At 57.8% G+C, this 115,343-nt stretch carries 101 protein-coding genes and 2 pseudogenes (1 of these 103 running past the window's edge); 39 read left to right on the top strand and 64 right to left on the bottom strand.

Annotated elements, in window-relative coordinates:
- Window positions 1-133: 133 nt before the first annotated feature.
- Window positions 134-322, top strand: a complete 189-nt coding sequence (locus ACMXYH_RS16465) for a hypothetical protein (protein ID WP_008024801.1) — start codon at window positions 134-136, stop codon at window positions 320-322.
- 18 nt (window positions 323-340) lie between these two features.
- On the opposite strand, the gene ACMXYH_RS16460 is transcribed toward ACMXYH_RS16465, so the two are convergent.
- The gene (locus tag ACMXYH_RS16460; RefSeq protein ID WP_415764150.1) at window positions 341-712 is read right to left on the bottom strand and encodes a fe2+ zn2+ uptake regulation protein; all 372 of its coding nucleotides are present in this window, start codon (window positions 710-712) and stop codon (window positions 341-343) included.
- A 243-nt stretch (window positions 713-955) separates the two neighbouring features.
- Here ACMXYH_RS16460 and ACMXYH_RS16455 point away from each other — a divergent pair, with 243 nt between their 5' ends.
- Window positions 956-3,301, top strand: coding sequence for a bifunctional acylase PvdQ (locus ACMXYH_RS16455; RefSeq protein ID WP_415764149.1), 2,346 nt, complete (start codon window positions 956-958; stop codon window positions 3,299-3,301).
- Between the two features lie 55 nt (window positions 3,302-3,356).
- Here ACMXYH_RS16455 and ACMXYH_RS16450 read toward each other — a convergent pair whose 3' ends face one another.
- Together ACMXYH_RS16450 and ACMXYH_RS16445 are read right to left on the bottom strand one after the other, a co-directional pair.
- A complete protein-coding gene (locus ACMXYH_RS16450; RefSeq protein ID WP_415764148.1) occupies window positions 3,357-4,358 on the bottom strand; it encodes a FecR family protein in 1,002 nt (333 codons plus the stop codon).
- A gap of 98 nt (window positions 4,359-4,456) precedes the next feature.
- A complete protein-coding gene (locus ACMXYH_RS16445; RefSeq protein WP_415764147.1) occupies window positions 4,457-9,262 on the bottom strand; it encodes a dermonecrotic toxin domain-containing protein in 4,806 nt (1,601 codons plus the stop codon).
- A 231-nt stretch (window positions 9,263-9,493) separates the two neighbouring features.
- On the opposite strand from ACMXYH_RS16445, the gene ACMXYH_RS16440 reads away from it, so the two are divergent.
- A complete protein-coding gene (locus ACMXYH_RS16440) occupies window positions 9,494-10,534 on the top strand; it encodes an Ldh family oxidoreductase (RefSeq protein WP_129444403.1) in 1,041 nt (346 codons plus the stop codon).
- Between the two features lie 295 nt (window positions 10,535-10,829).
- On the opposite strand, the gene ACMXYH_RS16435 is transcribed toward ACMXYH_RS16440, so the two are convergent.
- Entirely contained in the window at window positions 10,830-11,147 is a 318-nt protein-coding gene (locus ACMXYH_RS16435) for a DUF883 family protein (RefSeq protein WP_123364977.1), read from the bottom strand.
- Between the two features lie 165 nt (window positions 11,148-11,312).
- On the opposite strand from ACMXYH_RS16435, the gene ACMXYH_RS16430 reads away from it, so the two are divergent.
- Window positions 11,313-11,564 (top strand): hypothetical protein, encoded by a 252-nt coding sequence (locus ACMXYH_RS16430; RefSeq protein ID WP_129444401.1) that lies wholly within the window; start codon window positions 11,313-11,315, stop codon window positions 11,562-11,564.
- 101 nt (window positions 11,565-11,665) lie between these two features.
- Here the strand turns inward: ACMXYH_RS16430 and ACMXYH_RS16425 are convergent, their stop codons facing one another.
- The gene (locus tag ACMXYH_RS16425) at window positions 11,666-12,580 is read right to left on the bottom strand and encodes a LysR family transcriptional regulator (RefSeq protein WP_415764146.1); all 915 of its coding nucleotides are present in this window, start codon (window positions 12,578-12,580) and stop codon (window positions 11,666-11,668) included.
- A gap of 85 nt (window positions 12,581-12,665) precedes the next feature.
- On the opposite strand from ACMXYH_RS16425, the gene ACMXYH_RS16420 reads away from it, so the two are divergent.
- On the top strand, window positions 12,666-13,589 hold the full coding sequence (locus ACMXYH_RS16420; protein WP_415764145.1) for a carbon-nitrogen hydrolase family protein: 924 nt from the start codon (window positions 12,666-12,668) through the stop codon (window positions 13,587-13,589).
- 208 nt (window positions 13,590-13,797) lie between these two features.
- Here ACMXYH_RS16420 and ACMXYH_RS16415 read toward each other — a convergent pair whose 3' ends face one another.
- The 3 genes from ACMXYH_RS16415 to ACMXYH_RS16405 all read right to left on the bottom strand — a co-directional run bounded on the left by ACMXYH_RS16415 (window position 13,798) and on the right by ACMXYH_RS16405 (window position 16,866).
- A complete protein-coding gene (locus ACMXYH_RS16415) occupies window positions 13,798-14,271 on the bottom strand; it encodes an LEA type 2 family protein (protein ID WP_134420050.1) in 474 nt (157 codons plus the stop codon).
- Window positions 14,272-14,328: 57 nt separating this feature from the next.
- Window positions 14,329-15,801 carry a nucleobase:cation symporter-2 family protein gene (locus tag ACMXYH_RS16410; protein ID WP_415764144.1) on the bottom strand — a complete coding sequence of 491 codons (1,473 nt, stop codon included), beginning with the start codon at window positions 15,799-15,801 and terminating at the stop codon, window positions 14,329-14,331.
- Between the two features lie 171 nt (window positions 15,802-15,972).
- Complete coding sequence (locus ACMXYH_RS16405; RefSeq protein WP_415764143.1) at window positions 15,973-16,866, bottom strand: LysR family transcriptional regulator; 894 nt, start codon at window positions 16,864-16,866, stop codon at window positions 15,973-15,975.
- 101 nt (window positions 16,867-16,967) lie between these two features.
- On the opposite strand from ACMXYH_RS16405, the gene ACMXYH_RS16400 reads away from it, so the two are divergent.
- On the top strand, window positions 16,968-18,059 hold the full coding sequence (locus ACMXYH_RS16400) for a polyamine ABC transporter substrate-binding protein (RefSeq protein ID WP_415764142.1): 1,092 nt from the start codon (window positions 16,968-16,970) through the stop codon (window positions 18,057-18,059).
- Window positions 18,060-18,072: 13 nt separating this feature from the next.
- On the top strand, window positions 18,073-19,032 hold the full coding sequence (speB, locus tag ACMXYH_RS16395; RefSeq protein ID WP_129444387.1) for an agmatinase: 960 nt from the start codon (window positions 18,073-18,075) through the stop codon (window positions 19,030-19,032).
- Window positions 19,033-19,167: 135 nt separating this feature from the next.
- Here the strand turns inward: speB and ACMXYH_RS16390 are convergent, their stop codons facing one another.
- Complete coding sequence (locus ACMXYH_RS16390) at window positions 19,168-19,305, bottom strand: hypothetical protein (RefSeq protein WP_165353213.1); 138 nt, start codon at window positions 19,303-19,305, stop codon at window positions 19,168-19,170.
- A gap of 114 nt (window positions 19,306-19,419) precedes the next feature.
- On the opposite strand from ACMXYH_RS16390, the gene ACMXYH_RS16385 reads away from it, so the two are divergent.
- The 5 genes from ACMXYH_RS16385 to ACMXYH_RS16365 all read left to right on the top strand — a co-directional run bounded on the left by ACMXYH_RS16385 (window position 19,420) and on the right by ACMXYH_RS16365 (window position 22,878).
- Complete coding sequence (locus ACMXYH_RS16385; protein ID WP_415764141.1) at window positions 19,420-20,136, top strand: helix-turn-helix transcriptional regulator; 717 nt, start codon at window positions 19,420-19,422, stop codon at window positions 20,134-20,136.
- A gap of 52 nt (window positions 20,137-20,188) precedes the next feature.
- Entirely contained in the window at window positions 20,189-20,530 is a 342-nt protein-coding gene (locus ACMXYH_RS16380) for a nuclear transport factor 2 family protein (protein ID WP_008069241.1), read from the top strand.
- 26 nt (window positions 20,531-20,556) lie between these two features.
- Window positions 20,557-21,675 (top strand): cell division protein ZapE, encoded by a 1,119-nt coding sequence (gene zapE / locus ACMXYH_RS16375; RefSeq protein WP_415764140.1) that lies wholly within the window; start codon window positions 20,557-20,559, stop codon window positions 21,673-21,675.
- Between the two features lie 16 nt (window positions 21,676-21,691).
- On the top strand, window positions 21,692-22,273 hold the full coding sequence (locus ACMXYH_RS16370; protein WP_415764139.1) for a DinB family protein: 582 nt from the start codon (window positions 21,692-21,694) through the stop codon (window positions 22,271-22,273).
- Window positions 22,274-22,386: 113 nt separating this feature from the next.
- Window positions 22,387-22,878 (top strand): GNAT family N-acetyltransferase, encoded by a 492-nt coding sequence (locus ACMXYH_RS16365; protein ID WP_129444379.1) that lies wholly within the window; start codon window positions 22,387-22,389, stop codon window positions 22,876-22,878.
- Between the two features lie 48 nt (window positions 22,879-22,926).
- Here ACMXYH_RS16365 and ACMXYH_RS16360 read toward each other — a convergent pair whose 3' ends face one another.
- From ACMXYH_RS16360 to ACMXYH_RS16350, 3 genes are all read right to left on the bottom strand, one after another.
- Window positions 22,927-23,133, bottom strand: coding sequence for a hypothetical protein (locus tag ACMXYH_RS16360; protein WP_415764138.1), 207 nt, complete (start codon window positions 23,131-23,133; stop codon window positions 22,927-22,929).
- Window positions 23,134-23,229: 96 nt separating this feature from the next.
- On the bottom strand, window positions 23,230-25,467 hold the full coding sequence (locus ACMXYH_RS16355; RefSeq protein WP_415764137.1) for a TonB-dependent siderophore receptor: 2,238 nt from the start codon (window positions 25,465-25,467) through the stop codon (window positions 23,230-23,232).
- 193 nt (window positions 25,468-25,660) lie between these two features.
- Window positions 25,661-25,843: a DUF6026 family protein gene (locus ACMXYH_RS16350; RefSeq protein ID WP_056739988.1), complete on the bottom strand. Its 183-nt coding sequence runs from the start codon at window positions 25,841-25,843 to the stop codon at window positions 25,661-25,663.
- Window positions 25,844-26,113: 270 nt separating this feature from the next.
- Between ACMXYH_RS16350 and gnd the strand changes: the two genes are divergently transcribed.
- Genes gnd through ACMXYH_RS16335 form a run of 3 tightly spaced genes read left to right on the top strand, consistent with a single transcriptional unit; the run spans window position 26,114 to window position 29,441 of the window.
- Complete coding sequence (gnd, locus tag ACMXYH_RS16345; RefSeq protein WP_415764136.1) at window positions 26,114-27,094, top strand: phosphogluconate dehydrogenase (NAD(+)-dependent, decarboxylating); 981 nt, start codon at window positions 26,114-26,116, stop codon at window positions 27,092-27,094.
- Window positions 27,091-28,614, top strand: coding sequence for a glucose-6-phosphate dehydrogenase (gene zwf / locus ACMXYH_RS16340; RefSeq protein ID WP_415764135.1), 1,524 nt, complete (start codon window positions 27,091-27,093; stop codon window positions 28,612-28,614). The genes gnd and zwf overlap by 4 nt, the downstream gene beginning before the upstream one ends.
- Window positions 28,611-29,441, top strand: a complete 831-nt coding sequence (locus ACMXYH_RS16335; protein ID WP_415764134.1) for an HAD family hydrolase — start codon at window positions 28,611-28,613, stop codon at window positions 29,439-29,441. The genes zwf and ACMXYH_RS16335 overlap by 4 nt, the downstream gene beginning before the upstream one ends.
- A gap of 108 nt (window positions 29,442-29,549) precedes the next feature.
- Here ACMXYH_RS16335 and nhaB read toward each other — a convergent pair whose 3' ends face one another.
- The 3 genes from nhaB to ACMXYH_RS16320 form a co-directional block, all read right to left on the bottom strand.
- Entirely contained in the window at window positions 29,550-31,052 is a 1,503-nt protein-coding gene (gene nhaB, locus ACMXYH_RS16330; RefSeq protein WP_415764133.1) for a sodium/proton antiporter NhaB, read from the bottom strand.
- Between the two features lie 78 nt (window positions 31,053-31,130).
- Window positions 31,131-32,420 (bottom strand): hypothetical protein, encoded by a 1,290-nt coding sequence (locus tag ACMXYH_RS16325; protein ID WP_415764132.1) that lies wholly within the window; start codon window positions 32,418-32,420, stop codon window positions 31,131-31,133.
- Window positions 32,421-32,658: 238 nt separating this feature from the next.
- On the bottom strand, window positions 32,659-32,928 hold the full coding sequence (locus ACMXYH_RS16320; protein ID WP_008149930.1) for a hypothetical protein: 270 nt from the start codon (window positions 32,926-32,928) through the stop codon (window positions 32,659-32,661).
- A gap of 342 nt (window positions 32,929-33,270) precedes the next feature.
- Here ACMXYH_RS16320 and ACMXYH_RS16315 point away from each other — a divergent pair, with 342 nt between their 5' ends.
- Window positions 33,271-34,596, top strand: coding sequence for a sigma-54 dependent transcriptional regulator (locus ACMXYH_RS16315; RefSeq protein ID WP_415764131.1), 1,326 nt, complete (start codon window positions 33,271-33,273; stop codon window positions 34,594-34,596).
- A 156-nt stretch (window positions 34,597-34,752) separates the two neighbouring features.
- Here the strand turns inward: ACMXYH_RS16315 and ACMXYH_RS16310 are convergent, their stop codons facing one another.
- The 9 genes from ACMXYH_RS16310 to ACMXYH_RS16270 all read right to left on the bottom strand — a co-directional run bounded on the left by ACMXYH_RS16310 (window position 34,753) and on the right by ACMXYH_RS16270 (window position 43,318).
- On the bottom strand, window positions 34,753-36,033 hold the full coding sequence (locus ACMXYH_RS16310; protein ID WP_415764129.1) for a hypothetical protein: 1,281 nt from the start codon (window positions 36,031-36,033) through the stop codon (window positions 34,753-34,755).
- Window positions 36,034-36,079: 46 nt separating this feature from the next.
- The gene (locus ACMXYH_RS16305; protein ID WP_129444363.1) at window positions 36,080-36,820 is read right to left on the bottom strand and encodes a hypothetical protein; all 741 of its coding nucleotides are present in this window, start codon (window positions 36,818-36,820) and stop codon (window positions 36,080-36,082) included.
- A 34-nt stretch (window positions 36,821-36,854) separates the two neighbouring features.
- Entirely contained in the window at window positions 36,855-37,535 is a 681-nt protein-coding gene (locus ACMXYH_RS16300) for a C39 family peptidase (protein WP_134420022.1), read from the bottom strand.
- Window positions 37,536-37,597: 62 nt separating this feature from the next.
- Window positions 37,598-39,058 (bottom strand): heme utilization protein, encoded by a 1,461-nt coding sequence (locus ACMXYH_RS16295; protein ID WP_415764127.1) that lies wholly within the window; start codon window positions 39,056-39,058, stop codon window positions 37,598-37,600.
- 51 nt (window positions 39,059-39,109) lie between these two features.
- On the bottom strand, window positions 39,110-39,682 hold the full coding sequence (locus ACMXYH_RS16290; RefSeq protein WP_129444357.1) for an adhesin: 573 nt from the start codon (window positions 39,680-39,682) through the stop codon (window positions 39,110-39,112).
- Window position 39,683: 1 nt separating this feature from the next.
- A complete protein-coding gene (locus tag ACMXYH_RS16285) occupies window positions 39,684-40,121 on the bottom strand; it encodes a hypothetical protein (RefSeq protein WP_134420018.1) in 438 nt (145 codons plus the stop codon).
- A gap of 332 nt (window positions 40,122-40,453) precedes the next feature.
- Complete coding sequence (locus tag ACMXYH_RS16280; RefSeq protein ID WP_415764126.1) at window positions 40,454-40,978, bottom strand: AAA family ATPase; 525 nt, start codon at window positions 40,976-40,978, stop codon at window positions 40,454-40,456.
- Entirely contained in the window at window positions 40,975-41,538 is a 564-nt protein-coding gene (pnuC, locus tag ACMXYH_RS16275) for a nicotinamide riboside transporter PnuC (protein ID WP_415764125.1), read from the bottom strand. The genes ACMXYH_RS16280 and pnuC overlap by 4 nt, the downstream gene beginning before the upstream one ends.
- A 145-nt stretch (window positions 41,539-41,683) precedes the next feature.
- Window positions 41,684-43,318 (bottom strand): methyl-accepting chemotaxis protein, encoded by a 1,635-nt coding sequence (locus tag ACMXYH_RS16270; protein ID WP_415764124.1) that lies wholly within the window; start codon window positions 43,316-43,318, stop codon window positions 41,684-41,686.
- A gap of 294 nt (window positions 43,319-43,612) precedes the next feature.
- Here ACMXYH_RS16270 and ACMXYH_RS16265 point away from each other — a divergent pair, with 294 nt between their 5' ends.
- Both ACMXYH_RS16265 and ACMXYH_RS16260 read left to right on the top strand, forming a co-directional pair.
- The gene (locus ACMXYH_RS16265; protein ID WP_129444345.1) at window positions 43,613-44,443 is read left to right on the top strand and encodes an undecaprenyl-diphosphate phosphatase; all 831 of its coding nucleotides are present in this window, start codon (window positions 43,613-43,615) and stop codon (window positions 44,441-44,443) included.
- Window positions 44,440-44,868, top strand: coding sequence for a DUF1294 domain-containing protein (locus ACMXYH_RS16260; RefSeq protein WP_415764123.1), 429 nt, complete (start codon window positions 44,440-44,442; stop codon window positions 44,866-44,868). Before ACMXYH_RS16265 ends, ACMXYH_RS16260 begins: the two co-directional genes overlap by 4 nt.
- On the opposite strand, the gene ACMXYH_RS16255 is transcribed toward ACMXYH_RS16260, so the two are convergent.
- Both ACMXYH_RS16255 and ACMXYH_RS16250 read right to left on the bottom strand, forming a co-directional pair.
- Window positions 44,865-45,224: an MmcQ/YjbR family DNA-binding protein gene (locus ACMXYH_RS16255; protein WP_008149946.1), complete on the bottom strand. Its 360-nt coding sequence runs from the start codon at window positions 45,222-45,224 to the stop codon at window positions 44,865-44,867. The genes ACMXYH_RS16260 and ACMXYH_RS16255 overlap by 4 nt on opposite strands.
- Complete coding sequence (locus ACMXYH_RS16250) at window positions 45,221-46,129, bottom strand: LysR substrate-binding domain-containing protein (protein WP_415764122.1); 909 nt, start codon at window positions 46,127-46,129, stop codon at window positions 45,221-45,223. The genes ACMXYH_RS16255 and ACMXYH_RS16250 overlap by 4 nt, the downstream gene beginning before the upstream one ends.
- Before the next feature lie 129 nt (window positions 46,130-46,258).
- Between ACMXYH_RS16250 and ACMXYH_RS16245 the strand changes: the two genes are divergently transcribed.
- Both ACMXYH_RS16245 and ACMXYH_RS16240 read left to right on the top strand, forming a co-directional pair.
- The gene (locus tag ACMXYH_RS16245) at window positions 46,259-46,870 is read left to right on the top strand and encodes an FMN-dependent NADH-azoreductase (protein WP_056740026.1); all 612 of its coding nucleotides are present in this window, start codon (window positions 46,259-46,261) and stop codon (window positions 46,868-46,870) included.
- Window positions 46,871-47,038: 168 nt separating this feature from the next.
- Window positions 47,039-48,076 (top strand): alpha/beta hydrolase family protein, encoded by a 1,038-nt coding sequence (locus ACMXYH_RS16240; RefSeq protein WP_415764121.1) that lies wholly within the window; start codon window positions 47,039-47,041, stop codon window positions 48,074-48,076.
- Window positions 48,077-48,194: 118 nt separating this feature from the next.
- Here the strand turns inward: ACMXYH_RS16240 and ACMXYH_RS16235 are convergent, their stop codons facing one another.
- Window positions 48,195-49,388 carry an MFS transporter gene (locus tag ACMXYH_RS16235; RefSeq protein WP_415764120.1) on the bottom strand — a complete coding sequence of 398 codons (1,194 nt, stop codon included), beginning with the start codon at window positions 49,386-49,388 and terminating at the stop codon, window positions 48,195-48,197.
- Window positions 49,389-49,604: 216 nt separating this feature from the next.
- Window positions 49,605-51,194, bottom strand: coding sequence for an ABC-F family ATPase (locus ACMXYH_RS16230; protein WP_415764119.1), 1,590 nt, complete (start codon window positions 51,192-51,194; stop codon window positions 49,605-49,607).
- A 496-nt stretch (window positions 51,195-51,690) separates the two neighbouring features.
- Between ACMXYH_RS16230 and lpxO the strand changes: the two genes are divergently transcribed.
- On the top strand, window positions 51,691-52,590 hold the full coding sequence (gene lpxO, locus ACMXYH_RS16225) for a lipid A hydroxylase LpxO (RefSeq protein ID WP_415764118.1): 900 nt from the start codon (window positions 51,691-51,693) through the stop codon (window positions 52,588-52,590).
- Between the two features lie 119 nt (window positions 52,591-52,709).
- Here lpxO and ACMXYH_RS16220 read toward each other — a convergent pair whose 3' ends face one another.
- On the bottom strand, window positions 52,710-53,570 hold the full coding sequence (locus ACMXYH_RS16220; protein WP_134420004.1) for a Ku protein: 861 nt from the start codon (window positions 53,568-53,570) through the stop codon (window positions 52,710-52,712).
- Window positions 53,571-53,773: 203 nt separating this feature from the next.
- Here ACMXYH_RS16220 and ACMXYH_RS16215 point away from each other — a divergent pair, with 203 nt between their 5' ends.
- Together ACMXYH_RS16215 and ACMXYH_RS16210 are read left to right on the top strand one after the other, a co-directional pair.
- Complete coding sequence (locus tag ACMXYH_RS16215) at window positions 53,774-54,130, top strand: hypothetical protein (protein ID WP_415764117.1); 357 nt, start codon at window positions 53,774-53,776, stop codon at window positions 54,128-54,130.
- 51 nt (window positions 54,131-54,181) lie between these two features.
- Entirely contained in the window at window positions 54,182-55,333 is a 1,152-nt protein-coding gene (locus tag ACMXYH_RS16210) for a PQQ-dependent sugar dehydrogenase (RefSeq protein ID WP_415764116.1), read from the top strand.
- Between the two features lie 23 nt (window positions 55,334-55,356).
- On the opposite strand, the gene rimI is transcribed toward ACMXYH_RS16210, so the two are convergent.
- Window positions 55,357-56,454, bottom strand: coding sequence for a ribosomal protein S18-alanine N-acetyltransferase (gene rimI / locus ACMXYH_RS16205; RefSeq protein WP_415764115.1), 1,098 nt, complete (start codon window positions 56,452-56,454; stop codon window positions 55,357-55,359).
- 92 nt (window positions 56,455-56,546) lie between these two features.
- Between rimI and ACMXYH_RS16200 the strand changes: the two genes are divergently transcribed.
- Both ACMXYH_RS16200 and ACMXYH_RS16195 read left to right on the top strand, forming a co-directional pair.
- Window positions 56,547-58,121: a RimK family protein gene (locus tag ACMXYH_RS16200; protein WP_415764114.1), complete on the top strand. Its 1,575-nt coding sequence runs from the start codon at window positions 56,547-56,549 to the stop codon at window positions 58,119-58,121.
- 7 nt (window positions 58,122-58,128) lie between these two features.
- A complete protein-coding gene (locus ACMXYH_RS16195) occupies window positions 58,129-59,052 on the top strand; it encodes a magnesium transporter CorA family protein (RefSeq protein WP_415764113.1) in 924 nt (307 codons plus the stop codon).
- 145 nt (window positions 59,053-59,197) lie between these two features.
- On the opposite strand, the gene ACMXYH_RS16190 is transcribed toward ACMXYH_RS16195, so the two are convergent.
- Window positions 59,198-59,533 (bottom strand): DUF2834 domain-containing protein, encoded by a 336-nt coding sequence (locus ACMXYH_RS16190; protein WP_282479177.1) that lies wholly within the window; start codon window positions 59,531-59,533, stop codon window positions 59,198-59,200.
- A gap of 357 nt (window positions 59,534-59,890) precedes the next feature.
- Between ACMXYH_RS16190 and ilvA the strand changes: the two are divergent.
- Window positions 59,891-60,883: pseudogene (ilvA, locus tag ACMXYH_RS16185) on the top strand (threonine ammonia-lyase, biosynthetic); the annotation flags it as partial.
- A 24-nt stretch (window positions 60,884-60,907) separates the two neighbouring features.
- On the opposite strand, the gene ACMXYH_RS16180 reads toward ilvA, so the two are convergent.
- Together ACMXYH_RS16180 and eco are read right to left on the bottom strand one after the other, a co-directional pair.
- Complete coding sequence (locus tag ACMXYH_RS16180) at window positions 60,908-61,213, bottom strand: NIPSNAP family protein (protein ID WP_033055038.1); 306 nt, start codon at window positions 61,211-61,213, stop codon at window positions 60,908-60,910.
- A gap of 29 nt (window positions 61,214-61,242) precedes the next feature.
- Complete coding sequence (eco, locus tag ACMXYH_RS16175; protein ID WP_415764112.1) at window positions 61,243-61,725, bottom strand: serine protease inhibitor ecotin; 483 nt, start codon at window positions 61,723-61,725, stop codon at window positions 61,243-61,245.
- A gap of 305 nt (window positions 61,726-62,030) precedes the next feature.
- Between eco and ACMXYH_RS16170 the strand changes: the two genes are divergently transcribed.
- Window positions 62,031-62,300: a DUF1652 domain-containing protein gene (locus ACMXYH_RS16170; protein WP_129444312.1), complete on the top strand. Its 270-nt coding sequence runs from the start codon at window positions 62,031-62,033 to the stop codon at window positions 62,298-62,300.
- On the opposite strand, the gene ACMXYH_RS16165 is transcribed toward ACMXYH_RS16170, so the two are convergent.
- On the bottom strand, window positions 62,297-62,692 hold the full coding sequence (locus ACMXYH_RS16165; RefSeq protein WP_415764111.1) for a hypothetical protein: 396 nt from the start codon (window positions 62,690-62,692) through the stop codon (window positions 62,297-62,299). The two genes, ACMXYH_RS16170 and ACMXYH_RS16165, sit on opposite strands and share 4 nt — an antisense overlap.
- A 91-nt stretch (window positions 62,693-62,783) precedes the next feature.
- Window positions 62,784-63,053, bottom strand: a complete 270-nt coding sequence (locus tag ACMXYH_RS16160) for a DUF2790 domain-containing protein (RefSeq protein WP_046047138.1) — start codon at window positions 63,051-63,053, stop codon at window positions 62,784-62,786.
- A gap of 508 nt (window positions 63,054-63,561) precedes the next feature.
- Here ACMXYH_RS16160 and ACMXYH_RS16155 point away from each other — a divergent pair.
- Window positions 63,562-63,858, top strand: a complete 297-nt coding sequence (locus ACMXYH_RS16155) for a hypothetical protein (protein ID WP_415764110.1) — start codon at window positions 63,562-63,564, stop codon at window positions 63,856-63,858.
- 74 nt (window positions 63,859-63,932) lie between these two features.
- Here the strand turns inward: ACMXYH_RS16155 and ACMXYH_RS16150 are convergent, their stop codons facing one another.
- The 22 genes and pseudogenes from ACMXYH_RS16150 to ACMXYH_RS16045 all read right to left on the bottom strand — a co-directional run bounded on the left by ACMXYH_RS16150 (window position 63,933) and on the right by ACMXYH_RS16045 (window position 89,401).
- Complete coding sequence (locus ACMXYH_RS16150; RefSeq protein WP_415764109.1) at window positions 63,933-66,164, bottom strand: lipase family protein; 2,232 nt, start codon at window positions 66,162-66,164, stop codon at window positions 63,933-63,935.
- A gap of 8 nt (window positions 66,165-66,172) precedes the next feature.
- Window positions 66,173-67,036 carry a hypothetical protein gene (locus tag ACMXYH_RS16145; protein ID WP_415764108.1) on the bottom strand — a complete coding sequence of 288 codons (864 nt, stop codon included), beginning with the start codon at window positions 67,034-67,036 and terminating at the stop codon, window positions 66,173-66,175.
- Window positions 67,029-67,919 (bottom strand): hypothetical protein, encoded by an 891-nt coding sequence (locus ACMXYH_RS16140; RefSeq protein ID WP_415764106.1) that lies wholly within the window; start codon window positions 67,917-67,919, stop codon window positions 67,029-67,031. Before ACMXYH_RS16140 ends, ACMXYH_RS16145 begins: the two co-directional genes overlap by 8 nt.
- A gap of 77 nt (window positions 67,920-67,996) precedes the next feature.
- Complete coding sequence (locus ACMXYH_RS16135) at window positions 67,997-68,845, bottom strand: DUF4123 domain-containing protein (protein ID WP_415764105.1); 849 nt, start codon at window positions 68,843-68,845, stop codon at window positions 67,997-67,999.
- Window positions 68,842-70,914: a type VI secretion system tip protein VgrG gene (locus ACMXYH_RS16130; RefSeq protein ID WP_415764104.1), complete on the bottom strand. Its 2,073-nt coding sequence runs from the start codon at window positions 70,912-70,914 to the stop codon at window positions 68,842-68,844. Before ACMXYH_RS16130 ends, ACMXYH_RS16135 begins: the two co-directional genes overlap by 4 nt.
- 242 nt (window positions 70,915-71,156) lie before the next feature.
- Entirely contained in the window at window positions 71,157-72,101 is a 945-nt protein-coding gene (locus tag ACMXYH_RS16125; protein WP_415764103.1) for a carbohydrate kinase family protein, read from the bottom strand.
- Between the two features lie 13 nt (window positions 72,102-72,114).
- Window positions 72,115-73,611 (bottom strand): xylulokinase, encoded by a 1,497-nt coding sequence (gene xylB, locus ACMXYH_RS16120; protein ID WP_129444291.1) that lies wholly within the window; start codon window positions 73,609-73,611, stop codon window positions 72,115-72,117.
- Between the two features lie 158 nt (window positions 73,612-73,769).
- Window positions 73,770-75,242 (bottom strand): mannitol dehydrogenase family protein, encoded by a 1,473-nt coding sequence (locus ACMXYH_RS16115; protein WP_415764102.1) that lies wholly within the window; start codon window positions 75,240-75,242, stop codon window positions 73,770-73,772.
- A 15-nt stretch (window positions 75,243-75,257) separates the two neighbouring features.
- A complete protein-coding gene (locus ACMXYH_RS16110; RefSeq protein WP_129444287.1) occupies window positions 75,258-76,361 on the bottom strand; it encodes an ABC transporter ATP-binding protein in 1,104 nt (367 codons plus the stop codon).
- A gap of 126 nt (window positions 76,362-76,487) precedes the next feature.
- Window positions 76,488-77,318 carry a carbohydrate ABC transporter permease gene (locus tag ACMXYH_RS16105; protein WP_129444285.1) on the bottom strand — a complete coding sequence of 277 codons (831 nt, stop codon included), beginning with the start codon at window positions 77,316-77,318 and terminating at the stop codon, window positions 76,488-76,490.
- Window positions 77,319-77,328: 10 nt separating this feature from the next.
- The gene (locus ACMXYH_RS16100; RefSeq protein WP_415764101.1) at window positions 77,329-78,255 is read right to left on the bottom strand and encodes a carbohydrate ABC transporter permease; all 927 of its coding nucleotides are present in this window, start codon (window positions 78,253-78,255) and stop codon (window positions 77,329-77,331) included.
- 141 nt (window positions 78,256-78,396) lie between these two features.
- Entirely contained in the window at window positions 78,397-79,707 is a 1,311-nt protein-coding gene (locus ACMXYH_RS16095; protein WP_134421943.1) for an ABC transporter substrate-binding protein, read from the bottom strand.
- A 320-nt stretch (window positions 79,708-80,027) separates the two neighbouring features.
- A complete protein-coding gene (locus ACMXYH_RS16090) occupies window positions 80,028-80,933 on the bottom strand; it encodes an AraC family transcriptional regulator (RefSeq protein ID WP_129444280.1) in 906 nt (301 codons plus the stop codon).
- Between the two features lie 79 nt (window positions 80,934-81,012).
- Window positions 81,013-81,894: a phospholipase gene (locus ACMXYH_RS16085; protein ID WP_415767711.1), complete on the bottom strand. Its 882-nt coding sequence runs from the start codon at window positions 81,892-81,894 to the stop codon at window positions 81,013-81,015.
- 190 nt (window positions 81,895-82,084) lie between these two features.
- Window positions 82,085-82,942 (bottom strand): phospholipase, encoded by an 858-nt coding sequence (locus tag ACMXYH_RS16080; RefSeq protein WP_415764100.1) that lies wholly within the window; start codon window positions 82,940-82,942, stop codon window positions 82,085-82,087.
- A gap of 138 nt (window positions 82,943-83,080) precedes the next feature.
- Window positions 83,081-84,376 (bottom strand): glycosyltransferase, encoded by a 1,296-nt coding sequence (locus tag ACMXYH_RS16075; RefSeq protein WP_415764099.1) that lies wholly within the window; start codon window positions 84,374-84,376, stop codon window positions 83,081-83,083.
- 56 nt (window positions 84,377-84,432) lie between these two features.
- Window positions 84,433-84,906 carry a hypothetical protein gene (locus ACMXYH_RS16070; RefSeq protein ID WP_415764098.1) on the bottom strand — a complete coding sequence of 158 codons (474 nt, stop codon included), beginning with the start codon at window positions 84,904-84,906 and terminating at the stop codon, window positions 84,433-84,435.
- Between the two features lie 242 nt (window positions 84,907-85,148).
- On the bottom strand, window positions 85,149-86,306 hold the full coding sequence (locus ACMXYH_RS16065) for a hypothetical protein (RefSeq protein ID WP_415764097.1): 1,158 nt from the start codon (window positions 86,304-86,306) through the stop codon (window positions 85,149-85,151).
- A gap of 9 nt (window positions 86,307-86,315) precedes the next feature.
- Entirely contained in the window at window positions 86,316-86,645 is a 330-nt protein-coding gene (locus ACMXYH_RS16060) for a hypothetical protein (RefSeq protein ID WP_415764096.1), read from the bottom strand.
- Between the two features lie 270 nt (window positions 86,646-86,915).
- A pseudogene (locus ACMXYH_RS16055) lies at window positions 86,916-87,186 on the bottom strand (response regulator); the annotation flags it as partial.
- Between the two features lie 184 nt (window positions 87,187-87,370).
- Window positions 87,371-88,876, bottom strand: a complete 1,506-nt coding sequence (locus tag ACMXYH_RS16050) for a PhoPQ-activated protein PqaA family protein (RefSeq protein ID WP_415764095.1) — start codon at window positions 88,874-88,876, stop codon at window positions 87,371-87,373.
- Window positions 88,877-89,041: 165 nt separating this feature from the next.
- Window positions 89,042-89,401, bottom strand: coding sequence for a response regulator (locus ACMXYH_RS16045; RefSeq protein ID WP_129444269.1), 360 nt, complete (start codon window positions 89,399-89,401; stop codon window positions 89,042-89,044).
- A 262-nt stretch (window positions 89,402-89,663) separates the two neighbouring features.
- On the opposite strand from ACMXYH_RS16045, the gene ACMXYH_RS16040 reads away from it, so the two are divergent.
- The 5 genes from ACMXYH_RS16040 (at window position 89,664) to ACMXYH_RS16020 (ending at window position 96,208) form a co-directional block, all read left to right on the top strand.
- Window positions 89,664-93,155 carry a response regulator gene (locus ACMXYH_RS16040; protein WP_415764094.1) on the top strand — a complete coding sequence of 1,164 codons (3,492 nt, stop codon included), beginning with the start codon at window positions 89,664-89,666 and terminating at the stop codon, window positions 93,153-93,155.
- A complete protein-coding gene (locus ACMXYH_RS16035) occupies window positions 93,155-93,988 on the top strand; it encodes a CheR family methyltransferase (RefSeq protein WP_134421934.1) in 834 nt (277 codons plus the stop codon). The genes ACMXYH_RS16040 and ACMXYH_RS16035 overlap by 1 nt, the downstream gene beginning before the upstream one ends.
- The gene (locus ACMXYH_RS16030) at window positions 93,985-94,578 is read left to right on the top strand and encodes a chemotaxis protein CheB (protein WP_415764093.1); all 594 of its coding nucleotides are present in this window, start codon (window positions 93,985-93,987) and stop codon (window positions 94,576-94,578) included. Before ACMXYH_RS16035 ends, ACMXYH_RS16030 begins: the two co-directional genes overlap by 4 nt.
- Complete coding sequence (locus ACMXYH_RS16025; protein ID WP_415764092.1) at window positions 94,572-95,753, top strand: hybrid sensor histidine kinase/response regulator; 1,182 nt, start codon at window positions 94,572-94,574, stop codon at window positions 95,751-95,753. Before ACMXYH_RS16030 ends, ACMXYH_RS16025 begins: the two co-directional genes overlap by 7 nt.
- Before the next feature lie 77 nt (window positions 95,754-95,830).
- On the top strand, window positions 95,831-96,208 hold the full coding sequence (locus ACMXYH_RS16020) for a response regulator (protein WP_129444259.1): 378 nt from the start codon (window positions 95,831-95,833) through the stop codon (window positions 96,206-96,208).
- Between the two features lie 105 nt (window positions 96,209-96,313).
- Here the strand turns inward: ACMXYH_RS16020 and ACMXYH_RS16015 are convergent, their stop codons facing one another.
- The 3 genes from ACMXYH_RS16015 to ACMXYH_RS16005 form a co-directional block, all read right to left on the bottom strand.
- A complete protein-coding gene (locus tag ACMXYH_RS16015; protein WP_415767710.1) occupies window positions 96,314-97,966 on the bottom strand; it encodes an ATP-binding protein in 1,653 nt (550 codons plus the stop codon).
- A gap of 14 nt (window positions 97,967-97,980) precedes the next feature.
- Window positions 97,981-99,483 (bottom strand): ATPase domain-containing protein, encoded by a 1,503-nt coding sequence (locus ACMXYH_RS16010; protein ID WP_415764091.1) that lies wholly within the window; start codon window positions 99,481-99,483, stop codon window positions 97,981-97,983.
- Between the two features lie 116 nt (window positions 99,484-99,599).
- Entirely contained in the window at window positions 99,600-100,655 is a 1,056-nt protein-coding gene (locus tag ACMXYH_RS16005; RefSeq protein ID WP_415764090.1) for a tetratricopeptide repeat protein, read from the bottom strand.
- Between the two features lie 204 nt (window positions 100,656-100,859).
- Here ACMXYH_RS16005 and ACMXYH_RS16000 point away from each other — a divergent pair, with 204 nt between their 5' ends.
- The 3 genes from ACMXYH_RS16000 to ACMXYH_RS15990 are packed head-to-tail and all read left to right on the top strand — an operon-like array spanning window position 100,860 to window position 104,167.
- Window positions 100,860-103,007 (top strand): FUSC family protein, encoded by a 2,148-nt coding sequence (locus ACMXYH_RS16000; protein WP_415764089.1) that lies wholly within the window; start codon window positions 100,860-100,862, stop codon window positions 103,005-103,007.
- Entirely contained in the window at window positions 102,997-103,197 is a 201-nt protein-coding gene (locus ACMXYH_RS15995; RefSeq protein ID WP_008156381.1) for a DUF1656 domain-containing protein, read from the top strand. Before ACMXYH_RS16000 ends, ACMXYH_RS15995 begins: the two co-directional genes overlap by 11 nt.
- A gap of 4 nt (window positions 103,198-103,201) precedes the next feature.
- Window positions 103,202-104,167, top strand: a complete 966-nt coding sequence (locus ACMXYH_RS15990) for a biotin/lipoyl-binding protein (RefSeq protein ID WP_415764088.1) — start codon at window positions 103,202-103,204, stop codon at window positions 104,165-104,167.
- Window positions 104,168-104,365: 198 nt separating this feature from the next.
- Here the strand turns inward: ACMXYH_RS15990 and ACMXYH_RS15985 are convergent, their stop codons facing one another.
- From ACMXYH_RS15985 to ACMXYH_RS15970, 4 genes are all read right to left on the bottom strand, one after another.
- Entirely contained in the window at window positions 104,366-105,787 is a 1,422-nt protein-coding gene (locus ACMXYH_RS15985; RefSeq protein ID WP_129444247.1) for an efflux transporter outer membrane subunit, read from the bottom strand.
- On the bottom strand, window positions 105,784-108,966 hold the full coding sequence (locus ACMXYH_RS15980) for an efflux RND transporter permease subunit (RefSeq protein ID WP_129444245.1): 3,183 nt from the start codon (window positions 108,964-108,966) through the stop codon (window positions 105,784-105,786). Before ACMXYH_RS15980 ends, ACMXYH_RS15985 begins: the two co-directional genes overlap by 4 nt.
- 15 nt (window positions 108,967-108,981) lie before the next feature.
- Window positions 108,982-110,235, bottom strand: coding sequence for a multidrug efflux RND transporter periplasmic adaptor subunit MexE (mexE, locus tag ACMXYH_RS15975; RefSeq protein ID WP_129444243.1), 1,254 nt, complete (start codon window positions 110,233-110,235; stop codon window positions 108,982-108,984).
- A 322-nt stretch (window positions 110,236-110,557) separates the two neighbouring features.
- On the bottom strand, window positions 110,558-111,475 hold the full coding sequence (locus ACMXYH_RS15970) for a LysR family transcriptional regulator (RefSeq protein ID WP_008156370.1): 918 nt from the start codon (window positions 111,473-111,475) through the stop codon (window positions 110,558-110,560).
- Between the two features lie 268 nt (window positions 111,476-111,743).
- On the opposite strand from ACMXYH_RS15970, the gene ACMXYH_RS15965 reads away from it, so the two are divergent.
- From ACMXYH_RS15965 to ACMXYH_RS15955, 3 genes are all read left to right on the top strand, one after another.
- Window positions 111,744-112,766: a zinc-dependent alcohol dehydrogenase family protein gene (locus ACMXYH_RS15965; protein WP_056743735.1), complete on the top strand. Its 1,023-nt coding sequence runs from the start codon at window positions 111,744-111,746 to the stop codon at window positions 112,764-112,766.
- Between the two features lie 578 nt (window positions 112,767-113,344).
- Window positions 113,345-114,835 carry a hypothetical protein gene (locus ACMXYH_RS15960; RefSeq protein WP_129444241.1) on the top strand — a complete coding sequence of 497 codons (1,491 nt, stop codon included), beginning with the start codon at window positions 113,345-113,347 and terminating at the stop codon, window positions 114,833-114,835.
- 67 nt (window positions 114,836-114,902) lie between these two features.
- Window positions 114,903-115,343: the 5' end (the start) of a PLP-dependent aminotransferase family protein gene (locus ACMXYH_RS15955; RefSeq protein WP_415764087.1), read on the top strand. The gene runs 960 nt beyond the window's last position; the window shows 441 of its 1,401 coding nt (coding positions 1-441); its start codon is at window positions 114,903-114,905; the stop codon falls past the right edge of the window.

Below are 115,343 nucleotides of genomic sequence, written 5' to 3'. Positions count from 1 at the left end.
ACTATGAAGCCAAAACTCTTCATCGGCTGTAACATGAGACCCCGTTTGTAGCGTTCCATCCCCGGAGAACGGTAGGGGCTTGGCATGCGCTCTGATACAAACCGGATACATTTTTCAGGTTCAGGAATTCTCAATGACTCAGTCGCAACGTTTGAAATACTCGATTCTGATCTCCCTCGTGGTGTTGGGGATCATGTTCGGCCTTTCGTATCTGCAAAACGCAGGCGTCATCAGCGAGAAGCTGTTTCAGTACATCGCCATCGGCGTGGCGGTGATCGTAGTGGTGATCAATGGCGTGATGCGTCGCAAGGTCAAACCCTGAGTGACGAAGCCAAGCTGATTACTCGCGGTGGAGCATGGCTACAGCGTCTGGATGCAGGCTGTAGCTTTTGTCCGCATTGAGCGTGATCACGCCTTCGCTGCACAAGCGTTTCAACACTTCCCGCACACTGAGAAAGGACAGGGGAATATCCAGGTCCAGCAAGTGGCTGTGCACGCCACGCACGCCAAGGCTACGGTCGCTTTCGGCGGCGCTCAGCAAGGCGTCGATGACTTTGAGGCGGATCAGACTGGTTCGCAGACCATAGCTTTTGAGCAGTAACCTGATCCGCTCGTTGCCATTGCGCTCACTGCGTTGACTGAAAACACCGGAGCCCATGGCAGAGCCCTTTGGCGCATTGCTACCGTCCGTTGGCAGTTGCGAATTGTACATGCAAAAACTCCTTTTCCGAGCCGGCCAGGAAATGTGATGGGTGCTCTCATTCAATAAGACGTACGAGCAGGGCAAATAATGAAGCCCCAAATGTAGAAATTTTGTCGCCATCACGTCAGTGGCCTGTGAGATGTCCGTGAAAAGCGCCTTTCAGGGCCTAAATTTTTGTCATTTGTTTCGTTCCTAGGGAAGGCGCAGTGCGTGTATGACGCAGGGTGTTTGTCTTTTCGATCAGGAGCGAGCGTGATTATTTCCAGGCAGTTAACCCGGTTGAGCCTTGCAGGCGTGTTGGTAGGCTTGAGTCTTGCGGCAAACGCACGCAGTCAGCCGGAGCAGGTGAGCGCCGACATTCGCCGGACCAGTTTCGGTGTGCCGCATATCCGTGCCGACAACGAGCGCGGGCTCGGTTATGGCATTGGTTACGCCTACGCTCAGGACAACCTGTGCCTGCTGGCCAATGAGATCACTACCGTGAACGGCGAACGTTCACGCTATTTCGGCCCGGATCAGTTCACGGTCGAAGAACGCGAAAACCTGGTCAGCGATCTGTTTTTCAATTGGCTGAACACGCCACAGGCCGTCGAGGGTTTCTGGCAGGCGCAAACCCCGCCAGTGCGCGATCTCATTGAAGGGTATGTGGCGGGCTATAACCGTTCGCTGACAGAACGTCGGGTGCAGGGTTTGCCGCAGCAGTGTCAGGGCGACTGGGTACGCGAGATTACCGCCCAGGACCTGGTCAAGTTGACGCGGCGCCTGCTGGTCGAAGGCGGAGTAGGGCAGTTTGCCGAAGCCTTGGCCGTTGCCACCCCCCCTAAAGCCGTTGCACATGTGGCAGGCGAACCGGTGTCGTTCCAAATGGCCGCCTCGCGCATGCAGCGGTTTGCCCTGGACCGCGGCAGCAACGCCGTGGCGGTCGGCAGTGAGCGTTCTTTCAACGGCCGCGGCATGTTGCTGGCCAATCCGCATTTCCCTTGGGTCGGCGGGATGCGTTTCTATCAAATGCACCTGACCATTCCCGGCAAACTGGACGTCATGGGCGCGGCGCTGCCGGGGTTGCCGATGATCAACATCGGTTTCAACCAGCACCTGGCGTGGACCCATACAGTGGATACGTCCAAGCATTTCACCTTGTATCGCCTGCAACTCGATCCCAAGGATTCGACACGCTATCTGCTTGATGGCAAGTCCTTGCCGATGCAGAAACAGACCCTGACTGTGAACGTGAAGCAACCGGATGGCCAGACTCGGCCAGTTTCTCATGTGGTCTACAGTTCGCAGTTCGGCCCGATCGTGCAGTGGCCCGGAAAGCTCGACTGGGACAACCAGTTCGCCTACAGCTTGCGCGACGCGAACCTGGATAACGACCGGGTCTTGCAGCAGTGGTATGCAATGAACCGCGCGGTCAGCCTCAAGGACTTGCAGGCCTCGGTGCACAAGATCCAGGGGATCCCGTGGGTCAACACCCTGGCGACGGATGATCAGGGGCAGACGCTGTACATGAATCTCTCGGTCGTGCCGAACGTCAGTGCCGACAAACTGGCCAGGTGCAGTGATCCGCGGGCCGGTTTGCAGATGATCGTCCTCGACGGTTCCAACAGTGCGTGTGCCTGGGACATCGACCCGACGGCTGCACAAAAAGGCATTTTTGCGGCAGACAAGTTGCCGCAACTGTTGCGCAAGGATTTTGTGCAGCACTCCAACGATTCGGCCTGGATGGCCAACCCGGCGCAACCGCTCACCGGTTTTTCGCCGCTGATCAGCCAGGATGGCCAGCCATTGGGGCTGCGCTCGCGTTTTGCGCTGGATCGCCTGAACACGTTGAACATGGCAGGTCCCATAGCAGCGACGGATCTGCAACACATGGTGATGGACGACCAGGTGTATCAGGCGGCACAAGTGATGCCGGACCTGCTGCAGTTCTGTGCGGCGGCACTGGGTACCGATGCGCCAGCGCTCGCGCCGCTGTGTGCCAGTCTCAAGGCCTGGGATCGCAGTGCGAATCTGGACAGCGGCCTGGGGTTTGTGCATTTCCAGGATGTCATGGCGTCGCTACAGGAAACGCCTGATCTGTGGCGTGTGGCGTTCGATCCGAAAGACCCGCAACACACCCCGCGTGGCCTGGCGGTCGATCGTCCGGAAGTCGCAAAGGCAGTTCGCGAAGCGATGCAGGCATCGATAGCGAAGATCAACAAGATGGGGCTCAAGGCCGATAGCCGCTGGGGTGATATCCAGGTGGTCAGCAGCGGTGGCCCGCAGACACCGATTCACGGTGGACCTGGCACTCTGGGGGTTTATAACGCCATTCAGAGCGTGCCGAGAACCGACGGTAAACTCGAGGTCGTCAGCGGGACCAGCTATTTGCAGGTGGTGACCTTCGATGACAAGGGACCGCAGGCCCAGGGGCTGCTGGCATTCTCGCTCTCCAGTGACCCGGCCTCCAAGTACTCCAGAGATCAGACCGTGGCATTTTCCAGGAAGCAGTTGAGTGTGTTGCCGTTCACCGAACAGCAGATCACGTCCGATCCGCAGTACCAGGTTCAGACGATCCGCGAGCAGGATGAAAAAGCCGGGAAGGTGGCCGTACAGTAACGCTGATGGTGTTTGAACGAAGAATGAAGGCCGCACCTTGCAAAGGTCGCGGCCTTCAGCTTTTTGGGGTTTGTTGCGGAATGGAATTGAGGACCGGATTGCCATCCTTGTTGCGGGTCAGGTAGACCGGTAACACCTTGGGCAGGGAAGCCACCAGGTTGTTGAGCTCTTTGATGTTGTAGATGCCGCCGATGCGAATCGAGCCAGTGCTGTTGTCGGCCACCATCACCGGTTTGCTCAAGTAGCGATTGATCAATGGCAATGCGTCGGTCAGCGCCAGATCATCGAGCACCAGTTTTCCGTTGCGCCACGCCATTGAGTTGTCATTGTCGTAGGTCTGACTGATCCGGGGAGTGAAGTCGCCGCGTCTAAAGCTTGCCTGCATCGCGGGCTCAAGGCGCAAGCCGTCACCCGTCAGGGCATCATTGCTGCTCACCAGCACCGAACCTTCTATCAGGTTCACACGTACCTGATCTTCATACATCCAGACGTTGAATTTGGTTCCGGTGACCCGAATCCTGCCTTCGGCCGCTTTGACAATGAAGGGGTGCCGAGTGTCATGGCTGACGCTGAAGAAGGCTTCGCCTTTTTTCAGCGTAATCCGACGTTGATCCTTGTAGTTACTGAACGTCAGCTCAGTGCCCAGGTTCAGTTCCACCTGACTGCCATCGCTCAGGGTGACCTGGCGGACATTGTCGTTCGCCTCGAAATGTTGGTAGGAATTGGGTAGCCAGCCCAGGTTCCAGCCGCTATAGGCCGCCAGCGGCAATGCCATGGCGCAAACCGCGGCGGCGATACCGAAGGTGCGCCAAGGCGTAGCAGCTTTGGCGCGGACCATCGGGACCACGGTTTCTGGACGTGGCAGGTCCCCCGCGACATCCCAGATCTCCAGCATGGCCTCGTACTCGAACGCGTGAAGCGGATGAGCGTCATGCCATTGCTCGAACGCCAGCCGCTCTTCAGCAGTGCAATCGTTGGCGTGCAGACGCATGCACCAATGCGCAGCGGCATCGGTGACAGCGTCGTATTCGGCTTGCGAGAGAGGGTTGTCGGTCATTGACTCATCCTGATTTCCTGCATTCTAACCTTGTGTGGAAGTCTGCGAGAACAACCGTCATGGCAATGACCCACCAAATGGGAGTTTATTTTTCTGATTCACGGGGTGCTGGTATGCAGTTGGCGCCCCATATGGCTGATGAGCCATGCAACGCTGTCGGCGTTTCCGAGTAGCACTTTGAGTCTGACCAGTGGATCTCTCTTGAAAATTTTGCGGGCACCGCTCAGATTTTCTCCGCCGGTCAAGGTCAATATATGCGCTTTTACCCGATCAGTATTTTCATATGAAGTGCTGCCCGGATCCTCCCACTCACCGGTATCAGGATCCTGGGTCATGAACAGCTGAGTCAGGGGTGTCTTGATCGAGAGTGCGGTGTCCTGAAGGGTGTTCAACGCGTCCTTGAGGTCTCTGGCGGCTGCGCTGGTCGTATCGATCAGATGGGAGAATGGTCTGCCGGAATCGAGGTAAGCAATGTCTTCGGTGTTGCAGAAGAGGTGGGAAAGCTCATGAATAAGGGTTGCTGCTCGAGCATGGGTGTTGATTGGGAAGGAGGGGTCGGAAAGATGTGGGTGGTAGCTGTCGAAACCGGTGTTGAAGAATTTTTCTGCCAGATAAATTTTCCGCTTTGCATCCGTTGGAATGGTGAAAGCGAATGACGTTTCCGCACCACTGACCAGCCTGCCGACTACAAAACGGCTGCTCTTCGGCTTTCTGAGTGAGGGGTCCAACAAGGCCGCAAAAATGTCGCCCAAGACTTTTTCAAACTGCTCCACATGCGCGGACTGCACCTGCGGTACATCAATAAAATCCATGATGAGTTGATGCACGGGGGTAACCGTTTTGTCGGAAGACTTCAGCAATTGCAGGTTTTGAAAGCAGTTCCAGGCATAGGTGGTTGCCAGGTCCAGCGCTTCGTCAATCTGACGAGCCTTTTGCGGAAACAGTCGACGGATTTCGGGCATTCCACTGGCATCGACGTTCATGCCCTCCCAAACCGAATATGCGGTGCTCAACCGATTGCCGATGCTGAAACGGGGCGCTGGCGTTTGCCTGTCCAGAACCCATTGTTTCGACACGTTCTGAGTCAGCCGAGGCCCACGAATTTTTGTGTCAGCGATGCGCCAGTGTGTGCCGCGCTTTGCGACCGGATATACCTTTCCTTCAACCGGTGCGTAGGTTTTTTTTGTCGTCGGATGGGTATAGAGCCCAAGACTTGAGTTCAATGTGAGCGAATTCAGATCGACGTCGATGCTTTCATGACGCTTCAACTGCGTACGTTCGGGGGCTGTAATGGCAACGTTCTGCCATTTGAATCGGGTATCGGGCGTTTCTGGCGCAGGTGTACTTGGCGTAGAAGATGACTTCGCTTGCGCTTCCAGCGATTGTCGCAACGAGGCCAGTTGCGCAATGCCGCTGATAAATTCCTTTATCGCCGCCCCCCATTTGTGCGTTTGAAGGTCTTCGGCGGATTGCTTGATGTCGCGATAACTGCGCCACACCGTGATCGGGTAGGCAAGCTTGCCCGTCAAGAACGTAAATGCCTCATGCAAATCTTCACTCAGCACATGCTTGATGGTTGCCCATTCACCCTGCTTGTTGTCATCGATCTGACAACCGAGCAATCGGACTAATAACCCGACGTTGTCGTTGAACAAGTGTTTGAACAGATTCCCCTTGATCGGATTGGACGCCAGCGTCACTTCGGGGAGGCGGTTACTGGAGGTCATCATCCTGTACTCAAGCTGTATCCGATCAGGCTGCGGGAGGTTCATGAGTACCCAGTCGAGCAGACCGCCGCGAGTCTTCAGTTCTGTCAGCAGTTGTGTTTCATTCTTATATTCTTTCACTCCGTGCCGAGGGCTGTGAGGCGCGACAAGGACTTGTGGCGCGGTGCTATCGGCCGATGAGCCAATCAGATAGACGCCTGGCACTTTGATCGCCTGTTCACTCTTGATGCCCAGGAGCTCAAGTGGTCGGATAATCGCGTGGGCACCGTCGACTGCCGTGCGGGCGATAGCGTCAGGCATGTCCATGACTTGGCGTATCAGATCAAACCCCGTCTCGCTCAGGCGCTCCTGCAGTTTTTCCGTGTGGGCGTAATGCATCAGCTGCCAGGGTAATTGCGTGTAAAACCGCTTCCTGCGGTCCGTTGCGTTCGCCTGGGTGTCTGCAAAGGCTTCGTTCAGTGTTTTTTGTTGATGTTCACCCAGCTTCAAGTTTCGTATCAGGTCTCTGATGTAGCTTTGGTCCATGTCCCCGGGAATCTCGGTGTTATCAAGCGACACCAGTGTGAAATGGGTTTTGTCCAGATCCTTGAGATGGGTCAGTGCAAAGTCGGTCAGGGTTTGGGTGCTGGCCGCAGACCTCGAGCGTGCGCTGATCAGGATCTGGACCTTATCCGGATCGATGTCGAACGTATCTGCCTTGAGTTGTTTTTCAAGTGCATGGTGCGCCGTGCGCGCCAGGGAGCGTATGCCGGTGAGGTAGTCCTGGTCGTCGGTGACGTTGTTGAGGTATTGCTGAAGCAACTCCCCATGCAGTATCTGGTCTTGAATGGACGCCTTGGCCAGCCATGCCGGCAGTTTTTGCTGGGTCGCCAGGGATTGGGCAATGTCCGTCGCACGGTCTAACCCCGTCATCGGTTGACGCAGCGCCACCAGCTTCAAAAGACTGGCCAGGGTCGTCGCGGGAAGCTTCGTGGCCAGCGCACGGGTGACGCACGCCTGGTCCAGCTGGACATAGGGCTTTTGCACGTGATCGAGAAAATGCTCATCTATTCGCTGTAGCGGCGCCAGGGTGTAAGTCTGCCCAGCCACTCTCTCGCTACGCCCAAGGTTCTCCAGAAGGGTGGTGCGATCATCGGCGTCCTTGAGGCGTCGATCCAGCTCGGTCAGCAACGGAGTCAATGCCCTGAAGGCTTCAAATCCCGACGCCGGCGTCCACAAAATCGCCTTGCCCGAATGCTTTGGGTCCAGGCCTCCACGTTCAGTCAGCACAAAACAACTAGCCAGTTTCAACGGGGCCGTGGCTTCGCTTGCCTTCAACGCCAAGGAAAATACGTCCGGCAAAAAGCCGTTCAATGCAGCTCGCTGCAAGCGTACCGGGGTATCAAGCACGGTTTTGATGATCGCCTGTTCCATCGCACTCAGGGTGCGCGTGACGGCGTGCAGCTTCAATTCACTGCGCAATGCCGTTGACAGGGTGTGAGTGAAACTCGATTGCAAGCTCCCGAGCGACGAACCGACGATGCGCTGCGCCTCGGTAATCGTGCGGGTTGTTGTGGGAATGACCGGATGGTTGTCGAGGAGTTGGTCGAGCGCCACCTTAACGGAGGAGAGTCGGGCCAGTTGCTCTTTGGCCGACTCGGCACGAACGGTGGCCGGTTGTGCGCTCCAGCGCTGGTCCGCGTGTGTACTCCAACGTCCTGCGGTATCGGCCGCCAGCAGTCGGTCGTCGATCAATCCCCGGACATCCAGTGCCTTGTCGATCAAGGCATGAGGATCCTGTGTACCTTCGCTTTCACGATAACGGCTCAGCGCGTGGGACAGGTTCTCCCGTTGTTTGCCAAGGATGTCGTCCATCAATTGTTCAAACACCGGGCTGATGATCGGTTCACCGACAATGACGCGCTCATCCGGCTCCAATGAAAGAAACGTGCCGCGTTCGCCCAAAGACATGAAGTTGAGCAGCGTGTCTTCGTGGCCTTCGCTTTTCATCATCTCCAGGACGATTCTCCTGACAGCGGGCAGGTCGCTCGTCGCCTCAATGCCTCTGGACTGTGTGTACAGAAAGCCCAGGGTTTCGCGGCTGCCGATCATCAAGGTCGAGGCCAGCTGCGCGTAATGCTTGAAGGGCGCGGTGATACGCACTTTTTCGATGCGAAGAGGATCGACGGTTTCAGGTTCGAGGCTGACATTCATCAGTCGCAGGTATTCCTGCGTCGTTAGAATACCTTGCTGACGCTGAAGCAAAAGCTTCACGTGAAAGGTGTCGCGCAAACCCTCGGCAAAAAACTCCGAGCGTGACTGCCCGTTGCTCATCGGTGTGTTCCAGAACGTCTTGAGCAGGCTCTGCAAGTGAGGGGTAAAACTTTGCGCGATCTCTTTGACTGCGCTTTCCCAGGCCTGGTTATCGGCGTCGCTGCTCACACTGTGTTGGGGATTGGAAAAGACTCTGGAATCGCCAGTCGGCCACTCGTTGGTCAGGTAGTAATGCAGCAGGGCATCGCTCAGTGAATGCGAGGAAAGCAATTGTTGGTCATCGCTGTCGATGACAAAGCTCTTCAGTCGAGTAAGGCGCTGGTCCAGTCTGGGGAACGGTTTGTGCAACGCGTTCTTGAGGGTATCGTCCAGCATCGATTGCAGCGTTGGCAGCTTGACCAGCTCACCCATCATCGTCTTGATGTTCTGAGCCTGATTGCGCTCGAGGGTGAGCTCCTGGTCCTGGAACACCGCACCTTCGACTATTTGCGTGGCAATGTCTGGCGCAGTGGTGGCGGGTAAAGCGCTGCGTTGTTCGATGGAGAGAAAGCGCAATAACTCACGCTTCCCGGTGGGCTGTGCCAACCATTCCTTGAGTCTGCTTTTGAGGTCCTCCATGTCCGCGAATTTGATCAGGCCTTTCCACGGTGTGTAGAGCGTGACTTCTCCATCGTTGGGCCGGCTCATGGCAAAAGCGCCGGCCAGGGGGATATCGGGTGCATCAGGCACGCTTAAAAGCAGCTGATCGACGTGCATAGGCTTGCTATTGGCGCCACGGATTGCATGCGTCGCCAGATAAACAACCTTCAACCACTTCAGGTCATCAATCGTGAAGGACAGTGCCATTTCACGTTCATCGGGCTGTCTGGCATTGGATGCAAGTTCTGCCTCGTCGAAAAAATACGGGAGTAGGGGAGCAGACATGGTTTTTCCTCGTTGTGCTGCGATCGGCGGGTAATCGCCGGTCGTTGGATTGAGGAAAAACAGTACGGTCAGTGGAAGGCTCGGGGGCGGTACATATTGCTTGATCCGAACAGACTGTCGAGACTTGACAGGAAGCCGGTAAAACAGCGCTTAATCGACAACTGTTTTGGGTTGCCCTGCAACCTCGCTTCACCCTGTTGCCCGTACTCAATAATAAAACTGGAGCTTCAGATGACCGCAACGCCCGAAGTGGCCGTCAGTTCGAACACTCAAACGCTCGATTTCGACGCGCTCGTTCTTTTGCTTGAGCAGATTTTTCAGCGCCATGGCACCTCCGCCGAGGTGGCCAGGATACTGGCCCTCAACTGCGCCGGCGCCGAACGCGATGGCGCCCATAGCCATGGCGTGTTCCGCATTCCCGGTTACGTGTCGACGCTCCAGAGCGGCTGGGTCAATGGCCAGGCCGTGCCGGTGGTCGAGGACGTGGCTTCGGGCTTTGTCCGGGTCGACGCCGGTAATGGTTTCGCCCAACCGGCCCTCGCCGCAGCACGCGGTTTGTTGGTGGAAAAAGCCCGGAGTGCCGGCATTGCGGTGCTGGCGATTCGTAACTCCCACCATTTCGCCGCCTTGTGGCCGGATGTCGAGCCTTTCGCCTATGAAGGGCTGGTGGCGCTGAGCGTGGTCAACAGCATGACCTGTGTGGTGCCGCACGGTGCCGACCGTCCGCTGTTCGGCACCAACCCGATTGCTTTCGCCGCCCCTCGGGCTGACGGCGATCCGATTGTCTTCGACCTGGCGACCAGCGCCATTGCCCATGGCGATGTGCAGATCGCCGCACGCAAGGGTGAGCGTCTGCCGCCAGGCATGGGGGTGGACGGTCTCGGCCAGCCGACCCAGGACCCGAAAGCGATTCTTGAGGGTGGCGCATTGCTGCCGTTTGGCGGGCATAAAGGTTCGGCGCTGTCGATGATGGTGGAACTGTTGGCGGCGGCGTTGACCGGTGGCAATTTTTCCTTCGAGTTCGATTGGTCGAATCATCCGGGCGCCAAGACACCGTGGACTGGCCAACTGTTGATCGTGATCGACCCGAGCAAGGCGGCCGGGCAGAGTTTTGCCGAGCGCAGTCAGGAACTGGTCCGGCAGATGCACGGTGTGGGGCTCAAGCGTTTGCCAGGTGATCGACGTCACCAACAACGGGCCAAGTCCAGCACCGAAGGCATCCGGCTCGATACTCAGACGTTGGCGAGTTTGCGGGAATTGGCCGGACTCTGAGTCCTGCATAAAACCCGGGCAAGAAAAAGGCGAGCTCGTTGCTTAATGCCGGTCAGTTAAGCAATTTCAGCTGCGACGCACTTCCTTGTAGCAGCTGCGTTCGGCTGCGTTCGGCTGCGCAGCAGTCGTGAAATCAGACGATGCGGTGTTTCAGGAAGACCGCAAACCCAGGTTTTACGACTGCTGCGCAGACGAACGCAGGCTTCGCCAGCTGCTACGGATTGTGTCGTTTCTTAACTGATTGGCATTAAGCTCAATGCTCGCCTTTTTGCTTTTGTACCTAAAGCAGAACCGCTTACCGCCGACCCAGCAACAACCCGACTACCAGGCCGAAACCGGCAGAGATCGCCACGGTTTGCCACGGATGACCACCGATGTAGGTTTCAGTGGCTTCGACCGCAGGTTTGGTCCGGTCTCGAACGCTGGTGACGGAGTCCCGAGCCTGCTGAAGTTTCTGGGCGATCTGCCCACGAAGTGTGTCCGCTTCCTCACCCACCAGTGAGGCACTGCTCTTGAGCAGCTTTTCCGACTCTTCGATCAGAGCCTGAAGTTCGCTGAAGGCTTGATCCTTGATCTGGTCTTCGGCGACTTGTGCGGCGGTTTTTCGGGCCATTGAGGTACTCCTTGCAGATAAATGGACAGTGAACAATGGAGTCTGTCGTCAGCGAAAAAGTTGCAGTGGATTTTCGCGTTGACCCAACCCTGAGGAAAAATCCTGAGTCGGACATTTCTTCCTACAGTGTAAGATGGCGCCTATTTTACGCAGCAGGTAACTCCCATGAGCTTCAATCTGGCCGACAAACCCCTTGCCGAGCGCGCTGCGCTTGAAGATGAGAAATCCCGTCTGTTCGATCTCTGGCAAAGCAACCTGGGCAAGTCCAAGGGCGAGGCCGCGCGGTTGTTCGGTGAACGCGCCAAGCGCAAAGGCAAATGGGCGGAGTGGGTCCGTGCCGAACTTGACGGCATGTCGCCCCCGGAATTCGCGAACATGGTGCGCAGCGAGATTAATCGTCTGATGGCTGCCAAGTAACCTGAACCCGACACACATCTCTGTAGGAGCTGCCGAAGGCTGCGATCTTTTGATCTTGTTTTAAAAAAGCAAAATCAAAAGATCGCAGCCTGCGGCAGCTCCTACGCGCTCGCAAAACTCGCGACAATCGCTTCCCGCACTTTCAGCACCACCGGATCGAGCTGTGTACTGGTGCGCCAGCCCAGTTCGATCGGGTAACGCGGCAACGCCAAAGGGCAGGGCAGCAGTGCCAGCCCGCTGAGCGCTGCAATGCTTTGGGCCGCATGGGCCGGAATGGTCGCCACGGCCTGACTGCCCTTGAGCAAGTGCGGCAACGCGGCAAAGTGTGTGGTCGAAGCGCATACCCGCCGAGTCAACCCCAGCGCCGCCAGCCCCTCATCGGTGATCCCGATAAAGCCGCCCGACGACACCAGAATGTGCTCGCGGTCGACGAACTCATCAAGGCTGAGGGTTTGCTGTCCCTCGGCCAGGCTGAGCGGGTCCACCAAACACAGATAACCGCCTTCTCCCAACACCTGACGGCTGAGCAAGCGCTCGGCAAACCCACCGGCGGTGATCGCCAGATCAATGCTGCGTTCCATCAACGCCTGGGCGACGATCTGGCTATGGGTTTGACGAAAGATCAACCGCAGCTTCGGCGCGACGCGGGCGATTTCTTCGATCAGCCGGCGCCCATAAGCGATCTCGAAATCATCTGACATCCCCACGGTCACCGAGCGCCCGTCGTAATGGTGGGCGGCCGGATCGACCATCGCCAGGCTCTGCCGGCATTTGTTCAGGGCATCGCTGACCACCGGTTTCAACTGGTTGGCCTTGAGCGTGGGCCCGAGTCCTCGACCGGTGCGCACGAACAACTGATCGCCATACACCTCCCGCAGCCTTCGCAGTGCGGCGCTGACGGCTGATTGCGTCACGCCCAGACGCAACGCGGCCCGGCTGGCGCTGGACTCTTCATGCAGCGCTTCGAAGACTTTCAGCAGGTTGAGATCGACGGTGGCGATATTCATTTGATTCATATCATTCAGCAGTGAATGGGGCTTTATTCATGATCCCGTGGCGCCTGAAAATGAGCAACACCTCATTACTTTCGGAGTTACTGCGATGCCCAAGTCAATCGTTGCTGCACTGCAAATCGGCTCTTTACCCGGCGGCAAAGCCGAGACCCTGGAACAGATCCTTGCCTGGGAAAACGCGATTATCGAATCCGGCGCTGCGCTGGTGGTCATGCCGGAAGCGTTGCTCGGCGGTTACCCCAAAGGCGAGGGCTTTGGTACTCAGTTGGGTTATCGACTGCCGGAAGGGCGTGAAGCCTTTGCCCGGTATTTCGCCAATGCGATCGACGTGCCAGGCGCGGAAACCGAAGCGTTGGCCGGGTTGTCAGCGCGCACCGGCGCCAACCTGGTGATCGGTGTCATCGAACGCGCCGGCAGCACCTTGTACTGCACCGCGTTGTATTTCGATCCGCAGGCCGGGCTGGTCGCCAAGCACCGCAAACTGATGCCTACCGGCACCGAGCGGTTGATCTGGGGCAAAGGCGATGGCTCGACGTTGCCGGTGATCGACAGTCAGGTCGGGCGGATCGGCGCGGTGGTGTGTTGGGAAAACATGATGCCGCTGCTGCGCACCGCGATGTACGCCAAAGGCGTGGAAGTCTGGTGCGCGCCAACGGTGGACGAACGGGAAATGTGGCAGGTCAGCATGCGCCATATCGCCCATGAAGGACGCTGCTTTGTGGTCAGCGCCTGTCAGGTTCAGGATTCACCGCAAGCCTTGGGCGTGGAGATCGCCAACTGGCCGGCGGACCGGCCATTGATTGCCGGTGGCAGCGTGATCGTCGGGCCGATGGGCGATATTCTGGCTGGACCTCTGCGTGACAGCGTCGGTTTGCTCACCGCAGAAATCGACACCGATGATCTGGTCCGTGCCCGTTACGACTTCGACGTGGTGGGGCACTACGCGCGCCCGGACGTCTTCGAACTGACAGTAGATGAACGCGCCAAACCGGGTGTTAGCTTCACCGCATAACCCCCTGTGGGAGCGGGCTTGCTCGCGAAGGGGCCATAACATTCAACATCTATGCTGGATGTGCCGGCCTCTTCGCGAGCAAGTCGGATCGCCGCACCGCCGCTCCCACATTTGATTTGTGACGTTCACACCTGTTGTGTTCATGAATAGAGTTCGGTGTAGAGCGTGGGGGTGGCTTCCATGTTCTTTGTCGCTCCTTGAATCGAACTTACCAGGTGCCGGGCGTCGACGTTGGCAGGCTGAGTTTTCCACTGTCCACGAAACGCATCGTGCCGAACAAGCCGCCCGCGAGTTTGCCGCGCAGGACGTAGGGCAGGTTGTCGAGGGTTTGGGTTTTGCTCAGGCCCAGGGTCTGGCGCAGCACGGAGAACGCCGAAACACTTACCGGAACGGTCAGCACGGTTTCGGAAAAGCGTGCAATCGAGCCCGATTGATCGCTGACGCCAGAGGCGAGTGGCTGGCCGTTGACTTCCAGGTCGAGGGCCACGCCGTTGTAATTGATGGTGGTCTCGTTGGGGTTTTGTACGCGTATTTTCACGGCAAAGCGTACTTCCATGTCCTGGCTTTGCAGCGGCTCGAAGCCGACCACGTTGATGTTCAGCGGGTCGCGATTGGGGAACAGGGCACAGGCGCTCAGGGAGAGCAAAAGCAGGGAAAGGATAACGGCGTGGACACTGCGCATAAACGTGCTCTCTTAAAGAAAAGGCCGAACCGCCAGTGGCTCGGCCTCGAGCATTTTCTAGCGGTTCAAGGGTGCGACAGCGGCAGGCGAGACGGGTTCACCCTTGGCCGGGACATCCGGGTTTTCCATGACCCGCAGGATCGAGGCTTCCGGATCGAAATCGTCCTCCTCCAGCTCAATGAACTCTTCGGGCAGGAAGATATTCAGCACGATAGCGCACAACGCGCCGACGGTGATCGGCGATTCGAAGATGTTGTGCAGCGCCTTCGGCAACTCGCGCAGCACTTCCGGAACCGCCGCAACACCCAGGCCCATGCCGAGGGAAATCGACACGATCAGCATGTTGCGCCGGTGCAGGCCGGCTTCGGCGAGGATCTTGATCCCGGCGACGGCGACGGTGCCGAACATCACCAGTTCAGCGCCACCGAGTACCGGTTTGGGCATCAGCTGCAGCACCGCGCCGATCATCGGGAACAACCCCAGCACCACCAACAAACCGGCAATGAAGAACGCCACGTAACGGCTGGCCACGCCGGTGAGCTGAATCACGCCGTTGTTCTGGGCGAAGGTCACCATCGGCATGCTGTTGAACACGGCGGCCATGGCCGAGTTGAGGCCGTCGGCGAGCAGACCGGACTTGATCCGGCGGATGTAGATCGGGCCTTTGACGGGCTGCCGGGAAATCATCGAGTTGGCGGTCAAGTCACCGGCGGCTTCCAGCGGCGACACGAGGAAAATCACCGCCACTGGCACAAACGCCACCCAATCGAAGTTAAAGCCGTACTTGAACGGCACCGGTACGCTCATCAGCGGTACGTCGGGCAGGCTGGTGAAGTTGACGTCACCCATCAGCCAGGCCACGACATAGCCGAGGGTCAGGCCGATGACGATCGCACCGAGGCGCAGGAACGGCACATCGACCCGGTTCAACACCACAATCGTTCCGAGCACCAGGGCCGCCAGGGCCAGATGGCTGGCGGCGCCGAGGTCCGCCGCACCGAAGCCGCCGGCGATGTCGGTCATGGCGACTTTGATCAGCGACAGGCCCATCAGCGTGATGATCGTGCCGGTCACCACCGGGGTGATCAGCATCCGCAACTTGCCGATGAACTGGCTCAACACGACTTCGATGAAGGCGGCGAAAAAGCACACACCGAAGATCGTCGACAGGATTTCATCGGTGCCGCCACCCCGGGCCTTGACCATGAAACCGGCACTGAGAATCACGCTGATGAATGAGAAGCTGGTGCCCTGCAGACACAGCAGGCCGGAACCGATCGGGCCGAAACGTCGTGCCTGAACAAACGTGCCCAGCCCCGAGACGAACAGCGCCATGCTGATCAGGTACGGCACTTCGCTTTGCAGGCCGAGGGCGCCCCCCATGATAAGGGTCGGGGTGATGATGCCGACGAAACTGGCGAGTACGTGTTGCAGGGCGGCGAAGACGGTGGCGGTCAGATGCGGGCGATCGTCGAGGCCGTAAATCAGGTCGTTATTGCGTGGGGCAGGGGCTTTTTCAGAGGCGGTCATGGTGGTGTGCATGCCAGAAGGCGGGCCGGGTCAAAAAATGGAGGCGCAGGATGCCAGAACGGTCGGGCCACGGCAAAAAAACGACCGAAGCAAGATCAAAAGATCGCAGCCTTCGGCAGCTCCTACGCCAATCTCATGTAGGAGTTGCCGAAGGCTGCGATCTTTTGACCTTCAGGCAAACGCCGCCAACAAATCCTCTTCAAAGGCTTTTTGCGCATCCCCCGGCACCTGGGCGCGATGGCGGGCCAGATGGAATGCCACGTCGAAACTCATATCGCCACGACGCACGGCGCGCAGCAATTCCTTGTCTTCCCAGCTCAGGGCAAAGTGTTCGGGCAAATAACCGACATGCTTGCCGGAGAGAATGAAGGCGAGGGTGCCTTCGACTTGCTCCGAGCGCGCCGAACACATCTTCCCCTGGAAGGGCTCGTCGCTGCGCAGGAAACGGTAAGGGTGATCGACCCGATCACAAGCCTGTAGCGCTAGATCATCAGGCGCATCGTCGGTGAACAGCGGATGGCCGGGGGCGCAATACAGGTGCTGGGTTTCGGTAAACAGTTCGCGGTAGTCAAAAGCGCTTTGCACTTGTGAGAAATAGCCGATCGCCAGGTCCAGTCGTTGTTGCAGCAGCAACCGTTCCATTTCGCCGGGCATGGCGCTGATCAACTCGATACGTACCGACTCGTCCCGTTCACGAAAGCGCCGGATCGCATCGGCCACCCGTTGCAGCACGGATTGATCGAGTGCTTCGGACAGCCCCAGACGAACCTCGCCGATCAAACGCCCGGCCACACCATTGGATTGGTGGCGGAAGGCTTCGATGGACTCGAACAGGCTACGAGTCGCGTTGAGCAGTTGTTCACCCTTGGGCGTGATCTTGAAACCACCCTTGCCGCGACTGCACAGGCGATAGCCGAGTCGGGTTTCCAGTTTGGCCATTTGCTGGCTGATGCTCGACTGGCTCAAGCCCAACTCACCCTGAGCCGCGCTGAAACCGCCGCACTCCACCACGTTGACGAACAGGCGCAACAGTTGCAGATCGAGATCATGGAGTTGGCCGAGCATCAAACATTACTCCGGGATAAAGTCAGGATAACAAACTTAATATTTCACCAATGTATCCGACGACGCATTCTGCATCCACTTCCTTTGGTCAGGTGTTCGTCATGGCTCCCACCTTCAAACTGTGTTTCCCCGCGCTGTTTCTCGCCATGGCCGTATCGGCTCAGGCCGAGGAAAAAGTCGTCAATCTCTACAGTTGGGCCGATTATGTAGCGCCGGAAACCTTGCAGCGGTTCGAGCAGGAAACCGGCATTCACGTACGTTACGACACGTTCGACGCGCCGGAAGTGCTCGAAACCAAACTGCTCACCGGTGGCAGCGGCTATGACGTGGTAGTGCCATCGTCCAGCGTGCTGGCCCGTGGCTTGGCGGCCGGTGCGCTGAAGGCCATTCCTCACGAAGGCCTGAAGGGCTACGCCAACCTTGATCCGGATCTGTTGGAAAAACTCGCCGCGGTCGACCCGGGCAATCTCTACGGTGTGCCCTATACCTGGGGCACGCTGGGGCTTGGGATGAATGTCGAAGCGGTGCAAAAACGCTTGCCGAACGTGCCGCTCAACAGCCTGGACCTGCTGTTCAAACCGGAGTACGCCAGCAAACTGAAGGACTGTGGCATCGCGATCATTGACTCGCCGCAGGAGGTGATCGGTCTGGCGTTGCACTATCTGGGTAAAGATCCCTACAGCACGGATAAGAACGACCTGGACGCGGCGCAAGCGTTGCTGCATCAGTTGCAGCCTAACGTGTTGTACGTCGCCAGTGGCCGACAGATCAATGATCTGGCCAACGGCAGTGTCTGTTTGGCCCTGGCCTATAACGGTGACGCGAGCATGGCCGCCGATCAGGCGCGCAAGGCCAACAAACCCTATGAAATCGCCTACCGGATTCCCAAGGAAGGCACGATCGTGTGGCAGGACAACCTGGCGATCCCCAAGGACGCGCCCCATCCCGAAGCCGCACGCCAGTTCATTGAATTCATGTTGCGTCCGGAGTCCGTCGCGGCACTGACCAACACCTTGTTCTTTGCCACCGCCAACCAGGCCGCCACGCCGCTGGTGGATGAGGCCGTGCGCACCGACCCGGACATTTACCCACCCGCCGACGTGCGTGACCGGCTGTACGCCGACCGCAGCATGAGCCTCAAGGACATGCGTCAACGCACTCGCTTGTGGACCACTTTCCGTAGCCGCCAATAATAAGGAACCTGAGATGGACGTCCCGATGCAAAACGATCAGGCCATGACCCGCGACAGCCTCTATGGCACCGCCGCCGAAAGTACCTACGCCGGTATCACCAGTTTCATGCGTCGTCGCTACAGTCGCGACTTGCGCGGCGTTGACGTAGCGGTCAGCGGTGTCCCGTTCGACACTGCCACCAGCAACCGCCCCGGAGCGCGTTTCGGACCACGGGGCATTCGTGCCGCGTCCACCGGGATTGCCTGGGAACGTCACTGGCCGTGGGCCTTCGACCCGTTCGACCACCTGGCGGTCATCGACTACGGCGATTGCGACTTCGATTACGGCACACCGCATTCGGTGCCGGAAAGCATCGAAGCCCATGCCGAACACATACTCAACGCCGGTAGCGCGATGCTGACGTTCGGCGGGGATCACTTCATCACGTATCCGCTGCTCAAGGCCCATGCGCGTAAACATGGTCCACTGTCGTTGATCCACTTCGATGCCCACAGTGACACCTGGCCGGACGAAGACGGCAAGCGCGTCGATCACGGCACGATGTTCTGGCACGCGGCCAAGGAAGGGTTGGTGGATCCGTCGCGTTCGGTGCAGATCGGCTTGCGCACCACCAATGATGATCACCAGGGTTTCCAGGTGCTGGATGCGCGACAAGTGCATCGACGTGGTGTTGATGCGATTGTCGAGGCCATTCGGGCGCGGGTCGGTGATAACCCGGTGTACCTGACGTTCGACATCGACTGCCTCGATCCGGCCTTCGCTCCAGGCACCGGGACGCCGGTGTGCGGCGGCTTGAGCACGGTGCAGGCGCTGGAAATCCTGGGTGGCTTGCGCGGGATTAATCTGGTGGGAATGGACGTCGTGGAAGTGGCGCCGGCCTACGACAGTGCGGACATTACCTCACTGGCGGCGGCGACGTTGGCGATGGAAATGCTGTGTTTGTATGCAGCTAAACATAAGGTCGACCGGTAACACACGGTCAAAACTGTGGGAGCGGGCTTGCTCGCGAAGGGGACATAACATTCAACATTTAAGCTGAATGTCAGTCCGCTTTCGCGAGCAAGCCCGCTTGTGTCTTGCGCATGGGCCATCAAAGCCAGCACAACTTCAGGCCCGACGCGTCTCCAGAAGGTCCGCCGCACACAACGCAATCCGCTGGCACGCATCCGCCAGCTTCAGCTGATCCACCACCAACCCCAGTCGAATATGCCCCGCCGCGCCCAGTTCCGCGGCAACGGCCGTCAAGGCGCTTTCCCGTTCGCAAGAGAAAGGCCGACCATCGGCGTCATCGCTACTGCCACTTTCTGACAGGGTCCTCTGCTAAGCTCCGACAACTTTTACGGACAGAGCCTGCCGATCGTGTCGCGTACCACTCGTTTACTGACCTTGTTGCAAGTGCTGCGTGGCAAAAGTCGTCCAGTGACCGCGGCAACACTTGCTGGCGAATTGGAGATTTCCGAGCGTACGCTGTACCGCGACATCGCCGAACTCACAGCCCTTGGCGCGCCAATCTACGGCGAAGCGGGGATCGGCTACGTGCTGCGCAGCGGTTTGTTTCTGCCGCCGTTGATGCTCAACGCCGATGAAACCGAAGCCATCGTGCTGGGGTTGCGCTATGTGGATCAGCGCGGCGATGAGGTGTTGAGCAAGGCTGCGGCGGATGCGTTGGCCAAGATTGCTGCGGTATTGGCGCCTGAAGCGCTGGACGCGTTACGCAACCCGACGGTGTTGCCGGGGCCGCCCGGCTATGGCTTTGCGCCCAACGCGGTGCCACTGAATGTGTTTCGCCAGGCCATCCGCGATCAGATCAAGCTGCACATCGATTATGCGGACGTCAATCAGGTGCCCAGTCAACGGCTGATCTGGCCGCTGGCCCTGGGGTTTCTAAACGAGGTGCGAATCATCGTCGCCTGGTGTGAATTGCGCAGCGCCTATCGCACCTTTCGCACTGACCGGATCTCGGCAGCGAACGAGCAGGGCGAGCGTTATCCGGGGCGGCGCAGCGACCTGCTGCGCACCTGGCGCAAGCAGATGCAACTGGACGAAGCCGGGCGCTTCACTCCTGACAAGAACTGACACAGGCTTGTCTTAGCATGGCTCCAGAATCAACAAACAAGGAGCCGTAACCATGTCCAATCCCGCCTCTTCACTGGCACCCGCCATCGCCGCCTATATCGCTGCGGCCAATGCCCGCGACACCTCGCGGGTCGCCAGTTTTTTCGCTGAGGATGCCAATGTGTTCGATGAAGGCCAGCACCAGGTCGGCACTCACGCCATCGCGCAATGGATGCAAGACACCGCCCAGCGTTACCAGCCACGGGTCGAAGTGCTCGACGTGCAACTGCGCACCGGCAAAGTGCTGGTGCATAACCTGATCTCCGGAACGTTTCCGGGCAGCCCTCTGGAATTGCGCTACATGTTTCGCCTGAATGAACAGGGCAAGATTGCCCGGCTAGACATCTCTCTCTAACCAGACCGCGTGGCATACTGCCGCGCATGAATGTCGACTCCCCCTTAAGCGCCTGGCAACACGCCATCGAACAGAAGGGCTTCGTCCAGGACGAAGCCCAGGAGCATGCCGTGTGGGCGCTGCAGAAATGCTACGAAGCGCTGCATGAAGGGCACACGCCGATCACTGGCGTGTACCTCTGGGGCCCGGTCGGGCGCGGCAAAACCTGGTTGATGGACCAGTTTTACCAAAGCCTGAAGGTCCCGGCCCGCCGCCAACACTTTCACCACTTTATGGGCTGGGTGCATCAGCGTTCGTTTCAGCTGACCGGCACCGCCGACCCGTTGAAGGCGCTGGCTCGCGAACTGAGCGAGGAAGTGCGGGTCCTGTGCTTTGACGAATTGTTCGTTAACGACATCGGCGACGCGATCATTCTCGGGCGTTTGTTTCAGGTGATGTTCGAGCAGGGCGTGGTGGTGGTCTGCACCTCCAATCAGCCACCGGACCAGCTGTACGCCGATGGTTTCAATCGCGACCGGTTCGTGCCCGCCATCGAGGCCATCAAGAAACATATGCAGGTGATTGCGGTGGATGGCGGCGAAGATCATCGCCTGCACCCCGGCAAAGGTTTGCAACGTTACTGGGTGGCGGCACCGGGGCAACCCAGCGCTCTGGGAGAAGTGTTCAAGGCATTGACCGTCGGCCAGTCGGTGTCCAGTGACCCAATCAAGGTGGGCTACCGCCCACTCAATGTCGTGCAGGCCAGCCCAACCGTACTCTGGACTCGTTACGCCGATCTCTGTGAACAGCCTTTTGCCGCCATGGATTTCATCGCCCTGTGCGACACCTTCAGCGCTATTCTGTTGAGTGACGTGCCCAACCTTAGCGCGCAAAAGCGCGAAGGGCGCATCGCCCGAGGCACTGAAGACGGCGTCGAACGGGTGGTGGCGGGTGATCGCGAGCTGCCGCAATTGTCGGTGCATGACGACGGTGTACGGCGTTTCATCGCCCTGGTGGACGAGTGCTACGACCGCAAGGTGCCGCTGTGCCTCGAAGCGCAGGTGCCCATGGAATCGTTGTACACCGAGGGCTATCTGGAGTTTCCATTCCGCCGCACCCTCAGCCGTTTACAGGAAATGCAGCTGCAACGTTTCGCCGAAGCTTGAACAAGGAGCCGCGAACATGAATCAGCCTTTGTCGCACCATCTGCTGACCATGGCCTATCAAAACGCTTGGGCCAATCATCGACTCGCCAAGACCTGGAGCCAGTTGAGCCCGGCCGATCTGGCGGCACTGCGGGTCAGCTTCTTTCCCAGTCTGCGCGCGACCCTCAATCACATCCTGACCTGCGACTGGTTTTACGTGGATGCGCTGGAGCGGGAGTTGCGCGGCGACGATCCGCATCCCGACTGCTACGTGTTTTTCAATCAGGACGAGCCGTTTACGCAAGCGGTACACCTCAAGCGCGAACAAGCGCTGGTGGACCGTCGACTGATCGCCTACTGCGAGCAAATGCGCGACGCCGACCTCGGCAAGATCGTGACCATCGCCCGGGACACGCCGCAACATGAGAGCCGCGTACGCATGCTCTCCCATCTGTTCGAACACCAGATTCATCATCGCGGGCAGGTTCACGCCATGCTCAGCGGTACCTCGGTCAAACCACCGCAACTGGACGAGTTTTTCTGTGCTGGTGAGTCAGGCCTGAGGGCTGAGGATTTTGCCGAGCTGGGGTGGACCGAGGCGCTGATCTGGGGCGCTTGAGCGAAAAATTACAGCAGGATCGGGTTGTCGACACGGCTGTGCCCGCGATATTGTCGGTCGGCCCTTCAGTGCGAGATGCACTGGGGCAACTTAATGTGTGAACGAGGGTGGAAATGGAATCCGCAGAAATTCTTGTACTTCAGGCCAGCTATACCAATCCGGTGCATGCCGAGGCTATTGGACTGGTGCTGAATGCTTACGCCGAAGACCCGATGGGTGGCGGCCACTCGTTGCCCGCCGACTTGTTGAAGCAACTGCCGGCGGAACTGGCCAAGCGTCCCCACGCGTTCAGCGTTCTGGCCTTTGTCGGTGGCGAGCCGGCCGGACTGGTCAATTGCTTTGAAGGTTTCTCGACCTTCGCCTGTCGGCCGTTGGTCAATGTGCACGATGTGGTGGTGGTGAAGAAGTTTCGCGGCTTGGGGTTGAGCCAGAAGATGCTGCAAAAGGTCGAGGACATCGCTCGCCAGCGCGGTTGCTGCAAAATCACACTGGAGGTGCTGGAAGGTAATGCAGTCGCCCAGGCTTCCTATGGCAAGTTCGGTTTTGCTGCAGGCATGTTCGACCCGGCGCACGGTCGGATGCTGTTCTGGACCAAGGCGCTTTAAGGTATTACGAGCAAAGAAAAAGGGCGTCCATCAGGACGCCCTTTGTCGTTACGGTTTGTAGTGCTCTGTCACTTGCGCAGTTTGATCATCCGGAACCCTGATTTCAGCGGTGTTGCTGGCGTTACTTTGATTTGCCTCTTGGCTGAGCCGCAGGCTCTCAAAGTAGTACCGCATGCGTTCAGCGCCACCTTCGGCCAATGCAGCGGTTGAACTGAGCATCATCAGGCCGGCGAGGATCATGGTTGTACGTTTCATGGTGTGCCCCACTACGAGTTGTCGGGTCCTTTCTTCCATGAAGCAATGTCGAAGGGACATTATCCGCCGATTCCGTTAAATGGGAATTACCTGCGTCTAGAGCTTCCAGTCCAGGCTCAGGGTCACCGTGCGCGGGTCACCCCAAAACACACCGTTATAGAACCCGACGTTGTCGTAATACTTTTTGTCGAACAGGTTATCGACGTTCAGCGAGGCCGACACGTGCTTGTCGACCTCATAACGCGACATCAGTTTGACCACGGTGTAGGCCTCCTGCCGGATCTTTGCGCTTTCGGTGATCAGCGTGCCATCTGCGTTGCGTCCGTCCGGGCGTTTCGAGTTGCCAAAGACGTCACTCTGCCAGTTCACCGCGCCACCCACGGTCAGTGCCTGCCAGTCGCCGGGCAGGCGATAGGCCGTGGAGAGCCGGAACATATTCAGCGGCTGGTTGGTATTGGCGCGTTTCTTCTCGCCATTGGCCGAGTGGGTGTAGGTGTAGCCGGCCGTTATATTCCAGCCGGCCATGACCTCGCCAGAGACCTCGACTTCGAAGCCCTGAACCTTGTTGCCTTTGCCGCCTGACTTGAAGAACTCCTCGCCGGTCACCGGGTCCGGCGGTACCGAGTCGTCGCGTTCGGCAACGTTGTCCTGCTTGCTCCAGAACAACGCGGTGGCGAGGTTCAGACGTTCTTCAAGCAGGCTGCCCTTGAGGCCCAGTTCATAGTTGCTGCCCACCACTGGCTTGAGGTATTTGCGATGGCTGTCGCGGTTGTCTTGCGGGTTGAAGATGTCGGTGTAGCTGATGTACGCCGTGTATTCGGGGGTGAGGTCGTAGAGCAGCCCGGCGTAGGGCGTCCACATGTCGTTGTGTTCCTGACGGGTGGCATCGACGCTGCTCAACTGCAGGTTGTCGTCGTAGCTGTTGGTCGTGCTCGAAGCTTTCCAACTGCCATAACGACTGCCGAGCACCGCGTGCAGGTCATCCGTCAGGCTCAGGCGAGTGGCCAGATAGCCAGCCTTCTGGCGGGTATTGTTTTTTGAACCTGAAAGGTGGGTGACGGTGTCGGGATACTTGGCGATGCCGCCCATGTACTTCCAGTCGGGGATGTTCAAGTAACCCGACGGCTGTGCGCCCTCAACCAGGTAGGGACTTTCTTCGCGGCGTTCGGCCTCGCCATACCCGAACATCATTTCGTGTTCCCGACCGAACAGCGAGTAGGGGCCTGCCACGTTAAAGTCGTAAGCCTTCATTTTCTGCGTCCCGAGCATATGGCCCAAGTAGGCGCTCATGCCACTGCGGTCCTCATTCGGGAAGCCGCCACCGCCGTAATACAACTTGCCGTCCGTATCGCTTTCGCGGTGCGTGTAGGCTGCTTTGAAGTGCCAGCCGGCGCCCAGTTGTTGGTCCAGAGTGGCGAACGCTGTCTTGTCCTTTAACGGCCAGGAACTCCAGGACGTGGCCATGTTGGTGGAGCGTCCCAGGTTCGCTTTGCCTCCGTCAGCGTTCCAATAGGGCGTGGTGCCATAGGAGGAGCCCTGGACGTGTTTGTTCTGATAGTCGTAACCCACCGCCAATACGGTGTCATCGGTCAAATCGGCTTCAAGAATCCCGTAGCCGACTTCACGTTGTTGCTGGTACTTGTCGCGGAACGAATGGCTGTCGCGATAGGCCAGCACGCTGCGTCCGCGCAGGCGTCCGTCGAAAGCCATTGGGCCTCCGACATCCAGATAACTGTAGTAGTCGTCATAACTACCACCGCTGGCCCCGGTTTGGACTTCCCACTGCGACGTCGGCCGTTTACGCACCATGTTGATGGTGGCCGAAGGGTCTCCGGCGCCAGTGGTCAGGCCGGTTGCTCCGCGAACCACTTCGATGCGGTCGTAGATGATGGTGTCCGAGTCGGACTTCATGTAGCTGAAGGTGTTCAGCATGCCATCGACCTGGAAATTTCTGATCGTGTAACCCCGGGACGAATAACTGACCCGATCCGAATCGTTGTGCTGAACCACCACGCCGGTGGTCTGGCCCATGGCTTCGGAAAGCGTACCGAGTTTGAAATCGTCCATTTGCTGACGCGTGACCACGGACACCGATTGCGGTGTTTCCTTGATCGACAGGTTCAAGCGCGTCGCAGTGCTCATGGCGCCGGTGGTGTATGACTCGGTGTTTTCGGTGGTGCTGCCCAAGCCTTGGGCGGTGACATTGGTGGCGCCCAGTTCGAGGGTGCGGCCAGGCTCTTTGTCAGGGCCGGTTTCAGCCAGCAAGTCGGGGCACAGGGCGGCACTGCACAGGCCCAGGGTAAAAGTCATGGAACGGGTGATAGGCGCGAACATCGCAGCCGACTCCTTGTCTTCGAAGAAAAAATTCCGTTTGTTAAAAGACGAAGGGGAGAGGCGGGATTTAGCTCTAAACGAGAATAGTTATTATCTTTGGGGGTGTCTGACAGAGCAGTCGCGCAATGGCGTAGGGAAAGGGGGATGGCAGGTCGGAAACAGCACTGGGCTGCTTCCGAATCAAGCGAGGGGATCAGGCGTGAGGCACACGGTGAGTGACGGGCAAAGGCTGGGCCTGATTGCTTTGTGTCAACAAGCGCAATTGCGCGAGCTCCTGCTTCAACTGGTCGCGCTCGTCTTTCAACTGGCGCAATTCATCGCGACGGATCGTGACGTAAAGGGTTTGTGCTGGCAGTGCTGCGTGTACTGTGCCCATTGCTCACCTCGCAAATGGCTGTCTCAACTGTAAATCCGCCCCGACATCGGTGCTTATTTACTATCGGCTGCGATTTTGATTTCTTTTGCCCCGGAAGGGAACTTTTTTATTTTTTATGGTCGTTGTGTCTTCGGCGCGATTACCGACGTTATCAATCTGGATCGGGCACAATGCCCGGAAACTATGTGCCCCAACGCTGGACTAAGTCGAATGAGTCGCGTTGGGCTATAACCTTTGACACACATTATTTGTAGTAGGGAGCATCAGCACATGCAACTCGGGATTATTGGACTGGGCCGCATGGGCGGTAATATTGCGCGGCGCCTGATGCTTAACGGTCATACCACCGTTGTTTACGATCGCAATACCGCCTTTGTCGACACCCTGGCCGCAGAGGGCGCCTCTGGCGTCATCGACCTGCCGGCGCTGGTCGCTGGCCTGGCCAAGCCACGTGCGGTGTGGGTCATGCTGCCGGCCGGCGCACCGACCGAAGACACCATCAACACCCTGAGCACCTTGCTCGAAGCTGGCGATACCATCATCGACGGCGGCAACACCTTCTATAAGGACGATATCCGCCGGGCGAAAACCCTGTCGGAAAAAGGCCTGCACTACGTCGACGTCGGCACCTCCGGAGGCGTCTGGGGCCTGGAGCGGGGCTACTGCATGATGATCGGTGGCGAAGCCGAGGTGGTTAAACGCCTTGATCCGCTGTTCGAAAGCCTTGCACCGGGCCTGGGCGACATTCCTCGGACCAAGGACCGCAAGTCCGAAGACGATCGTGCCGAACGCGGTTACATCCACGCAGGCCCGGCCGGTTCGGGCCATTTCGTGAAAATGATCCACAACGGCATTGAATACGGAATGATGCAGGCCTTCGCTGAAGGCTTCGACATCCTCAAGACCAAGGCCAGCACCAACCTGCCGGAAGATCAGCGTTTTGACCTTAACGTCGGCGACATCGCCGAAGTCTGGCGTCGTGGCAGCGTCGTGTCGTCCTGGTTGCTCGACCTGACCGCCGACGCGCTGGCCAGCGATCCGAAACTCGACGGTTACACAGGTGAAGTGGCTGACAGTGGTGAAGGTCGCTGGACCATCGAAGCCGCCATGGAGCAATCGGTGCCTGTACCGGTGCTGTCGAACTCGCTGTTCTCCCGCTACCGTTCGCGCGGGCAAGGCACCTTTGGCGACAAGATTCTCTCGGCCCAGCGCTTCGGCTTCGGCGGCCATGTGGAGACTGCGAAAAAATGACCCGCTTGATCCGCAATAAATCCAAGGCAGAACCCGCACCACCGACCACGCTGTTCCTGTTCGGTGCCCATGGTGACCTGGTCAAGCGTCTGCTGATGCCGGCGCTGTACAACCTGAGTCGTGACGGTCTGCTTGGGGATGGACTGCGGATCATCGGCGTCGACCACAACGCCATCACCGATGAAGCCTTTGCGAAAAAACTCGAAGACTTCATTCGAGCCGAAGTGGCCGCCAAGGTCGGCAAGGGCGATCAAGCCCTTGACCCGGACTTGTGGGCCAAGTTGGCCAAAGGCATCAGCTACGTCCAGGGCGACTTCCTGGACGACAGCACCTATCAAGCCCTGGCGGCGAAAATCGCCGCCAGCGGCACCGGCAACGCCGTCTTCTACCTGGCCACTGCGCCACGTTTCTTCAGCGAAGTGGTGCGTCGTCTCGGCGCCGCCGGCTTGCTGCAAGAGTCGCCAGAAGCGTTCAGAAGGGTAGTGATCGAAAAACCCTTCGGTTCCGATCTGCATACTGCCGAAGCCTTGAACGCTTGTTTGCTCAAGGTGATGACGGAAAACCAGATCTACCGGATCGATCACTATCTGGGCAAGGAAACCGTGCAGAACATTTTGATCAGCCGGTTTTCCAACAGCCTGTTTGAAGCGTTCTGGAACAATCACTACATCGACCACGTACAAATCACCGCCGCCGAAACCGTCGGCGTGGAGACCCGTGGCAGTTTTTATGAACACACCGGCGCCTTGCGGGACATGGTGCCCAATCACCTGTTCCAATTGCTGGCGATGGTCGCAATGGAGCCGCCGGCCGCTTTTGGCGCCGATGCGGTACGCGGCGAGAAAGCCAAGGTGGTCGGTGCGATTCGCCCCTGGTCGGTCGAGGAAGCACTGGCCAACTCCGTGCGCGGCCAATACGCGCCCGGCGAAATCGATGGCAAGCCGTTGCCGGGTTATCGCCAGGAAAACAACGTGGCGCCCGACAGCAATACCGAAACCTACGTCGCGCTGAAAGTCATGATCGACAACTGGCGCTGGGTCGGCGTGCCGTTTTACTTGCGCACCGGCAAGCGCATGAGCGTGCGCGACACCGAGATTGTCATTTGCTTCAAACCGGCGCCGTATGCGCAGTTCCGCGATACCGAGGTCGATGAGCTGCAACCGACCTATCTGCGAATCCAGATTCAGCCTAACGAAGGCATGTGGTTCGATCTGCTGGCCAAACGGCCCGGTCCGGCCTTGAAAATGGCCAATATCGAACTGGGCTTTGCCTACAAGGATTTCTTTGAAATGCAGCCGTCCACCGGCTATGAAACCCTGATCTACGATTGCCTGACCGGCGATCAGACGCTGTTTCAGCGCGCCGACAACATCGAGAACGGCTGGCGCGCCGTGCAGCCTTTCCTCGATGCCTGGCAGCAGGACGCGAGCGTGCAGAGCTATGCCGCTGGCGAAGACGGCCCGCAGGCTGCAGAAGATCTCCTGACCCGCGACGGTCGCGTCTGGCACGGCCTCGGATGAGCGACGCACCGCAGCCTCCCATCCGTTTTTTACTCAGTGATATGGACGGCACCTTGTTGCTGCCCGATCACAGCCTCAGTCAACGCACCCTCTCAGCGGTCCGCTCCTTGCGCGAAGCAGGCGTGCTCTTCAGCCTGGCCACCGGTCGTCCACCCAAAGCCATGTTGCAGCAGATTGAAGCCCTGGGCGTCGACCTGCCGACGGCAGCCTTCAATGGCGGCACCATCGTCAATCCGGACGGCAGTTTGCTGGTCGCGCATTACTTGCCGGCAACGGCGGCGCTGACGGCATTGGCGCTGTTTGCCGACCGGCCGGACATCGAAATCTGGGTGTTCAGTGGTGGCGACTGGTTGCTGAAAGATCCGAACGGCCCAATGGTGCCTCGTGAACAGCACGGCCTGGGTTATCCGCCAGTGGTGGTCGAGAGTTTTGAGCCGTACCTGGAACGCATCGACAAGATCGTCGCCACCAGCAACAACACGCAGTTGTTGATTGAGCTTGAAGCGCTCCTGCTGCCCAAAGTGGAAGGCCAGGCACAGGTCTCCCGTTCACAGCCGATTTATCTGGACGTGACCGCGATGCAAGCCAACAAGGGTGCAGCACTGGCGACACTGGCCGAATTTCTCGGCGTGCCGCTGGAGCAGACCGCGGCGCTGGGCGATGGCGGCAACGACCCGGCGATGTTTCACCGCGCAGGCTTGTCGATCGCCATGGGGCAGTCGGAAGAGGCAGTGAAGCGCCAGGCAGACGTGGTGACGGGCGCCAATACCGAGGACGGTGCGGCCCAGGCGATCGAGCGCTACATCCTCCCTCGAAAATCAACGTAGAACCCTGTGGGAGCGAGCTTGCTCGCGATGACGCCATGTCAGCCATCATCATTGTTGAATGACAGACCGCTATCGCGAGCAAGCTCGCTCCCACATTTTGTTCCGGGTTTACAGCCAATAACTCACCGCATACCACCCCAGCACACCCATCACCACGGTGTACGGCAACGCCATCCACACCATCCGTCCGTACGACAGGCGAATCAGCGGTGCAATCGCCGAGGTCAGCAGGAACAGAAACGCAGCCTGACCATTGGGCGTCGCCACGCTCGGCAGGTTGGTGCCGGTGTTGATCGCAATCGCCAGCGTCTCGAAATGCTCACGGCTCATGTGGCCGGAGATGAAGGCCTGTTTGACTTCGGTGATGTAAATGGTCGCGACGAACACGTTATCGCTGATGGCCGACAGCAAGCCGTTGGCAATAAACAGCATGCCCGGCTGTTGATCCGCTGGCAGCGCCAGCACCCACTGGATCAAAGGCGTGAACAGTTGCTGATCGTGAATCACCGCCACCACCGCGAAAAACACCACCAGCAGCGCTGTGAACGGCATGGCGTCCTTGAACGCGTTGCCGATACGGTGCTCGTCGGTGATGCCAGTGAATGCGGTGATCAGCACGATCACCATCAAACCGATCAGGCCGACCTCAGCAACATGGAACGCCAACCCCGCAATCAGAATCAGCGCTGCCAATCCCTGCACGATGAGCGCTGCACGTTGGCGCGAGGTGCGTTCGGCATTGTCTTCGGCGGCGTAATTGGCCAGAACCGCACGCACGTTGTCCGGCAACAGCGTGCCGTAACCGAACCAGCGAAGTTTCTCCAGCAGGACGCAGGTCACCAGGCCGGCCACCAGGACCGGCAATGAAACCGGGGCGACTTTCAGAAAGAACTCAGAGAAGTGCCAGCCCATCTCGTGGCCGATCAGCAGGTTCTGCGGCTCACCGACCAATGTGCAAACACCGCCCAGTGCGGTACCCACGGCACCGTGCATCAGCAGGCTGCGCAGAAAGGCGCGGAATTGTTCGAGGTCGGCGTGATGGAGTGTGGGCAGGTGCTGGTCATCGCCAAACGCGCTGTCCTGACGCGGATCATTGCCGGAGGCGACGCGGTGATACACCGAGTAAAAGCCGACGGCTGCACTGATGATCACGGCGGTCACGGTCAAGGCATCAAGAAACGCCGACAGAAACGCCGACAGGAAGCAGAACATCAACGCCAGCAGCGCCTTGGAGCGAATCCCGAGCAGCAGCCGTGAGAACAGAAACAGCAGCAGGTCTTTCATGAAGTAGATGCCGGCCACCATGAACATCAGCAGCAGGATCACCGGAAAGTTGTGCACCAGCTCGTCGTAGAGTGCCTGGGGCGTGGTCATCTTCAGCAACAGTGCTTCGATCAACAACAGGCCGCCGGGCATTAACGGATAACACTTGAGCGCCATGGCCAGGGTGAAGATGAACTCCAACACCAGCAGCCAGCCGGCCACCACCGGGCCTACGGTCCACAGCGCCAATGCGTTGAGAATCAGGAAACCGACAATGCTTGCCTTGTACCAGCGGGGTGAATGCCCGAGAAAATTGTGCGCGAACGCCTGAGCCATTGAACCGGGCATCGGCTACTCCTTGTATTAAGAAGCGCGCAACTTGCCGTAAGCGGAACGGAAGATCAAGTGTAGGAAAACTGTGCAGGCCTACCCCAGGTAGCGTGCGACGATCGATCGATAGTTGCCGTCCAGTGAATAGCCTCCGACGACGATGTTTCCATCGGCCTGCATGACCACTGAAGTCGCGGTATCCAGGCTGCGGCTCAGGCGGGTGCGAACCCAGCCGGCGCCATTGCCGAAGCTGCGATCGAGTTGCCCGTCGGGTAGATGTCGCGCCAGAATGAAATCCGCCTCGACGCCGCCGATCGTGGCTCCGACCGTCACCACGCAGCCGTCCGGCAGTGCCTTTGCGTCGGTCCACTGGCAGCCACTGTGACCGATTTCCAGCAGTTGGGCCTGGCCTCCATTGCAATGAATGTCCGGGCGGCCGTTGCTGTGTACTTTCAGTGCCAGGCAATGCATCGGGTCGCGGCTGCTGCCAAAGCACTGCACATCGCCATTTTCCTGTTGGACGATCCGGCTGACCTGAGCGCTATACCCACGTGCCTTGAAGGTCATGAAACCATCCACGGCGAAACAATCGTCGAGCCTGCCGTCGGTTTGATAGCGGGCCAACAGACCTTCTTCAGGGAAGTTGATCGACCCGCCCACTAGGATCCGGCCGTCTCGTTGCACCATCAGGCTGCTGAGCCAGGTGTTCATCAACAAGTGCCTGACAATCACGAAGCCACGACCGTTGAAGGTATCGTCCAGCGAGCCGTCGGTGTTGAGGCGTATCAGCATGCCGACATGATCGGACAGTTCGAAGTGATGATTGGCCTGCAGCAGGATTCGACCATCCTCCTGCACGCAGATATCACAACCTTCTGCGCCCGATACGCCAGGGGGGAGCCAGGTGTCACGCACGCCTTGGGAAAGGCCGCCCGGCAGACGCACGACGCAGCGGCCATTGTCGCCAAACCATTGAGCCGGCCGGCCATACTGATCAAACAGGGCGAGGGCGGGCAGTGTCCGGTGAGCATTTTCGTAGTGCAGGCCGGCTACCAGAATGTGCCCGTCGGGCAGTACGTTGACTTTGCCGGCCATGGCCTCGAAGCCGTGTTCAAATTGCCCGATGACGCTGCCTTGATTGCCGAACGCCAGATCCGCCGAGCCGTCCTCAAGCAAGCGTGCCACGCCGAAGCGGCTACCGCCTGGCGTTCCGACCTTCGCCGCCACCAGCAACCTGCCACGAGAGTCAATCGCGACCCCATTGGCCATGCTTGAGAGGCTGCCAGCGAAATACACCTGGGTTTTGCCAGACGAGGCAAAGGTTGTATCAAGTTTGCCGGCGTTGTTCAGGGTTGCCGGTAATGCAAATGCGGTCTGGATTGACATGCACGCAGCTCCTTGCGAGTCGTCCTGAACCGGGAGTTTGGGTGGCGACTGTATAAGGAAACATTCAATCCCTGAACGCCTGGATGCACAACTGTCATAACTAACAGGCGGAGGGTCGCTGTGTGCCAGAACAGTGTCTTTTCGACCCACTGACAAGCCTGCCAAGTAGTTGGGTGCGTGCAAGTTCGAAGAATAATCGGGGAGGGTGCGGGTTACCGTTTAGTAACCCGCAAAACGCTTAGTGTGGCATCGACCACGATTGGAGTTTGTAACCCTCCTCGCTCAATTCCGCACGTGCCGCTTCAAGCAGGCATTCAAGTTGCGCAGGATCGGTATAGGCACTGCTTGGGATCTGCTTGCGGCCGATGCTGCGGGTGTTGGTGCGATCGATAACGGTCAGGCTGAGTTCGCCATTGCCGTCTTGTGGGGCCCAGGCCACGCATTGGAACGGTTGGAATGCGCGGTCGGCAATCAAAAGAGCTTCGTTGATGCGGAGCGGGGCGTTCATGGGTTTTTCTCTCTGTATGCCCAATCAAGTGATGTGCCGTCGGTTGGGCTTACCGTTCGGCTGGTTACTTGTACTGATGCCCGCAACCGGGGGGTGGGTCACATACAATTAAAAGAAATATCAACTTTCTTTCATTGGCTCAAGGTTTGGACAGGGTTTGAAAGCTGAATGAAAGGCAGGACTCGTTAGGTAACTAACTAAGTCGCTTCTTATAACTAATAACGCAACTGCTCTATAGTCAAACGGTACAAGGTCACGTCAAATTATTGCTAACGTTACAGCCAGGTCCGCCAAACGACTGTTTTTAATAATATTTCATAAATTTGGCGCCAAGGAACAGTCATGATCGAAGCGCCTGCCTTACGACGTCTGTTAGTAGTGGACCCTTGCGACGACTGTCATCGTCTGCTGCCGGTTTTGCGCTCTGTGGGTTGGGACGTTGACAGCTGCACCCTGGAAAACGTTGCCGACAAAACCTGCGATGTCGGCCTGTTGCGTTTGCAGCCTTTTCACCTCGAACGCCCGGAAGCCGTCAAAGAGCTGATCAGCCGTAGCGGTACCGAGTGGATCGCCGTACTCAACCAGGAAGTCCTGCGATTGCAGAATGTCGGGGACTTTGTCTGCGAATGGTTTTTCGATTTCCATACCTTGCCATTCGATGTGTCCCGGGTTCAGGTGACGCTGGGCCGAGCGTTCGGGATGGCACGCCTGCGTGGGCAGGGCGCGGTTCACATTGATCAGCCTGAACACGAACTGCTTGGCGACAGCAAACCCATTCGCGAACTGCGCAAGTTGCTGAGCAAGCTGGCGCCCACCGAGTCTCCGGTATTGATCCGCGGTGAAAGCGGTACCGGTAAAGAACTGGTCGCCCGCACGCTCCATCGACAATCCCAGCGTCACAGCAAACCCTTTGTTGCGATCAATTGCGGCGCAATTCCCGAACACTTGATCCAGTCCGAACTGTTTGGCCACGAGAAGGGGGCCTTTACTGGCGCCCATCAACGCAAGGTCGGGCGGATCGAAGCGGCTAATGGCGGCACGCTGTTTCTCGACGAAATCGGTGATCTGCCCCTGGAGCTGCAGGCGAACCTGTTGCGTTTCCTCCAGGAAAAGCACATCGAGCGGGTGGGCGGCAGTCAGCCGATTCCCGTGGATGTGCGGGTGTTGGCCGCGACCCATGTCGATCTTGAGGCCGCGATCGAGAAGAAACGCTTTCGCGAAGATCTGTACTATCGCCTGAACGTGTTGCAGGTCGCGACCGCACCCCTGCGTGAGCGCAATGGCGATCTGTCGATGCTGGCGAACCACTTTTCCCATTTCTACAGCCATGAAACCGGCCGCCGTCCGCGCAGCTTCAGTGAAGATGCCTTGATTGCCATGGGCAAGCATGACTGGCCGGGCAATGTGCGCGAGCTGGCCAATCGGGTACGTCGCGGGTTGGTACTGGCCGAAGGCCGGCAGATCGAAGCGCGAGACCTGGGGCTGATCAGCCAGCAGGCCATTGCCGCGCCGATGGGCACGCTGGAGAACTACAAGCACCGGGCAGAGCGCCAGGCCTTGTGTGATGTACTTAACCGCCACAGCGATAATTTGAGCATCGCCGCCAAGGTGCTGGGGATATCCAGGCCTACCTTCTACCGTTTGTTGCACAAGCATCAGATACGTTAGACGCAAGATCTAAAAATCAAAAGATCGCAGCCTCCGGCAGCTCCTACATTGGAATGGGTTCACCCTGTAGGAGCTGCCGGAGGCTGCGATCTTTTGATCTACAACAAAAAAAGCCCCGCTGGGATTGAAGTCGCAGCGGGGCTTTGTTGTTGTGGATTAGAAGTAGTACGGGAATTTCAGGCTGAAGGAAAAGTCTGGCGAGTCGTCGGTCAGTCCGATGGACAGGTTGGGAACGATGGTCAGGTTATTGGTTGCTGCCAGGGTCATGCCGATATTGAAGTTGGCCGAGTTGTAATCGCTGTTGGTAATCGATTGCCAATCGCCACCGTCCGGCTTGATCTTGCTCTTGCGGGCGAACTGATCGGTGAACGAGAACGACATACTCATCTTCTCGTTCAAGGCGAATGCAATGCCTGCGCCGACCTGCCAGGAATCGCCCAGTTTCACGTCCCCGCGTACCTTGGAGTTGACCTGAGGGCTGATGTCGCTGAAAGAGTCTTGCATGTTGTAGGTGTAGGCCAGGCTGCCGAACAGCACGGCCGGGTCGAAGGTCTTGACCAGCGAGATACCCGGGGTAATGGACCAGACGCCATTGCCGGTAGGCAAGTCTTCGGGTACCGAGAGGTTATCGTTGCCCGGGTCCTTGACCAGCTTGATGCCGTATGGATCCTTACCGGTCGGCGCCTTGACGCGCAGTGTAGCGACCGCGTCGGGCAGGCTGGCCGACTCATCCAGAAACTTGTAAGCAACGCCAAAGTTCACATCACCGATGGTCGGGTCGCGGGTAACGGTTGCGTCCGACGTCACCGGGCCTGCGCCACCTGCGCCACCGGAGGAATACGTTGACTCGCGATAAACCACGGGGACGTTAATGTCGAACTGCCAACGTTGTGCCACGTTGTAGCGGCCGGTCAGGTCCAGTGTCCAGTTATCCGCCTTGATACGGTCGATATCAATGTTGCCGAGAAAAATCGAGTCCAGTGCCAGAAAGCCATTGAGCGTCAGCGCACGGGTATCGTAGTGCGTGTAGGTGATGCCGGTTTCGAGGCTGAACTTGCCGCCACCGAAGAAGCCGCTGGCTTCGTCATACAGGTTGGAAACGCTTTGCGCAGGCTCCGAATCATCCTTGAGCGATTGGCCGTATGAACTGCCTGTGGTTCCCGGCGCACCGGCGGCCACCGTCTGGGCACCCTTGGTCGTTTCGGCAGGGGATTTGGTCAGGCGTTTGGGAGCCGGTGTCGCAGGTGTTTCTTCGACTTGGCGAACGCGTTGCTCGAGTACCATCAGCGCGTTCTGTTGTGCTTCGTAACGCTGTTTCAACTCCATTAGTTCTTGTTTTAGTATTTCGACCTGGGGGTCCGGTGCTGCGTGTAGCAGTGCCGCCGGGGCCAGGCTACTCAAACAAACGATAGCTCTGAACGTTAACGATCGGTGCATAGGTTAGCCGTCCCTTCTGACTTCATCTGATGAGACTGAGCGTAGATCAGAATCCTTGAGTGCGAAGACCTTTGAGCTGGTCCAGGTTGCCATTCAGCGACCCGCCTGTCGCCACGTTGTCACTCAGCACGACATTGAGGGACGTGAAGTTGCGGACCTGGTTACCACCGCCGAGCAAAGTCGTGTTCTGCATCAGCCCACCCTGTGCCAGGCGTTGTTCGGTACTGCCCTGGTTGTTGTTGGCCACGATGTTGAGTTGCACACCCGTACCGGTCGAGGAAATGCTCAGCGAGCCCGCGCCATTGGCGCCGACCAACGTCGAGCCTGCGGCCAGTGCCTGGCCCTGCTGTTGCGTTGCTGGTGCTTGGTTAGCTTTTGTGACGTTGATATCAACGTTGTTGTAGGCAGTGTTATGGTCGCCGGCAGCGCGCACGACCTGAGTGACGCCTTCGGTGCTGTTGAGGCCGCTGCCGCCAATGACAGTGCCGGTGCCTTGCGAACTCGCTGAACCGTTACCTTTTTCGTCGATCATCAATACATAGAACTGTGGCTTGATGGTCGATTGTTGAATTTGCATCGAGGAAGTTGCCCCGATCACTTCACCGTTGGCATTTTGCCAAGTACTGGTCATGACAATGCCAAAACTGACGATCCGTCCCGGCATGACATAGCGGCCTCGCAGGGTCGCCAATTCCTGATCATTCAGTTCAATGGGTTTGAACGTCTGTGCCTGGGTCGGCAGGCTGGCGGCCAGGCAAACCACGGCCAGCCAGATTGGAGTCTTCATTGGAATGCTCCCGGAGCGTCGTGCTCCCTTGTTATTAGAAGAAGTCGCTTTGGATGAATCCGAAATCCATCAACTCTGCGTCTTGCACCGGGCTGAAGGTGTTGATGCGGTTTTTGGCGGTCAGTGGCAGTGGGGGGGCGAGCAACGCATTGGCTTTGTCGTAGCCCTGGCCGATGACGGCAAAGATGATGCCGTTCCAGCCTTTTACAAAGTCTTCGACTTTGTAACGTTTATGACCGAGTACCGGATCTCCGATATATACCCAGCCCTGATGGACTCTTTGCATGACCACAAAATGTTTGTAGCCACGGATATCCATGAGTACCACGACCGGAATTCTGATCTCGCTCAACGTTTCCGGCGCTACCCGGTAGCCACGGGCCCGCATGCCGATACTTTCCACGTAGCGCTTCATGTCGAGCATGGAAAAGCCCTGGACGCGGACAAGATCCTGATCGGAGTGTGACAGCATGCCTTCGATGATTTGTTCTTCGTTCACGTCCAGCCAATAGGCCTGGCGCAAGACGGTAGCCAGCGCAGCGGCGCCGCAACTGAAGTCGGTTTTCTGTTGCACCAGGTCGGCAAACTTGCGCTCACGCACGCTTTGGATCGGCTTGAACACCACCGCGCCGCCCGGCAGGACGGAAAGCGGCAGTTGTGCAGCCTCGATCACACTGGCCACGCAAAGCAAAAATGCCAAGGCGATAATGCGCATAGTGGGACGCCTTCTGGTTGTGTTGAAAAAGGCCCCCATAAGGGGGCCTCCAGAGACAGCAATTAGAACGACTGGTTGGAAATGGCCAGCGAGTTGCTTTGTTGGTTACCCACACCGGCAGCCACGTTGACGCCCAGGTTGCCACTGCCGCCATTCACCGAACCGCTCAGGGTTGCAGTGTTGGTCACAGGGTTGGCCCAGCCAGTTGGAGTCAGCACTTGATAGGAATAGGTGTTGCTCAAATCAAATGAACTGCTCTCACTGAAGCTTCCCGCTTTTGCGAACTCGGATTCGGACGATTTACTGCCCGATTTTTCGAACGAGGAGGCGTTCGATTTCTCGAACGACTTATCGAACGATTTTGCGAACGAGGAATCGCTCGATCTGTCGTACGAGGAATCGCGAGATCTGTCGTACGAGGAGTCGCGAGATCTGTCGAAGGAGGAATCGCGCGATGTGTCGAACGATTTGTTTACCGCTACGTTAAGCGTTGCGTCAAGCGATGCGGTAAGCGATGCGTCGGAACTGCTGCTGCGGGTGCGATCGCCATTGCCATTATTGACGGTAGTGGAATGGGAAGCCGCAGTAGCAGCGTCCAAAGTAGCGCTCAAGGAAGCATCCAAGGATGCACTCGAAGAACCGCTTGCACTACTGCTGTTGGAACCGCTCGCAGAACTGCTGTTAGAACCGCTCGCAGAACTGCTGTTGGAACCGCTCGCATTGCTGCTCTTCGAACCGCTTATATCAACGCTAAGGGAACCGCTGGAATTAGAGCTCTCGGCACCGGCCGCGGCCCAGCTCGAAGAAGCGCTTTCACTGCCGCTAACCTCGAATGACTTATCTTTAGAGAAACTACCGCTGGCCGTGTTGGTAACGGTAATCGTATCCACGCGGTAGGTCCGATCAGCGGTGTTATTCACTGTCAGGCCAGGACCGCTTTGATTGGCAGAGGCGCTGGCTGTTGCGTTACCCAGCGGGGCATTGGAGTTGGCAATTGCCATGGTGTTTTTCTGCTGGTTGAGGTCGCCGCCAGCAATGTTGATACCCATGTTGCCGCTACTGCCATTGCCCGAACCGCTCATCACGGCAGAGTTTGTGACGCCGTAGTTGTTGACCTTGTTATTGTTGCTGAATTGCGAGACTCGAGCGGTGGCTTCGGAAGTGCCGAACACGAAGCTGTTATCGAGACTGGAGGTGGAGCCAGCGTTTGCGATGGCGGCCGCGTTGTCTTGTTGGTTGCCGGCGCCTGCTGCCACGTTGACGCCGACGTTGCCGCTCGCGCCTGAGGCAGAGCTGCTCATCTCGGCTGAGTTCCGAGTCCCTTCGTTGTGGATGCGGTTGCCGGTACTGGTCTGCCTATCGTTCGCATTGGCGGTCGCGTCGGTATGGATCCATGTTGGAGGAGGGGTGTGGTGACCGTTGTTATGGTGATCACGTCGATCGTTCTGTCCAGCTTGAGCAGCAACAGCCAAGACCGCAGCGATTGCAAAAACCAGAGGTTTTATTGCCATCGAAGGTTTCATGGTGATTCTCCGTACTTATTTTAGGTTAAGTGTTGTACCTACCTGTTTGGGTCAATCCGTGACCCGTACGCTCAGGGTATTGGCCGTTCGGTTTCCCACCCCGGCGCTCTGATTCAACTGGATCACCCCACGGCTACCGGTGAAGGCCTGATCGCTGGTAGCGACCTGGCGATAGCCTGGTGCAGAGTCAGTTGGATCGGAGTTAGTGATCAGCGTCACGTTCTGTTGCCTGAGGACGCTGTCGTCGATGCTTTGCGGCTGTGTACTGATGCTTATCCGCAGGGCATTGGCTTGCTGGTTGCTGGCGCCCGCGCTCTGGTTGACGCCCAGTACGCCGTTGCCGTGGCTGAAGGAGTCGCCTTGAATGCTGGATCGAGCATCGATCCTGGGGTCGACCACCGTACGCAGCCGTTGGCGAATCTGTGTGGTCGCGCTGGCCCCATGGCCCACGGCGATGGCCCGGGCGTTAGCCTGTTGCTGTAGATCGCCGGCAGCCTGGTTGACCGCGAGGTTGCCCTGGTACTGCGTGCCCGAGCCGTCGATTTCGGCGTTGTTGATGACGGGAGATTGGGCAAAGGTCGATGCACTGCAAAACATGGCGATAATCAGCAGCGTACGATTCATCTTAACGGTCTCCCGTTATGACTTTCAGAGCACCCAGGCCTTGCTGGACGCTTGAATTGACCATGTTTGCAATACCGTTGCCCGAATTTCCCGAACGTCCGGCGGGGAGGTTGGAAAGCTGGGTCTGGTTGCTGATATTGCCGCCCAGGTTGTTGGTGTTTTGAGTGATCAGGCGGGAGATGCCTGCACCACTGGCGACACCGGCAAAGTCGCCGTCGCTCAACTCGTTCGTTTGACTGATGATTTGTTTGGACGGATTGGCATTGGCGGTCGTGGGGCTAGGGTCGGGCATCAACGGCGCACGCGTTGCCATGCGTGGTTGGACATCACGTTTGATAATGATGATGCCGTTGTCAGCCTGTACAGGCAGGCAGACACTTGAGCCCAGTGCACATCCGATCAGCAAGAGGCTATAAATGCTTTTATCAAATTTCCCCACAGCGGCAATTCCTTCTGTAAGTGAAACGCTGGCCCTTATCAGCGTTACGAGGAAGAGAGCAGAAGGTGTGCCGGTTCTTGTTTTTCTTTTAAAACCAGTTGGTTGGCTTTAATTGTCGAGGTGGTCAAAAAAATTTTGTAACGCCACTGAGACAAGAGCCACGCAAAAACGCCGTCCATGCTGGCGGCATTGCTCGCCAAGGGCGCTGAAGGCAGGTTGTATCAGTGGCTTAACATTTTCTTGCTGGAGTGCTCGGGCCGCTTCAGCTCGCAGGTTTGCGCAGGGGGGGGTGTTTCAGGAATGGACATTTGCGGCAGGGCTGGGTACCCCTGTCAGGCCTTGAGCAAGCGCGTCACAGCCTCGAATGCCGCGTCCTTGCGCTGTTTCCAATCACCTTGCAGCACCTGGTAAGGCTGGCGGTGCAGGTCAAGCCATTGGCGGCTGGCCTGGAAAAACGCCTGGCGTGCTGCCAGCTGCGGTTGGCAACGCTGCCCGTCGTCATGCCAGGCCACTGTTTCGGGGCTCAGCAGCAAATGCAGGTCGTAGTGCCGTGCCAGCAATGCTTGCTCGATCCACGTCGGGCAAGCGCCAAACAAGGTCTGGCTCCAGAGGATGTTGCTCAGCAAGTGAGTGTCGAGAATCAGCAAATGCGGCTGTCGGGCGCGTGCCTCGTCCTCCCATTTCAGCTGTCCTCGGGCGATTTTCGGAATGTCGGCCAGGCAGGTGTCTCGTGGGTTTTGTTCGATGAACCAGCGTACATATTCGTCTACCAGGACCCCGCCGAAATGCTGTTGTAACTCGGCTGCGAGCCAACTCTTGCCGCTGGACTCGGGGCCTGCGAGTACCAGAACTTTCATGTACGCAACGCCGGATCGGCCCGCCATTCCCTCCAGCCTTGCACGGCAATCAGGGCGAACAGCGCGTAGAGCCCGGCGGTCAGGTACAGGTCTTTGTAGATAAACAGCCCGACGAAGATCACATCCAGGGTGAACCACAGCGGCCAGCATTGAGCGCGTTTTTGCGCCATCCATAACTGCGCCACCAGGCTGAAGCCAGTCAGTGCCGCATCGAGCCAGGGTTGTGCGGCATCGGTCCAGTTCGCCATTGCAGCGCCCAGCAACAGACTGCCGACCGCTCCAATGACCAGACTGATAGCGACCGATTTAGCGTCGAGTAGGCTGACCTGCCGACCATGGCGCGCGTCCCCCACATGCGTCCACTGCCACCAGCCATAGAGCTGCAATGCGGCGTAGATCACCTGCAGGAGCATGTCCGAGTAGAGCTTCACCTCAAAAAAGATCCAGCTATAAAGCAGCACCATGACCAGACCGATCGGCCAGCACCAGGGGTTCTGTTTGACCGTCAACCAGACGGCAATGACACCGAGGGCAGCGGCAAACAGTTCAAGGCCGGACATGGAGGTTCCTTGGGGAAATCGAAGAGGGTGCGGATTGTAACGGGAAGGAGCGAAGTTTGAAGATCAAAAGATCGCAGCCTGCGGCAGCTCCTACGGGTGTACGCCAATCCCGCAAGGAGCTGCCGCAGGCTGCGATCTTTTCGGGTTACACCCGGAACTGCTTGAGCAGCCCGTTCAATTGCTCACTCAATTCCTTCAGGTGAACGCTGGCCACGCTCGACTGTTCGGCCGCCAGCGCCGTGCTGTGGGACAAACCGGCCGCCTGGGTGACGTTCTGGTTGATGTCCTCGACCACATGCGCCTGTTGCAAGGTCGCGCTGGCGATGGAGGCGTTCAACCCGTTGAGGTTGCGCAGCGCCTGGGCAATGGCATTCAGGCTTGCACCGGCCAGGCCGGCCTGCTCGATGGTCAACTGCGAAGCACGGCTGCTGTCGCCGATCACTTTGACCGCCGCTTCGGAGTGGCTTTGCAGGCGTTCGATCATCGACTGGATCTCGGCCGTGGACTTCTGGGTACGCTGGGCCAGCAGTCGCACTTCATCGGCCACCACCGCAAAACCGCGACCTTGCTCGCCGGCCCGGGCGGCTTCGATGGCCGCGTTGAGGGCCAGCAGGTTGGTTTGCTCGGCGATGGAGCGGATCACTTCGAGAACGCTGCCGATCTGCGTGCTTTCGGCGGCCAGGGTACGAATCACTTCCACCGCCTGATCGATGGTGGACGACAGCTTGTCGATTTGTTGCAGGCTGCCATCGATGTTGACCTGACCTTGCTGCGCCTGAGACTCGGCATCGCGCATTTCGCTGGCGGCGTGCTCGGCGTTTTTCGCGACATCGTGTACGCCATACGTCACTTCATTGATGGCCGTGGCCACCAGTTCCATTTGCTGGGACTGTTGCTGACTGCGTTGCTGGGCCTGGGCGGCGTCGTTGCCCAGTTCGCTGGAAGACTGGCCCAGGGCACTGGCGGACACTTGCAGTTCTCTGATCACCAATCGCAGCTTGGCGGTGAAGGCGTTGAAGTGGCGTGCCAGTTGCGTGACTTCATCCTGGCCGTGGGTGTCGAGACTGCGGGTCAGATCGCTCTCGCCGCTGGCGATGTTGGCCATGGCATTCACGGTTTCCTGCAGTGGACGCACGATGCTGCGGGCAATCAGGATGACCAGCAGCGCCATGATCAGGGCAATCACCAGCCCCACGAACGAAGCCTTCCAGACCTGGCCATAGAACTCGGCCTGCATGTCATCGATATACACGCCCGAACCGATCACCCAGCCCCAAGGCTCGAACAGTTTGACGTAGGAGGTTTTTTCTACCGGTGCACTGGCGCCCGGTTTCGGCCAGCGATAGTCGACGGTGCCGGCACCCTTGGTCTTGGCGACGGCGACCATTTCGTTAAACAGGGCAAAACCGTCGGGGTCGCGGATCGCCGAGAGGTTCTGGCCATCAAGCTTCGGGTTGGCCGGGTGCATGATCATCACCGGCGTCAGGTCATTGATCCAGAAGTAGTCGTTCTGGTCATAGCGCAAACCGCGAACGGCGCTCAGTGCCTGCTTTTGCGCGGCGTCGCGGGTGAGCGTGCCGGCAGTTTCGAGGTCGTGGTAATAGGTCAGAATGCCACTGGCGGTTTGCACCACATGCTGGGTTTTCTGGGCCTTGGCGTGGTACAGGTCATCGTGAATCTGCTTGAGCATCAAGACGCCCAACGTCATTAGCATCAGGACGGCCACGATCAAGATGAGCCACAAACGCCGGCTGATCGACATACTGCGCAAGCTGTTCATAACGCTGTCACTCCGGTTTCTTTTTCTTGTAATAAATGATCGCCAGCATCCAACCACACTTTTCCGATCGGTCATATCCGACCCAAGTCCAATAACGCGGCAGCGTTAATCGGACTTGTCTGATAGGATTTCGGCCCCGCACGGAAAAACCTGAATCCAAGTTGATTTTTCACGGAATTTTTATGGTTCCGTCTGGATCCTGTGCGCACGGGACTTCAGCTAGGCTGATCGCAGTAAACGTTCTGAAAAAATATTAACGGGGCATGCCGTGGCGCATCGCTTCTTGGGGGATTGATGGATCTTTGGACTGCCTTTTCGGCATTGATTCTTGGGGTTGTAGAAGGGCTGACGGAGTTTTTGCCGATTTCCAGCACCGGTCACCAAATCATTGTCGCGGACTTGCTCAACTTCGGTGGCGAGCGGGCCATCGCTTTCAACATTATTATTCAGCTGGGGGCAATTCTGGCAGTGGTGTGGGAGTTCCGCCGCAAGATCATCGATGTGGTGACCGGTTTGCCAACGCAGCCCGGCGCTCGCCGCTTTACCGCAAACTTGCTGATTGCCTTCATGCCGGCCGTGGTACTGGGGGTGATTTTTTCCGATTTGATCCACGAGTACCTGTTTAACCCGATCACCGTCGCGACGGCGTTGGTTGTGGGCGGGATCGTCATGTTGTGGGCCGAAAAGCGTCAGCATGAAGTGCATGCCGAAACCGTTGATGAAATCACATGGAAAGACGCCCTGAAAGTCGGCTTCGCCCAGTGCCTGGCGATGATTCCCGGGACTTCGCGTTCCGGCTCGACGATCATTGGTGGCTTGTTGTTCGGGCTGTCGCGCAAGACCGCTACCGAGTTCTCGTTCTTTCTGGCGATGCCGACCATGGTCGCTGCGGCCGTTTACTCGGGCTACAAATACCGCCACCTGTTCGTCCCGTCGGATTTTCCGGTGTTCGCAATCGGCTTCGTTACCGCGTTCATCTTTGCAATGATTGCCGTCAAGGGCTTGCTCAAGTTCATCGCCAGCCACAGCTACGCAGCGTTTGCCTGGTATCGCATCGCGTTCGGCCTGGTCATCCTGGCCACCTGGCAGTTTGGCTGGGTTGACTGGGCCGCGGTCAAGCCATGAGTGACGCCAGCGCGCGCAACAACCCCGGACGCAAGCCCGCAGGAGAGATTCGCAATCTTCAGCTGAAACTGTTGGTGTTTGCGGTCCTGTGCGCGCTGCCGCTGTACGGCTCGATGTCGTTGTGGCTGCGCGGGGTTTCGGTGATTCCCCTGGCGGCGTACGGGGTCGTCAGCCTGCTGGCGTTCTTGCTGTACTGGAGCGACAAACGCAAGGCGCGCGCCGACCACTGGCGCACACCGGAGAACGTGTTGCATGCGGTGGAACTCGCCGGGGGCTGGCCGGGCGCCTTACTGGCGCAGCAGTTGTTTCGGCACAAGACGCGCAAGCTCTCGTTTCAGCTGGTGTTCTGGATCATCGTGCTGATGCATCAGGTGTTCTGGATCGACCAGTTGTTTCTCGGCGCCCATCTTTTCGCGCTGCCCTAAAGCAGCAGTCCAACCTGGGTGCGCTTGGGCAACTTGCTCACCACCAATTGATGGGAGCGCTGCAACAAGCCTTGCAGCTCTTCAGGGCCCAACGGGTAGGGCGTTTCCATGATGATCCACTGAGCCCGCGCCAGATAAGGCGCCGGGCGGATTCCCGGGCGGTCGCAATGACCGAGAAACAAATCCTTGTCGACCTTGAAGGCCAGGGATTCGCCCCGCAGATTCTGCAAGGCGAACATCTTGTTCCCCGCAATCGAAAACACCCGCACGCCGCCCCACTTGTAGTCTTCCCGCGCACCCGGCAGCGCGAGACAGAATTGTGCGACATCCTCTTCGCTCATACGTCCAGCCTTCATATCAGTCGGTCCCCACAGTCATTGAATGACTCGATCAAATGGTCGAGCCAGGCACGTACGGCCGGCATCACCCCGCGTCGATGAGGGTAGACCGCTTGCAGCCAGCCGCCAGGCAGCGACCAATCGGGCAGCAACTGCACCAGGGCGCCGTTTTCCAGTTCCTGCTCGCAATACATCATCGGCAGCATGGTAAAACCCTGGCCGGCGAGGGTGCAGGCCTTGCGCACGATAAAGTCATCGATGCCCAATCGCGCTTCGAGGGTGAGATCGCAGCTTTTGCCCTGTTGGTCGAGCATGCGGATATGCACCAGGCGGTCGGCTTCCAGGGCGCCGAGCACTGGCAGGTTTTTCAGGTCTTCGGGGTGGTTGATTTCACGTCCCTGCAAAAACCCGGGGCTGGCGACCATTGCCATCTGCGCCTGGCGCAAACGTCGGGTGACCAGCAGTGGATCCTCATCGCCCAACTCACGCACCCGCAGCGCCACATCGACGCCCTCGGTCACCAGGTCGACGCGGCGGTTGAGCAACATGACCTCCAGTTGAACCTGAGGAAACTTCTCAAGGAAATCGCTGATCACTGTCGGCAGAATTTCGTGGGCCAACCCGACGGGGCAGGACACCCGCAATCGCCCGCGAGGTTCACTGGACATGCTGGCGACGGCTTCGTCGGCCATTTCGGCTTCCAGCAGCATTGCCTGACAGTGCCGCAAGTAACGTTCACCCACGGCGGTCAGCTTCAGTTGTCGGGTCGTGCGTTGCAGCAGGCGCGCGCCAAGACGCTCTTCCAGCTCGGCGATGCGCCGGGACAAACGCGACTTGGGAATTCCGAGCAAACGCCCGGCCGCCGCGAAGCCACCGGCTTCAACCACCTTGGCGAAGTAGTAGAGATCATTGAGGTCTTGCATGGTATGAGCTCGATTGTTCTATCAGTAGGACGAACTATCGCATTGTTGCAGTCTAATCAGCTATTGGTTTCGCCTGTAGGATTCTCCCCATCAGATCGCCTCGTAGCGATCCTCACCTGGAGATCCCACATGAAACTGCTGCATATCGATTCGAGCATTCTTGGTGACAACTCGGCTTCCCGTCAGCTGAGCAGCGAAGTCGTTAAAGCCTGGCAAACCGCCGAGCCGACTGCCGTGGTGACCTATCGCGACCTGGCCGCCGATGCCATCAGCCATTTCTCCGCCACAACCCTGGTTGCCGCCGGTACCACCGCTGAACTGCGTAACGCCGCGCAGCAGCACGAAGCCGAACTGAGCGCCACTACCCTGGCCGAATTCCTCGCCGCCGATGCCGTGGTGATTGCAGCTCCGATGTACAACTTCACCATCCCGACCCAACTCAAGGCCTGGATCGACCGCATCGCCGTTGCCGGTCAGACCTTCCGTTACACCGAAGCCGGCCCTGAAGGCCTGTGCGGTGGCAAGAAAGTCGTGATCGTCTCGACTTCCGGCGGTCTGCATGCGGGTCAGGCGACTGGTGTTGCTCACGAAGAGTACTTGAAGGTGCTGTTCGGTTTCATCGGTATCACTGACCTCGAGTTCGTCCGTGCCCATGGCCTTGCCTACGGTGACGAAGTTCGTACCAAAGCCATGAGCGACGCTCACACACAAATCAGCGAGCAGTTGTTCGCCGCAGCGTAAGGCCTGTGTAAAGAAAATCAAACAGCTCGGGCAATACCCAAAAAACTCTGTATTCTGATCACGCAAGTGCCAGATACGGAGTTTTTTGTTTCTGGCTATTTCATCTCCTGGCCCGAGTTATGCAGTCGAGGGTTACCGTCTCCGGTCAAGTAACAAGGTGGGCATCCCATGGTGCGTCTTTGTGCAACGTTACTGATTTGCCTGCTCAGCAGCCTGAACTCAGTGCACGCCGCGCCTGCGCCGCATCCTCACTGGAGCGTCGGCTTCCATGAGATGAGCTTTCTCGACCCTCTGGACTTGCAGCCGATGCGCGCCATCGCCTTCTATCCCTCCAGCGACAAGGAGCACTCCAGCATCATCGAGGGCTACACGGTCGAAGCGGGCGAAGACACCCGAGTCGCCATCGGTCATTTCCCGATGCTAATGCTGTCCCACGGCAACACCGGAACCCCGCTGGCCCTAAACGACCTCGCCACGTCGCTGGCACGCAAAGGGTTTGTGGTGGTGGCGGTGATCCATCCCGGTGACAACTCCAAAGACCACAGCCGCCTCGGTACGTTGAGTAACCTTTACGGTCGGCCCATCCAGATTTCCGAAGCCATTACCGCGACGCTGGGCGATCGTATGCTCGCGCCCTTCGTCAATGCCGATCAGGTGGGTGTGATCGGTTATTCGGCGGGCGGGGAGACGGCGCTGATTCTGTCCGGCGCGACGCCCGACCTGGACCGTCTGCGCCGCTATTGTCAGGAACGCCCGGACGACCGCGATGCCTGCAACACCCAAGGCGAATTGATTGCTGACCGCGATGACTTGCAACCGGTGGCTGACCCGCGGGTTCGTGCCTTGCTGCTCATGGCGCCGCTGAGCCTGAAGTTTGGTCGCCATACCCTGGCCGACGTGCATGTGCCGGTGCTTCTGTACAGCGGCGACGGCGACAAACTGGTGGCGTTCGACAAGAATGCCGCCGCCCTGGCGCGCAAACTGCCGATTGCACCGGACTTCAAGTTGCTGGCCGGGGCAGGGCACTTTGTGTTCCTGGCGCCTTGCAACGATGAGCAGATCCTCGCCATGCCGGCGCTGTGCACCGATGCCGATGGCGTCGATCGCAAAGACATCCATCGCACCATGGTGTCCGAAGCCGGGCGTTTCTTCTCTCATGCGCTTGGCAAACCGACCCGGGCCGGGATGCAGACGGCGGATCAATAATGTGGGAGCGGGCTTGCTCGCGAAAGCGGTGTAGCAGTCAGCATTAATGTCAACTGACCCACCGCCTTCGCGAGCAAGTCGGATCGCCGCACCGCCGCTCCCACAGTGGATTGCAGCGTCAGGCCATTGCGCGGCGTTTCAGTAACAGGGTCAAACCGAGGCCGGTCACCGACAGCAACGCCGCGCTGAAGAAAATCCACGTGTACCCCAGGTTCAACGCCACCGCGCCCATCAACGGCCCGGCAATCGCCAGCGCCAGATCGAAAAACACCGCGTAAGCACTCAATCCCGCCCCGCGACTGGAATTGGGCACTTGCTTGATCGCTTCGACCCCCAGCGCCGGATACACCAACGACAGACCGAATCCGGTCAGGCCTGCGCCGATCAGTGCATAGCCGGTCGAAGGCGCAAGCCACAGTAACGCCAGGCCCACCGTTTCAATGCTCATACAGGCAATGGCCGAGGTGAACCCACCGAAACGGCTGATGCTGGAGATGAACAACAGTCGCGCCAGAATGAAACACGCGCCGAATACCGTCAGGCAATAAGCCGCACCGGCCCAGCCACGGCTGACGTAATACAGGGTAATAAAAGTGGTCAGCGTGCCGTAACCGATGGAGGCAAGGCTCAGGCTCGCGCCGAACGGCGCAATGCGCCCGAACACCGCCCAAAACGGCAGGCGTTCGCCGCGAATCACCGGCACCGAGGGTTTGTTTCGGATCAGCAACAACGCCGCCAGCGCCAGCGCCAGCACCGACAGCGCGATCCCAAGACTGGCGAACCCCAGCTCGCCGACCATCACCACACCCAGCGGCGCACCAATGGCGATGGCGCCGTAGGAGGCGATGCCGTTCCAGGAGATCGAGCGCGCGGTATGTTCAGCGCCCACCTGACCCATGCACCAACTGATGGTGCCGACTCCGATCAAGCCCTGGGCAATCCCCAGCAACAAGCGGCCGGCGATCAGGATTAGCAGGCTCAGCAACGGAAAACTTTGCAGCAGCGTTGAAATCAACGTCAGCACGCCGCTCAACACAATCCCTGATAACCCGTAAACAATCGCCCGCTTGGTGCCGATGCTGTCCGACAGGCGCCCGGCCATCGGGCGGCTGAGCAGGGTGGCCAGGTACTGCGAGCCGATGGTCAGCCCGGCGATGATCGCGCTGAAACCCAGCTGTTCGTGGACGTAGCCCGGCAATACCGCAATCGGCAGACCGATGCAGAGGAAGGCAATAAAGGTATAGAAGACGATAGAGACGATCTGCAGGGTGATCGCCATGGAGCTTTGTGGTGGCAGTTGCTGCACAGACATGAGGGCTCGTTCGCGGGCGGCGGTAGGAGAACTGCATCATGGCGCGGGCTGCAAATAAAAGGAAGCAGGCTAACGAAAATCAAAAGATCACAGCCTTCGGCAGATCCTACAGGGGGGGGCGCATTCCAAAGGAGCTGCCGAAGGCTGTGATCTTTTGATCTTCAGACAATAAAAAGCCCCGTCACCAGGACAGGGCTTTTCATTTATAGCGAACGCTTAGAACACAACGCCCTGGCTACGCAGGTAGTCGTCATAGGTGCCGCTGAAGTCGATCACGCCACTAGGGCTCAACTCGATAATGCGGGTGGCCAGGGACGATACGAACTCACGGTCGTGGCTGACAAAGATCAGCGTGCCCGGGTAGTTCTCCAGCGCCAGGTTCAGCGCCTCGATGGATTCCATGTCCAAGTGGTTGGTCGGTTCGTCCATGATCAGCACGTTCGGCTTTTGCAGGATCAGCTTGCCGAACAGCATGCGACCTTGCTCACCACCGGAGATGACCTTGACCGACTTGAGGATCTCGTCGTTGGAGAACAGCATCCGGCCGAGGGTGCCGCGAACGATTTGCTCACCGCCCTGGGTCCATTGACCCATCCAGTCGAACAGGTTGCAGTCGTCTTCGAAATCGTGCGCGTGGTCCTGGGCGTAGTAGCCCAGTTCCGCGGCGTCGGTCCACTTCACGGTGCCGGCATCCGGGGTCAGTTCGTTGACCAGGGTGCGCAGCAGGGTGGTTTTACCGATACCGTTCGGGCCGATGATCGCCACGCGCTCTCCAGCTTCAACCTGGAAGCTGAAGTCCTTGAACAGTGTCTTGCCGTCAAAGCCTTTGGCCATGCGCTCGACGATGACCGCCTGACGGTGCAGCTTCTTGGTTTGTTCGAAACGGATGAACGGGCTCACGCGGCTCGAAGGCTTGACTTCGGCCAGTTGGATCTTGTCGATCGCCTTCGCGCGGGAAGTGGCCTGCTTGGCTTTCGAGGCGTTGGCCGAGAAGCGGCTGACGAACGATTGCAGCTCGGAAATCTGCGCTTTCTTCTTGGCGTTGTCCGACAGCAGTTGCTCGCGGGACTGGGTCGCCACGGTCATGTACTCGTCGTAGTTGCCCGGGAACAGGCGCAGCTCGCCGTAGTCCAGGTCAGCCATGTGGGTGCACACGCTGTTCAGGAAGTGACGGTCGTGAGAGATGATGATCATCAGGCTGGAACGCTGGGTCAGAATGTTTTCCAGCCAGCGGATGGTGTTGATGTCCAGGTGGTTGGTCGGTTCGTCGAGCAACAGCACTTCAGGATCGGAGAACAGCGCCTGAGCCAGCAATACGCGCAGTTTCCAGCCTGGGGACACTTCGCTCATCGGGCCGAAGTGCTGCTCGATGCCGATACCCAGGCCCAGCAACAGTTCGCCGGCACGGGATTCGGCGGTGTAGCCGTCCATTTCGGCGAACTCGGTTTCCAGTTCCGCAACGGCCATGCCGTCTTCTTCGGTCATTTCCGGCAGCGAGTAGATACGATCGCGCTCGGCCTTGACCTTCCACAGCTCTTCGTGACCCATGATCACGGTATCGATCACGGTGAATTCTTCGTAAGCGAACTGGTCCTGGCGCAATTTACCCAGACGCACGTTCGGCTCGAGCATGACCTGGCCGCCGGACGGCTCGAGGTCGTCGCCGAGGATTTTCATGAAAGTCGACTTGCCGCAACCGTTGGCGCCGATCAGGCCGTAGCGGTTGCCCGCGGTGAATTTGACCGAAACGTTTTCGAATAGCGGCTTGGCGCCGAACTGCATCGTGATGTTAGCTGTAGAGATCAAAGGTTTTTCCTGCGAAGCATTCAGAGTAGCTAGGGTTGCGGCAGTACCGATTCAGTACCCGTTTCCGGTTTTCGAACCACAGGAAATGCATCCCGGTCAGAAGCGGAAGGTCCATCTGGCAATAAGTGGACAGCAGCATATGGAGCGCTTGGCCCGAGTCGAAGTGCGCTGAGACGGGGTTCATTCCCGTCATCAACCAAGGGGGGCGCGTAATGTTTGGCGGCGATTGTACTGGTCTGGCTCTTTAAACGATAGGGCGTTAAGGCCGCACGGCCACTTTGGCAGCATCAGTGGACAGATTTTCACAGTTGAAGGTTAACTATTGGTTACAAACTGTAGCTAAAATGCCAACTATCACCTGATGCCGACAGACGGCATAGGCTCAAGGACGCGCCATCGGGACCGTTGTTTCGTATTCAGACACTGCACAAGACCCTTGGGCCGATTGGCCGGCAAGGGACGCAGTTTGTTCACTTCTGACATGTGACGATTTTTTGTGAAATTGATCATTGCCGCTATTTACGTTGTTTCCATTGCGTACGTTCACTTGCGCGGACGCGTGCGTCACAAGCTGGGCCGCCAACTGAGCGATCACTCGACGTTTCTCGCGCCGATCAACTGCTTCCTTTATCTGTTCTCGAAAATCCCCAACAAGCCTTATCTGAACCCGGCCGATTTCCCTGATCTGAGTCCGTTGCAGGACCATTGGGAAGACATTCGCGCCGAGGGCCAAAACCTGCTCAGGGCCGGGGAGATCAAGCGCTCGAATCAATACGACGACGTCGGCTTCAACTCATTCTTCAAGACTGGCTGGAAACGTTTCTACCTGAAGTGGTACGGCGACAGCCATCCTTCGGCCATGAAACTCTGTCCGCGCACCACCGAACTGGTGCAAAGCATCGGCTCGATCAAGGCTGCGATGTTCGCCGAGCTGCCACCGGGTTCGAAACTGGTCCGTCACCGCGATCCGTATGCGGGTTCCTACCGCTATCACCTGGGCCTGGAAACACCGAACGATGCCGGTTGCTACATCAACGTCGATGGCGAGAACTACCACTGGCGCGACGGTGAAGCGGTCATGTTCGACGAGACCTTCATTCATTACGCCGAAAACACCACCGAGCAGAACCGCATCATTCTGTTCTGCGACGTGGAGCGGCCGATGAAGTATCGCTGGGCGGCGGCGTTCAATGGCTGGTTCAGCCGTAACGTGATGTCGGCGGCGGGCGCACCGAACGATGTCGGTGACAAGACCGGAGGCATCAACCGCTTGTTTGCCAAAATCTACAAGATTCGCCTGCGCGGCAAAGCGCTGAAAAAGCGCAACCGCAAGCTCTATTACCTGGAGAAGTGGGCGATTTTTGGTGGTTTGTTGGCGATTATCGTGCTGATCTGATTTCCGCGTTGTGGCGTATGACGCCTTCGCGAGCAAGCCCGCTCCCACAGTTAACCGCGATCTAATGTGGGAGCGGGCTTGCTCGCGAAGAGGTCATAACATTCACCGCAAACTTTCAATCAGCCACGAGAAGTCTTCGTGGCTTTTTTGTGAGCGGTCGGTTTGGTTGCCGTTTTGGTTTTGCCGGCACTTTTACCGCCGAGGCTGCGTTTAAGCAGCTCGGTCAAATCAATGACATCCGCGGTTTTCCGTTCCTCTTCGCCAGTCGCCGTTTCCACATCCTCGATCTTGCCTTCATTAGCCTTTTTCTCGACCAAGGCCATGATCTTGTCTTCAAAACTGTCGCGATAATCCTCGGGTTTCCAGTCTGCGCTCATGTCCTGAACCAGACGTTTGGCCATATCGAGTTCACCTTTGGCCAGTTCGGGCTTGGTGACTTCACTGCCCAGCTCCAGCGTGTCCAGACTTCGCACTTCGGCGGGCCAGCGCAGCATCACCAATACCATCGCCGATTCCAGCGGCATCAGCGCGGCGAGGTGCTGACGCGTGTGCAGCACAACATGAGCCAGGGCGACTTTATTGGTTTTGCTTAACGTTTCGCGCAACAGCGCATAGACCTTGCCACCGCGTTTATCCGGCGCGAGGTAGTAGGGCGTATCGATGTTTTGCAGGGGAATCTGCTCGCTGTCGACAAAGGAAAAGATGTCGATGGTCTGAGTGGACAGAGGGTGCGCCGACTTGATTTCCTCTTCGCTGAGGACCACATACCGCCCCTTTTCATATTGCACACCTTTGACGATGTGTTCCTTGGTCACTTCCTTGCCTGTGACCTTGTTGACGCGCTTGTAGCCCACCGGGTCCATGCTGCGGCTGTCGAGCCAGTCGAAATCCACCCCTTGCGAGGACGTCGCCGAGACCAGCGCCACAGGGATATGCACCAGACCGAAACTGATCGCGCCTTTCCAGATTGCCCGTGCCATGGTCGTCTTCTCGCGAGTGATGTTCAGGTGACCTGTGACGCTGTGCAAAAGTTTCAGCGGGCTGCGACCCGGTCCTGCGGGCTTATCGGCGGTCAGGTCAACTCGTGTTACATCTTGTGAAGGAGGTTTTAGTTAACAAATCCGAACCCCGGGCGTAGCGTGATATCGAAGTTCCTATCCACGCTGATGTCCAGAGGCTCCCCATGAACAGATTTGTGCTCGGCTGCACCGCATTGGCGTTGAGTGGCGTGCTGAGCAATCTGGCCCAGGCTGACACCGCATCGCCACCTTCTTCATTGCTGTTGGTCCAGAGCCCGACGGGCCACACCAGTAATCCTTACAACAGCCCGATTCGCCGGGCCAATCCCAACAGCATGCAAGGCACGCAACCCAGCGCGCCGAGCATTCGTGGGCCGAATACAGTGCCCGTGCCGCGGCCACCGACGCTTGATAATGGTGGCGTCGGCAACCGCTATCCACAGGATCGCTCGCCTCCCGCCACCCCTCCGAAATTCATTCCCAATCCACCTCATCGAGACGCGGACACCAGCAACCGTTGAACGGCACGACAGCGTTCTTGCCAGCCATTCGAACGACAAAAGGAATCGTGCATGTTGTGTAAAACCCTTCTGGCCACACTGTGTGCCAGCGCACTGATCACCGTCACGGCGCCTGTTTTCGCGGCGCCAACCCAGAATTTTAAAAGCGAACAGGGCACCCTTGAGGTGACGACAATGACCAAGGGGCTCGAACATCCCTGGGCCTTGGCGTTTCTTCCCGATCGCCAAGGGATGCTGGTGACTGAACGGCCCGGCAACCTGCGGGTGGTCAGCGCCGACGGTAATCTTTCCGCTCCGCTCAGTGGCGTGCCAAAGGTCTGGGCCAAGGGGCAGGGCGGCTTGCTGGATGTAGCGTTGTCGCCCGACTTCAAGCAAGACCGCACGGTCTACTTGTCTTATGCCGAAGGTGGCGGTGAGGGCGACAAGGCCGGGACGGCAGTTGGTCGCGGACGTCTGTCTGACGACCTGACAGCCATAAAGGATTTCAAAGTGATCTTTCGCCAGGAGCCCAAGCTTTCGGTCGGTAACCACTTTGGTTCGCGCCTGGTGTTCGACCGCGACGGCTATCTGTTCATCACCCTTGGCGAGAACAACGATCGGCCGACCGCCCAAGACCTCGACAAGCTGCAAGGCAAGGTCGTGCGGCTCTACCCGGACGGCAAGGTGCCGGATGACAACCCCTTTGTCGGTCAGGCGGGCGTGCGCCCGGAAATCTGGTCCTACGGCCAGCGCAATCCGCAAGGCGCGGCGCTCAATCCCTGGACCGGCACCCTTTGGGAAAACGAGCACGGTCCCCAGGGGGGCGATGAAATCAACATCATCGAGCGTGGCAAGAACTACGGCTGGCCGATGGCAACCCATGGCATCAATTATTCCGGCCAGCCGATTCCGGAAGCCAAAGGCAAGACCGCCGAAGGTACCGTCGCCCCGCACCATGTCTGGGAAAAGTCCCCCGGCCTCAGCGGCATGGCGTTCTACGACGCTGACCGCTTCAAGGCTTGGCAGCACAACGTGTTTATCGGCGCACTGGTGAGCCAGGAGTTGATCCGCTTGCAGTTCGATGGCGACAAGGTCGTTCACGAAGAGCGATTGCTGGGCGAACTCAACAAGCGCATTCGCGATGTGCGGCAAGGCCCGGACGGGTATTTGTATGTGTTGACCGACGAGGACGACGGGGCGCTTTACAAGGTAGGCCTTAAATAAACCCACTCCCTGGGTGTTTTTGGTCACGTTCGGGCATACAGAATTACCGCCGCCCGCAACTTGCCTCGCCCGAAGCTGCTCATCTTGTCGAACTCCCCATGACTGACCGGCAAATGCTGGCAGTCCATGGGTTGGCGATGCTGGCTGTGATCGACATCCGGGTCATGCAGGTAGACGAACTCTTCATCGCAATCGGTGACGATCACCCAATGCGGCGATTTGGAACGGGTCAGTCGATAGCTGCTGATGAGCACCAGCGGTTGTCCACCTCCGTCCAGTAAACCCGGAAGATCCAGCGGCCCGCCGATCACCTGTTCGACGTCAGTGGTGTGCAGCTGCGCCGTAAACTCCTCGTGCACCAGACGCATTACCTCTTTTTTATGCGCATTGCGTACGCCATCGAGAAACAGTGCCCCGGCCATGCTCAGTTGCAGACGCACTCCAAAACCCCGTCGCCATGCCGCCAGCGCCAGGCCTTGAGGGCTGCAGCCACCATGGCCGGAGGTCATGAACACGGTGGTCGCTTCGCGCCAGATCTGCAGTTCTTCGAGACGCTCCAGCACGCGATCCGCTTGCAGCGCGCCCATGGCCATCAGCAGACAGGCCGGGCCGCAGGTGAAATCGGTGGTCTGCGGGTACCAGGGCACCTTGATGTTGCGCGAGTCGCGGTGCTGGAGGATGCGCTTCTCCAGCCGCAGCGCGTCGGCATGGTCCTGGTAATAGTCGTGGATCAGTGCAAAGCGTCGGTAACCGTTGCGCTCGTACAGGGCAATCGCTGCCGGGTTGTCGATGCGTACTTCCAGCCGCAGGTAGGCGCAGTCGTGCTCAAGGGCGCAGGCCTCGATGCGTTGGAGCAATTGCTTGCCCAGGCCGCTGCCGCGAGCTTCGGTGGCGATCGCAATCGAGTAAAGGCGCGCCAGCGAAGTACCCCGGTGAAACAGCACCACGGCGTAACCGACCAGGTGTTCGCCACGCTGGGCCACCAACAGTTGCCCATTGGCGCGCGTGATCATCCATTGAAAACTGCGACGATTAAGCCGATCCGTGGTGAAACAGTGTTGTTCGAGTTCCAGCAGTGCCGGTAAGTCTTCAACCACCGCCAAGCGAAAAACCAGGTTCATATGACCACCGTAAAAGTTGCGTAACGAAACGGGACTTTCTAAAAAGTTCGTGCTTAATAGGAAAGGTCTTGTTCTCCAACGGATCAATCACTATGTCAGCGGTACAGGGTCATTGGCGCGAAGTATCCGAGCAAACTTTGCCGGCAGCAACTTATTTAAATGACAGTGTTAGAACTTCCAGTCAGTTGATTATCATCGTCGAGCGCAAGGAAGACTGGACCTCCTACTTCCCCAGTGAAGACATCGTCAGCGCTCAGGAATACCTCGAGAAACCCCGGGCCAACGAGCAGGGCAAGCGGGTCCAGGTGATCAACCTGTGCCGCAGCTACAAGTACCTGGGGCACGGTTACTACTGCTCGCTGCTGGCCGAAGCCCGTGGGCACAAGGTGATACCGTCGGTGCGGACCATCAGCGAACTGACTCGAAAATCCTTGTACGGCCTGGCCCTGGATGATCTGGATAAAACCCTGGAAAAAGCCCTCAGTCATCATCTTTACAGCGATACCGAAGGCTTTACCCTGACGCTCTACTTTGGCAAGACTCATATCGAGCCATTACAGGATCTGGCACGACAGTTGTTTGAATTGTTTCCGTGTCCGATATTGTTAGTTGAATTTCGCCGAACTAATGGCTGGCACATTGAAGGGGTAAAGTCCGGCGCCATACATAAGTTACGCGAAGATCAGGAAGATCAGTTCGCCCACTCACTCGACAGTTTCAGTCGCAAGATCTGGCGCGTGCCGCGTTCCCGGCGTTTGGCCCGTTATGACCTGGCCATCCTGCACGATCCCCAGGAAGCGTTACCGCCGTCGAATGCCAAGGCGCTGGACAACTTCGTCAGGGTTGGCAAGACGTTGGGCATCGACGTCGAGCTGATCGAGCGTAAGGACTACGCACGTATTGCCGAGTACGACGGGCTGCTGATCCGCGAGACGACAAGCGTCGACAACCACACCTACCGTTTTGCCAAGAAAGCCGAGAGCGAAGGGCTGGTGGTGATGGACGACCCGGCGTCGATTCTGCGTTGCACCAACAAGGTGTATCTGACCGATCTGCTCAAGAGTCATCAACTGGGCATGCCCGCCACCGAGATTCTCTATAAGGAGCGACCGGAAGACTTTGAACGGGTCGGCGAGCGCCTCGGTTTCCCGTTGGTGCTGAAGATCCCCGACGGCTGTTTCTCTCGGGGTGTGATCAAGGTCGAAAGCCAGCAAGCCTTGCTCGACGCCACGGCCGAACTGTTCGAGCATTCGGTGCTGTTGCTGGCTCAGGAATTCTTCTACACCGAATACGACTGGCGTATCGGCGTGCTCAACCGCAAACCCATCTTTGCCTGCCAGTACTTCATGTCCAAGGGCCATTGGCAGATCTACAACCACAAGGCCAAGGGCCAGGACATCAATGGCGAATGCCGCACCCTGGCGGTTCACGAAGCACCGCGGGCGGTGGTGGAGCTGGCGGTGAAGACTGCGAACCTGATCGGCGATGGCCTCTACGGTGTCGACCTCAAGCAGTCCGGCGACAAAGTGGTCGTGATTGAGGTCAACGACAATCCCAACATGGACGCCGGCGTCGAAGACGCTTACTTGCAGGACGATCTGTATTCACTTGTGCTGGAAGAATTCGTCCGTCGCCTGGAACTCAAGCGCCGCGGCCAGGCCTGGTGAGCGGCGGATGATCAAGCGCTTTCAACTGAGCCACGGTGCCCTGCAAGCAGTCGAACGGCTGGACGCCGACGTGATGTTGTTCAGCAATCCCGACGCGGCCGAACGGGATCTGCTGCACAGCCATTTCAAAGTTGATGAACACGCCCTGGCCTCGGCCCTGGACCCCGACGAGGTGTCACGCATCGAGTTTCACCCCGACAACCTGTTCCTGATCTGGAAACGCCCGGAAAACTATTCCGGCGCCGGCAGCCTGGCCTTCGAAGTGTCGTCCTGCGGTTTGCTGTTTTCCGAGCATCGTTTGCTGGTGATCGCCACCGACGACTCGCCGCTCAGTGGCCTCGGCATGCGCCAGCCCCTGAACAGGCCGCTGGATGTGTTGCTCGACCTGCTGTTCAACAACATCCATCACTACTTGGGCCACCTGAAGGTGATCAAGCTGGTTGCCCGGGAGTTGCAGCAGAAATTCAACGCGTCGATGCAGAACCAGCACCTGATCCAGATGTTCAACCTCAGCGAAAGCCTGATCTATTACATCAACGCGATTCACAGCAACGGCGCAGTCCTGACCCGGTTGCGCAATCACGCCGCAAAGGAACATTTCAGCGCCGAAGCCATTGGCCTGATCGACGACCTGATCATCGAAAACAACCAGTGCTACAAACAGGCGGAAATCTACTCCACGGTGTTCTCCGGGCTGATCGACGCCCGGGGCAACCTGATGAACAACAGCATGAACAACCTGCTGCGCAAACTGACGTTGATCAATGTGGTGTTTTTGCCGCTGAACCTGATTGCAAGTATCGGCGGCATGTCCGAGTTCAGCATGATGACGGCGGGCGTGCCTTGGTGGGTTTCGTATCCGCTGTTTCTGACTGCGATGATAATGGGGGCTGGAGTGATGGTGCTCGGGCTCAGACGGTTGGCGAAATAACTTTGGCGGCTGTCAGATCGCCTTCGCGAGCAAGCTCGCTCCCACATTTTGATCAGGGTGTACTCAAGCTCCGAGTCCTCTACAGAACCCTTGTGGGAGCGGGCTTGCCCGCGATGGCAATCTCAACAGCACTACAAATTCAGGATCAGACTTCTTGATGGACGGTTACGGATTTCTTCCGATCCTGCAGCCCACGCACCACCAAGTACAACAACGGCCCGATGGACACAAATATTGCGGTAAGCAAAAGATACGGCACCACCGACAGCCCTGACTGCCCACGCTTGCGCGCATCCGTGTACATCCAGATGCCCGCGAGCGTCGCCAGCAGGTACAAATCAATCACTACCTGCGCCGTGTCGGGGCGCGACATCAGGCTGAGGCCGAAGTCGATCAATGACTGTTCGGCCTGAAGCATCACCGAAACGGTGTAGCCGGCGAACGCGATCAGGGCAATGAGGGGCAGGGCGACAGACTTCATAGTTTCCTTCCTTGGGACAATGAGCAGAGTCGTCAGCCTACAGAGGCCGAGGAAAATTGGCCATTGACTTGCCATCAGCGCCCGGCTAATTTTCGGACATGACTTCCACTGTATTGCGCTGCCAGCCAAGCATTATTACCGCCATTCCTTATTTGGCGGGCTAGCTCACGACTGCAGCACCCAACCCGCCCTAGAGGCGGGTTTTTACTTTCTGTCTCCTGGGTCTTGAACCAACGCCGACCGGCGTAGGAGCTGCCGAAGGCTGCGATCTTTTGATCTTGGCGTCCGCAAGATAGATCAAAAGATCGCAGCCTTCGGCAGCTCCTACACACAGTCGGTGTACGACAGGAGACAACCATGAGCACCACCGCCCAGCAGACCTTGCTTGAGCACTACGTGAAAAAGATCCTCGCCGCGCCCGTGTATGAGCTCGCGGTGCGTACGCCGTTGCAGGTAGCACCGGCACTGTCCGAGGTTTTGGGTAACCAGATCCTGCTCAAGCGCGAAGACTTGCAGCCGACCTTTTCCTTCAAGATCCGCGGCGCTTACAACAAACTGGTGCAGTTGAGCGATGAGCAAAAGGCTCGCGGGGTAATCACCGCTTCCGCAGGTAATCATGCTCAAGGCGTGGCATTAGCGGCCCGTGAACTGGGAATTGCGGCGACCATCGTCATGCCGCGTACGACGCCGGAACTGAAGGTGCTGGGTGTGCGCAGTCGGGGCGCCGATGCCGTGCTGCATGGCGAGAGTTTTCCGTTTGCGCTGGACTATGCACTGAACCTGGCGCGGCAAACCGGTCGTACCTTTGTCTCGCCCTTCGACGACCCGGACGTGATCGCGGGGCAGGGCACTGTGGCCATGGAGATCCTGCGCCAGCATCAAGGTCCACTGGACGCGATCTTCGTCCCGGTGGGCGGTGGTGGCTTGATCGCCGGCATCGCGGCGTACGTCAAATACCTGCGACCAGCAGTCCGCATCATCGGCGTCGAGTCGGAGCATTCCGCCTGCTTATATGCGGCATTACAGGCCGGCGACCGAGTTGTCCTGCCAACCGTAGGTACGTTCGCCGACGGTGTGGCCGTCGCCCAGATCGGTGCGTATGGTTTCGAAGTCTGCCGGTTCTGTGTCGATGAGGTGTTGACGGTCAGCAACGACGAACTCTGCGCCGCCATCAAGAATATCTACGACGATACCCGCTCGATCACCGAACCTTCCGGTGCCTTGGCGGTGGCCGGAATCAAGAAATACGTGGCGCAGACCGGTGCCCGTGATCAGACACTGGTAGCGATCAACTCAGGCGCCAATATCAATTTCGACAGTTTGCGCCATGTGGCCGAGCGCGCCGCATTGAGCGGCGCCCCGGCGTGAGCGGTGTCAGGCCAGCAGCGGGCGAAGGAAGGTCCGCTCATAACTGACGATAAACTTCTTCTCGACCAGCGAAGCTACGAGCGCGGTGCTTTCGGCGTCAGTCATCGCGATATGCCGGTAGCTTTCGTAGTCCGCCAGCGAAGGAAAGCTGAACAGGCAGTAGGCGATATTGCTCGCGCCCTCGGAAGGCAGGAAATACCCGTGGTGCGTACCGCCCAAACGCTCGACGATGCCGAGCCAGGCTTTGGCGTAGGCTTCGAATTCGCTGAGTTGATACGGATCGATCACATATTTGACGTGGCAGGTAATCAAAATGGCGCTCCTGTAACGGGATAGAACGGTTATTCCTGGACGGCGTTCTCGACCTTGCTCGACGCCGACCAGATCCGGTAGCGGACTTCGACGTCTTTGGGCACGTAGAGCACGATCGGCAGTTTGCTGTTGTAGCGCAACATGAAACCGTCACCGACCACCGGCACGAAATCCTTTTTGCTTTTGCCGTCCGGGCAGGCCATCAGCGTACTCATCGGGCCGATGACTTTTTCCAGTCGGTAGAACGGGTAGCCCCAGCCTTCGAGGTTTTTCTCCTCGAGAATGCCGCCCAGGCGTTGGCGATTGCAGTCGACGGTCAGAGTTTTGCCCGCGAGGATTTCGACCTGGTAGCCGTCTTCCTGAGCCTGTGGGGCAAGGTGAATGACCTGGCGGGTGAAACCGCTCTCGGGCTTCGGGAACGGCGCAACCTCTTCGAGTTTCGCGGCGTGAGCGATGGTCGACAGCCCGGCAAGAATCAGCCCGACGGTAGTGATACAGGTCAAAGAACCCATGATGCCTCCTTGCTTGCGAGTGGGGTCAGCGGATACTGATTTGAGTGGCCGCATTCTTACTGGCGTCGTCGGCCAATGCAAACTTGTCGCTGGATGTATGCAAATTGCAGGGGCACCACAACGCCTTTCTTGCATATTGCAGGGGCTATTTACGTGCGGTTTCGCTAAATCGTTGATTTACCGATGAGCTGCAGTGCGAAATCCAAGGCATGTTTTATGCTGAAGCTGGTCTTAAGCTGACCGGGGATTTCATTGCGTCAGTATCGATAGTTGATTGGCAGTCTCACATTAAGGAGAGGGTCGCCATGTTTCTTTCTGCCTTGGAACTTCGCAATATCATTGAAAGCAGTTTTTTGCCGAAACGTTGTCAATGCACGCTGTCGCCGGACCTGTCGATGACCGTCAAGGTGTATTCCGATCGTGAAACCGATCACCTCGATCTAATGAAGACAGGAATAAATGCCAAACAGCTAAATGGCTGCCGAGAAATCAATGACCTGATCGCTGGGCTGCGCTCTGACATGCAGCACCAAACCATTGCCCGGACCCTGCATCCAGACCGGAAAGCGCTTTAACCCACGGTTTCGAGTTCCATCGACACGCGCTTGGTCTGGAGAAACGCCAGGCCCAGCGCCAGTTCGACCACCACAGCAAGCAATATGCCCGGACCGGCATGGCCATTGAGCCATTCGCCAAAGCCCAGTGCTGCCAGCCCCCAGCAGCCGACCATGAAACCATTGGTCAGCGCATTGCGGGTGATCGAAGGCGACTCGTTTCGAACCAGATAAAACATCACGCCCAATGCCGCGAACAGCATTGCACTGCGCCTTGCGACAACGCCCACCGCCAACGAATATTCGATGCTCCAGAGTGACAGCAACCTGTCCGGCATCAAACCCCAGACCAGGGCCAACAGAAAACACAGCGCGGCGGTAAAAGTCGACAAGGTACGAAACGATAACTGCATGGCGAATCCTTGCGGCAGTGGGGAGAGGCGCTGAGCATAGCGCCAGAACCCCTCACAGGAATACCGCAAAGTATTGAATCAGACCTTTCCGTCAGTTTTGATAACTGCAAGCGTCAGAAAGCTTCCGATAGGAGATTTCCGCAGGCTTGCCCGAGGTGCTGTCGATGTACTTCATGTCGGCTGTGACCACTTTGCAGTCCAGCGTCGACGGTTCGGTCAAGGTAATGACCTTGCCCACGTGCAGCGGCATGCCGTAATGATAGGGCACGGCCTGGGAGGATGAAGTGTCATTGGCCTGAGCCAGACCGGCAAACGCGGTGCAGGCGAGGGCGGTGGTGATCAGCAAGGTGCGCATGTTCATGAACGATCTCCGGTGCGGGGGGAAGTCAGCTCGACGTATTGGCGTCGAACCTGCCGCACTGGGCGTCAGAGAACTCTGAGGGCGTGCGGTCCAGTAAAGTTTTGGACCGCGGGGTTAAGCGATGGTTAACCCGACTGAATGCCGCCTGTCGTGAGGAGGTTTCTGACAGAGGTTTCATGTAGGTAAAAAAACTGAGGGAGGTTCGGCCCGTTCCTACACGGTCGGACTCTTTGTCGTCTTTCGCCGGCAGGCTACCAGCGTTTACTGTTTGACCTCGCTGCAAAATCAGCGAGCAGGTTTGGTCACCTGATATCCCGCATACATATGTGCCATCATTCGCCCCGCGGACATCTTTGTCTTCGTTGTGCGTTGTTATGGCGGCTGTGTGCTGGACGCCTTCGGGCGAGCCGATTTGCGGGTTATCGGTTGACCAAGCCTGTACACAGTCCGCCTCCCATCGTTTGGTCACGGTGCTGGCGGTTACTTAACTGACGTTCGAGTAATCCTAATGACAACGTTTAATCCGTTTCCTGATCGCTATCGCTCAATCAAAAGCAGCGTTACCGACTCAAACCCAATGGTCATCGACACCGAGGCCGATCCCCAAGACATTCTCGAAGCCGCTTTACAGCGGGTCCGAGCCGCCAGCCAGTTACTCGAAACGCTCCATTGCCAGTGTTTCAAGAACGGTGATGTTCAAGATATTCCGCACATTACTCATGCGCTTTATCTGCTGACGCAGGATGGGTGCGATTTGCTGGTGGTTGCGCAGCAGCAGATGATGGGGTGGAAGGCGCCGGTCTGACGGCGCACAGATAAAATATCCAGCCCTTTAGAGGCTGGATTTTTTATTGAGATTGCAAATAGGGGAATACCTGATCAGGCCATGCTCACTGAAGTTGACGGCGGAATCTGCGCAATTCGCACCGACGCTTGGTTTTCCGTATGTGCGGCCCACCGGTCGATGTGCGTTTTCAGCTCTGGCAATTCAGTGCAATCGCCATATACGTCAGCGATAGTCAGCTTGGTGCTGCTCAAAGACGTCAGCCGTTGCATGGTGAGTTCGATGGCTTGCAGCTCTTTTTTATTGTGTCGCACTGCCTGATTGACCGCCGTTTGACGCTCCTGAAGATCAGACATCGTGGATCGACGCTGCAACGGCGTGGCGCGCTCTTGAGGACGGCCTTCGATAGTCCCTCCGGGGAACTCCGAATCGGCGTTGCGCTGCCATTTCTGAAGTTCAGTACGGTAGGTTTCCACTTCGAGTTTCAGACGATTCGATTCCGTCGAGCTGATGACGTAGCCGCCAGTCGTTTGTGTTTCCTGCCAGCGTCGAAGTGATGCCCAGCAAGACGGAATATAGCCATCGAGCATCTTGTGATCTGCGGCGCTGAACACCTGTGCCATGAATTGGCTGCGATCAGGCATGTCGTTCTTTTTCATTTGGGCCACGCAGCGAGCCATCGCGGCTTCTTCATAGCCTTCACATCCAGGTTTCCACAACACAGAGGAAACAACCTGCCCCGGTAGCTGCAATGGCATGAAGTGGCGCTGTTCTCCGTGGTGCCAATAGGGCTTCCCGCCAAACCTAGCCATGCCGGCTGCGAATACCAAACCGCCAGCTGCCGGCGTCAGAACGCCCGAGACGGTTGCGGCGAGGCCGGTGATCCAGATCGGTTTCTTGGTATCCATCCATCCTGCGGGAACGCTAGGAACCGGATCGTTATGGTTGACGATGCGGTGATGAATCAATGCTTTGGCCCCGTCGACGAAATCGGCATCGCCGGCACGTGGTGAGCCGAAGGTGTAGAGAATTACGTCATCTGTGATGTTCTGGCGAAGCCATTCGGCCAACAACAATGCGATTGCACCGCCGAGGCTGTGGCCACAGACAAGAATTTTTTGGTCTCGTCGAAAACGACGAACGTAGTCTGCTATGAAAGGGCGAAGTGCCATAAAGGCTTCATAAAAACCTTGGTGCGCTTTCCCCGTCCCGCCTTCAATTGGCACTTGCTGAGCATCGGCATCTCGCCAGCCATCCCAACCTTCGGCTGTTCCCCTGACTCCGATCAATACAACTCGATCATCGTGCGTGGCATAAGCTTGCGTATCAGTATTCGTCCAGTCAGTTGTTCCCTGTCGAGCGTCGTTGAAAAAATGCACTGACGACGGTGTTTCTTGGTTTTCCCCGGATGAGGGATCATTTTGAGGATAACGGTCCGGGTCAAAGGGAACGATTTCCAGACGTTTTGAATAGGGTACGTCTTCCACCAGCGGGAACGCCGGTTTCTTCGAGTCCGCGTAACGCATCGGCTCTTCGTAACACGCAAGGCATGTGTTCAATACATGTCCAACGGTTCCGATTTTTGGGTATGAGAAGGCAAAATCTTTCTTTGGCTTCTCCTCTTTCTCCAGCGTTTCGGGAACTTGACCAAAGGCGCCATAGCTCAGTGTCGCCAGCAGTGACAACTGATACAGGTTAAGAGCGCTGAACTCAGGAGCTAACGACAGCAGAGGTCGGAATGCGCGAAGCGCACGTACTTCAAGAACGTAATGTTTTTCCGGAAGCAGACCTACACCGAAGTCCGGCACTTTATCACCCGCGAAATCACGAGCCAGTTTGGCGCAACCGGGTGAAACAGGGTTGGATAGTTTTGCTGCCGGTGGTAAGTGTTTTGTGAACTCAACAAGTTCACGAACTTCTACGTTGTGGAACTCGCCTTTTTCTGCTGCAGCTCGATACGCGCCCGTTTTTCCGGGGCTGCCGATAGGACGGCGTAGGGTTTTTTCCGCTGCTACCTGCAATTCAGTTATAGGAAGAGGGTAATCAGAGCGCTGTGTAAGATTAGAGTAAATCTTCTCGGCACCCTTGTACGGCTCGGACAGTGTCAATATTAGTGGTCCGTTGTAACTGCCAGATAGGCGAGCATAAGCTTCGGCATCCAATATACCCTTGTGTTGCGTTCCTTCTGAGTCTGTCAATACGTAATCTAGTCCGGCATAAGACTTGGTATCTCCAAATTCATCAACTAGCCGAAAACTGATCCATTCTCCACGCATTGGACACGCACGGCGCTGATCTACGAGCAATGGGCTTTCTTGGTTTTGCATAAAAATCCTTATTCATTGCATCCAGGATATACGGAGCATTCGCGTCCATTCATTTTGAAGGTTCTAAATTTTGGAGGAGTTGTACATAGCTCTTCGCTTTCAGAATTCCAACGGCCGGTACAAGGTTTCCAACCGTTTGGAACTTTATACCAATACGCTTGGTAGCCAGGTTTTTCTTCTGACGACAGCCTGAATGTTATAGGAATGATTTTATCTGCCAGTTCGCCTCTTACCAGTGCAGCTCCAGGCTTACGTCGCTTAAAACGATCCTCTGGAATTTTCCATTCCGTGTCCGCAGATGTGCAGGAAAGGATTTTTTCAATTTGTCCTTTTTTAGCTTTAGCAGTGCTTATCTGGAACAGCCAGGTGCAAAGTCCACGCTGCTCGGAAGAAGAGGAGGTAGACGAGTTATTCAATGCGGCATTAACGATCGATAAACCACCAGCATGGTCCAAAGACTGATCCCAATCGTCGGTTCCATATGTGGCATTAACTTCATAATTCACTCTGGTGAGCGCCATCGAGCAACCACCAATATGGTACTCCAACGGGATCTCTGTAGCGACTTTCTGCTCTGTGTTTTTTGCCGGAAATTTATCGGATCTCTGTTGCTGTCGAGTCACCGAGCCCCCTAAGCCTGGGCTATAAACCTTACAATCCTGACCTGCTTTAGGTGAATACTGCGCCTTGGAGGTAAAGCCGAAATTTGGAGGAACGCTGGCAACGAGTGTGAAATGTTCGCTTCCGTAATAGCTGCCCACGCCCTCGACTCTATCTTTGGCCATCTGCCCAGCCCAGCTACAGGCCCCCATCAGTGGAAGAGCAAGAAAAAATACAGACTTGGCGCTGCCTGAAAAAAAATTGTTACTCATTAAACGCTCCTTGCTCTGTGCAATTTGGGTAGACGGTGCACTCGCGGCCATTCATCTTAAAGGGTCTGAAATCCTTAGTGTTTCCTCGGCAAAAACCGTATACGTCATTAACGCCCTTGCCCAAGCATGGTTTCCAACCGTTCGGAAACTTCTGCCATTTGCCGTCCGAAGCAGGTGTTTCTTCAGGTGAAAAGCGAATTTCAAAATGGACTACTTTTCCTGGCAAACTATCACGACTCAGGGTGCCACCAGGCTTACCTCTGCTATAACGATCTTCGTTCACGCTCCAGTGCTTGTCTGTTGCAGTGCATGAGAGGATTTTGGAGATGCCATCTTTTTGGATTCTTGCGACACTTAATTGAAACATCCAACTGCAAATGCCGCGAAATTTGATCTCATCAGAGTCAGTTGCTTTGGGCGCAGCTTCCTCAGTTGAGTTGCTGATTGATATTCCGCCACCGTCACCACCAATATCTAACGAGGTAGGACCGTAACTTCCGTCGATGCGGGTGTCTACATGCGTCAAATCCATCACACATCCAGCGATGCGGTATTCCAAAGGTATATCGAAGCGTTCAGTTTGCTCGATATTTTTAACGTCGATCCGGTCAGTTTTTTGCTGGTGTCTGGTGACTTCTCCACCCAAGCCAGGTACGTAAGTTTTGCAGTCCTGTCCTGCGCGCGGTGCATATTGAGCTTTCGACGTAAATCCAAAATTAGCCGGGGTTGTCGCGATCAATGTGAAAGATTCGGAGCCATAGTAACTGGTTGCAGATTCAGCGCTATCCTTCGCCACCTGCCCAGCCCAAGAGCAAGCGCCCATCAGAGGAACAGCAAGAAAAAAAGCAGACTTCAAAATGTATGAAAAATAATGGCTTCTCATTTGATGTTCCTTGCTCATTGCAATTTGTGTAGGCCGCGAATTTGCGAGCGTCTTCGCCCATACCCATTGCCTTATATTCAAACCTCAATACCGACACTCGATTCAGAAAACACTCGCTGACAACGCTCAAAATGCGCCTCAAGCGTTTCCCCCGGTAAAGGCTCCCACGCAATATCTTCCATACACTTGGGACTCAGTCGTCGGCTCAACATCAACTCTCTCTGTTCCGGCGTTTTCCATTGCCACAGATCCATTAAGTCCATTTGTTCTTCAAGCCACTTGCTGACGACGCGTGTTTCCGCCAACTCAGCCGCCGCTTCGACGTGATAGGTCAGCAGCCAACGTTTGAGGTTGTCGCGCAGGATGCTTCGAGCCTGTTCGCCGGACTCAGGGTTTCGCAACCAAGGCGCAGGATCAGGAGCCGGATAAACCCCGGGCCTTGCGTTATCCGCGCTTTTCCATTGATTTTCATCCCAATACAGCACGCTGCTGATCGGGCCGAGCAGCAGCGGATATTCCGATGCTTTGAGGTTGGTCAGGCAACGAGCAATCACACGGTTGTCCTGGAAACGGAACAACGAGCGCTCGCCGTCTTCGTCGATGATCATCCGCGCTCGCCAGTGTTGGGTCAGGCCGTCGAGGTCGGCGTTGTCCATGCTGCCGATCCAGCCCCAGTTTCGCTGTGGGTCGTCCAGCAGTTTGCGGAAGGCGTCGGCGCTGGGGTTGGACAGTTCGGTCAGCCATGGGCTGATGGCGACGAATTCGGCGTACTGGGTGCCTCGATAGAGTTGCACCGAGCGCTGCATCAGGCCGGCGCTGTACAGCGAGGTGACCGGGTTCGGTTCGGCGAGGCTGTCGAGGGCGAGGATCAGGACTCGGTTGAGCCGGGTTTGTTCGCCGAGCCAGTTGTTCAGTGCGTCGCTCATGCTGCCGTCCCCAAATCACACTTGCCTTCACGGCAGGCTTCGCAGATCGGGCAGCGGATGTCGCCAGCCGCACGGGCGGCTTTAGCCATAGCCATTTGCACGGCCGCCGGGACGAGCAGGGCGCCTGCTTTGTCCTGGGCGGCGGCCCATGGAATAACAGGAGGGAGAATCTGAATCCCTGTCCCCGCGCCGGGCCCACCGCCGGAGTTGACCTTGACCTGCGCGCCACTGATCGTCACGCCCCCCGCATCCACCTTCACAAAGCTCCCGCCAGCCTTGGCCGTCAGCTCCATGCCACCCTCAACCACAACCTTTTCCCCAGCGTTGTAGTGAATCTCCTGCCCAGCCTCGACAAACTGCGCCGTCCCCACCTTCACATGCTGAGTCACGCCAACGGTGAGGTGATCATTCGCCCGGGTTTCAGTCTTGCGGTCGAGGTGGGTAATCCGATGCTCTTCAACCTTGAATTCGCTTAAAACATTGGCCTCAACGGTGTCATGCCGCTCGTTGCCGACGCGAATCTTCTGGTCATGCTCAATGTTTTCATCCCAATCGCGCTGGGCATGCAGGTAGATCTGTTCCGCACCTTTTTTGTCTTCAATCCGAAACTCGTTGTAACCGTTACCGCCCGGTGAGCTGAGCGTCTTGAAGGTGCTGCGGGTTTTGTTCGCCGGCAGGTCGTACGGGACGACGTTTTCCTTGTGGTACAGGCAGCCTGTGATCAGTGGTTGGTCGGGGTCGCCTTCCATAAACGACACCAGCACTTCCATGCCGATGCGCGGGATGGCGATGCCGCCGTAGGCACTGCCGGCCCAGCCGGTGGCGACGCGCAGCCAGCAGCTGGTCTTGTCGTCGGCCAGGCCTTCGCGGTCCCAGTGGAACTGGACTTTGACGCGACCGTACTCGTCGCAATGGATTTCTTCACCTGCTGGGCCGGTGACGATGGCAGTCTGGCTGCCGAGGACTTTGGGTTTCGGGTGTTCGAGGGCAGGGCGAAAGTGCGCGTCCCACGGGGTGGCGAGGAAGCGGTTGCGGTAGCCCTGGTGGAAATCGTCTTTGTTCTGGGTGACGTCGCTGGTGACGTTTGCGCCGAGCACTTGCGGCTGTTTGCCTTCGTGCACCACTTCCAACAGTAGCCAGAGGTCGTTCCACTCGGCGCGCGGGTGTTCGCTCAGGGCCATGAAGTGGCCGCTGACCAGGGTTGGCTCGTCACCTTTGCCTTCGGCAAGTTTGTAGTCGCTGCGGTGGCGTTCCAGGGCGCGGGTTGCCAGTTGCTTGCCGCGTTCGCGGTCGGTGAAGCGGCCGGGGTAGTCGTAGTCTTCCAGGTCCGGGGCGAACGCGCTTTTGGCGGCGCCCTCGGGCAGGATGCGCGGTTTCTCGAAGTCGTAATCGCGGCGGCTGACGCGGGTAGTGCGGGTTTCCAGGCGCAGGTTGAAGCGCTTGATCACCGGTTTCTCGGCGGCCATGCCGGAGTCTTGCTGGTAGGCCACGGGCGCGAGTTTGCGGAACACCGTCTGGTCGTCGCCGAACACCAGTTTGTGGCCGCTGGCACTGTGCTGGAAGTGGAAGTGAATGCCTTCTTCTTCGCACAGGCGCTGGATGAAATGCAGGTCGGACTCGTCGTACTGCACGCAGTAATTGCGTTCCGGGTAGATCGCGCCGAGCTGGAAGCTGTAGGCGTCGGCCAGGATGCCGCGCGCTTCAAGGACCTGAGCGATGATCTTCGGCACACTTAAATGCTGGAAAATCTGCTGGTCATGGTTGTGGCGCAGGTAGGCGAGTTGCGGTACCAGGCTGATGCTGTAACGGGTCAGGCTTTTGCCGGAATCGCCTTGCTCGATGCGATACACCAGGCCGTGGATGATGCCTTTGCCGGTGGCACCGAAGGTCAGGCAGCCGGGCTTGTGCAGCAACTCTTCGAGTTTCAGGTCGGGGCGCGCGCTGACCAGTTCGATGTCGAAGCAGAACGGCTGATTGAGGGTTTCGCGACCGACGAAGCTGAGTACCTGAAGGTCAACGGAAACGCCTTCCAGCGTCAGGGAAATATGGGTTGCGTTCGCGTCCAGCATGCCTTTAATTCCGTCCTTTGAATAAGCTGGGGCGGATGGTGCAGGATTAAAGCGCCTCGTTCAAGGAAACGAGCCTTCATTTACCGACTAAAGTCGTCTGTAGCCGGTAACAGCCCCCTGCCATCATTGGCACTTACCCCCGTTGGCGGTGTGAGTTACGCCGCCATCGCGAGCAAGCTCGCTCCCACATTCGACCGCGATCCAATGTGGGAGCGAGCCTGCTCGCGAAGAGACCATCAGCCTCAGCGAAGATCCAACTGCTGGCGATACGGCAAGTCCGGTCCGGTCTTGCTGCAAGTCAGCGCCGCAGCTTGCACCGCAAACTTCAACATCCCGTCGATCTGCTCGCGGCTGAGCTGCTGCACACCCTCAACCGAATCCAGCTGCTGCTCGGTCAGCCAGGTAATCAACGCCGCCTGGAACGTATCGCCAGCGCCCACGGTGTCGGCGATTTTCACTGAACTCGCCGGCACCGACCAGGAGCCATGCAGGCGGCTGAACACCGTCGCCCCCTCGCCACCACGGGTCAGAAACACCAACTGACAACGATGCTGCAGCCAGCCTTCAATCACCCGCTGCGGATCCTGCTCGGGGTACAACAGGCTCAAATCTTCATCACTGACTTTGATCAGGTCGGCCAGCTCAACCAAGGTCGCAATTCGCGAACGCCACAGGTCGATATTCGGCTCAGGATTGAGCCGCACGTTGGGATCAAGGCTGATCAAGCGTTTGCCGCTTTCCCGTTGCACCAATGCCAACAGCGTGTCGGCAATCGGTTGCACCACCAGCGAGAACGAACCGATATGCAAGCCGCGCACTTCAGGTCCCAGTTCCGGCAGATGCTCGGTTTTCAGCTGACGATCCGCGCACCCTTCACCCCGGAAGCTGTAATGCGGCGAACCATTGGCACCGACGGCCACCATCGCCAAGGTCGTAGGCGCAGCGAAATCCACCAGGTAATCCGGCCGCACGCCTTCATCCTGCAGGACCTGCTGCAAGCGCCGACCGAGATAGTCGGTCGACAACCCGGCAAACAGCGCCGCGTCCACGCCCAAACGGCGCAAACCCACCGCGACATTGAACGGCGAGCCGCCGGCAATCGCCTTGAAATTCACTTTTGAAGCCAGGCCGCTGGCATCGTCTTCACTGAAGAAATCGAACAGCGCTTCGCCACACACCAGGTACATAGTTATTCACTCTTTAAAGGGTTGCGACATGCTGTTGATAGCGTTCGTAGGCCTGCTGACAGGCTGCCACATTGTCTGCCATCGGCAAGGTTTCGCTGGCTGGATCGAGCTTCACGCAACGCTCGCAAAGGTCCGCCAGACTGTCTTCATGCCCGTTTGCCCAGGACTTGCACCACGCGGCCTGAATCGCGGCGCCAAGGGCCGCGGCTTCGCTTTGTTCGGTGCAGATGACTGGGGTGTTCATGATGTCAGCGACGATCTGCCGCCACACCGGGCTTTTCGAGCCGCCGCCGATCAGGCAGATGCTGCGGCTTTGTAAGCCATTCTGGCGCAGCAGGTCCAGTCCATAACGCAAACCGAAGGTCGTGCCTTCGACCACCGCGCGGCACAGGTTGGCCTGAGTCAGGTTGGTCATCGTCAACCCCAGCAAGCTGCCGGTGGCATGGGGCAGGGCGGGGACGCGCTCGCCGTTAAGGAACGGCAGCATGCACACGCCTTCGGCACCGATGGGTGCTTGCGCGACGAGGGCATTGAACTGTTCGATATCCAGCTCGAACAACTCCCGAATCACACCGGTCGCGTTGGTCAGGTTCATGGTGCAGATCAGCGGCAGCCAGCCACCGCTGGAGGAGCAGAACGTTGCGACTGAAGCGTCCGCACTGACCTTCGGTTGATCCGCATAGGCGTATATCGTCCCCGAAGAACCGAGGCTCATGGTGATAGCGCCGGGCTTGATGTTGCCGGTGCCGATGGCGCCCATCATGTTGTCGCCACCGCCGCTGGAGACCAGCGCCTGCGGGTTGATGCCCAGGTGTTCGGCGATGCTCGGCAGGATCGTGCCGACCGCTTGATGAGCGTCGATCAGCTCCGGCAGCGCGGCTTGCAGTCGCCCGGTGGGATCGATGTCACGCAGCAGCTGCAAATCCCACTGGCGGGTGCGCACGTTGAAATAGCCGGTGCCCGAGGCGTCGCCGTACTCGCTGCAACTGCGGCCGGTGAGCCAATAGTTGAGGTAGTCGTGGGGCAGCAGGATGCGCGCGATGCGAGCGAAAATCTTTGGATGTTGTTCTTTGCTCCAGAGCAGTTTTGAGACGGTGTAGCCCGGCGCGATCACAACGCCGAGGCGTTCCAGCGAGCCTTTTTCGCCACCCAGATGGGTCAGCAGACGGTCGTTTTCCGGGGTGGATTCGGTGTCACACCAGAGTTTGGCCGGACGCAGCACCTGGCCCTGATCGTCGAGCAGCACCAACCCATGTTGCTGGCCGGAAACGCCGATGCCGAGGATGTCCTGGCCGTCGACCTTTGCCGCGAGCAATGCACGGCGGGTGGCAAGCGCGAAGGCTTCCAGCCATTGCGAGGTGTCTTGCTCGCGGTGGCCATTGGCGCCACTGATCAGGCTGTGCGCTGCAGCGCCCTGGCCCAGCACCTGACCGCTGACGGCGTCGAGGATGATGGCTTTGGTGCCTTGGGTGCCGCAGTCGATGCCGAGGAATAGTTGTTGGTTTGCCATGGGATGTCCTTGGTGTGTCAGGTCGATCTCGTTGAACCCATTAGCGAGCAAGCCCGCTCCCGCACTTGATCTGAGGTGGCCACAAATGTTGTATACGCCAGCTATCTAATGTGGGAGCGGGCTTGCTCGCGAAGACGGCAGCAGGTTCACCGCCGTACTTACGCCAGTACCCGCTCCAAAGTCCGCGACACACCGACGTCCCGCAAGCTGTTACAGCACCACTCAAACGCCGCCACAAACTCGGGCGAATACGGGATCGCCGTACCAAAAATCTCCTCAGCCGTCAGCAACCGCTGCGTGATCAACGCATCATCCGCCACCAACGCCTGACAGAACGCCGCCCGCGGATCAGGAATGCTGTAGGTATCGCCATTCTCATCCACGCCCTTCAAATACAACGCCCAAGCCGCTACTACTAATGCGGCCCGTTTGGTCTCCTGTCCATCAGCAATCAATCGATTGATCGTCGGCACCGTGAACTTCGGAAACTTCGACGAACCGTCCGAACACACGCGCTCGAGCTGATCGGCAATCGCCTGGTTGGAGAAGCGCGCCTCCAGGGTGTTTTTGTACTCGGTCAGGTCAATCCCCGGCACGGGTGAGAGTTGCGGGGTCACGTCCAGGTCCATGTAGGCACGCATGTAGCGCACGAACAGCGGGTCGTTCATGGTTTCGTGAACGAAGCGGTAACCCTTCAAAAAACCCAGATAAGTGAGTGCGAGGTGACTGCCGTTGAGCAGTTTGATTTTCATCTCTTCGTAGGGCGTGACGTCGTCGGTGAACTGGACGTCGACCTTTTCCCAGGCCGGACGACCGTTGACGAACTTGTCTTCCAGTACCCATTGCACGAAGGGTTCACAGACCACCGGCCAGGCGTCGTCGATAGCGTGTTTATCGTGCAGTTGCAGCTTGTGTTCGGTGCTGGTCATCGGCGTGATGCGGTCGACCATCGCGTTGGGGAAACTCACGTTGGTGGCGATCCAGTCCCCTAGCTCGGCATCGCCCAGGGCGGCGAACGCCAGTAACGCTTTGCGGGTGACCGCGCCGTTGTGCGGCAGGTTATCGCAGGACATCAAGGTGAATGCCGGCGTGCCGGCTGCGCGACGTTTGGCCAGCGCGGCGCAGAGAAAACCGAACACGGTTTTCGGTGCGTTCGGGTGTGCCAGGTCGTGCTGGATTTGCGGCAGTTGGGCCATAAACTCGCCGTTGCTGTCGTCGATGCAGTAGCCGCCTTCGGTAATGGTCAGCGAAACGATACGGATCTCGGGGCTGGCGAGTTTGTCGATCAGCGCTTGTGCGCCGTCTTCGGCCAAAAGCATGTCGCGAATCGCGCCGATCACCCGAACTTCGGTGTCGTCGGTATCGCCCAGCTCGAACAGGGTGAAGAGGTAATCCTGCTCTTTGAGATCGTCCCGGGCGCGGCGGTCTTCGGCGCGCAGACCGACGCCGCAAATCGCCCAGTCCAGGTCTTCGCCGGTATTCATCAACGCATCGGTGTAATACGCCTGATGCGCCCGGTGGAAACCGCCGACACCGATGTGCGCGATGCCTTGGCGGGTGTCGCTCAGGGCGTAGGCGGGCAGGACCACCTCGGGGGCGAGGCGGTTGAGGTTTTGTTTATTGAGTTTCATCACAAGGTCTCGAAATCAGGCCGCAGCGCGTAGTGGGCGGGTCAGCGCCACACCGTCGGCATCGAATAAATGGCAGTGTTCGGCGTCCAGATGCAGGCTCAGCGACTCGCCATAACGGCTGGCCAGGTCGCCGCGAACGCGCATCGTCAAGGCTTCGTCGGACGAGGTCACCACGTGGCAGAAGGTGTCGCTGCCCAGGCGTTCGCTGACGTCGGCCGTGACCTGCAAAGTGCAGTCGCCGGTTTGCGCGAGATTCAGATGCTCCGGGCGAATGCCCAACGTCACCGCTCCGCCGACACTCAGGTTGGCACCGCTCAACGGCAAGGTAATCCGGGTTCCGGCGTCCAGCAGCACTTCACAGCTCTGGCTTTCGACGCGGGTGACTTTGCCCTTGAGGAAACCCATTTTCGGCGTGCCAAGGAACCCGGCGACAAACAGGTTGGCCGGCTGGTGATACAGATCCAGCGGCGAACCCACTTGTTCAACCTTGCCGCCATTGAGTACGACAACCTTGTCGGCCATGGTCATGGCTTCGACCTGATCGTGGGTCACGTAGATCATCGTGGCTTGCAGTTCTTTGTGCAGGCGCAACAGTTCCAGGCGCATCTGCACGCGCAGGGCGGCGTCGAGGTTGGATAGTGGTTCGTCGAACAGGAAGATCTTCGGATTGCGCACGATGGCCCGGCCGATGGCCACGCGCTGACGCTGACCGCCGGACAACTGTTTTGGTTTACGTTCGAGCATCGGCCCGAGTTCGAGGATGCGCGCCGCTTCGCCGACTTTCTTCTCGACTTCGGTTTTCGGTACGCCGGCCAGGTCGAGGGCAAACGACATGTTTTTGCGCACGCTCATGTGCGGGTACAGGGCGTAGGTCTGGAACACCATCGCCAGGTCGCGCTTGGCCGGGCTGACTTCGGTGATGTCGCGGCCATCGAGTTCGATGGTGCCGCCGCTGACTTCTTCCAGGCCGGCGATCAGGCGCAGCAGGGTGGATTTGCCGCAGCCCGACGGCCCGACGAACACCACGAACTCGCGGTCGTTCACTTCCAGGTCGATGCCTTTGATGATGGAAAAGCCTTCGAAGCCTTTTTGCAGATTCTTGATTTTCAGGTTGGCCATGGTGGTGGGCCTCCGCTTGTTGTTTTTTAAGATCAAAAGATCGCAGCCTTCGGCAGCACCTACACGGAACGTCCGGCCGATGCGGTGCCCCTGAGCTGCCGCAGGCTGCGATCTTTTGCTTTTGATTCATTTCACGGCGCCGAACGACAGACCGCGGACCAATTGTTTCTGGCTGATCCAGCCGAAGATCAGGATCGGCGCGCAGGCCAGCGTCGACACCGCCGACAACTTGGCCCAGAACAGACCTTCGGGACTGGAGTACGAGGCGATCAATGCGGTCAGCGGCGCGGCTTTCGACGAGGTCAGGTTCAAGGACCAGAACGCCTCGTTCCAGCACAGGATCAGCGACAACAGCACCGTGGACGCCAGGCCACCCTTGGCGATCGGCAGCAGCACCCGGACCATTTCCTGCCACAGCGTGGCACCGTCCAGGCGCGCGGCTTCGAGGATGTCCTTGGGGATGTCCTTGAAGTAGGTGTAAATCATCCAGACCACGATCGGCAGGTTGATCAGCGTGTAGATCACGATCAGCGCGATGCGCGTATCGAGCAGGCCGAAACTCTTGGCCAGCAAGTAGATCGGCATCAGCACGCCCACCGGTGGCAGCATCTTGGTGGAGAGCATCCACAGCAGCGTGCCTTTGGTGCGTTTGGTTTCGTAGAACGCCATCGAGTAGGCCGCCGGCACCGCGATCAGCAGGCACAGAGCTGTGGCGCTGAAGGAAATCACCACCGAGTTCCAGGCGAAGCTGAAGTAATCACTGCGCTCGTTGATGTGCAGGTAGTTCGCAAGCGTCGGCGTGAAGATGAACTGCGGCGGCGTGGCGAACGCATCGATTTCGGTTTTGAAACTGGTCATCACCATCCAGAAGATCGGGAAGAAGATCAGGATCGCGATGGCCCAGGCCAGGGTGCCGAGCAGCAGGCTTTGCAGACGGCGGGATTGTTGAAGGGTCATGGCTCAGGCCTCAGGCTTTGTCTGTCAGGTTTTTGCCGATCATCCGCACCAGCACGATGGCCGCGATGTTGGCGATCACCACCGCGATCAAGCCACCGGCGGACGCCATGCCGACGTCGAACTGCACCAGCGCCTGGTTGTAGATCAGGTAGGCGAGGTTGGTCGAGGCGTAGCCAGGGCCGCCGTTGGTGGTGGTGAAGATTTCGGCGAACACCGAGAGCAGGAAGATGGTTTCGATCATCACCACCACCGCAATCGGGCGTGCCAGGTGCGGCAGGGTCAGGTGCCAGAAGATCGCGATCGGCCCGGCACCGTCGAGGCGCGCGGCTTCTTTCTGCTCCTGGTCGAGGGACTGCATGGCGGTCATCAGGATCAGGATCGCGAACGGCAGCCATTGCCAGGACACAATGATGATGATCGACAGCAGCGGGTAATGCGCCAGCCAGTCCACCGGCTGCGCGCCGAACAGCTTCCAGACGTAGGCGAGGATCCCCGAGACCGGGTGGAAAATCAGGTTCTTCCAGATCAGCGCACCGACGGTGGGCATGATGAAAAATGGCGAGATCAGCATCACCCGTACGATGCCGCGACCGAGAAACTCACTGGCCTCCAGCAGCGCACTGATCAACACGCCGAACACCACGCTGATCAGCAGCACGCTGCCGACCAGCAACAAGGTGTTGGTGGCGCCGGGCAGGAAACCCGAGTCACTGAGGAAGTAGCTGAAGTTCTCCAGCCCGACGAACTCGTTTTCACCGGGGTAGAGCAGGTTGTAGCGGATCAGCGAGAAGTAAACGGTCATGCCCAGCGGCACGATCATCCACAGCAGCAACAACGCCACCGAGGGGCTGACCAGAAACCAGCCGGGGTTGGCCAACCGGCTTTTACGCACAGGTTGGTGAATGTCCATGTGAGCTTTGGCAGTTGAAATATTCATGGGATAGAACCGATAAGGAACAGACAAATGAAGAACAACTGTGGGAGCGAGCTTGCTCGCGATAGCGATCGTTCAGCCGACATAGATGTTGAATGTCATGGCCTCATCGCGAGCAAGCTCGCTCCCACAGGGGGACGCGGGTTACTTGGGGTAACCGGCGCGCTTCATTTCACGTTCTGTGGTTGACTGGGCAGCGGTCAGGGCCTGGTCGACCGTGGTCTGGCCGATCAGTGCCGCCGAGAACAGCTTGCCGACCTGGGTGCCCACGGCCTGGAATTCAGGAATGGTCACCAACTGGATGCCGATATAGGGCACGGGTTTGAGGGTCGGTTTGCTCGGGTCTGCGGCTTTCAGCGACTCGAGGGTCACCTTGGCGAACGGCGCAGCCTTCATGTACTCATCGCTGTACGTCGAAGCGCGGGTACCTGGCGGTACGTTGGCAATGCCGTCTTTCTCGGCAACCAACGCTCCATATTCTTTGGAAGTGGCCCAGGCGCTGAAGGTTTTCGCCGCGTCCTTGGCCTTGGAGCTGGTCGGAATTGCCAGCGCCCAGGAATACAACCAGGCCGAGCCCTTGTCGGTGGTCTCGTGCGGTGCGTAGGTGAAGCCGACGTGGTCGCTGACCTTGCTTTGGGTCTTGTCGGTGACGAAGGAACCGGCGACGCTGGCATCGACCCAGATCGCGCACTTGCCACTGTTAAACAGCGCGAGGTTTTCGTTGAAACCGTTGCTCGATGCACCCGGTGGACCGGAGTTCTTCATGGTGTCGACGTAGAAGTTCAGCGCGTTTTTCCACTCGGGGCCGGTGAATTCCGGCTTCCACTGCTCATCGAACCAGCGCGCACCATAGGCATTGGCGACGGTGGTGATCAGCGCCATGTTCTCGCCCCAACCGGCCTTGCCGCGCAGGCAAATGCCGTACTGTTCTTTATCCTTATTGGTGAGCTTGCTGGCGAATTCACTGATCTGGGTCCAGGTCGGATGCTCGGGCATGGTCAGCCCGGCTTCCTTGAACAGATCGGTGCGGTAATAGGTGATGGAGCTTTCAGCGTAGAAGGGCAAGGCATACAGCGAACCCTTGACCGACAGGCCTTCACGCACCGATGGAAACACATCGTCGAGGGCGTAGCTGGCCGGCAAATCCTTCATCGGCTCCAGCCAACCCTTGGCGCCCCAGAGTGCGGCTTCGTACATGCCAATGGTCAGTACATCGAACTGTCCGCCCTGAGTGGCGATGTCGGTGGTCAGGCGTTGGCGCAGGACATTTTCTTCCAGCACCACCCAATTGAGCTTGATGTCCGGGTGCTCGGCCTCGAAGGTTTTCGAGAGTTTTTGCATGCGGATCATGTCGCTGTTGTTGACGGTGGCGATGGTCAGGGTCTGGGCGCCGAGGCTGACGCTGCTGAGGGTCATGCAGGTGAGGGCAAGCAGAGCTTTTACAGAAGGTTGCATCGTGCACTCCTTTTCTGCACCCGGCGGGTTACAGAAGGACAGTTATTGTTTTTGTGTCTTCCGACGGCAGGAAGAATGTGCACTGATTACAGCCTTCAATTGATGACGTGACAAATCATCCATCGCACTTGAATCGATACTATTTTGCACTTGGGTTTGGAAGGAGAGGTGCAGGGAACGGCTTTTTAGCGGTTAGACCCTATGGATTCCGTACAGGTTTTCGGGCCCCAAGATCAAAAAATCGCAGGCTCCGCCAGCTCCTACATTGGAATGCGATCCCCTGTAGGAGGTGGCGAAGCCTGCGATCTTTTGATCTTTCTTTACCCGAGATTTTGCTCAGTCAACCGCTGCACCGCCAACCGCCGGTAATGGGACGGCGTCATGCCCTTGAGTTGCTGAAAGCGCCGATTGAAGTTGGAAATATTGTTGAAGCCCGATTCGAAACACACATCGGTTACCGGTTTGTCACCGTCGGCCAACAGCTCACAGGATTTGCTGATGCGCAGTCGATTGACGAATTCGATGAAACAGCGGCCGGTGGCTTGCTTGAACACTCGACTGAAATAAGTCGGCTTCATGCCCAAATGCTCGGCGACTTCCTCCAGCGGCAGTTCACGGGCGTAATGCGCGAAGATGTAATCCACCGCCCGGTTGGTGCGATCAATATTGTGCTCGTCGGCCAATTGCGGTGTCGTGGCCCCGGACAGCAGCTGATAGTCGTCAGAGGTCGCCAGCAACTCCAGCAGAATGAAAAAGTGCCCGAGGCGCGTAACGCCTTTGGTGTCGGCGATGCGCTGCATCAAAGTCATGGCCTGGCGGATAGTGCGCTTGCAGCGAAACTCGATGCCGTACTGGGCGCGCTCCAACAGCGGCGCCAGCGTCTTGAGCTCGGCAAACACCAAGTGGCCGCTGTCGAACAACTCGTCCGTGAAATTGACCAGCATGTCGCGCTTGGGCACCACTTCGTCTTCGGCCACCTGGCTAATCCAGTTGTGGGGCAGGTTGGGGCCGGTGAGAAACAGCGATTCCGGATAGAAGTTACCGATGTAGTCACCGATGAACACTTTGCCGGAGCTGGCGACGATCAGGTGCAGTTCGTATTCCTTGTGAAAATGCCAGCGCACCAACGGGCAGGGAAAACCGTGCTGACGATAGATGATGGACAACCCGTTATGGTCGTCCATCAGTTCGTAGGAGGGGTCTGTCACGCGGGCTGTTCGGGTCATGTCAGGACGCTTTTCTTGTTATCGCTATCGGATCATGCCTCTTTTGGCGCCTGCTGTGCCAGCCTGCTATGGCTTTCGCTTAGGCCGGCGCGTGCAACCTGTCTCCGTAAACCGCTTTCATGCTGGTGGCGCTACAGCAGTAGCGGACAATATCCGCCTCGTCAAAAAAATCGGTGCTGATGATGCTGCAACGGGTGACCCAGTCGCGGGTGGTGTGGAACCAGTCGTTGATTTGATTTTTGATGTGCTGCGGGCCACCCAACAGCGAATAGCACGTCGCCGGCAAAGACCAGAGAAATCTCTCGTAAGGCGCCCCCACAAGGGTGGTCTGGATATGCGATTGCAGATCGATGGTGTCGGTGAATACCTTGCCGTTCCACTTGTGAGGTATTTGCGGCCAGAAATAATCACTGTCGAGTCCGGGTTTCGCCTGTGCTGCCATGACAATGCGGCGCTGCGAACTGGCGCGCTTGAGCTGTTCCACTGTACTGCGCGCGTCCGAAGGACGGATCAAGCGCGAGCCCAGGCGGCGCATCAGTAGATCATTGAGTTGTTGGTAGTCGAAAAGCTTCGCCGCATCCCCTAACTGGTGGAAGTCGAGGACGATGAATTCGTTCGGGTTTCGGTCGAGGAATGTCGTCACCGCGTCGATCAGTTCATCAAGAATGCGGTGGGATTGATAGCCGTTGTGATGGAAGTAGAACACCGGTACTACCGGGCCGGCGGTACAGCCAAGCCGGATATCGAACGCCCGTGCGCCGTTGGCCAGTTGCCAGGCAAATGAGTCGTTCTGGCACGTTGTCCAGTTGCCGACCACCACCTCATAGTTGGGCGCTTTTTTGTCCATGCCAGCGTTGTGCGTGCCGGGCCAGACAATATCAGTCAGCTTCAACTGGCCGATATCCAGTACGTTGCTCATCCATCGCTGTTTGTCGAGTGTGGTTGCTGTATTGCGGGTCATGACAGTTCCTTGTCGTTGATTCGCCCCATCCATGGGGAGAAGAAGTTCATGTGTCGGATGTGGCTGGGTGCTACATCCGTATCACTCGCCTGAGACAAAAGGCTTCATGACCCAGCATAGAGGTGCGTGGCAGTATTGCCAGCGGTGGAAACACTTACACAAGAATAGCTATTTGATGGCGCGAAAATTGTTAATTTCGCTTGCTCGCTTTGGTCAGGTTTACAGTTCGGCAATAAGAGACAATGTTGGACTCTTCAATAAAGTCGACATTGATGATGTTGCACTTTAACGCCCAGTCATTTTTCTTCGGGTCGAACCAGGAGTTAAGCTCATCATGAATGTCCACGGGGTCGCCGAGAGCGCTGTAACTGGTGGCGGAAAGCGACCATGGTGCCCATGTGCCTGGCGGGTATTTCAGCACATTAATAATGTGCTTTTCCAAATCCGCGGTGCTGGTAATACCGCTGCCAGACCATTTGTGCTTGATCTGCTCATGAAATACATTTCGATCAAGAGCACTGTGCCATGGGGTCGCGACCAGTATCCTTTGGCGTGGACTGATTTGCTTGAGTCTATTAAGGCTCAGGCCCTGGTTTTGGGCAGGAATCATTCGATCGCCGATAAACCTCAATATCATGTCGTTGAAGTATTTGAAGTCAAATGGTTGCTTGCCGTCCTTGAGTTGGTGAAAATCCAGAATGACAAATTCATCAGGGTTTTCCAAAAGGAATTTATTTAGATCGGTTACCAGGTTTCCCAACGTGCGGTTAGAACGGTGACGGTCATGTAAAAATATGAATTTTCCTAACCCTGGGGCAGTGGCGTCATAAATCAAACGGGCATCAAGTGCTCGGGACCCATGACACAGTTGGCTGTAGAACGATTCATGCTGACAGGCCACCCAGTGGGCGGGAGGGCCGAAAAACGGCCAGGACGCTTTCCAGTCGCAGCCAGCATTATGAGTGCCAGGCAGAGTCAGTTCGCAGAGCGATAAAGTGTCAATGGCCGGCGTGGCGGACATCCAGTTATTATTGGCGTAGTTGCTCATTTAATGCATCCTTGCATTTACTTATAGGAAGGGTTGATGGTGCCGAACTTAACTAAGCTTGGCTGGGTGTTTATAAGGAGGATGTTGGGCTCGGTCAATAACAGCGGTAATGCAAAATGTTTGTTGTTGGTGTGAGCTCTATAACGGATTTCGATTCTTCGCTTCAATCCATTGCGCCATGTATTGCGTACTTTTATGGTGGTGATGACGCAACATGCTTCCCGTAAAGTTGTCGCTTCTAAGTTGTGCCAAGTATTGTTGGCAATACAACAACTTTTCGATCAGCGCCGGACCATGTTCCGATTGTCGATAACGACCGGCCAGCAATGTCTTCCCTTGGGATTGGGCGTCCGTCCACAGAGCCTCGTCCTTGTACAGCTGAACCGCGCAATCGGCGAACGCCTGTGCTGTTCGGGTCACAGCCCCCGGCCAGAGATGTTCGCCATGCATCGCTTCTGCGCCGATTGGCGTTGTGATCGTGGGCGTGCCACACAACATGGCGTCGACAATCTTGCCTTTGATACCAGCACCAAAGCGTAGGGGCGCAAGACAGATACGCGCGCCAGACATGACTTCTAACGCATCTTCTGCCCAGTTCATTACATGAAAACCCTGGCTGGCGTTGTGCAGCGCAGTCGCCTTGGGGGGCGTGTAAGCACCGTATATGTGCAACTGAGCGGCGGGCAGTTGCGCGCGGATCAGCGGCCAGATAGTGGTTTTCATCCAGAGCACCGCATCCCAATTGGGCGCATGACGGAAGTTGCCGATGCTGAGAAAGTGCGCGCGGTCTTCAAACGAAACCGGGGGCGCGCTCGGTAGATCAACCATCAGCGGACACCAGTGCAGCAAGTGGCGCGGCAGCTTGAATTGCTCGACCAGCAACTCGATCTCTACTTCGGAAACCATCAGACTCAAGTCGCAACGATAAATCGCTGCGATTTCCCGTTTGGCCAGATCGGTCTGGGCCATGAACTCAAACTCTTCACGTAATGCCGGCGCGAACAGTTGATTGAAATCATTGGCGTCGTCGCTGGCCTTCAAGCGCTCCTTGAGGCGTTGATGGCGGGCATCTCGCAGGCTTCGCAGATCGGAGGTCTCAAGCACGCGCAAGGCAGCGGGACAGTGGTTTTCAACGCGCCAGCCGAACTGTTCTTCCATCATGAACTGATCGAACAGAACGATATCGGGGGCCAGTTCGCTGATAAAGGTGTCGAAACTGCTGTTGTTCAATTCGATCGGGACTTCGCGAATGCCCAAGACCGTCAGGTCTGCCCGGTGTTCACCGGTGCCGGCCGGGCTACTGAAAGTAATGTCCCAGCCTTGCTGCAAGAAGGTCTCGAGAATTTGCATCATGTGCCCGCCGGCCGCCGAAGAGCGGGGCTCGGGCCAGACGTAGCCGATGATCAGGACTTTGGTGGAGGAGGGCTGACTCATGGGGCATTCCTTGATGCGGGCACTGGGCGTCGAAAAAGCGCGCAATTAAACCACAGTCAGTTGTTTCCATTCAGCCAATCTGCCGCAGGCCGACCTGCGGCAGATCGTGTGGCTTTAACCGGATTCAACTTCACAAGAGCCTCCCAGCCGATGTAGCCGTTCTGGCTTCTTTCGAGCGCCTTCGACATCGTCTCAATGTTTCGCCGGTACGAGGCTGGATCTTTCGATAACTGGCTAAGCAGTGATGTGGTCAGTGCGAACGAATCCGCATTATTGAAAGCGTTGGCCTTGTCGATCACTTTCAGCGTACCCGGATCACGCAGGTGGCCGGATGCCAGGTTAATCAGCGGAGCAACATCCACTCGTTGGTAGTTACCTTGGCGTCCGGATATTGGATTGTGGGCATAGGAGTGATCCAGTGTGTTGGGGGCTCCATGAAACAACTCATGAACAATGTCATCGGCGAGTACCTCATGGCTATAGCCTTCGGTACGGAACTGCCGATTGAAGTTATGGATATAGATGCGCATGAACTTCTTTTTGGCTGCTTCCTTCGGGGTTGCGCGTGCTCATTCTGCATACCAGTCCGGGTTCAGGGCTGCATAACTTTCCGACTCCGCGGTGTCCAGGACAAAGTTGTCGGGTGTGACTTTGGCAATATCGCTTTTTACTTCGTTCAGGTGATTCAGAAGTTTGCGTCGACCTTGACTGGAGTTGTCACCTTACAGCAGTTTCACAATCTTCCCAGAGTCGGTTTCAAGTGAAGCGTCCGTCAGGACTCTGATAGCATCGTCGATCTTTGCAATAGAGGCTGGCACGCGTCCTTGAGCAGTTTGCGGGTGTAGGATGCCGGCATCAGCTTATCCAGCTTGAGCAGATGCCAGATTTTCGTTGGTTCGAAGTTGTTGAGCTTCGCTCCCCATGGCTGACCGTGCCGGTTGAGTGCGTACCAGTTGTCGTTCTGGCGTATACCCCAGACCCGGAAAAGGTCTTTCGAAGATTCCACGGGGCGCCAGGTTCCAAGACGAATGATGTCTGGATCGCCGGCTCTGGCCAATTGCTCGTATTGAGTCTGACCCGTCAACTGGCGAAGATCGGAAATGCCGTTTTCCAAGGCCGCAACACTCCCGTTAAAACCTTTGCGCAACAGTTTCGCGCCACCTATAAGCAAATCCGTAACGCCATCCAGCGGATTTAGCAAGCTGCTCACCAGGCCCAGGCCGGTCTTGGCCATGGCGCTGGCTTTCGTTGCAAGGGTCATGCTTTTGACGGCAAGACTGGCTACCTTACCGATGACCCCGACCACCAACAGAAGTGTCATCGCAGCTTCCAGGGTGCAGGCACCTACTCCTTGGAACTGTCGATCCAGATCGTCTGAATTGATGTCTTCGATGCATGACTTGAACGGTACGACAATATTGAGAAACGTGTTCAAATCTTCTTCACGTTCTGCGCGCAATGCCTCCAGCCGGGTTTGCCCCCAACATTCTTTTACCAACTCATCGTAGGTTGCGATTGGCCGGTGCTTGAGCACGAAGTTCGCGAGCGGGTCGAATTCACTTGAATAGAAACTTTGGTAATAGCCTTTGCTTTCAATGTTCGAAGGCAGGCGTGTCGCTGATAGTTCACCGATTTTTTCAATGACGCCACGACTGGTATTGACAAGGCCAGGTGTGACTCCATGGGTGTAGCACTCGATGTTGGTAGGCAATTGATGCACCGGTGCCGGGTGGGAATGTTTTTTTTCACTGCTGCGGGGGCTTGTATGTAACAGGTTCTCCCTTTCGATCAGCTCGGCCAGTTCCGTGTTTTCACGGCAGACTCCGTGCAAGGTGAACAGCTCATAACAACTCAGTCGTCCTTCGAAGTAGGTACACATCACCACGCCGTAACGACCGGTGGCCTGCTCTTTGTCTTTCTGACTCTCCATGGGAACCCTTTACTTTACTTTCAGTATGGCGTCAAGGGTGGACGATAATGGATTCATGGGGGGGCGGGTGATTGGATGAAGAGTAGCGACTGAAGGCCGTACAGAGAATATCGTCACCTGTCCGCGCAGCAGCCGCGCCCGATCAAGAAGCGGCAAGGATGAAAGGGCCAGTTTCAAATGCGTACTCATGGCCTGCGTATGTGACACATAGTTTCGATTGAGTTGACGGTAAAACTCTCCATCCGGAGAAATCAGATTGGGGAGCATCTTTGGAAACGCTTTATAAATACTCTCTCCATGCTTCAAGTCCCAATCACCTGTCAGCAGGTCGTTGGACATGATCTTGGGGTGGGGTATAAGCTGAAGGTCTTGATAAGTGTCTTTGAAAGATAATGTCTGTATTTCTAATGGTCATGATAAATCCATTTATTTTCTGGGCGGTATGTTTGAGGTGTCCTCTTTTAATGTTTGAATGGTAGCAAGTGGATGTATGTAAGTGTGTGTTGCATTTGCCTGAAAATAATTACGGCTTTAGTCGGTTGCTATGTTGTTCGGATGCAAATACCTCTTCGCTATAACAGGCAAGAGGTCAGGTGATTTATTGCAGTTTTAAATAATGCTTTTGACTTTGTTCAGCAACTGATCAATGGAAAACGGCTTGCCGATCACGTGCATGCCGTCAGGTACCTCGATGCTTTCGGCATAGCCGCTGGCGAACAGAATCGGCAACTCGGGACGCAGCATGCGCGCCTGTTTGGCCAATTCGCGACCGTCCATGATTGGCAGCCCCACATTGGTCATCGATCAAATCGATGTACTGATCTTCATCGTTGAGAAACTCCAGCGCCTGTTCGCTGCCATTGGCCTCGAGTACCTTGAACGCGGGGCTGGGTCATCGGTATTCCTTGAGACGGGTAATCGGGCAGGGGCGCAATTAAACTACAGCAAGCGTGGCATTGAACTGAACGCTCCGGTGTCAGGCGCAAAAAAATGGATGACCCAGAACAGTCAAGGAAACACGACAACCCCACAGAGCAAAAGGGTTGAGATTGTCGTGTCTTGATTTACTGACCCAGGGTGGCGGGTAGCGTTCTGCAAAACGCCTCGTCGGCGGGTGGTGCCTGATTCGGATACGTATCCGGAAGAACCTTGACCATCGTCGTCTCGACAACGCCGTCCGCGTACTCAGCTTCGAAGAACTCTGCGCTCCAACCCACCTTGGGAGCACGGAGAGTCGTCTGGACGTCCATTGAGGCCGGCAATTGTACTGCGGTGTAGCGCACGCCGCAGTTGTACCGGAAGTCCCGAGCCTGCGGGTTGCGGGCTGTCCACTGGGTCATCCTGATCGGTATTTCGGACAAGGTCAGGTGCAACTTGGTCGATGTGGCGTCAAGGCGTTGTTCCTGTGCCTTTAATCTCGGTGCGGTATTGCCGGTCTGCCGCCGCTTGATATAAGGAATCAGGTTCGCTTCAACAAACGCCCGCACATCGTGGGCGGAATTGGGAATGACCCGAAGTGTATTGTCACCCGGCAGATCCGCAAGATACTGGCGTGAAGCATCCGGGATGAAGAAGTCATCGCCACTGGCGTTGACGATGTATTTCGGGATCTTCAAGCGGTCGGTGTAGCCGGACAGATTCCGATAGGTCATCGGATCTTCGATCTGCATCAGCTGCTTGAACGGCTCGGTCTTGCGTTGGGCTATCACGCCTTGCATGTAGTAGTCGATGTACGCCAGTGGCCAGTTACCGCCGTAGGCGAGAAACGTCTGGTCGAACACTTTTTCCGTGTTCAAGACGTCAATAACAAACGGCACGATGCTATCGACGCGTGAGTCCGCAAGGGCGGACAGCCATACCGCCCAACCGCGTTTCGATGCGCCGGTGGCCAGGAAACTCCGCACCTGGCCTGGCTGCGTTTCCTTTTGCGCCAGGTCCATGGCCTTGACCAGCGCTTCCATCATCGGCACATGCAGCGACATAAAAGGCTGTTGTTTTGGACCCTGCATGAACAGCTTCCAGCTGTGGGCAACGCTGCCATCTTCTGTACGCGGCACGCCGTCATCGTTGTAGGTCAAATACTGGTTAGGGACATTACTGACAGCCACTACGATCAAACCGGTTTGGCGGGCAATGTTGAGCAGTGTTTGCTGCGAAAAGTTGTTGGGTGCTCCCGGAGACTCACCGGACAAAGGGTTGTTGACGCCGTCGTTGGCGACCAGCACGGCACGCGTACCCTTGACGTTGTCGGGAATGTACAGGTCGACTCCATGGGTCCAGTCTGCCGGGGCGACTTGACCGCCCTGGCCCCAGGACTGTGACGTCAACTCGAAGCGCCGGATGTTGACGCCGGGCTGTTGCTCTTGTCCCTTACTGATGTAGCGCAGCGGTTGCGTCGCTTCGGCTTTGCGATAGCAGCTCAATACTTCGCTGAACGCCTGTCCGCTCTGTTCAAAGCAGTGCTGGGGATTGTCGGAAGAGGCTGACTGGCAACCATATCCGGCGATGAGCATCAGCAATAATCCGCTGATTTTCAAATTACGTGCGTAGCGTTCGGTTCGACTCGGCATGGACTCGGTTCCTTATGAGTGGGATCACCGGTCCAATCAAACGCCAGGCGGGCGGCCTTTTCTACTGTCAAACTTGACAGGTCTGAGCCCAAAAACGCCGAAAAATGCAGCCTTACGTCGGTTTATGCAGAAAAGTGCTGGGGCCAGGATGCCCTGTCAACTGTCTCAGACCAGCATGCCTTTGACCTTGTCGCGCAACTGATCAATGGAAAACGGTTTACCAATCACGTGCATACCTTCGGGCACATCAATGCTTTCGGCATAGCCACTAGCAAACAGGATCGGCAACTCAGGGCGCAGCATCCGGGCCTGGGTGGCCAATTCACGGCCGTCCATCACCGGCAAACCGACGTCTGTCATCATCAAATCGATGTACTGATCTTCATCGTTGAGGAATTCCAGCGCCTTTTCACTGCCATCGGCCTCAAGCACCTTGAACTCCAGCTCCTCCAGCACATCGACAATCAGCATGCGCACGATGTCATCGTCTTCGACTACAAGGATGATGGACGTGTTGGAGTACATAGTGGGGGGTTCTCAGGTTGAATTCGCGGTTGCCGGTCGATCGAAATCGCCGGGCTCTTGTTTGAGTAAGTGACGGAACCCGACAAGTTCCCAACGCCGTGGAAAAAAGAATAGCTGTACTCGTGCTGACAAGGATAACCGCTCCTTTGCGTTGGAGCAGTGGAATGTAGGATTTTGCGCGAAAACGCGTCAGAAAATTGGATCAATCCGCCGCTTTTGGGGCAAACTCCTTGGTTTTCAACAGCTCGACAAGGTTTCCCCCATGACATCCGCGTCTTCGGTTGATGAGCAACGATTCCGTAAACTCCTGAGCCGCAACGTCAGCCTGCCGTTGGGTGTCGGCGTGCTCAGTGCAGTGTTCTTTGTTTCGCTGATTACTTATCTGCTGTCGATGATCCAGTGGGTTGAGCACACCGCCCGGGTGATCAATAACGCCAATGAATCGATCAAGCTGACCGTCGATCTGGAAACCGGTATGCGCGGCTTCCTGCTCACTGGCGACGAGCACTTCCTTGAACCGTACGAAATGGCCAAGCCGCGAATCGCTGTCGCCCTCAATACCTTGCTCGAACTGACCGCGGACAACCCGGTGCAGACCGACCGTCTGCACCGGCTCCAGGCCTTGCAGAATGAATGGGCCACTTACGCGCAGGCAATAATTGAATTGCAGCGATCCAGCGGCGATTACCGCAGCGCGGTAAAGGCCGGGCGCGGCAAGCGGCTGACCGATGAGATCCGCAAGCAATTCGAAGACGTGATCGACATGGAGCAACAGTTGCGCACCACGCGCAACGAGGACGTGCGCCGCACCACGATCTGGAGCATCAGCCTTTACCTGTTGTTCATCGCCGGGATCAGCGCATTGCTGGCCTACATTGGCCGTCGGGACTTGCTCAACCTTTCACAAAGTTACAGCGCCAACCTCGCCTCGCAACAGGCCAGCGCCCAGCGTCTGGAGCAGCAGGCCTGGCTGCGCAATGGGCAGACCGAACTGGCCGAACAAGTGCTGGGGCAACTGTCGCTTAATCTGCTGGGCCGCAACATTCTGCAGTTCTGTGCGCAGTACCTGGGCTCTGCCGTAGCAGCCATTTATGTCCGCGAAGACCATGGCGGTCTCAAGCGCATTGCCTCCTACGGTTTCTCTCGCGAGCAGGAAGCGCGCGAACAGCAGATTTACAGCGATGAAGGCATTGTCGGCCAGGTAGCGAACCAGGCTCGCTTGATTCGTCTCGATGACGTACCGAGCGATTACTTCAAGGTCAGCTCCGGCCTGGGCGAAGGTCTGCCGCATAGCGTGCTGGTCGTGCCGACCAGTGACGACGATCGGGTCAACGGTGTGATCGAACTGGGCTTCCTGCGCCCGCTGACGGACCGCGATGTCGAATTGCTTCAGTTGATTGCCGGCAACATCGGTACGTCCATCGAGGCCGCTCGCTATCGCCAGCGCTTGCAGGAAGTGCTGGCCGAAACTCAACAGCTCAACGAAGAGCTGCAGGTTCAGCAAGAAGAACTCAAGACCGCCAACGAAGAACTGGAAGAGCAGTCGCGGATTCTCAAGGAGTCTCAGGCGCACCTGGAAACCCAGCAGGTCGAGCTTGAACAAACCAATGAGCAGCTCGCCGAGCAGGCCGGGAGACTGGCCGAGCAGCGCGACGCCATGGACCTGAAGAACACCGAGCTCAATCAGGCCCAGACCCAGCTCGAAGAACGCGCCGAAGAGTTGCAGCGCTCGAGCAAGTACAAGTCTGAATTCCTCGCCAACATGTCCCACGAGTTGCGCACGCCGCTGAACAGCTCGTTGATCCTGGCCAAGTTGCTGGCGGAAAACCCCCAGGAAAATCTCAGCGCCGAGCAGGTCAAGTTCGCCGAGTCGATCTACTCCGCCGGCAATGATTTGCTCAACTTGATCAACGACATTCTCGACATCTCCAAGGTCGAGGCCGGCAAGCTTGAGATTCGACCGGAGAACACCAGTGTCGCGCGTCTGGTGGATGGCTTGCGCGGGATGTTCCAACCCCTGGCGACCGACAAGAAACTGGATTTCCAGGTCGAGGTGCAGGCCGGTGCGCCGATGATGATCTTCACCGATCGCCAGCGTCTGGAGCAGGTGATTAAGAACCTGCTGTCCAACGCGGTGAAATTCACCGAAAGAGGTACGGTCAGCCTGACGGTCGCCAGCCAGCCAGGCGACGGTATCGCCTTTATCATTCGCGATTCGGGGATTGGCATTGCCGCGGATCAGCAGGAGAGCATTTTCGAAGCCTTCCGCCAGGCCGATGGCACCACCAATCGCCGTTACGGCGGCACCGGCCTGGGCTTGTCGATTTCCCGTGACCTGGCCGCCTTGCTCGGCGGTTCCATCAGTGTCACCAGCGAGCCGGGGCAGGGCAGTGTGTTTACGCTGGTTTTGCCGCAGCAATACGTTGAACCGGGCGAAGAGCCTGTCGAACCGATGAGAGCCACGCCGGTGGCCATTACACCGAGAGTGACGCCGGCCGCGCTGGTGCCGTTGATTGCTGATGTCGATATTCCGCGTTTCGACGACGATCGCACCAAGGCGCCCTTCGCCACTCGTTGCATTCTGGTGGTGGAAGACGAGCCGAACTTTGCCAATATTCTTTATGACCTGGCGCATGAGCTGGGGTATCAATGCCTGGTGGCGCACGGCGCCGACGAGGGTTACGACCTGGCCAAGGAGTTCATCCCGGACGCCATTCTGCTGGACATGCGCCTGCCGGATCATTCCGGGTTGACTGTGTTGCAACGCCTGAAGGAACACGCTGAAACCCGGCACATTCCGGTGCATGTGATTTCGGTGGAAGACCGGGTCGAAGCCGCGATGCACATGGGCGCCATTGGTTACGCGGTCAAGCCGACTACCCGAGAAGAACTCAAGGACGTGTTTGCCCGCCTTGAGGCCAAGCTGACCCAAAAGGTCAAACGGGTCCTGCTGGTCGAAGACGATGATCTGCAGCGCGACAGCATCGCCCGGCTGATCGGCGACGATGACATCGAGATCACTGCCGTTGGCCTGGCCCAGGATGCACTGGACCTGCTGCGCACGACGGTTTTCGATTGCATGATCATCGACCTGAAGTTGCCGGACATGCTCGGCAACGATCTGCTCAAGCGCATGTCCACCGAAGATATCTGCTCGTTCCCGCCGGTGATCGTCTACACCGGGCGCAACCTGACCCGGGACGAAGAGGCGGACCTGCGCAAGTATTCGCGCTCGATCATCATCAAGGGCGCGCGCTCGCCAGAGCGTTTGCTGGATGAGGTCACACTCTTTCTGCACAAAGTCGAATCCAGGTTGTCCCATGAGCGCCAGAGGATGCTCAAGACCGCGCGCAGCCGCGACAAGGTTTTCGAGGGTCGCAAGGTGCTGCTGGTGGACGACGATGTACGCAATATCTTCGCCCTCACCAGTGCTCTGGAGCAAAAGGGTGCAGTCGTGGTCATCGGCCGGAACGGCCGTGAAGCGATTGAAAGACTGAATGAAGTCGAGGACATCGATCTGGTGTTGATGGACGTGATGATGCCGGAGATGGATGGCTACGAAGCCACCATCGAGATTCGCAAGGACCCGCGCTGGCGCAAGCTGCCGATCATTGCGGTGACGGCCAAGGCCATGAAGGACGATCAGGAGCGCTGCTTGCAAGCGGGCTCCAATGATTACCTGGCCAAGCCCATTGACCTGGATCGCCTGTTCTCGCTGATTCGCGTGTGGTTACCAAAAATGGAACGCATTTAGTGGAACGCAATTTTTCAGTGGAGCGAAATAGCGAAATCGAAATTCGCTTGTTGATCGAGGCGATCTACCTCAAATACAGCTATGACTTTCGCGACTACTCCGGCGCTTCGATCAAGCGCCGGGTCAATCACGCGTTGAGCCAGTTCGAGTGCACGACCATTTCAGCGTTGCAGGAAAAGGTCCTGCACGACCCGACGGCGTTCATGCAGTTACTGCAACTGCTGACGATCCCGGTCAGCGAAATGTTCCGCGACCCTTCGCATTTCCTCGCGATCCGCAAGGAAGTGGTGCCGCTGCTCAAGACTTACCCCTCGATCAAGATCTGGATCGCCGGTTGCAGCACGGGGGAAGAGGTCTATTCGATGGCCATTCTGCTGCGTGAAGAGGGCTTGCTCGATCGCACCATCATCTACGCCACCGACATCAATCCGCGCTCGCTGGACAAGGCCAAGCAAGGGATTTTCTCCATGGAGAATGTCCGCGCCTACACTCATAACTACCAGCAGGCAGGTGGCCAGCGTTCGTTCGTCGACTACTACACGGCGGCTTACGGTTACGCCATTTTTGACAAGACACTGTGTGAGAACGTGACCTTCGCCGATCACAGCCTCGCGACTGACAGTGTCTTTTCAGAAACTCAATTAATTTCGTGTCGTAATGTTTTGATTTATTTCAACAAAAAGCTTCAGGATCGTGCGTTCGGTTTGTTTCATGAATCCCTTTGCCATCGAGGATTTTTGGTGCTGGGCAGCAAGGAAACCCTGGATTTTTCGGCCTACGGCAACCAGTTCGAACCGTTGGTCAAACAAGAACGGATTTACCGCAAATCATGAACAGTGCAGCGAATTTACCTTCTATAGAGGCCATCGTGATCGGTGCCTCGGCCGGCGGCGTGGAGGCATTGCTGAACATCCTCACGCCACTGCGAGAAGGCTTCAAGCTGCCGATCATCGTGGTTTTGCACCTGCCGGACGAACGTCGCAGCCAACTGGCCGAGGTGTTCGCACGGCGAGTAGCCATGCCTGTACTGGAAGCCCACGACAAGACGCTGGTCGAAGCCGGAACGCTGTATTTCGCGACACCGGGTTATCACTTGTCGGTGGAGCAGGACCACAGTTTTTCCTTGAGCCTGGAAGCCCGCGTGCATTATTCGCGACCGGCCATTGATTACCTGTTCGAGTCGGCCGCCGATGCCTACGGTTCAGCCTTGGCCGCCGTGTTGTTGACCGGCGCCAACCGCGATGGCGCTCGCGGCTTGGCTCAGGTCAAGCGCCGTGGCGGCATGACCATCGTCCAGGACCCGGATGAAGCCCAGGTCGCGACCATGCCTCAGGCTGCGCTTGATATACACCAGCCGGACCATATTCTCCCTATACGCGGCATCGGCCGTCTGCTTGTCGAGCTGGAACGAATCGCATGCTAAGTACTATCCAGGTCAAATTGCTGATCGTCGACGATCTGCCGGAGAACTTGTTGGCGCTCGAAGCGTTGATCAGGCGCGAAGACCGTATTGTCTATAAAGCTTTGTCCGCCGACGAAGCCTTGTCGCTGTTGCTCCAACACGAGTTCGCCATGGCCATTCTCGACGTGCAGATGCCCGGCATGAACGGGTTCGAACTGGCCGAGCTGATGCGCGGCACGGAAAAGACCAAGAACATCCCGATCGTGTTCGTCAGTGCCGCCGGTCGTGAGCTGAACTACGCGTTCAAGGGGTATGAGAGCGGAGCCGTGGACTTCCTCTACAAGCCGCTGGATATCCACGCGGTCAAGAGCAAGGTCAACGTGTTCGTCGAACTTTATCGCCAAAGCAAGGCGATGAAACAGCAGGTCGAAGAGCTGGAGCAAAGCCGCCGCGAGCAGGAAACGCTGCTCAAGCAATTACAAAGTACCCAGCTGGAACTGGAGCAATCGGTGCGCATGCGCGATGACTTCATGTCCATCGTTGCCCACGAAGTCCGCACGCCGCTCAATGGCCTGATCCTCGAAACCCAGTTGCGCAAGATGCACCTGGACCGGGATAACGCCGCGGCGTTCACCCTGGACAAGATGCACGCGATGGTCGACCGCGACGAGCGGCAGATCAAAAGCCTGATCCGCCTGATCGAAGACATGCTCGATGTGTCGCGCATTCGTACCGGCAAGTTGTCGATCCGACCGACGCGCTTCGATCTGTCGACGCTGGTTCGCGGCTTGTTGCAGAACTTTGCACCGCAGATCGATGCTGCCGAGTCCTCGGTCACCTTCGAGGCCGAGCAACCGGTGGTGGGCAACTGGGACGAATTTCGCGTTGAACAGGTGATTTCCAACCTGCTGACCAATGCTTTGCGCTACGGCGCCAAGAGTCCGATCACCGTTAAGGTGTACAGTGAGAGCGGTCAGGCTTGTGTGGAAGTACGCGATCTAGGGATTGGCATCAGTGAGGAGAACCAGAGGCGCATTTTTCAGCAGTTCGAACGCGTCACGGCCAAACACGCTGTCGCGGGGTTGGGCCTGGGCTTATTTATTTCCGAGCAGATTGTGGCCGCCCATGGCGGTTCCATTACCGTCGAAAGCCGGATTGGCGAAGGCGCCTTGTTTCGCGTTTGTCTGCCGCTGTAGGAAAACAGCCGGATAAACGCAACCTCTGATCGACCCCACGGTCGTATCAGCAGCTATTGACCGAACAAAGGCTTCCCATGAGTGAAGATGCACAAGACGTCGTATTGATCGTCGAAGATGACCCCTCGATTTTGATGGTGCTGTCGGCCTATCTGTCGGGTGAGGGCTACCGGGTATTGCAGGCCGAAAACGGCGAGCAGGCCTTCGAAATTCTGTCGAGCAAACCGCACCTGGACATGATGATCACCGACTTCCGCCTGCCGGGCGGAATCTCTGGCGTCCAGATTGCCGAACCTGCCGTGAAGCTGCGACCGGAACTCAAGGTGATCTTTATCAGCGGTTATCCGCAGGAGATCCGCGAGACGGACAGCCCGATCACCCGTAAAGCACCGATCCTGGCCAAGCCGTTCGATCTGGAAGTGCTGCAAGAGCTTATGCAGGAAATGCTTTCCTGATATCCCGCGTACTATCGTAGGAGCTGCCGAAGGCTGCGATCTTTTGATCTTATAAAAGCAAGATCAAAAGATCGCAGCCTTCGGCAGCTCCTACACGAGTGATCTTCAAATCCGGATCATCTCCCGCACCTTCGCCGTCAGCAGGTCGAAGGTGAACGGTTTGGTGATCATCTGCATGCCAGGATCAAGGAAACCACCGCGCACCGCCGCGTGTTCGGCGTAGCCGGTGATGAACAACACCTTGAGATCCGGCCGGTATTGGCGGCCGATTTCTGCCAGTTGCCGGCCATTCATGCCGGGCAATCCAACGTCGCTGATCAACAGATCGATACGCTGCCCGGAGTCGAGAATCGGCACTGCGCTGTCGGCATCGCCAGCCTCGACGAAGGCATAGCCCAGATCACTCAGCACCGTACTGACCAACACCCGAACCGCCGGATCGTCCTCGACGATCAGCACCGTTTCGCCATGCTGTGCGAACGGAGCGTGCTGGACGTCCACCGGGCTGTCCTGAGGCACGACACCGCCGAATCGCGGGAGAAACAGACTCACCGTGGTGCCTTTGCCCACTTCGCTGTGAATGGCGACGTGGCCGCGTGATTGCTTGCTGAAGCCATATATCATCGACAATCCAAGGCCTGTGCCCTGGCCGATGGGTTTGGTGGTAAAGAACGGATCAAAGGCCCGGTTGATGGTGCTTTGCGGCATGCCACACCCGGTGTCTGTGACGCTCAGCACCACGTAATCACCCGGTTGCAGGTTGCTCTGGGCCTCGGTGAAGCCAATGTCCAGATACTGATTGCTGGTTTTCACCACCAGTTTGCCGCCGTCGGGCATCGCATCCCGAGCATTGATCACCAGATTGAGCAGGGCGCTTTCCAATTGGTTGGGATCGGCTTCGGCCACCCAGAGTTGCTCGTCTAGCTGCATGTCCAACTGAATGCTTTCGTTGATGCTGCGCTGAAGCAATTCACCCATGGAGATCACCAGGGTGTTCATCTCCACAGGTTTGGAGTCCAGCGACTGACGCCGTGAAAACGCCAGCAGACGGTGGGTCAGGCCCGCCGCGCGATTGGCTGAGGTCACCCCAAGATCGATCAGACTGTCCAAGTCTTCGGTACGACCCCGGGCCAGGCGTCGACGCAGCAGTTCCAGGCTGCCGATGATGCCGGTCAGCATGTTGTTGAAGTCGTGGGCAATACCGCCGGTGAGCTGGCCGACCGCTTCCATCTTCTGCGATTGGCGCAGGGCTTCTTCATTGTGTCGTAGCTGGGCGGTGCGTTCCTCGACCTGCTGTTCGAGGGTTTCGAGGGTGTTTTGCAACCGCAGTTCGCTTTGACTCAGATCGATCAGCCGGTCCCTGGCTTCGTACTGTCGTCGACGTCCGCGCAACGCGGTGGTCACCAGGCTGATCAACGTGACCGGGTGAAAGGGGCGCTCAAGAAAGGTCACGTTCCCCAATTGTGGGCCGTAGCGCGACGCCGGGTTTTGTTCCGGGCCGCCATGGTAGGTCATCAATACAATCGGAAGGTCCGACCAGGCCGGCTGTTGCTCGATCAGGCCGAGCAGCGGTTCAAGATCACCGCCCAACAAGGCCTCGGAAGAGATCAACAGCAATCCTGCCCCTTGCTCCAGCTCGTTGCACAAAGCCACCAGGTCCCGAGTAATCACCCCGTCGTAACCCGCTTCATTGAGCATCATCAGCGCAATTTGGCTGTCGCGACCCAGCGGCGCGAGAATGATCGCGCGCTCGGACATCGCTTCCTGGGCAATCACGGGCTTTGTTCCTCAAGCAAAGGATTGCTGGCACCCAGATAGGTCGGGACACCCCGCAATACCCCCTGAAATGCATCCAACGGTTCACCAATGGTCATGCCCTGAGCGCTGATGCGGTATTCACGAATGGTCGATTCATGGCTGCCGGTGCGTTTCTTGATGATCGAGATCGCCCGGCGAACCTTGCCCAATGCCTCGAAGTAGCGCAGCAGGATGACCGTGTCAGCCAGATAGGTGATGTCCACGGGGGCTTGCATGTCACCGACCAGTCCATGCTGGGCCACGGTCATGAAGGTCGCGGCACCCTGGCGATTGAGGTACAGCAGCAGCTCGTGCATGTGCAGTACCAGCGCGTTTTCCTCTGGCATCGCCGCTTGATAGCCGTTGATGCTGTCGATTACCACGGTCTTGATATTGCCCTCATCGACGCAGCGACGAACCCGGTAGGAAAACTCTCCGGGGGACAACTCGGCCGCGTCCACTTGCTCGATCAGCAGGTTGCCAGTGTCTTGCAGCGCCTTGAGGTCGATGCCGATGTTCTTCATGCGCTCGAACAGCAACCCGAGCTCTTCATCGAAAATGAACAGCGCGGCTTTTTCGCCACGGGCCACGGCGGCAGCGGCGAAGATCATCGAGATCAGCGATTTGCCGGTACCGGCCGGGCCGAGGATCAACGTGCTGGAACCGGTCTCGATCCCGCCGCCGAGCAGGGCGTCCATGGCCTTGATGCCGCTGGTCAACTGCTGGCGGACATAGCGACCGCGATGCTCGGCGGCCACCAGCCGCGGAAACACATGTACGCCATCGCCCATGATGGTGAAGTCGTGAAACCCGCCTCGGTACTTCTGACCACGGTATTTCACCACACGGATCCGCCGACGCTCGGCGCCATAATTGGGGGTCAGTTCCTCAAGGCGAATGACGCCGTGGGCCACACTGTGCACGGTTTTGTCGAGGGATTCGGTGGTCAGGTCGTCCAGCAACACCACCGTGGCGTCATAGCGCACGAAGTAATGTTTGATCGCGAGGATCTGGCGACGGTAGCGCAATGAGCTTTGGGCCAGCAGACGGATCTCGGAAAGACTGTCGAGCACCACACGGGTCGGCTTGACCCGTTCGACCACTTCGAAAATCTGCTTGGTGGCTTCGCCCAGTTCAAGGTCCGAGGAATACAACAAGCTCTGTTGATGCTCGGCGTTGAGCAGGCTTTCCGGGGGCGTCAGCTCGAAGATGTGGATGTTCTCATCCAGCTCCCAACCGTGGGACAACGCACCCTGTCGCAGCTCCCGCTCGGTTTCCGACAGCGTGATGTACAACGAGCGCTCGCCGGCACGAGCGCCGGCCAACAGGAAATGCAAAGCGACGGTGGTTTTGCCGGTTCCGGGTTCACCCTCCAGTAAAAACACATGCCCGCGGGACAATCCACCGGCCAGGATGTCATCCAGACCTTCGATGCCGGTGGCGGCTTTTGCACTGATCAACTCGTTAGATGTAGACAAAAAATGCCCTCTCATGACTAGGGGAAACGAGGCAGCAGGCCGTAAGTGCCTGAATGGACTGCCTGTTCTCTTGACCCTTGGCCGAGACGACGAGTTCAACGAAATTTCTGCTGTTGTTAAAGCCCTTGCTGCAAGGCGGGGTCGTCGGGATTGAGTTGTTCAAGTTGCGCCAACAGAATCTGTACGTTCTGCAGCTGGCCGCTTTCTTTCCAGTAGTTGATCAACAATACCCGGGCTTTTCGGTCGGCCGGGTGGCGCTGGACGATCTCCTGCAACTGTTTCTGCGCCGCTTCCAGCTCCTGTTCATCGTGAAGCGTGGTGGCCAGATCGTAGCGGTAATCCTTGTTGTCCGGCTCCAGCTCCACGGCTTTGGAAAGGCCGAGCAGGGCGAATTCACTTTGCCCGTGATGCAGCAGCCAGAGTCCCAGGGCATGCTGCAGGTAGGCAGAATCGGGCTGAGCCTTCAGCTGCTTGGCCAACAGCTGTCGGGCAGCATCGTTTTGGCCCAGGCGATCCAGCACGTCGATTTGCATCACCAGCGCGGGCAGGTTGCCGGGCGCAAGACGCAAGGTGTTCTGGAGTGCCTGCTGCGCCTCTTTCAATTCGGCATTGTGCAGATGCAGCCGAGCCAGTTGATATTGGTTGTCGGCGCTTTCCGGTTGACTCTTCAGGTCCTGTTCCCAGGCGTCGATGGCTTGCTCCAGCGGCCCGAAGTACAAACCGAGATCGTCCGGCGACAGCCCCAGCAAGGCGTTCACGGCGGCATAGCGGACGCGCTGTTCGCTGTCATCGAGTAACGGGCCCAGCAGCAGGCTGCGCTGACCGCTGGGCACCAGACCGCTGATGCTTTTGATCGCCGCGATGCGCACGTCTGGCGATTCATGCTGCAAGTCCGCATCCGCCAGTTTCAGGGCCACGGAGCTGGGGTAGTTGGGCAGTTCGGCATGCAACCAGACGCGGCGTTTGGGCGATATATCAGGGCGGCCCAATTGCTGGTAGAGGACCCGCGCTGCGCCCGGTTGGCCTGCGCGAGCCTGGTTCAGCGCCTCGCTGTAGCCACGCTTGATCGCCTCCGGCACGGCGGGGGTTGTGCTGCGCAGGGAAAACCAGGCAAGGCCGATGGCAAACAGGACGCAGAGGCTGATGAGCAAGTAGCGGCGGGACTGGGGCATGCAGGAATCCGGGAGCTGGCAAGCTGTTGCAAAGTTGCCAGCTTCGGTCAGGTAAGGCTGTGAGTCAAACCAAGACTCAGTTGAATACGTGAGTCAGTCGATTCAAGGCAGTCTGGCTTTTCAATGATTTTGCCTACAGGTTGCGTCGACATTGAAACCCGTCGAGGCGCCTTGGCAGTGACTACGCTTGCTGGAGATGACTCGATGAGCGTTCCCATGCAACCCCTGCTTCAGTACTTCAAAGCGATACTCAACCCCGGGCCCGGAGTGGCGTTGTTCGCCCTGCGGACCATCGGGGCCGGGCTGCTGACGTTGTATCTGGCGTTCCTGTTCGACCTTGAGCAGCCCAAGTGGTCAATCATGGCGGTGGTCATTGTCAGCCAGCCATTGGGCGGCATGGCCCTGGCCCGGAGTTTCGGCCAGGTCATCGGCACCACCCTCGGGGCGGTCGTGGCGGTGTTGATCATGGCGATCTTTCCCCAGGCGCCCCTGCCTCTCATCCTCACCCTGGCCTTGTGGCTGGCGCTGTGTACCGCCGGCGGCACCTTGTTGCGCTACACCAGTTCTCAGGCATTTGTTCTGAGCGGGTACACGGCGGTGGTGGTGGCACTGCTGGCAATACCCGATCAAGACGGTACGTTCCTTCTCGCCGTCACCCGCGTGACCGAGACGCTATTGGCGGTTGCTTGCGTGTGCGTGGTCAGCCTGCTCACCGCGCGGCCGGAAGCCGTGGCCCGGGATTACTTCGCCAAGATCGATCAGGTCATCAAGCTGCTTGCGACCCACGCCGCTGCGGTCATTCGAACCGAGGAAAGCGAGGCCGATTTCCATCGACGGCAGATGCAGCTACTCGGCGCGGTCAGCGCCCTGGAGGGGGTACGTCGGCATTTGTATTTCGATGCGCCACGGTTGCGCAGCTCCAATGAGTTGGTGCAGTTGCTGGGCAATCAGCTGGTGTTGTTGACGTCACGGCTGACGGCTTTGCGTCACCAGCGGGAGCTGCTTGCCGAGCGCTGGAAAGGTGCGTTGCCGGAGGAGATACAGCGTTTGCGCGCCGAAGAACTGGTCTTTCTCGATGACCTTGCCCAGCAGGGACGCTCGCTGTCGACCGAGGCGCGGCACCGTTTCGCGGCGCTGCAACAGCGTTTCGATGACCAGGCCTACAAGGCCGAACAACTCACCGAGACGATGCCAGCCACCCTGCGTTCACTGGCCTGGGCACTGCGCTGGGAACAGGCGCGGATGCTGGAGCAGCTCGGCCAGATTCTCCAATTGAGCGACGCAATTCAGGACGGGCGTGCGGCCAGTAGCATGTTCCGCGGCCAGGACAATCCACTTCATCTGGACTTCACGTTGGCGGCAATGAACGCGATCCGCGCATTTATCGCATTGGTGGTGGCCGGTCTGATCTGGATCGAGACCGGTTGGGACGGGGCGCGTGGCGGGATGATCGTGGCGGGAATTCTCTGTTCGCTGATGGCGACTTTTCCCCGGCCGTTGCTGGCCAGCCAAAGCTTTGCCAGGGGGCTGGGCCTGGCCTTGGTGGTATCGGCGCTGTATCTGTTCCTGCTGATACCGATGATCAGTGACTTCGAGTTACTCGCCTTGTTGTTAACCCCATTGCTGTATGCCGTCGCGGTGGGGTTGTCCAGTCCGCCAACCACGGGCACAGGCATTGGTCTTGGACTAACGACAATGCTGTTGTTGGGCCCGCAAAACACAGAAATCGGCCAAAACAGTGCCATTCAGTGGTTCGAGTTTGCCGGTTCCTATATCTGCGCAGCCGCGCTGGCGCTCAGTGTCTATGCCTTGATCTTCCCGTTCAGGCCCGTTTTGCGAATACGCCGGCTGTTCAATGAAAACTGTGAGCAGGTCTACGCTTTACTGAAGACACCGGCCACCGATAAGCAGCAATTTGCGTTTGAAAGCCGCATGGTCGATCGCCTGACCATGATGTTGGGATTATTGCCGGCTACCAACGACAAGCAATCCAGCGAGCTGTTCGAAGTCAGCCTCGGATGCATGGCACTGGGTGTGGCGTTGAACCAGCTCAGGCAGCAGGGGCAAAGCAACACGTTGCTCAGTACTGAGCAACAAAACCGTTTGCTCGCTGCTGTCCGTGAGACAGGACGATTGATCGCCGGGCGGCCCGGGATTGACCTTGAGCAGCTACTCGGAAACTTGCGTGTCTTGGGCGATGAAATGGACGACTTGCATTTAGACGTTCATGAACACCTGTGGTCGGTATTCAGGATGCGCGTGGCGTTGTTGATCGTGGTGTCGTTTCTGGAGCGACATCGTAAATACTTTTCACCCGCAGAAGCGGAAGGAGTGCCGACCCTTGCCCATTGATTTTGAATTGGGTGGTGTCTACTTGCCGCCGATTGCCCAGGCGTTACTGCTGGCCCTGCCGATTTACCTGCTTCTGGACTGGATCTTGCGCCGTATTGGCGTGCTGCGGTTCGTCTGGCATGAAGCCTTGTTCGAAGGCGCGTTGTACGCCTGCGTTTGCGCAACGCTGATTCTGGTAATGGGAGCTTGATGCTTTGAAGGAGATCCTTGCCCGACTTGCGACGGTGGCGGTGGTACTGCTGGCCTTTGTTCTCGGCTGGTTTGCCTGGGAACATTACACCCGCGCGCCCTGGACCCGCGATGCACGGGTGCGTGCCGATGTGGTGACGTTGTCCGCCGATGTCTCGGGGCGCATCGTTGGCCTGGGCGTGCAGGACAACCAGCATGTGGAGAAAGGCCAGTTGCTGCTGGAGATCGACCCGGCGCGCTATGTCCTGGCGGTTGAGCATGCCAAGCGTTCGGTGGAAGTGGCGAAAGCCACCCTTGGTCAGTCTGAGGCAACGATAGTCGCCAGTGAAGCGTTGCTCCGCCAGCGTCAGAGTGAAGAGCGCCGACGGCGCACGCTCAAGCAGCGGTTGGCAATTTCTGGCGAAGAATGGGAGAAATCCAGCACGGAAGTGGCGGTGGCGCAGGCTGAGTTGCTGCGCAACCAGGCCAACCTCGGTTTAGCCCACGCCAACGTGCAACTGGCCATCGCCGCATTGACCCAGGCCGAACTGGACTTGCAGCGCACGCGGGTCGAAGCACCCGTGACGGGTTACGTGACCAACCTGCTGACCCGTCAGGGTGACTATGCCGCGGCCGGAGGCGCGTTGTTGGCGCTGGTGGACAGCGATTCGTTTTATGTCAGCGGCTACTTTGAAGAAACCAAGCTGCCGCGAATCGAGGAGGGCGACCGGGTCAGGATCGAATTGATGAGTGGCGAAACCTTCGGCGGCACTGTGCAAAGCATTGCTTTCGCCATTTCCGACCGGGAGAACCTGCCCGGCGGCCGATTACTGGCCAACATCAACCCCAGTTACACCTGGGTAAAACTGGCGCAGCGGGTACCGGTGCGAATACAGATCGACGCCGATTACGCAGCCAAAAACCGACTGCGTGCCGGCACCACCGCCACCGTAACGATAATGGAAACCCGCGATAGCAGCACAACCCACTAACCCTGTGGGAGCGAGCTTGCTCGCGAATGCGGTGTGTCAGGCAAAATTATGTCGACTGACACTCCGCATACGCGAGCAAGCCCGCTCCCACAGGGATATGTGTGGAATTTGGGACAGACAAAAAAACCCCGCGACCGAATGAGGCACAGGGCAAAGGAATTGGTTGGTTGCGGCCAACCAAAGGAGCTCGTTAAGACATTACTTGCTGGCGACCGTCTCTGGTTGCCAGCCACCGCCCAGGGCTTTGTAAATCGCGACAATGCCGCGATACAGATCGACTTCGGCCTGGGCCTGAGTGTCTTCCGCCGCCAGGCGCTCACGCTGGGCGTCGAGCAGGACGAGGAAGTCCGCAGTGCCTTCGCGGTAGCGAATTTGGGCGAGGTCGGCCGCGGCGCGGCTGGATTCGCTTTGACGAATCAGCGAGATCAAGCGCTGTTGACGTTTGCCGTAGTCGCTAAAGGCGTTTTCCGATTCTTCCAACGCCAACAGTACTTGCTGCTCGTAGGTCGCCAGGGCGCCTTCGGCATCAGCATCGGCGCCACGTAGACGGGCGCGCACGCTGCCAAGGTCGAACGCCGCCCAGGTAATGCTTGGTCCCAGTGCCCAGGCGTTGGCCGCCGAGGAACCGATTTGCGAACCGCGCCCGGCGGTGAAGCCAAGGAAGCCGCTGAGGCTGACCCGAGGGAACAAATCAGCCTTGGCCACGCCGATACGGGCGGTGGCGGAGGCCAGTTTGCGCTCGGCGCTGAGAATGTCCGGGCGACGTTGCAGCAGTTCACCCGGATCACCGATCGGCAATGCCTTGGCGATCGCCGGTAAGTCTTTTGGACTCAGGTCGACGGTCAGCTTGTCCGGACGTTCACCCAGCAGGGTAGCGATGCGGTTTTTCTGTCGAACCTGTTCAGCCTGCAATTGCGGCACGCTGGCTTCGACGGATGCCAGGCGTGCATCGGCGCGAACCACATCGAGCTGATCGCCGACACCGGCATCACGCAGACTGACGGTGATCTTGCTCGATTCTTGCTGGTTGTTCAGGTTGGCCAGGGCGATCTTTTCCCGCAGCTGCGCACCGCGCAGTTGACCGTAGGCATCCACCAGTTCAGCAATCATCGAGACTTGCAGTTGGTACAGATCGGCTTCGAGCGCTTGCTGTTCGGCGTCGGCGGACTCCAGGTTGCGCTGGATACGCCCAAACAGGTCGATCTCCCACGCCATGTCCAGGCCCAGGTCGTAGCGTTCGCTATTGACCCGTTTGGTGGTCTGGCCCGGGATCTGACCCTTGGCCAGGTCACTGCTGACCCGGCTGGTGATGGTCGGCATGGCGTCATTGCTGACGTCATCGCGAATTGCCCGGGCCGCTTTCCAGCGAGCGAAGGCTACGCGCAAATCACGGTTGCCTTGCAGCGATTGAGTCACCAACTGGTTGAGGGTCGGATCTTCGAACTGCTGCCACCAGATGCCTTCGAAACGCGAGCGGTCGTAGTTCTTCTGACCGGCGCTGCCATCGGTAGCGGTCGTGATGTTGGCCGGCTCAGTGGCTGGGGTCTTGTAGTCCGGGCCGACGGCACAGGCACTCAGGGCCAGTACCAGAAGGCTCGGCAGGAAGGCTTTCAGGCTCATTGTTGCGCCTCCAGTTTCAGGGCCTTGGCCGCTTTGCGCTTTTCACCGCGCTCCACAAAGTTACGAATCAGTACGTAGAACACTGGTGTCAGCAACAGACCGAAGAAGGTCACCCCGAGCATCCCCGAGAACACCGCCACACCCATGGCATGACGCATTTCGGCACCGGCGCCGCTGGAGAAGACCAGAGGCACAACACCCATGATGAATGCGAAGGAAGTCATCAGGATCGGCCGCAGACGCAGGCGGCAGGCTTCCAGTACCGCGGCGAGCGGGCTGAGGCCTTCGTCCTGCTGTTTGTCCTTGGCGAACTCGACGATCAGGATCGCGTTCTTACAGGCAAGCCCCACCAGTACGATCAAGCCGATCTGGGTGAAGATGTTGTTGTCGCCTCCCGACGCAATCACACCGGTGATGGCCGACAGCAAGGTCATCGGTACGATCAGGATCACCGCCAGTGGCAGGCTCCAGCTTTCGTATTGAGCCGCGAGTACCAGGAACGCCAGCAGTACGCAGAGCGGGAACACGAACAGTGCGGTGTTACCGGACAGAATCTGCTGGTAGGTCAGGTCGGTCCACTCGTAGGTCATGCCGTTCGGAAGTTCTTCCTTGAGCAGTTTCTCGATGGCTTTTTCGGCTTGGCCGGAGCTGTAGCCGGGGGCTGCTGCACCGTTGATTTCAGCGGTGATGAAGCCGTTGTAGTGCATCACGCGGTCCGGGCCCGAGGTGTCGCTGACCTTGATGAAGGTCGCCAGCGGGATCATCTCGCCTTTGTTGTTACGCACTTTCAGCTGACCGATCTGGTCCGGTTCGAGACGGAACTGCTGTTCAGCCTGAACGTTGACCTGATAGGTACGACCAAAGCGGTTGAAGTCGTTGGCATACAGCGAACCCAGGTAGATCTGCAGGGTGTCGAAGATGTCGCTGACGGCCACGCCGTGGGTCTTGGCTTTTTCGCGGTCGATAGCCGCATCGACCTGTGGCACGTTCACGGTGTAGCTGGTGAACAGGGCGGCCAGTTCCGGCACGTTGTGGCTCTTGGTGATGATGTTCATGGTTTCTTTGTACAGCTCGTCATAACCCAGGTTGCCCCGGTCTTCGATCTGCAGGCGGAAACCACCAATGGTGCCCAGGCCTTGTACGGGCGGCGGCGGGAAGATCGCCATGTAGGCTTCCTGAATCCCGGCGAACTGGCCGTTCAATGCACCGGCAATCGCACCGGCGGACATGCTCGGGTCTTTACGCTCGTCGAACGGTTTCAGGGTCACGAACACGATGCCGGCGTTAGGACTATTGGTGAAACCGTTGATCGACAGGCCCGGGAAGGCCACGGCACTTTCCACGCCTGGCTGTTTCAGTGCCAGGTCGGACATGCGTTTGATCACGTCTTCGGTACGGTCCAGGCTCGAGGCGTCCGGCAGTTGCGCGAAGGCCACCAGGTATTGCTTGTCCTGGCCGGGGACGAAACCGGTCGGGGTGTTGGCGAAACCGAAGAAGGTCAGCACCATCAGGCCTGCGTACAGCAGCAGGGCGATGCCGCTGCTGCGGATAACCCGGCCCACGGTGCCGACATAACCATGGCTGGCCTTGTCGAAGAAGCGGTTGAACGGACGGAACAACCAGCCACCGAAGATCTTGTCGAGGACCTTGGAGAAACGGTCCTTCGGCGCGTCATGGCTTTTGAGCAATACCGCAGCCAGGGCGGGCGACAGCGTCAGCGAGTTGAACGCCGAGATCACAGTCGAGATCGCAATGGTCAGGGCGAACTGCTTGTAGAACTGCCCGGTGAGCCCGGAGATGAAAGCCGCCGGGATAAACACCGCACACAGCACCAGCGCCGTTGCGATGATCGGGCCGGTCACTTCACGCATGGCCCGTTTGGTTGCCTCGACCGGAGTCAATCCCAGTCCAATGTTCCGCTCGACGTTCTCCACCACCACGATGGCGTCGTCCACCACGATACCGATGGCCAATACCAGGCCGAACAGTGACAGGGCGTTCAGCGAGAAGCCGAACAGATGCATCACGGCAAACGTACCGATCAGCGAAACCGGCACCGCCACCAACGGAATGATCGAGGCGCGCCAGGTTTGCAAGAACAGGATCACCACCAGAACCACGAGGATCAGTGCTTCGAAGAGGGTGTGAACCACCGCCTCGATGGAGCCGCGCACGAAGATTGTCGGGTCATAGACGATGCTGAAGTCCATGCCTTCCGGGAAGCTCTTTTTCAGCTCCGCCATCTTGTCGCGCACTTCGTTGGAGATTTCGATCGCGTTGGAACCAGGGCGCTGGAAGATCGGGATCGCCACCGCCGGTTGGTTGTTCAGCAACGAACGCAACGCGTATTGGCTGGAACCCAACTCAATGCGAGCGATGTCTTTCAGGCGAGTGATTTCACCGTTTTCGCCGGAGCGAATGATGATGTTCTCGAACTCTTCTTCAGAAACCAGACGACCTTGCGTGTTGACCGACAGCTGGAACGCCGTGGCATTCGGCGCAGGCGGCGCACCCAGTGCACCGGCAGCCACCTGACGGTTCTGTTCACGAATCGCGGTCACGACGTCGGTGGCGGTCAGGTTGCGCGAAGCGGTCTTGTTCGGATCGAGCCAGACACGCAGTGAGTAATCACCCATGCCGAACAGCTGCACATCACCGACACCGCCCAGACGCGCCAGCTCATCCTTGATGTTGAGCAAGGCGTAGTTGGACAGGTAGAGCATGTCGTAGCGTTTGTCCGGCGAGGTCAAGTGCACAACCATGGTCAGGTCGGGCGAAGCCTTGTCGACGGTGATACCGATGCGCGTCACTTCTTCTGGAAGTTTTGGCTCGGTCCGGGTCACGCGGTTCTGCACCTGTACCTGTGCGTTGTCCAGGTCAGTGCCCAGCGCAAAGGTGATGGTCAGGGTGATCTTGCCGTCAGCGGTGGACTGCGAGGACATGTACAGCATGTTCTCGACGCCGGTGATGGCTTGCTCCAGTGGAGCGGCCACGGTTTCACCGATGACTTTTGGGTTGGCACCCGGGAAGTTGGCGCGGACCACAACGGTCGGCGGAACCACTTCCGGGTATTCGCTGATCGGCAACTGGAACAGCGAGATGGCGCCGGCGATCAGGATCAGCAGCGAAAGTACCGCCGCAAAGATCGGCCGTGAAATGAAGAATTGGGAGAAATTCATCGGAGTTGTCGTCCCTTAACCGCGTGGAGTCGCAGCAGCCAGTTTCACAACCGAACCCGGCGCGACCTTGGCAGGTGCGACTTGGGGCAGGTTGCTGGCTTCCAGCGCTTGTCGTTGTTGTGCGAGTGCCGCGAGGGTTTGTTCACTGGCCATCGGGATCACTTCTGGCGTGACCGGCGAACCAGGGCGTACCCGTTGCAGACCCTTGACGATGACGGTGTCATCCTTGCTCAGGCCGCTGCGGACGATGCGCAAACCTTCGATCTTCGGACCCAGCTCGACCGAGCGGTAAACCGTTTTGTTGTCGGCATCCATCACCAGCACGAACTTTTTACCCAGATCGGTACCGACCGCTTCGTCGTTGATCAGCACGGCGGAATAGGTGCCGCTGCCGACCAGTTTCAGACGTGCATACAGACCAGGGGTGTAGGCGCCGTCGCTGTTGTCGAACACGGCACGACCGCGGATGGTGCCGGTTTTCGGGTTGACCTGGTTGTCGACGAAGTTCATCACGCCCTGGTGTGGGTTGCCGTCTTCGTTGGAGAGGCCGAGGTAAACCGGGGTGGTTGCACCGCGTTTGCCTTGGCGAGCGAGCGCGGTGTATTTGAGGAATACGCGCTCGTCGGCGTCGAAGTAGGCGTAGACCTTGTCAGTGGACACCACACTGGTCAGCGCGGTGGTATCGGCGGTCACCAGGTTGCCGGCGGTGATTTCCGCACGGCTGACGCGGCCACTGATCGGCGCGGTGACACGGGTGAAGCTCAGGTTCAGTTTGGCCAGGTCCAGTTGCGCCTGGAGGGCACCGACGGCGGCGCGGGCTTCTTGAGCAGCGCTGGTGCGCGAATCGGCCAGCTCGGCGGAGATCGCGTTGCTGGTGCGCAGACGTTCGCCACGCTGGGATTCGTTTTCGCTGCGGGTGGCGTTGGCGCGGGACTGGGCAACCAGGGCTTCGAGGCGGCGAACCTCGGCCTGGAACGGACGTGGGTCGATCTGGAACAACAGGTCGCCTTTCTTGACCAATGCGCCTTCAGTGAAAGCCACTTCATCGATCTGGCCAGAGACCCGTGGACGGATTTCTACGGTTTCCGGCGCTTCAAGGCGCCCGGTGAATTCGTCCCACTCGTTAACCGGTTGTTCCAGCACCTTGGCCACGCTGACCTTGGCTGCGGGCATAGTGGCGGCCGTGTCCGGAGTCTTGCCGCAGGCGCTCATCACCAGTACGGCCAATAGGGCCAACGGGAAGCGTAAATGTTTGAGTGATTGTTCCATGGATGCATCCGCCAATGTATTGAGAATGGACGGATGATGCTCGGCGAGGATGTATCGCACGAATCGAATGAGGCAAAGGTAACTATCATTCGGAATGATATAAGTCCGATGCAAGCTCTCTAGCGTGCACCTTTCGTTAGGCGGCTATCAATTAGATTAATGACAATTCAGTGTTGTGGGGAATGCAAAGGTTCAGCTTGAGACCGCGTTGCGGCCTATCGCGAGCAAGCTCGCTCCCACACTGGATCGGTAACGGACACAAATCCCCTGTGGGAGCGAGCTTGCTCGCGATAGGGCCAGAAGCCCTCATGCAAAATCAGGATCAAGCAAGGCTATCCGGATCCCCGAAAAACATCTGAATCCTCGACCGCAGCCAACGCTCGCCCGGATCATTATCCTGCGACCCACGCCAGGCCATGTGCAATTCAAAACTGCGCACTGGCAACGGCGGGTCTTCAGCCCGCACGCCGCCGGCCGCCGTCAACGCTTCAGCCGTGTAATCCGGCACGGTCGCGACAATATCGGTCCCGCTGATGAGTGTGCTGAGTCCGTTGAACTGCGGCACTGCGAGCACCACATGTCGTTTGCGCCCGAGCTTTTCCAGCTCTTCATCTATAAAGCCGCTGAGGTCGCCCGCGAAGGACACCAGTGCATGAGGCCGTGCGCAGAAATCATCCAGGCTCAACGGCCCTGGCACCGTGTCGGCCCGCAACAGTTTTGGCATGCTGCGGCGCAGCACTTTGCGCTTGGCGTTGGCCGGCAGGTCGGCGGTGTAGCTGACGCCGATGGAAATTTCGCCCGAGGCCAGCAGGCTCGGCATCAGGATGTAGTTGGCCCGACGCACCACCAGCACGATCCCCGGTGATTCGGCGCGCAGGCGCTTGAGCAGCATCGGCAGCAACGCGAACTCGACATCGTCCGACAGACCGATGCGAAACACCGCGGTGCTGGTGGCCGGGTCGAATTCCGCTGCACGACTGACCGCGGTGGAAATCGAATCCAGTGCAGGAGAGAGCAGGGCGAAAATTTCCACCGCCCGGGCGGACGGTTCCATGCTGCGGCCGGTACGCACGAACAACGGATCATCGAACAGCCCGCGCAGGCGCGAGAGTGCCGCACTGATGGCCGGCTGGCCGAGGAACAGTTTCTCCGCAGCGCGGGTCACACTGCGTTCGTGCATCAATGTTTCGAAAACGATCAACAGGTTCAGGTCGACACGACGCAGGTCATTACGATTCATCTGGAGTCCTGGCAGAGTCATCAAGCTTGACGAGAGCGGCCATATGAGAACAATGGCCGGCATGAATATTAAGGGGAAAGGCTGCTACTCTGCACCGAGTAATTCAGTTTTCCTGAAATGGCTGCTTCGGTTTTCACGGCATTTGATGATGTCACCGGCGCTGCGGAATCAATGACAGGCATGTCGACTATTAATAGCCACTGATAGTCTTGGGTAGAAAGCCCAGATAGAGTTCAGGGCATTAGAGGTTTCTTTGACGAGGTTTGTGATGTCCCGCACGATCCGTTTTCACAAGTTTGGTCCAGCCGAGGTGCTCAAATGCGAAGAGCATGCGGCCGCTCTCCCTGCGCCGGGCGAAGTGCAGGTGCGCGTCGAGGCGATTGGCATCAGCTGGTACGACATTCTCTGGCGCCAGAACCTGGCCTCTTCCCACGCTCGACTGCCTTCAGGCCTTGGCCATGAAATGTCCGGTGTCGTGACGGCGGTCGGCGAAGGCGTCGATGATCTGGCAGTCGGCGACAAGGTCGCCAGCTTCCCGGCTGAAAGCCCCAACGATTATCCGGTCTACGGCGAGCAGATCGTTCTGCCGCGCTCGGCACTTACCCGTTACCCGGACGTGCTCAGCCCGATCGAAGCCAGCGTGCATTACACGCCGCTGCTGATCGCTTACTTCGCTTATGTCGATCTGGCACGGGTCAAACCCGGGCAATTCGCCTTGGTGACCGACGCCAGTCACTGTGCCGGTCCGTCCTTTGTACAACTGGGCAAGGCTCTGGGTATCCGGGTCATTGCGGCGACCAAGACGGCGGAAGAGCGTGAGAATCTGCTGTCCCTGGGTGCCGAGAAAGTCATCGTCACCGAAGAACAGGATCTGCTGATGCAGATCAACAAGATCACCGACAACCGCGGCGTGGACGTTGTGTTCGACGGTCTCGGCGGTCCACAGATGTCGTTGCTTGGCGATGTGCTTGCACCTCGCGGCAGCCTGGTGCTGTACGGCCTGCAAGGTGGCAACCAGACGCCATTCCCGGCCTGCGCAGCGTTCCAGAAGAACATCCAGTTCTTTGTGCACTGCATCGGCAACTTCACCGGCAAGCCTGAACTGGGCATCATCCAGGACCAGGTCGCACTGCAACGCGCCTTGCGCGACATCAACCAGATGACTGCCGACCGCGTGCTGCTGCCGCTCAAGACTCGGGTCTTCCCGTTTGCCGAGTTTGTCGAAGCACACCGCTACATGGACGAATGCCCATGCCGCGAACGGGTCGCCCTCCAGGTCGAGCCTGCATAAGCCCTTCATGTAAGCCCCCTCTGCAAGAGTCCGTGCCCCCACGGACTCTTCTGTTTTCAGCACCTGCCAAAATGAGACGTCCCATTGCCCCGTCAATGGGTCAGTTCAGCAACTGAACTGGTTTTTGCTCTCAATCTGTATCTTCTAATCATCATATAAGCCTTGATAATTGAATGATCACTTTCATCTCAAGGAATGAGTCATGGCTGGGTATCAGGTTGATACTTTTCAATACACACTGTTAATACATATCCGACCAATAGTTCGTCGTTGCGCAGTTGCCAAAAAAACATGGGTGACTTCTTTCTCTATTTCTTGTGCTAATTGTCTGTGGGACGCTGTCGGACATTTCCTAGGATGTCGCTCGCAACCGCAAGAGGCCGGCTCTACAGGGCCTGGCGGCCACCTGCCTCTGGACGGAGCAGGGGAGACCTCCAGTTATTTCAAATAATTACTAAAAGCTTAAGTGCTAGCATTTGGCAATAACGTCCAGTACTTCAATCGTGGCAAGCAACCCATTGCGCAATGCGTGTCGTTGTTGGTGCGATATCGAACTTAAAAGCATCAGGTAAATAAAGATGACCAATATCCATGTCCAAGCGATGAACTATGTCTATCAGCAAGTGCTGCAGCGATTGCTGAGTTTCTTTTCGCGCGCCGAACGCACGGCATTGCAGCTGATGATTCAGCGACTGGTGGTGGCCGCCGGGGGCATGGAGCGTATTGGCGATTACAAAGTCTTGGCGATTCAGTCCGGGTCCCGTGACAGTTGTTACACCCTGGCGCTGCTGCGCGCTGCACAACTGAGTATCGCCGGCCGGGCACCTGCGACATTCCAGTTGCGAGTGGCATCCTTGCGCTTGAACGACGTAAGCCCGACGGCCCTGGAAAACATCCATCGCAGCTACAGCGCCTTGTTCCTCTACGACGATCCTCGGGTCGAAGTGTTGATGGTCGATAACCGGGAAGTCCTGCCGTTCAACCACCTGACGCCGGTTTCCGAAGGCGGCCGTGAGTCGAATCGGCTCAATCTTTTGATGGTGGGCCATCGTCGCGCCTGGAACGGGCCGCTTGATCTGTGGGACGACGGGTATCTGGCCACCGGCGAGTTCTATGGGCAAATAGCTCGTTGGGACAGCGGTGTCGATGCATTGATCAGTAGCGATTCACCTCGTCAGCAGAAGCAGTTTCTCGACGGGTTGAAACGTGCTGCCGCCAAGGCCGGGCTCAAGACCTCGAATCACCACGAAACCGGCTATGAGGCGCTTTTCGCGCTGCTCGATGAACTGGGCAGCGACTGCTACCGCGCTTTTTATGCTGAGCATGAGCAGGTTGCGTGGCGTCCGGCCGAACGATTTGAGGCCTGTCGTCGCGCCACGTACATCGACATTCACGACATGCTGGTCAGCAACCTGGAAGAGCGTTGGCCGCTGCTCACAGAGTTTCTCGGTTTTCAACCTGACGAACTGGCGGCCCAGCTCAGCGACAACGAGTACGTCAGCCTTTCTATCTCTGCACACATGCGGGGTTTGCAGTCGTGCTTCGTGCACGACCGCGGCTACGAGACGGGTGTCGCCGAATACCTGCAACGGGCATTGGTGATGATGCGGCGCAAACAACTGGCGGAACGGTTGTGTGAGCAAGCGGTAGAGGCGTTCGGCAATCCGGCAGCGTTGGCCGAGCAGCGTGTGCTGGCAGCGGCCGAGGCTCAAAAAAACCTTGGCCTGAGCGAGGCTCAACTGGTGTGCCTGCTCTTTTCACCTTTCGTCGAGAATGGCGCGGCGCTTGAGCGTTTTCTGCGCCAGTGTCACCCCGGCATGCTCGTGGCGATGCCTGATTTGCACCGGGCAATGCAGGGCAATCCGGTGCCGGAGCAGGTTCTGCAATGGATGATTGACGTCAGCGGATTGCCTGTCAGCTTGATCGGCAAGCTTTACCGCATGGGCCCGGTGTTTGCGGATGAGGGTAGGGCAGGCGCCCCGGAACTCGGCGGCGCGGGTTTGCAAGCCGAAGCAGCCGACTATGACGACGACACGGCTGTGGCGGATGAATGGTCAGCGGGGCGCTGAAAGTGTCTGGTTTGACGGACTTCTCGACGATGCGTGATGACGTTCACATGGCATTCGGCCCTTGCCCATGAAAGGGCCACGAGAAACTGACTTCGCGTATCAGGCGGTGTACCGATATCTGACTAACCTGATCAACGAACCGGTCAGTGACACGCGAGTCCGTCTGCCTTCGTTGCGACAGTTGGCGGAGCGTCTGAGCGTGTCGATCTCGACCATTCAGTACGCTTATTCGCTGCTGGAGAAGGAAGGGCGCGTTTATTCGGTGGCCAAGTCTGGCTATTACGCGTTACCGGTGTCCTCCATCAGCATGCTCAGCAGTGGCAACGACCTGCTCGAAACCGTTTATGTCAACGCCAGACGTCCAGGAATGCTGGTCTTGAGCGCCGATGAACCGGCGTTGTTGCAACCCCTCGACAGTCCGTTGTTACTGCTGGAGCGAGAACTGCTGCGCCAGTATCCGCGTCAGCCGCAACCGACATCGCAACCTTGCGGCGAGCTGGAGTTGCGC

It is taken from the genome of Pseudomonas frigoris (genome assembly GCF_047758635.1).
Classification (GTDB): Bacteria; Pseudomonadota; Gammaproteobacteria; order Pseudomonadales; family Pseudomonadaceae; genus Aquipseudomonas; species Aquipseudomonas frigoris.
Note: the sequence above shows the minus strand (reverse complement) of the source record. Positions and strands in the feature narration are given on the sequence as shown.

Coding starts and splice junctions, on each gene's coding strand:
- ACMXYH_RS16135 (WP_415764105.1), bottom strand. CDS start 68,845: ATGAGCGACGCACTGAACAACTGGCTCGGCGAACAAACCCGGCTCAAC.
- speB (WP_129444387.1), top strand. CDS start 18,073: ATGGACGTCCCGATGCAAAACGATCAGGCCATGACCCGCGACAGCCTC.
- ACMXYH_RS16235 (WP_415764120.1), bottom strand. CDS start 49,388: ATGTCTGTGCAGCAACTGCCACCACAAAGCTCCATGGCGATCACCCTG.
- ACMXYH_RS15970 (WP_008156370.1), bottom strand. CDS start 111,475: ATGAATCGTAATGACCTGCGTCGTGTCGACCTGAACCTGTTGATCGTT.
- ACMXYH_RS16045 (WP_129444269.1), bottom strand. CDS start 89,401: ATGTACTCCAACACGTCCATCATCCTTGTAGTCGAAGACGATGACATC.
- ACMXYH_RS16220 (WP_134420004.1), bottom strand. CDS start 53,570: ATGGCACGGGCAATCTGGAAAGGCGCGATCAGTTTCGGTCTGGTGCAT.
- ACMXYH_RS16145 (WP_415764108.1), bottom strand. CDS start 67,036: ATGAGTAACAATTTTTTTTCAGGCAGCGCCAAGTCTGTATTTTTTCTT.
- ACMXYH_RS16085 (WP_415767711.1), bottom strand. CDS start 81,894: ATGACCCGCAATACAGCAACCACACTCGACAAACAGCGATGGATGAGC.
- ACMXYH_RS16265 (WP_129444345.1), top strand. CDS start 43,613: ATGGATCTTTGGACTGCCTTTTCGGCATTGATTCTTGGGGTTGTAGAA.
- ACMXYH_RS16355 (WP_415764137.1), bottom strand. CDS start 25,467: ATGTTCGCGCCTATCACCCGTTCCATGACTTTTACCCTGGGCCTGTGC.
- pnuC (WP_415764125.1), bottom strand. CDS start 41,538: ATGTCCGGCCTTGAACTGTTTGCCGCTGCCCTCGGTGTCATTGCCGTC.
- ACMXYH_RS16360 (WP_415764138.1), bottom strand. CDS start 23,133: ATGAAACGTACAACCATGATCCTCGCCGGCCTGATGATGCTCAGTTCA.
- ACMXYH_RS16140 (WP_415764106.1), bottom strand. CDS start 67,919: ATGAGAAGCCATTATTTTTCATACATTTTGAAGTCTGCTTTTTTTCTT.
- ACMXYH_RS16005 (WP_415764090.1), bottom strand. CDS start 100,655: ATGCCCCAGTCCCGCCGCTACTTGCTCATCAGCCTCTGCGTCCTGTTT.
- ACMXYH_RS16415 (WP_134420050.1), bottom strand. CDS start 14,271: ATGCGCAGTGTCCACGCCGTTATCCTTTCCCTGCTTTTGCTCTCCCTG.
- ACMXYH_RS16200 (WP_415764114.1), top strand. CDS start 56,547: ATGTCAGCGGTACAGGGTCATTGGCGCGAAGTATCCGAGCAAACTTTG.
- ACMXYH_RS16015 (WP_415767710.1), bottom strand. CDS start 97,966: ATGTCCGAGCGCGCGATCATTCTCGCGCCGCTGGGTCGCGACAGCCAA.
- ACMXYH_RS16350 (WP_056739988.1), bottom strand. CDS start 25,843: ATGGGCACAGTACACGCAGCACTGCCAGCACAAACCCTTTACGTCACG.
- ACMXYH_RS16195 (WP_415764113.1), top strand. CDS start 58,129: ATGATCAAGCGCTTTCAACTGAGCCACGGTGCCCTGCAAGCAGTCGAA.
- ACMXYH_RS16075 (WP_415764099.1), bottom strand. CDS start 84,376: ATGAGTCAGCCCTCCTCCACCAAAGTCCTGATCATCGGCTACGTCTGG.
- ACMXYH_RS16170 (WP_129444312.1), top strand. CDS start 62,031: ATGTTTCTTTCTGCCTTGGAACTTCGCAATATCATTGAAAGCAGTTTT.
- ACMXYH_RS16420 (WP_415764145.1), top strand. CDS start 12,666: ATGCCCAAGTCAATCGTTGCTGCACTGCAAATCGGCTCTTTACCCGGC.
- ACMXYH_RS16130 (WP_415764104.1), bottom strand. CDS start 70,914: ATGCTGGACGCGAACGCAACCCATATTTCCCTGACGCTGGAAGGCGTT.
- ACMXYH_RS16280 (WP_415764126.1), bottom strand. CDS start 40,978: ATGAAAGTTCTGGTACTCGCAGGCCCCGAGTCCAGCGGCAAGAGTTGG.
- ACMXYH_RS16260 (WP_415764123.1), top strand. CDS start 44,440: ATGAGTGACGCCAGCGCGCGCAACAACCCCGGACGCAAGCCCGCAGGA.
- ACMXYH_RS16215 (WP_415764117.1), top strand. CDS start 53,774: ATGAACAGATTTGTGCTCGGCTGCACCGCATTGGCGTTGAGTGGCGTG.
- ACMXYH_RS16440 (WP_129444403.1), top strand. CDS start 9,494: ATGACCGCAACGCCCGAAGTGGCCGTCAGTTCGAACACTCAAACGCTC.
- zwf (WP_415764135.1), top strand. CDS start 27,091: ATGACCCGCTTGATCCGCAATAAATCCAAGGCAGAACCCGCACCACCG.
- ACMXYH_RS16020 (WP_129444259.1), top strand. CDS start 95,831: ATGAGTGAAGATGCACAAGACGTCGTATTGATCGTCGAAGATGACCCC.
- ACMXYH_RS16190 (WP_282479177.1), bottom strand. CDS start 59,533: ATGAAGTCTGTCGCCCTGCCCCTCATTGCCCTGATCGCGTTCGCCGGC.
- ACMXYH_RS16400 (WP_415764142.1), top strand. CDS start 16,968: ATGGCTCCCACCTTCAAACTGTGTTTCCCCGCGCTGTTTCTCGCCATG.
- ACMXYH_RS16270 (WP_415764124.1), bottom strand. CDS start 43,318: ATGAACAGCTTGCGCAGTATGTCGATCAGCCGGCGTTTGTGGCTCATC.
- ACMXYH_RS16305 (WP_129444363.1), bottom strand. CDS start 36,820: ATGAAGACTCCAATCTGGCTGGCCGTGGTTTGCCTGGCCGCCAGCCTG.
- ACMXYH_RS16245 (WP_056740026.1), top strand. CDS start 46,259: ATGAAACTGCTGCATATCGATTCGAGCATTCTTGGTGACAACTCGGCT.
- ACMXYH_RS16435 (WP_123364977.1), bottom strand. CDS start 11,147: ATGGCCCGAAAAACCGCCGCACAAGTCGCCGAAGACCAGATCAAGGAT.
- ACMXYH_RS16320 (WP_008149930.1), bottom strand. CDS start 32,928: ATGAACGCCCCGCTCCGCATCAACGAAGCTCTTTTGATTGCCGACCGC.
- ACMXYH_RS16295 (WP_415764127.1), bottom strand. CDS start 39,058: ATGAAACCTTCGATGGCAATAAAACCTCTGGTTTTTGCAATCGCTGCG.
- xylB (WP_129444291.1), bottom strand. CDS start 73,611: ATGGCAAACCAACAACTATTCCTCGGCATCGACTGCGGCACCCAAGGC.
- ACMXYH_RS16095 (WP_134421943.1), bottom strand. CDS start 79,707: ATGCAACCTTCTGTAAAAGCTCTGCTTGCCCTCACCTGCATGACCCTC.
- ACMXYH_RS16060 (WP_415764096.1), bottom strand. CDS start 86,645: ATGTCCAACGACCTGCTGACAGGTGATTGGGACTTGAAGCATGGAGAG.
- ACMXYH_RS16255 (WP_008149946.1), bottom strand. CDS start 45,224: ATGAAGGCTGGACGTATGAGCGAAGAGGATGTCGCACAATTCTGTCTC.
- nhaB (WP_415764133.1), bottom strand. CDS start 31,052: ATGCCCGGTTCAATGGCTCAGGCGTTCGCGCACAATTTTCTCGGGCAT.
- ACMXYH_RS16110 (WP_129444287.1), bottom strand. CDS start 76,361: ATGGCCAACCTGAAAATCAAGAATCTGCAAAAAGGCTTCGAAGGCTTT.
- ACMXYH_RS16090 (WP_129444280.1), bottom strand. CDS start 80,933: ATGACCCGAACAGCCCGCGTGACAGACCCCTCCTACGAACTGATGGAC.
- ACMXYH_RS16250 (WP_415764122.1), bottom strand. CDS start 46,129: ATGCAAGACCTCAATGATCTCTACTACTTCGCCAAGGTGGTTGAAGCC.
- eco (WP_415764112.1), bottom strand. CDS start 61,725: ATGGGTTCTTTGACCTGTATCACTACCGTCGGGCTGATTCTTGCCGGG.
- ACMXYH_RS16000 (WP_415764089.1), top strand. CDS start 100,860: ATGAGCGTTCCCATGCAACCCCTGCTTCAGTACTTCAAAGCGATACTC.
- ACMXYH_RS16405 (WP_415764143.1), bottom strand. CDS start 16,866: ATGCTCGGCCAACTCCATGATCTCGATCTGCAACTGTTGCGCCTGTTC.
- zapE (WP_415764140.1), top strand. CDS start 20,557: ATGAATGTCGACTCCCCCTTAAGCGCCTGGCAACACGCCATCGAACAG.
- ACMXYH_RS16240 (WP_415764121.1), top strand. CDS start 47,039: ATGGTGCGTCTTTGTGCAACGTTACTGATTTGCCTGCTCAGCAGCCTG.
- ACMXYH_RS16425 (WP_415764146.1), bottom strand. CDS start 12,580: ATGAATCAAATGAATATCGCCACCGTCGATCTCAACCTGCTGAAAGTC.
- ACMXYH_RS15980 (WP_129444245.1), bottom strand. CDS start 108,966: ATGAATTTCTCCCAATTCTTCATTTCACGGCCGATCTTTGCGGCGGTA.
- ACMXYH_RS16445 (WP_415764147.1), bottom strand. CDS start 9,262: ATGTCTGCTCCCCTACTCCCGTATTTTTTCGACGAGGCAGAACTTGCA.
- ACMXYH_RS16155 (WP_415764110.1), top strand. CDS start 63,562: ATGACAACGTTTAATCCGTTTCCTGATCGCTATCGCTCAATCAAAAGC.
- ACMXYH_RS15960 (WP_129444241.1), top strand. CDS start 113,345: ATGACCAATATCCATGTCCAAGCGATGAACTATGTCTATCAGCAAGTG.
- ACMXYH_RS16210 (WP_415764116.1), top strand. CDS start 54,182: ATGTTGTGTAAAACCCTTCTGGCCACACTGTGTGCCAGCGCACTGATC.
- ACMXYH_RS16125 (WP_415764103.1), bottom strand. CDS start 72,101: ATGTACCTGGTGTGTGGCGAAGCGCTGTTCGATTTCTTCAGTGAAGAC.
- ACMXYH_RS16315 (WP_415764131.1), top strand. CDS start 33,271: ATGATCGAAGCGCCTGCCTTACGACGTCTGTTAGTAGTGGACCCTTGC.
- ACMXYH_RS16070 (WP_415764098.1), bottom strand. CDS start 84,906: ATGCGCATCTATATCCATAACTTCAATCGGCAGTTCCGTACCGAAGGC.
- mexE (WP_129444243.1), bottom strand. CDS start 110,235: ATGGAACAATCACTCAAACATTTACGCTTCCCGTTGGCCCTATTGGCC.
- ACMXYH_RS16335 (WP_415764134.1), top strand. CDS start 28,611: ATGAGCGACGCACCGCAGCCTCCCATCCGTTTTTTACTCAGTGATATG.
- ACMXYH_RS16080 (WP_415764100.1), bottom strand. CDS start 82,942: ATGAGCAACTACGCCAATAATAACTGGATGTCCGCCACGCCGGCCATT.
- ACMXYH_RS16450 (WP_415764148.1), bottom strand. CDS start 4,358: ATGACCGACAACCCTCTCTCGCAAGCCGAATACGACGCTGTCACCGAT.
- ACMXYH_RS16040 (WP_415764094.1), top strand. CDS start 89,664: ATGACATCCGCGTCTTCGGTTGATGAGCAACGATTCCGTAAACTCCTG.
- ACMXYH_RS16100 (WP_415764101.1), bottom strand. CDS start 78,255: ATGAATATTTCAACTGCCAAAGCTCACATGGACATTCACCAACCTGTG.
- ACMXYH_RS16150 (WP_415764109.1), bottom strand. CDS start 66,164: ATGCAAAACCAAGAAAGCCCATTGCTCGTAGATCAGCGCCGTGCGTGT.
- ACMXYH_RS16310 (WP_415764129.1), bottom strand. CDS start 36,033: ATGCACCGATCGTTAACGTTCAGAGCTATCGTTTGTTTGAGTAGCCTG.
- ACMXYH_RS16030 (WP_415764093.1), top strand. CDS start 93,985: ATGAACAGTGCAGCGAATTTACCTTCTATAGAGGCCATCGTGATCGGT.
- ACMXYH_RS16105 (WP_129444285.1), bottom strand. CDS start 77,318: ATGACCCTTCAACAATCCCGCCGTCTGCAAAGCCTGCTGCTCGGCACC.
- ACMXYH_RS16065 (WP_415764097.1), bottom strand. CDS start 86,306: ATGGAGAGTCAGAAAGACAAAGAGCAGGCCACCGGTCGTTACGGCGTG.
- ACMXYH_RS16300 (WP_134420022.1), bottom strand. CDS start 37,535: ATGCGCATTATCGCCTTGGCATTTTTGCTTTGCGTGGCCAGTGTGATC.
- ACMXYH_RS16410 (WP_415764144.1), bottom strand. CDS start 15,801: ATGACCGCCTCTGAAAAAGCCCCTGCCCCACGCAATAACGACCTGATT.
- ACMXYH_RS15965 (WP_056743735.1), top strand. CDS start 111,744: ATGTCCCGCACGATCCGTTTTCACAAGTTTGGTCCAGCCGAGGTGCTC.
- ACMXYH_RS16025 (WP_415764092.1), top strand. CDS start 94,572: ATGCTAAGTACTATCCAGGTCAAATTGCTGATCGTCGACGATCTGCCG.
- ACMXYH_RS16115 (WP_415764102.1), bottom strand. CDS start 75,242: ATGAAACTCAATAAACAAAACCTCAACCGCCTCGCCCCCGAGGTGGTC.
- ACMXYH_RS16050 (WP_415764095.1), bottom strand. CDS start 88,876: ATGCCGAGTCGAACCGAACGCTACGCACGTAATTTGAAAATCAGCGGA.
- rimI (WP_415764115.1), bottom strand. CDS start 56,454: ATGAACCTGGTTTTTCGCTTGGCGGTGGTTGAAGACTTACCGGCACTG.
- ACMXYH_RS15985 (WP_129444247.1), bottom strand. CDS start 105,787: ATGAGCCTGAAAGCCTTCCTGCCGAGCCTTCTGGTACTGGCCCTGAGT.
- ACMXYH_RS16165 (WP_415764111.1), bottom strand. CDS start 62,692: ATGCAGTTATCGTTTCGTACCTTGTCGACTTTTACCGCCGCGCTGTGT.
- ACMXYH_RS16430 (WP_129444401.1), top strand. CDS start 11,313: ATGAGCTTCAATCTGGCCGACAAACCCCTTGCCGAGCGCGCTGCGCTT.
- ACMXYH_RS16380 (WP_008069241.1), top strand. CDS start 20,189: ATGTCCAATCCCGCCTCTTCACTGGCACCCGCCATCGCCGCCTATATC.
- ACMXYH_RS16290 (WP_129444357.1), bottom strand. CDS start 39,682: ATGAATCGTACGCTGCTGATTATCGCCATGTTTTGCAGTGCATCGACC.
- ACMXYH_RS16160 (WP_046047138.1), bottom strand. CDS start 63,053: ATGAACATGCGCACCTTGCTGATCACCACCGCCCTCGCCTGCACCGCG.
- ACMXYH_RS16365 (WP_129444379.1), top strand. CDS start 22,387: ATGGAATCCGCAGAAATTCTTGTACTTCAGGCCAGCTATACCAATCCG.
- ACMXYH_RS16370 (WP_415764139.1), top strand. CDS start 21,692: ATGAATCAGCCTTTGTCGCACCATCTGCTGACCATGGCCTATCAAAAC.
- ACMXYH_RS16465 (WP_008024801.1), top strand. CDS start 134: ATGACTCAGTCGCAACGTTTGAAATACTCGATTCTGATCTCCCTCGTG.
- ACMXYH_RS16325 (WP_415764132.1), bottom strand. CDS start 32,420: ATGTCAATCCAGACCGCATTTGCATTACCGGCAACCCTGAACAACGCC.
- ACMXYH_RS16460 (WP_415764150.1), bottom strand. CDS start 712: ATGTACAATTCGCAACTGCCAACGGACGGTAGCAATGCGCCAAAGGGC.
- gnd (WP_415764136.1), top strand. CDS start 26,114: ATGCAACTCGGGATTATTGGACTGGGCCGCATGGGCGGTAATATTGCG.